This is a genomic window from Butyrivibrio sp. AE2032, assembly GCF_000702965.1.
In genome coordinates this window covers 1,604,558-1,719,900 of record NZ_JNLF01000005.1, presented here as the reverse complement: position 1 = coordinate 1,719,900, position 115,343 = coordinate 1,604,558, and the positions used below count along the sequence as shown (strand labels likewise).

General features: G+C 46.9%; 104 protein-coding genes, 2 tRNA genes and 1 pseudogene (2 of these 107 running past the window's edge). 58 read left to right on the top strand and 49 right to left on the bottom strand.

The annotated features are described in order from the left end of the window. A protein-coding gene (locus BO18_RS25260; RefSeq protein WP_034450447.1) for a glycoside hydrolase family 3 protein crosses the window boundary here: on the bottom strand, positions 1-1,118 show its start. Its footprint begins 1,693 nt before the window's first position; the window shows 1,118 of its 2,811 coding nt (coding positions 1-1,118); its start codon is at positions 1,116-1,118; its stop codon lies off the left edge, out of view. Between the two features lie 258 nt (positions 1,119-1,376). On the opposite strand from BO18_RS25260, the gene BO18_RS25255 reads away from it, so the two are divergent. After that, positions 1,377-2,846 carry an MATE family efflux transporter gene (locus BO18_RS25255; protein WP_066738449.1) on the top strand — a complete coding sequence of 490 codons (1,470 nt, stop codon included), beginning with the start codon at positions 1,377-1,379 and terminating at the stop codon, positions 2,844-2,846. On the opposite strand, the gene BO18_RS25250 is transcribed toward BO18_RS25255, so the two are convergent. The 3 genes from BO18_RS25250 to BO18_RS25240 form a co-directional block, all read right to left on the bottom strand. After that, the gene (locus BO18_RS25250) at positions 2,765-3,763 is read right to left on the bottom strand and encodes a hypothetical protein (protein ID WP_034450446.1); all 999 of its coding nucleotides are present in this window, start codon (positions 3,761-3,763) and stop codon (positions 2,765-2,767) included. The two genes, BO18_RS25255 and BO18_RS25250, sit on opposite strands and share 82 nt — an antisense overlap. 576 nt (positions 3,764-4,339) lie before the next feature. Then, positions 4,340-5,308 carry a class II fructose-1,6-bisphosphate aldolase gene (gene fba / locus BO18_RS25245; protein ID WP_034450445.1) on the bottom strand — a complete coding sequence of 323 codons (969 nt, stop codon included), beginning with the start codon at positions 5,306-5,308 and terminating at the stop codon, positions 4,340-4,342. A gap of 298 nt (positions 5,309-5,606) precedes the next feature. Beyond that, the gene (locus tag BO18_RS25240; RefSeq protein ID WP_034450444.1) at positions 5,607-5,888 is read right to left on the bottom strand and encodes a zinc ribbon domain-containing protein; all 282 of its coding nucleotides are present in this window, start codon (positions 5,886-5,888) and stop codon (positions 5,607-5,609) included. A 171-nt stretch (positions 5,889-6,059) separates the two neighbouring features. Between BO18_RS25240 and BO18_RS25235 the strand changes: the two genes are divergently transcribed. Beyond that, positions 6,060-6,722: a hypothetical protein gene (locus tag BO18_RS25235; RefSeq protein ID WP_034450443.1), complete on the top strand. Its 663-nt coding sequence runs from the start codon at positions 6,060-6,062 to the stop codon at positions 6,720-6,722. Positions 6,723-6,725: 3 nt separating this feature from the next. On the opposite strand, the gene BO18_RS25230 is transcribed toward BO18_RS25235, so the two are convergent. The 3 genes from BO18_RS25230 to BO18_RS25220 all read right to left on the bottom strand — a co-directional run bounded on the left by BO18_RS25230 (position 6,726) and on the right by BO18_RS25220 (position 9,876). Beyond that, entirely contained in the window at positions 6,726-7,370 is a 645-nt protein-coding gene (locus BO18_RS25230) for a DUF6709 family protein (RefSeq protein ID WP_034450442.1), read from the bottom strand. A 95-nt stretch (positions 7,371-7,465) separates the two neighbouring features. Beyond that, positions 7,466-9,139 (bottom strand): sensor histidine kinase, encoded by a 1,674-nt coding sequence (locus BO18_RS25225; protein ID WP_034450441.1) that lies wholly within the window; start codon positions 9,137-9,139, stop codon positions 7,466-7,468. 68 nt (positions 9,140-9,207) lie between these two features. Beyond that, entirely contained in the window at positions 9,208-9,876 is a 669-nt protein-coding gene (locus BO18_RS25220; protein WP_034450440.1) for a response regulator transcription factor, read from the bottom strand. Between the two features lie 255 nt (positions 9,877-10,131). On the opposite strand from BO18_RS25220, the gene BO18_RS25215 reads away from it, so the two are divergent. Genes BO18_RS25215 through BO18_RS25205 form a run of 3 tightly spaced genes read left to right on the top strand, consistent with a single transcriptional unit; the run spans position 10,132 to position 12,707 of the window. After that, a complete protein-coding gene (locus tag BO18_RS25215) occupies positions 10,132-11,130 on the top strand; it encodes a metal ABC transporter substrate-binding protein (protein WP_185752572.1) in 999 nt (332 codons plus the stop codon). 6 nt (positions 11,131-11,136) lie between these two features. After that, positions 11,137-11,877 (top strand): metal ABC transporter ATP-binding protein, encoded by a 741-nt coding sequence (locus BO18_RS25210; protein WP_051689144.1) that lies wholly within the window; start codon positions 11,137-11,139, stop codon positions 11,875-11,877. Then, positions 11,877-12,707 carry a metal ABC transporter permease gene (locus BO18_RS25205; RefSeq protein ID WP_034450439.1) on the top strand — a complete coding sequence of 277 codons (831 nt, stop codon included), beginning with the start codon at positions 11,877-11,879 and terminating at the stop codon, positions 12,705-12,707. The genes BO18_RS25210 and BO18_RS25205 overlap by 1 nt, the downstream gene beginning before the upstream one ends. A gap of 3 nt (positions 12,708-12,710) precedes the next feature. Here the strand turns inward: BO18_RS25205 and BO18_RS25200 are convergent, their stop codons facing one another. From BO18_RS25200 to BO18_RS25180, 5 genes are all read right to left on the bottom strand, one after another. Continuing rightward, a complete protein-coding gene (locus BO18_RS25200) occupies positions 12,711-13,085 on the bottom strand; it encodes a hypothetical protein (protein ID WP_034450438.1) in 375 nt (124 codons plus the stop codon). Between the two features lie 111 nt (positions 13,086-13,196). After that, entirely contained in the window at positions 13,197-14,024 is an 828-nt protein-coding gene (nudC, locus tag BO18_RS25195; protein WP_034450436.1) for an NAD(+) diphosphatase, read from the bottom strand. Further along, positions 14,025-14,432: a pyridoxamine 5'-phosphate oxidase family protein gene (locus BO18_RS25190; RefSeq protein WP_330379635.1), complete on the bottom strand. Its 408-nt coding sequence runs from the start codon at positions 14,430-14,432 to the stop codon at positions 14,025-14,027. Between the two features lie 130 nt (positions 14,433-14,562). Next, entirely contained in the window at positions 14,563-15,480 is a 918-nt protein-coding gene (locus tag BO18_RS25185) for an aldo/keto reductase (RefSeq protein ID WP_034450435.1), read from the bottom strand. Between the two features lie 176 nt (positions 15,481-15,656). Beyond that, positions 15,657-17,198, bottom strand: coding sequence for a substrate-binding domain-containing protein (locus tag BO18_RS25180; protein ID WP_242856605.1), 1,542 nt, complete (start codon positions 17,196-17,198; stop codon positions 15,657-15,659). A 179-nt stretch (positions 17,199-17,377) separates the two neighbouring features. Here BO18_RS25180 and BO18_RS25175 point away from each other — a divergent pair, with 179 nt between their 5' ends. The 3 genes from BO18_RS25175 (at position 17,378) to BO18_RS25165 (ending at position 23,479) form a co-directional block, all read left to right on the top strand. Then, entirely contained in the window at positions 17,378-17,956 is a 579-nt protein-coding gene (locus BO18_RS25175; protein ID WP_034450434.1) for a hypothetical protein, read from the top strand. 1 nt (position 17,957) lies between these two features. Then, a complete protein-coding gene (locus BO18_RS36170; RefSeq protein ID WP_034450433.1) occupies positions 17,958-20,288 on the top strand; it encodes a PEP/pyruvate-binding domain-containing protein in 2,331 nt (776 codons plus the stop codon). A gap of 131 nt (positions 20,289-20,419) precedes the next feature. Beyond that, on the top strand, positions 20,420-23,479 hold the full coding sequence (locus tag BO18_RS25165) for an outer membrane protein assembly factor BamB family protein (RefSeq protein ID WP_034450432.1): 3,060 nt from the start codon (positions 20,420-20,422) through the stop codon (positions 23,477-23,479). A gap of 605 nt (positions 23,480-24,084) precedes the next feature. On the opposite strand, the gene BO18_RS25155 is transcribed toward BO18_RS25165, so the two are convergent. Next, positions 24,085-25,566 carry a DHH family phosphoesterase gene (locus BO18_RS25155; protein ID WP_034450430.1) on the bottom strand — a complete coding sequence of 494 codons (1,482 nt, stop codon included), beginning with the start codon at positions 25,564-25,566 and terminating at the stop codon, positions 24,085-24,087. A 161-nt stretch (positions 25,567-25,727) separates the two neighbouring features. Here BO18_RS25155 and BO18_RS25150 point away from each other — a divergent pair, with 161 nt between their 5' ends. Next, positions 25,728-26,636, top strand: coding sequence for a DMT family transporter (locus BO18_RS25150; protein ID WP_051689143.1), 909 nt, complete (start codon positions 25,728-25,730; stop codon positions 26,634-26,636). Positions 26,637-26,692: 56 nt separating this feature from the next. Next, positions 26,693-27,682 carry a hypothetical protein gene (locus tag BO18_RS25145; protein ID WP_034450429.1) on the top strand — a complete coding sequence of 330 codons (990 nt, stop codon included), beginning with the start codon at positions 26,693-26,695 and terminating at the stop codon, positions 27,680-27,682. A 24-nt stretch (positions 27,683-27,706) separates the two neighbouring features. Here BO18_RS25145 and nspC read toward each other — a convergent pair whose 3' ends face one another. The 22 genes from nspC to dnaA all read right to left on the bottom strand — a co-directional run bounded on the left by nspC (position 27,707) and on the right by dnaA (position 54,542). Next, on the bottom strand, positions 27,707-28,894 hold the full coding sequence (gene nspC, locus BO18_RS25140) for a carboxynorspermidine decarboxylase (protein ID WP_034450428.1): 1,188 nt from the start codon (positions 28,892-28,894) through the stop codon (positions 27,707-27,709). A gap of 5 nt (positions 28,895-28,899) precedes the next feature. Then, positions 28,900-30,159, bottom strand: a complete 1,260-nt coding sequence (locus tag BO18_RS25135) for a saccharopine dehydrogenase family protein (RefSeq protein ID WP_034450427.1) — start codon at positions 30,157-30,159, stop codon at positions 28,900-28,902. 16 nt (positions 30,160-30,175) lie between these two features. After that, entirely contained in the window at positions 30,176-31,033 is an 858-nt protein-coding gene (gene speB / locus BO18_RS25130; RefSeq protein WP_034451762.1) for an agmatinase, read from the bottom strand. After that, positions 31,027-31,881: a polyamine aminopropyltransferase gene (gene speE / locus BO18_RS25125; protein WP_034451760.1), complete on the bottom strand. Its 855-nt coding sequence runs from the start codon at positions 31,879-31,881 to the stop codon at positions 31,027-31,029. Before speE ends, speB begins: the two co-directional genes overlap by 7 nt. A gap of 16 nt (positions 31,882-31,897) precedes the next feature. Beyond that, complete coding sequence (locus tag BO18_RS25120; RefSeq protein WP_034450425.1) at positions 31,898-33,352, bottom strand: aminotransferase class I/II-fold pyridoxal phosphate-dependent enzyme; 1,455 nt, start codon at positions 33,350-33,352, stop codon at positions 31,898-31,900. A gap of 552 nt (positions 33,353-33,904) precedes the next feature. Then, positions 33,905-34,576 (bottom strand): DUF4956 domain-containing protein, encoded by a 672-nt coding sequence (locus BO18_RS25115; RefSeq protein ID WP_034450424.1) that lies wholly within the window; start codon positions 34,574-34,576, stop codon positions 33,905-33,907. A gap of 19 nt (positions 34,577-34,595) precedes the next feature. Continuing rightward, positions 34,596-35,288, bottom strand: coding sequence for a polyphosphate polymerase domain-containing protein (locus BO18_RS25110; RefSeq protein WP_034450423.1), 693 nt, complete (start codon positions 35,286-35,288; stop codon positions 34,596-34,598). 265 nt (positions 35,289-35,553) lie between these two features. Next, positions 35,554-35,775, bottom strand: a complete 222-nt coding sequence (locus BO18_RS25105) for a DUF1902 domain-containing protein (RefSeq protein WP_034450422.1) — start codon at positions 35,773-35,775, stop codon at positions 35,554-35,556. A gap of 154 nt (positions 35,776-35,929) precedes the next feature. Beyond that, positions 35,930-36,004: transfer RNA gene (locus BO18_RS25100), tRNA-Arg, on the bottom strand. 16 nt (positions 36,005-36,020) lie between these two features. After that, positions 36,021-39,581, bottom strand: coding sequence for a transcription-repair coupling factor (gene mfd, locus BO18_RS25095; protein ID WP_051689142.1), 3,561 nt, complete (start codon positions 39,579-39,581; stop codon positions 36,021-36,023). Continuing rightward, entirely contained in the window at positions 39,574-40,104 is a 531-nt protein-coding gene (gene pth, locus BO18_RS25090; protein WP_034450420.1) for an aminoacyl-tRNA hydrolase, read from the bottom strand. The genes mfd and pth overlap by 8 nt, the downstream gene beginning before the upstream one ends. Before the next feature lie 21 nt (positions 40,105-40,125). Further along, a complete protein-coding gene (glmU, locus tag BO18_RS25085; RefSeq protein ID WP_034450419.1) occupies positions 40,126-41,541 on the bottom strand; it encodes a bifunctional UDP-N-acetylglucosamine diphosphorylase/glucosamine-1-phosphate N-acetyltransferase GlmU in 1,416 nt (471 codons plus the stop codon). 160 nt (positions 41,542-41,701) lie between these two features. Then, entirely contained in the window at positions 41,702-42,655 is a 954-nt protein-coding gene (locus BO18_RS25080; RefSeq protein WP_034450418.1) for an L-lactate dehydrogenase, read from the bottom strand. A gap of 242 nt (positions 42,656-42,897) precedes the next feature. After that, positions 42,898-44,724 carry a threonine--tRNA ligase gene (gene thrS / locus BO18_RS25075; protein WP_034450417.1) on the bottom strand — a complete coding sequence of 609 codons (1,827 nt, stop codon included), beginning with the start codon at positions 44,722-44,724 and terminating at the stop codon, positions 42,898-42,900. 211 nt (positions 44,725-44,935) lie between these two features. After that, positions 44,936-45,026: transfer RNA gene (locus BO18_RS25070), tRNA-Ser, on the bottom strand. A gap of 135 nt (positions 45,027-45,161) precedes the next feature. Next, the gene (locus BO18_RS35785) at positions 45,162-46,502 is read right to left on the bottom strand and encodes a ParB/RepB/Spo0J family partition protein (RefSeq protein WP_051689141.1); all 1,341 of its coding nucleotides are present in this window, start codon (positions 46,500-46,502) and stop codon (positions 45,162-45,164) included. A gap of 12 nt (positions 46,503-46,514) precedes the next feature. Then, a complete protein-coding gene (locus tag BO18_RS25060) occupies positions 46,515-47,276 on the bottom strand; it encodes a ParA family protein (RefSeq protein WP_034450416.1) in 762 nt (253 codons plus the stop codon). 603 nt (positions 47,277-47,879) lie between these two features. Next, positions 47,880-49,835, bottom strand: coding sequence for a DNA topoisomerase (ATP-hydrolyzing) subunit B (gene gyrB / locus BO18_RS25055; RefSeq protein ID WP_051689258.1), 1,956 nt, complete (start codon positions 49,833-49,835; stop codon positions 47,880-47,882). Between the two features lie 266 nt (positions 49,836-50,101). Beyond that, complete coding sequence (locus BO18_RS25050; protein WP_034450415.1) at positions 50,102-50,353, bottom strand: extracellular matrix/biofilm biosynthesis regulator RemA family protein; 252 nt, start codon at positions 50,351-50,353, stop codon at positions 50,102-50,104. Positions 50,354-50,484: 131 nt separating this feature from the next. Then, positions 50,485-51,732, bottom strand: coding sequence for a DNA replication/repair protein RecF (gene recF / locus BO18_RS25045; protein ID WP_034450414.1), 1,248 nt, complete (start codon positions 51,730-51,732; stop codon positions 50,485-50,487). Further along, positions 51,732-52,847: a DNA polymerase III subunit beta gene (gene dnaN, locus BO18_RS25040; protein WP_034450413.1), complete on the bottom strand. Its 1,116-nt coding sequence runs from the start codon at positions 52,845-52,847 to the stop codon at positions 51,732-51,734. Before dnaN ends, recF begins: the two co-directional genes overlap by 1 nt. A gap of 357 nt (positions 52,848-53,204) precedes the next feature. Continuing rightward, positions 53,205-54,542, bottom strand: a complete 1,338-nt coding sequence (dnaA, locus tag BO18_RS25035) for a chromosomal replication initiator protein DnaA (protein WP_051689140.1) — start codon at positions 54,540-54,542, stop codon at positions 53,205-53,207. Positions 54,543-54,602: 60 nt separating this feature from the next. Here dnaA and BO18_RS25030 point away from each other — a divergent pair, with 60 nt between their 5' ends. The 22 genes and pseudogenes from BO18_RS25030 to BO18_RS24925 all read left to right on the top strand — a co-directional run bounded on the left by BO18_RS25030 (position 54,603) and on the right by BO18_RS24925 (position 74,462). Next, positions 54,603-55,583 (top strand): class D sortase, encoded by a 981-nt coding sequence (locus BO18_RS25030; protein WP_034450412.1) that lies wholly within the window; start codon positions 54,603-54,605, stop codon positions 55,581-55,583. 94 nt (positions 55,584-55,677) lie between these two features. Further along, positions 55,678-56,958 carry an adenylosuccinate synthase gene (locus tag BO18_RS25025; RefSeq protein ID WP_034450411.1) on the top strand — a complete coding sequence of 427 codons (1,281 nt, stop codon included), beginning with the start codon at positions 55,678-55,680 and terminating at the stop codon, positions 56,956-56,958. Between the two features lie 40 nt (positions 56,959-56,998). Continuing rightward, positions 56,999-58,684 carry a hypothetical protein gene (locus tag BO18_RS25020; protein WP_034450410.1) on the top strand — a complete coding sequence of 562 codons (1,686 nt, stop codon included), beginning with the start codon at positions 56,999-57,001 and terminating at the stop codon, positions 58,682-58,684. A 14-nt stretch (positions 58,685-58,698) separates the two neighbouring features. Then, complete coding sequence (locus BO18_RS25015; RefSeq protein WP_034450409.1) at positions 58,699-60,372, top strand: hypothetical protein; 1,674 nt, start codon at positions 58,699-58,701, stop codon at positions 60,370-60,372. 114 nt (positions 60,373-60,486) lie between these two features. After that, on the top strand, positions 60,487-62,028 hold the full coding sequence (gene guaA, locus BO18_RS25010) for a glutamine-hydrolyzing GMP synthase (protein ID WP_034450408.1): 1,542 nt from the start codon (positions 60,487-60,489) through the stop codon (positions 62,026-62,028). 253 nt (positions 62,029-62,281) lie between these two features. Next, on the top strand, positions 62,282-62,668 hold the full coding sequence (locus tag BO18_RS25005; protein ID WP_034450407.1) for a VOC family protein: 387 nt from the start codon (positions 62,282-62,284) through the stop codon (positions 62,666-62,668). A 147-nt stretch (positions 62,669-62,815) separates the two neighbouring features. Further along, positions 62,816-63,973, top strand: a complete 1,158-nt coding sequence (locus tag BO18_RS25000) for an iron-containing alcohol dehydrogenase (RefSeq protein WP_034450406.1) — start codon at positions 62,816-62,818, stop codon at positions 63,971-63,973. A 23-nt stretch (positions 63,974-63,996) separates the two neighbouring features. Beyond that, positions 63,997-64,134, top strand: coding sequence for a hypothetical protein (locus tag BO18_RS35105; RefSeq protein WP_242856604.1), 138 nt, complete (start codon positions 63,997-63,999; stop codon positions 64,132-64,134). Between the two features lie 64 nt (positions 64,135-64,198). Beyond that, positions 64,199-64,723 (top strand): GNAT family N-acetyltransferase, encoded by a 525-nt coding sequence (locus BO18_RS24995; protein ID WP_034450405.1) that lies wholly within the window; start codon positions 64,199-64,201, stop codon positions 64,721-64,723. Positions 64,724-64,878: 155 nt separating this feature from the next. Next, on the top strand, positions 64,879-65,745 hold the full coding sequence (locus BO18_RS24990) for an EamA family transporter (protein ID WP_022785503.1): 867 nt from the start codon (positions 64,879-64,881) through the stop codon (positions 65,743-65,745). A 666-nt stretch (positions 65,746-66,411) separates the two neighbouring features. Next, positions 66,412-66,858 carry a GNAT family N-acetyltransferase gene (locus BO18_RS24985; protein WP_034450404.1) on the top strand — a complete coding sequence of 149 codons (447 nt, stop codon included), beginning with the start codon at positions 66,412-66,414 and terminating at the stop codon, positions 66,856-66,858. Positions 66,859-66,867: 9 nt separating this feature from the next. Next, positions 66,868-67,389 carry a GNAT family N-acetyltransferase gene (locus BO18_RS24980; protein WP_034451754.1) on the top strand — a complete coding sequence of 174 codons (522 nt, stop codon included), beginning with the start codon at positions 66,868-66,870 and terminating at the stop codon, positions 67,387-67,389. Between the two features lie 22 nt (positions 67,390-67,411). Further along, complete coding sequence (locus tag BO18_RS24975) at positions 67,412-67,987, top strand: chromate transporter (protein WP_034450403.1); 576 nt, start codon at positions 67,412-67,414, stop codon at positions 67,985-67,987. Then, the gene (locus BO18_RS24970) at positions 67,984-68,547 is read left to right on the top strand and encodes a chromate transporter (RefSeq protein ID WP_034450402.1); all 564 of its coding nucleotides are present in this window, start codon (positions 67,984-67,986) and stop codon (positions 68,545-68,547) included. Before BO18_RS24975 ends, BO18_RS24970 begins: the two co-directional genes overlap by 4 nt. A gap of 34 nt (positions 68,548-68,581) precedes the next feature. Continuing rightward, entirely contained in the window at positions 68,582-68,977 is a 396-nt protein-coding gene (locus tag BO18_RS24965; RefSeq protein WP_034450401.1) for a NifB/NifX family molybdenum-iron cluster-binding protein, read from the top strand. A gap of 94 nt (positions 68,978-69,071) precedes the next feature. After that, on the top strand, positions 69,072-69,584 hold the full coding sequence (locus BO18_RS24960; protein WP_034450400.1) for a hypothetical protein: 513 nt from the start codon (positions 69,072-69,074) through the stop codon (positions 69,582-69,584). Between the two features lie 139 nt (positions 69,585-69,723). Continuing rightward, the gene (locus BO18_RS24955; protein WP_034450399.1) at positions 69,724-70,011 is read left to right on the top strand and encodes a hypothetical protein; all 288 of its coding nucleotides are present in this window, start codon (positions 69,724-69,726) and stop codon (positions 70,009-70,011) included. Next, entirely contained in the window at positions 69,981-70,502 is a 522-nt protein-coding gene (locus BO18_RS24950; protein ID WP_034450398.1) for a hypothetical protein, read from the top strand. The genes BO18_RS24955 and BO18_RS24950 overlap by 31 nt, the downstream gene beginning before the upstream one ends. Before the next feature lie 12 nt (positions 70,503-70,514). Further along, positions 70,515-71,180 carry a helix-turn-helix domain-containing protein gene (locus tag BO18_RS35100; protein WP_066738445.1) on the top strand — a complete coding sequence of 222 codons (666 nt, stop codon included), beginning with the start codon at positions 70,515-70,517 and terminating at the stop codon, positions 71,178-71,180. Positions 71,181-71,192: 12 nt separating this feature from the next. Beyond that, positions 71,193-71,720: pseudogene (locus BO18_RS36545) on the top strand (RNA 2'-phosphotransferase); the annotation flags it as partial. Between the two features lie 1,430 nt (positions 71,721-73,150). Next, a complete protein-coding gene (locus tag BO18_RS24930) occupies positions 73,151-73,957 on the top strand; it encodes a TIGR02452 family protein (RefSeq protein WP_034450396.1) in 807 nt (268 codons plus the stop codon). A gap of 88 nt (positions 73,958-74,045) precedes the next feature. Beyond that, positions 74,046-74,462, top strand: coding sequence for an iron chaperone (locus BO18_RS24925; RefSeq protein WP_022780158.1), 417 nt, complete (start codon positions 74,046-74,048; stop codon positions 74,460-74,462). A 41-nt stretch (positions 74,463-74,503) separates the two neighbouring features. Here BO18_RS24925 and BO18_RS24920 read toward each other — a convergent pair whose 3' ends face one another. After that, positions 74,504-75,733: a glycosyltransferase gene (locus BO18_RS24920; RefSeq protein ID WP_034450395.1), complete on the bottom strand. Its 1,230-nt coding sequence runs from the start codon at positions 75,731-75,733 to the stop codon at positions 74,504-74,506. After that, the gene (locus BO18_RS24915) at positions 75,730-76,332 is read right to left on the bottom strand and encodes a TetR/AcrR family transcriptional regulator (RefSeq protein WP_034450394.1); all 603 of its coding nucleotides are present in this window, start codon (positions 76,330-76,332) and stop codon (positions 75,730-75,732) included. The genes BO18_RS24920 and BO18_RS24915 overlap by 4 nt, the downstream gene beginning before the upstream one ends. Positions 76,333-76,654: 322 nt before the next feature. Here BO18_RS24915 and BO18_RS35095 point away from each other — a divergent pair, with 322 nt between their 5' ends. The 4 genes from BO18_RS35095 (at position 76,655) to BO18_RS33505 (ending at position 78,435) form a co-directional block, all read left to right on the top strand. Beyond that, positions 76,655-76,816: a hypothetical protein gene (locus BO18_RS35095; RefSeq protein WP_185752571.1), complete on the top strand. Its 162-nt coding sequence runs from the start codon at positions 76,655-76,657 to the stop codon at positions 76,814-76,816. 69 nt (positions 76,817-76,885) lie between these two features. Continuing rightward, the gene (locus BO18_RS24910; RefSeq protein ID WP_034450393.1) at positions 76,886-77,296 is read left to right on the top strand and encodes a hypothetical protein; all 411 of its coding nucleotides are present in this window, start codon (positions 76,886-76,888) and stop codon (positions 77,294-77,296) included. A 38-nt stretch (positions 77,297-77,334) separates the two neighbouring features. After that, positions 77,335-77,943, top strand: coding sequence for a hypothetical protein (locus tag BO18_RS24905; RefSeq protein WP_034450392.1), 609 nt, complete (start codon positions 77,335-77,337; stop codon positions 77,941-77,943). 63 nt (positions 77,944-78,006) lie between these two features. Further along, the gene (locus BO18_RS33505) at positions 78,007-78,435 is read left to right on the top strand and encodes a GNAT family N-acetyltransferase (protein WP_051689139.1); all 429 of its coding nucleotides are present in this window, start codon (positions 78,007-78,009) and stop codon (positions 78,433-78,435) included. A 106-nt stretch (positions 78,436-78,541) separates the two neighbouring features. On the opposite strand, the gene BO18_RS24895 is transcribed toward BO18_RS33505, so the two are convergent. Next, positions 78,542-79,108, bottom strand: coding sequence for a hypothetical protein (locus BO18_RS24895; RefSeq protein ID WP_034450391.1), 567 nt, complete (start codon positions 79,106-79,108; stop codon positions 78,542-78,544). 216 nt (positions 79,109-79,324) lie between these two features. On the opposite strand from BO18_RS24895, the gene BO18_RS24890 reads away from it, so the two are divergent. From BO18_RS24890 to BO18_RS24820, 15 genes are all read left to right on the top strand, one after another. Continuing rightward, positions 79,325-79,837 carry a dTDP-4-dehydrorhamnose 3,5-epimerase family protein gene (locus BO18_RS24890; RefSeq protein WP_051689138.1) on the top strand — a complete coding sequence of 171 codons (513 nt, stop codon included), beginning with the start codon at positions 79,325-79,327 and terminating at the stop codon, positions 79,835-79,837. A 15-nt stretch (positions 79,838-79,852) separates the two neighbouring features. Next, positions 79,853-80,344, top strand: a complete 492-nt coding sequence (locus tag BO18_RS24885; protein ID WP_034450390.1) for a GNAT family N-acetyltransferase — start codon at positions 79,853-79,855, stop codon at positions 80,342-80,344. Positions 80,345-80,551: 207 nt separating this feature from the next. Continuing rightward, the gene (locus tag BO18_RS33500; RefSeq protein ID WP_051689137.1) at positions 80,552-81,073 is read left to right on the top strand and encodes a deaminase; all 522 of its coding nucleotides are present in this window, start codon (positions 80,552-80,554) and stop codon (positions 81,071-81,073) included. A gap of 91 nt (positions 81,074-81,164) precedes the next feature. Then, positions 81,165-81,689, top strand: a complete 525-nt coding sequence (locus tag BO18_RS24875) for a GNAT family N-acetyltransferase (RefSeq protein WP_034450389.1) — start codon at positions 81,165-81,167, stop codon at positions 81,687-81,689. An 85-nt stretch (positions 81,690-81,774) separates the two neighbouring features. Next, positions 81,775-82,284: a GNAT family N-acetyltransferase gene (locus BO18_RS24870; protein WP_034451744.1), complete on the top strand. Its 510-nt coding sequence runs from the start codon at positions 81,775-81,777 to the stop codon at positions 82,282-82,284. Positions 82,285-82,302: 18 nt separating this feature from the next. After that, positions 82,303-82,890: an NAD(P)H-dependent oxidoreductase gene (locus tag BO18_RS24865; protein WP_034450388.1), complete on the top strand. Its 588-nt coding sequence runs from the start codon at positions 82,303-82,305 to the stop codon at positions 82,888-82,890. A gap of 95 nt (positions 82,891-82,985) precedes the next feature. Beyond that, positions 82,986-83,510: a DUF4256 domain-containing protein gene (locus tag BO18_RS24860; protein ID WP_330379632.1), complete on the top strand. Its 525-nt coding sequence runs from the start codon at positions 82,986-82,988 to the stop codon at positions 83,508-83,510. 222 nt (positions 83,511-83,732) lie between these two features. Further along, positions 83,733-84,788, top strand: a complete 1,056-nt coding sequence (locus BO18_RS24855) for a zinc ribbon domain-containing protein (protein ID WP_034450387.1) — start codon at positions 83,733-83,735, stop codon at positions 84,786-84,788. Positions 84,789-85,043: 255 nt separating this feature from the next. Beyond that, complete coding sequence (locus BO18_RS24850; RefSeq protein ID WP_034450386.1) at positions 85,044-85,397, top strand: BlaI/MecI/CopY family transcriptional regulator; 354 nt, start codon at positions 85,044-85,046, stop codon at positions 85,395-85,397. Position 85,398: 1 nt separating this feature from the next. Next, positions 85,399-88,704: a M56 family metallopeptidase gene (locus tag BO18_RS24845; RefSeq protein WP_034450384.1), complete on the top strand. Its 3,306-nt coding sequence runs from the start codon at positions 85,399-85,401 to the stop codon at positions 88,702-88,704. 68 nt (positions 88,705-88,772) lie between these two features. Beyond that, complete coding sequence (locus tag BO18_RS24840; RefSeq protein WP_034450381.1) at positions 88,773-91,010, top strand: hypothetical protein; 2,238 nt, start codon at positions 88,773-88,775, stop codon at positions 91,008-91,010. A 268-nt stretch (positions 91,011-91,278) separates the two neighbouring features. Further along, positions 91,279-93,597 (top strand): extracellular solute-binding protein, encoded by a 2,319-nt coding sequence (locus tag BO18_RS24835; RefSeq protein WP_185752570.1) that lies wholly within the window; start codon positions 91,279-91,281, stop codon positions 93,595-93,597. Positions 93,598-93,663: 66 nt separating this feature from the next. Beyond that, positions 93,664-94,296 carry a hypothetical protein gene (locus BO18_RS24830; protein ID WP_034450377.1) on the top strand — a complete coding sequence of 211 codons (633 nt, stop codon included), beginning with the start codon at positions 93,664-93,666 and terminating at the stop codon, positions 94,294-94,296. A gap of 185 nt (positions 94,297-94,481) precedes the next feature. After that, positions 94,482-94,850 carry a hypothetical protein gene (locus tag BO18_RS24825; protein ID WP_034450374.1) on the top strand — a complete coding sequence of 123 codons (369 nt, stop codon included), beginning with the start codon at positions 94,482-94,484 and terminating at the stop codon, positions 94,848-94,850. A gap of 102 nt (positions 94,851-94,952) precedes the next feature. Continuing rightward, a complete protein-coding gene (locus tag BO18_RS24820; protein ID WP_034450372.1) occupies positions 94,953-96,116 on the top strand; it encodes a hypothetical protein in 1,164 nt (387 codons plus the stop codon). Between the two features lie 114 nt (positions 96,117-96,230). On the opposite strand, the gene BO18_RS24815 is transcribed toward BO18_RS24820, so the two are convergent. After that, entirely contained in the window at positions 96,231-96,818 is a 588-nt protein-coding gene (locus BO18_RS24815; RefSeq protein WP_034450371.1) for a hypothetical protein, read from the bottom strand. A gap of 604 nt (positions 96,819-97,422) precedes the next feature. Between BO18_RS24815 and BO18_RS24810 the strand changes: the two genes are divergently transcribed. The 3 genes from BO18_RS24810 to BO18_RS24800 all read left to right on the top strand — a co-directional run bounded on the left by BO18_RS24810 (position 97,423) and on the right by BO18_RS24800 (position 100,088). Continuing rightward, entirely contained in the window at positions 97,423-97,977 is a 555-nt protein-coding gene (locus BO18_RS24810) for an RNA polymerase sigma factor (RefSeq protein WP_034450368.1), read from the top strand. Next, entirely contained in the window at positions 97,974-98,951 is a 978-nt protein-coding gene (locus BO18_RS24805) for a hypothetical protein (RefSeq protein ID WP_034450365.1), read from the top strand. The genes BO18_RS24810 and BO18_RS24805 overlap by 4 nt, the downstream gene beginning before the upstream one ends. A gap of 819 nt (positions 98,952-99,770) precedes the next feature. Next, entirely contained in the window at positions 99,771-100,088 is a 318-nt protein-coding gene (locus BO18_RS24800; RefSeq protein WP_034450363.1) for a hypothetical protein, read from the top strand. 117 nt (positions 100,089-100,205) lie between these two features. Here BO18_RS24800 and BO18_RS24795 read toward each other — a convergent pair whose 3' ends face one another. After that, positions 100,206-101,246 carry a 2-hydroxyacid dehydrogenase gene (locus BO18_RS24795; RefSeq protein WP_034450361.1) on the bottom strand — a complete coding sequence of 347 codons (1,041 nt, stop codon included), beginning with the start codon at positions 101,244-101,246 and terminating at the stop codon, positions 100,206-100,208. Positions 101,247-101,321: 75 nt separating this feature from the next. Next, positions 101,322-101,645, bottom strand: coding sequence for a thioredoxin (trxA, locus tag BO18_RS24790; protein WP_034450359.1), 324 nt, complete (start codon positions 101,643-101,645; stop codon positions 101,322-101,324). A 134-nt stretch (positions 101,646-101,779) separates the two neighbouring features. On the opposite strand from trxA, the gene BO18_RS24785 reads away from it, so the two are divergent. Next, on the top strand, positions 101,780-102,118 hold the full coding sequence (locus tag BO18_RS24785) for a winged helix-turn-helix transcriptional regulator (RefSeq protein WP_034450357.1): 339 nt from the start codon (positions 101,780-101,782) through the stop codon (positions 102,116-102,118). 15 nt (positions 102,119-102,133) lie between these two features. On the opposite strand, the gene BO18_RS24780 is transcribed toward BO18_RS24785, so the two are convergent. The 6 genes from BO18_RS24780 to BO18_RS24755 all read right to left on the bottom strand — a co-directional run bounded on the left by BO18_RS24780 (position 102,134) and on the right by BO18_RS24755 (position 110,819). Beyond that, the gene (locus BO18_RS24780; protein ID WP_034450355.1) at positions 102,134-104,482 is read right to left on the bottom strand and encodes a hypothetical protein; all 2,349 of its coding nucleotides are present in this window, start codon (positions 104,480-104,482) and stop codon (positions 102,134-102,136) included. A gap of 159 nt (positions 104,483-104,641) precedes the next feature. After that, entirely contained in the window at positions 104,642-105,751 is a 1,110-nt protein-coding gene (locus tag BO18_RS24775) for a YbhB/YbcL family Raf kinase inhibitor-like protein (protein WP_034450353.1), read from the bottom strand. 87 nt (positions 105,752-105,838) lie between these two features. Further along, positions 105,839-106,828 (bottom strand): helix-turn-helix domain-containing protein, encoded by a 990-nt coding sequence (locus BO18_RS24770; protein WP_034450352.1) that lies wholly within the window; start codon positions 106,826-106,828, stop codon positions 105,839-105,841. A 25-nt stretch (positions 106,829-106,853) separates the two neighbouring features. Then, a complete protein-coding gene (locus tag BO18_RS35090) occupies positions 106,854-108,413 on the bottom strand; it encodes an alpha/beta fold hydrolase (RefSeq protein WP_066738443.1) in 1,560 nt (519 codons plus the stop codon). Between the two features lie 244 nt (positions 108,414-108,657). Then, positions 108,658-109,896, bottom strand: a complete 1,239-nt coding sequence (locus BO18_RS24760) for an HAD family hydrolase (protein WP_051689135.1) — start codon at positions 109,894-109,896, stop codon at positions 108,658-108,660. 167 nt (positions 109,897-110,063) lie between these two features. Then, complete coding sequence (locus tag BO18_RS24755) at positions 110,064-110,819, bottom strand: hypothetical protein (RefSeq protein WP_034450350.1); 756 nt, start codon at positions 110,817-110,819, stop codon at positions 110,064-110,066. A 205-nt stretch (positions 110,820-111,024) separates the two neighbouring features. On the opposite strand from BO18_RS24755, the gene BO18_RS24750 reads away from it, so the two are divergent. Continuing rightward, positions 111,025-111,459, top strand: coding sequence for a GNAT family N-acetyltransferase (locus tag BO18_RS24750; RefSeq protein ID WP_034450349.1), 435 nt, complete (start codon positions 111,025-111,027; stop codon positions 111,457-111,459). Positions 111,460-111,496: 37 nt separating this feature from the next. Here BO18_RS24750 and BO18_RS24745 read toward each other — a convergent pair whose 3' ends face one another. Both BO18_RS24745 and BO18_RS24740 read right to left on the bottom strand, forming a co-directional pair. Beyond that, entirely contained in the window at positions 111,497-113,218 is a 1,722-nt protein-coding gene (locus BO18_RS24745) for a putative bifunctional diguanylate cyclase/phosphodiesterase (protein ID WP_034450346.1), read from the bottom strand. Between the two features lie 140 nt (positions 113,219-113,358). After that, positions 113,359-114,246: an AraC family transcriptional regulator gene (locus tag BO18_RS24740; protein ID WP_034450345.1), complete on the bottom strand. Its 888-nt coding sequence runs from the start codon at positions 114,244-114,246 to the stop codon at positions 113,359-113,361. Between the two features lie 147 nt (positions 114,247-114,393). Between BO18_RS24740 and BO18_RS24735 the strand changes: the two genes are divergently transcribed. Both BO18_RS24735 and BO18_RS24730 read left to right on the top strand, forming a co-directional pair. Next, entirely contained in the window at positions 114,394-115,332 is a 939-nt protein-coding gene (locus tag BO18_RS24735) for an ABC transporter ATP-binding protein (RefSeq protein WP_034450342.1), read from the top strand. Then, on the top strand, positions 115,329-115,343 hold the 5' portion of the coding sequence (locus BO18_RS24730; RefSeq protein WP_034450340.1) for an ABC transporter permease. It continues 795 nt past the right edge of the window; only the first 15 of its 810 coding nucleotides appear in the window; its start codon is at positions 115,329-115,331; the stop codon falls past the right edge of the window. Before BO18_RS24735 ends, BO18_RS24730 begins: the two co-directional genes overlap by 4 nt.

Genomic DNA, 115,343 nt, shown 5'->3' with positions numbered 1-115,343 from the left:
CCCGTTGAGCCCAATCCCGTTCTGCCGTCGTCGTCAAAAGAAGCGAACCTTCTTAAGGGTGCCTCGATGGTGACGCGTTCTTCGCCGCCTGCGGTGATATTGCCGGTCTTGGCAAATCCTGCGAGGACTCTTGCGGGCTTGGAAAGCTTGCCGTCTGGCGCCTTGCAGTAGAGCATGACGGCCTTCTTGCCTGACACTGCCCCCTTATTTCTGACGGTGACGCTTACGGTAACCTTGCCGTCTTCAAAGCTGAATTCCTTGTCCGTCAGCTCGAAATCGGTATAGGACAGACCGAAGCCGAACGGATAGAGAACGTCAGTCTTATCAAAGGTTGAGAAATATCTGTAGCCTACGAAGATGTCTTCCTGATAGACATCCTCTTTGAGGTCCTTGCAGAAGTTCGCGGAAGACGCATAGTCGTCCAAAGACTCTGCAATCGTGTCGGGAAGGCAGCCTGACGGATTGACCTTGCCCGAGAGGATCCTTGCAACGCTCAGACCGCCGGTCATGCCGGCCTGCCATACGTAGAGGACGGCCTTGATGCCGTACTTCTTGACGAACCTCATGTCGATGATGTTGCCGACGTTAAGGAGAACGACGGTCTTTTCGAATGTCTTCGATACTGTATCGAGGAGTTCTTCCTCGGTGTCGCTCAGGTAATAAGCGCCCTTGTCGGAGGAGTTGTCCCTGTCCTCGCCTGCCGTTCTTGCGATTATTATGACCGCGACGTCGTTGCGCGCGGATAATGTTTTCGAGAGTTCTTCAGATACAGGCATCTCGGGCTGTGACCATGCCTCCTTGCCCCAGCCGAGACCTGCATCTATGGGATTTTCAGCATCCCATTTGTCGTATATGTCCATGAGCTCCGCATCAAGAGTGATGTCGGGGCAGTCATTGAGACCTTCCCTGATATCCGTTACGTGGTTGACGTTGACCATGCCGCCGGAACCCGTGCCGGACTTGTAGTAGTGTGTCTGCATCCTTCCGAAAAGGGCGACGCGGGTGCCTTTTTTGAGGGGCAGAACGTTGTCATTATTCTCGAGCATGACGGTGCCTTCGCAGGCCGTCATTATGGCTGATTCCGTATATTCGTTCCAGTTAAGGGTTATCTCATTCATCGATCAATCCTCCGCTCACGGATAGTGTCAAACACCTGCAAAGGTGCTACTGCATTGAATATACAGTAATTCCGAAATGACCGACATTATATTAACCGCTTTTATTTTGTTTTTCTTGTTTTCGAGACTAACAGGATGTGAACAAGCAATTAACAAATCGCCGAAAAGCACTTAATCTTATATATTTGCAAGGTTTCTGATATTATCGTGAAACACGAAAGTCCTATAATTGCGGAAAATGAACCCCGGAAGGTATATATGGCTCCGAAAAGAACCGACACAGACATGACAAAGGGTTCGCCCATGTCGATCATACTGAAGTTCACGATGACGCTCCTGATGGGAAACATCGCCCAGCAGCTCTATAACATCGTGGACACGATCATCGTCGGCAGATATGTCAATCCGGAGGCGCTCGGCGCCGTCGGCTCCACGGGCACGATCATGTTCCTCGTAATGGGCACTTCAAACGGAATGGTCACGGGGTTCACCGTCGTAACGAGCCAGAAATACGGGGCTTTGGACAGCAAAGGTGTCAAGGCATCCGTCACCAACGGCTTCTACCTCTCCCTGGCGGTCGCCGCATTCCTCACCACGTTCAGCCTCCTGATCATGAGGCCGCTTCTGACGGCGATGAACACGCCTGACGATATTTTCGACTACGCATACGCATACATCACGACAATCTGCTCGGGCATAGTCTGCTCGATCATGTACAACCTCTGCGCCTCCCTGATGAGGGCGATCGGAAACAGCAAGATGCCGCTTATCTTCCTGCTCTGCTCCGCCGCCACCAACGTCTGCCTGGACCTCCTCTTCATAATAGGATTCGGCCTTGAGACAAGGGGTGCAGCTCTCGCGACCGTAATATCACAGGGGCTCGCCGTCATCCCGTGCGTCATCTACATCTACACGAAGATGCCAACCCTGAGGCCCTCGAAAGAAGACTGGAAGCCCGACTCACGCACCATCCGCCAGCAGCTGCGCCTCGGCATACCGATGGCGATCCAGTACGGCATCACGGCTTCGGGTACCGTCATCATGCAGAGCGCCTTCAACACCTTTGATTCCGTAGCAGTCACGGCGATCACGACCGCGAGCAAGTTCCAGGGCATCATCACCCAGGGAATGTTCACCGTCGGCCAGACCATGTCTGCCTACATCGGCCAGAATTACGGCGCACGCAACATGAAGAGGATCAGGCAGGGCGTTTCCGCAGCCATAAAGATCTTCATCGTCTACTCAGTCATCGCGGCTGGCTTTGCAATACTCTCACTCCGTTATCTGCTGTGGATCTTTTTCGATACCGAAGTCGACGTATCTGTCTACATACCGTGGGCAATGCCTTATATCATCGAGTGCGCGGTATGCTACTTCTTCCTCGCCCTGATCTTCATCTACAGAAACACGATACAGTCCGTGGGTTACGCCGGCGTCGCCACAGTACTTGGCTTCGTCGAGCTCGGCGCCAGGATGATCACGTCATTTTATTCGATCCATGTCCACAACTACTATATCGCCGTCGCCTCCGACCCGTTCGCATGGGCCATGGCCGGCATCGCGGGCGTCATAATAGCGTCAGTAATCTTTAAGAAGATAAGCAGGAGATGGGCCGCCGAGGAAGCTGCGGGTAATGCCGGCAGTAATCACCCTGGTTCGGATGTCTCGCCCGCCTCATCGGTCTCCGAAGTCTCGGAAGTATCCGAAGTGAATACGTCAAACTCGTAGCCGATGATCGTGTCATCGTAGTAATTGTAGAAGAGGATGCAGTAGAAACCCTCTTCGATTATGGTGTCCTGCGTGTAGATAACGCGGATCTCGTCCGGGTATTTTTCGACAACCTTGCCGGACGTGAAAAGATGCGTCCATTTGGGGTAAGTCTCGTTGGAGACCCTGTAAACATATTCCCAGATGTATTCGTGGCCCAGCTCGTTCAGTTCGAGAACGATCTCGAAAGTATCAGTGTCGGTGTAGCTCTCTGTGACCGGATCCCACTTGTCGCCTGTCATGTAGATATCATCGACCATGTCGAAAAAGCTCTTCATGTAATTGAGCGTGGTGTCGGTATATGAATATATCTCCGCGAGATCGTCGGCGTTCTTGAGAAGAGTCTTGCTGCCGAGCTTTTTGAACTTGAGCGTAAACGTGATGTCGACCGTGTCGGTCACGTCCATGAGCCTGGAATTGAAATCGCCGGGATTTAAGAAAATGTCTTGTTCTTGAAGGACCTTATGATAATCCTTATATGAGAAGACGGCGTCGATCGAGCATTCATCGCTCCAGAACTCCGTCTTATAACTGTTCTTGTCGACGACGCAGGTGATCGTGGAGGCGATCATGTTCTCGACCATGAGCTTCTTGTCGGGCTTGGCGTCTTCGTCGTCAGTCTCTTCTATCACGGGCATGACGTCGCCGATATGCCTGGGCTCACGGTCACAGCATTTGCTCAGTGCTTCAATGTCGCAGTTGGCGAGCGCATTAGCGATCTTCTGGGAAGTCTCGACGATATTCTCCTCGACTTCCGCGCGCGTGCTCCTGGTATGTGTATCTTCCGTTTCTGCCGTCCCGCCCGGGAAAGTGCAGGATGCGGCCGACAACATGAAACTCAGGCCCAATATTGCTGCTGTAAGCTTTTTACCGATCACGATGATAACCTCCGAACAGGCCTATTATATACCATTGTCTTTTCGCGACTAGAGAAAAGTGTGTTTTTGCTTTTATGGACGTCAGCTGCGGGGCTTGAATCTGACCCCGGCTGTTTGACAGGTAACGGAAACAAGAGGAGCTAATATTTTGATGCCTCACTCTTCGATTCGCCGAAAGTATCCCAGTTCAATGATATAAGTAACTTTGAGATACCCGTGAAGTGCAGAAATATCCCATTGGACCGTTTTTCCAGACTTTGGGATAAATTTTGAGCTCGAAAATATCCCAAAATGAGGTTTTCTTGAGGTTTGGGATAAAAAAAGAGTCAGAATTTATCCCAAAGTGAAGCATTTTGAACTTTTAGGATAATTTCACCTTCAAAAATTATCCCGCGGAGCCGAAATTTCACGTTTTGGGATAATTTCCCTTATGAACGTCGACGGACCGCCCCGCCACTATAAAGCATACCAAGAATTAAATAGATCTGACCCATACACTAAAAAAGCCGCCCCGGGACTGTTACCCGGGAGCGGCCTGTAAGTTGCATCAGTTGTCTGAATCTGAAGTTATAAGGATCAAGCCTTACCCTCTGAACCGAGAACGTACTTAATCTTGTGAGCAACCATGTCCTTAACTGCCTGACGAGCGGGCTTAAGGTACTGGCGGGGATCGAAGTGATCAGGATGCTCAGCGAAGTACTTACGGATGGTACCTGTCATAGCAAGACGGATATCGGAGTCGATGTTGATCTTGCATACAGCGAGTGTAGCTGCCTTACGGAGCTGCTCCTCAGGGATACCAACTGCATCAGGCATGTTTCCGCCGTACTCGTTAACCATCTTAACGAATTCCTGAGGTACGGAAGAAGAACCGTGAAGAACGATCGGGAAACCAGGGAGTCTCTTGATGCACTCTTCGAGAACGTCGAAACGGAGCGGCGGAGGTACGAGAATGCCGTCAGCATTTCTTGTGCACTGAGCTGCTGTGAACTTATAAGCACCGTGTGATGTACCGATAGCGATAGCAAGTGAGTCGCATCCTGTTCTGGAAACGAATTCCTCAACCTCTTCAGGTCTTGTGTAGCTCTCGTGGCCAGACTCTACGACAACCTCGTCCTCGATGCCTGCGAGTGTGCCGAGCTCAGCCTCAACAACTACGCCGTGGTCGTGAGCATACTCAACAACCTGCTTTGTGAGTGCGATGTTGTCCTCGAAAGACTTGGAAGAAGCGTCGATCATGACAGATGTGAATCCGCCGTCGATGCATGACTTACAAAGCTCGAATGTATCACCGTGGTCAAGGTGAAGAGCAATCGGGATATCAGGGTTCTCGATGATAGCTGCCTCTACGAGCTTTACGAGATATGTGTGATTAGCATAAGCTCTTGCGCCCTTAGAAACCTGAAGGATAACAGGGCTCTTGAGTTCGCCTGCTGCTTCTGTGATTCCCTGAACGATTTCCATGTTGTTTACATTGAAAGCACCAACAGCATAACCGCCGTCATAAGCCTTCTTGAACATCTCAGTCGTTGTTACCAATGCCATATATATGTCCTCCTGGATATTTTTTATAACGTACTTATCTTACAATCTTTTCGCCAAAACTCAACCGCCAAAAAGGGCAAAGTGAGTGTTATTAACAGAAGATTTCCATATAAAAGAGGCTTGTTCGGTCAAATGATTTTCGCTCAGCCCGAAAACGGGTTAGTCTTGACATACTCCAGGGGACGCCGGAACCGGACATGTCAGGTTTAAAAGCGGGTATCACGGCCCGGAAACACAAAAAGGCGCCCCGGATCAACACCCGGGACGCCTCGTTTTGAACGATCAGTTATCTTAAGCCTTACTCTCCGAGCTTGCCGCCGCACTTGGGGCAGAAAGCCTCTGCCTTCTCGAGTTCTGCATTGCAGTGGGGGCAGATGATCTTGGCAGCCTCACGCTCCTCAACGGCCTGCATGACTTCGGCTTCCTTCTTTGCCTCTTCCTTGGCATCGTCTCTCTCGGCCCAGTCATTTGCCTTTCCGACAACTGTGGCGCCGGACTTAACGATAGACTTGCCGAGCTGCTTGAAAGCGCCGCCTAAGTCCTTACCGGTCTCTTTCCAATCTTGTTTCAGACTTCCCATTGTTTATTCCTCCGAGATCAAATAGAGTTCAAAAATATAAACAAAGGATATTCGAGAGGGAATATAAAATCAAGTGTTGGGGGATTCCCGTTTTCGACCACTTATTGAATTAAAGGAACAAAAACGATAGACTTTTCGGGTTATGCGATCAACTTTACGGAGGATGCAGGAATGGACGAACAGCTCACTATGAATCAGGAAGTAAATGACGGAAGGTTCGTGGTGCCTTACGACAAGGGCCGCAAGACGATCACTTTCTATGATACTTTCGTTGACATAAACGGTGACGTAATCAAGTACGACGATATCGCGGTCATACAGTCGGGCGCGCTCAATTCCTCGTCCATGATCTACTTCTACTTCAGCAAGTCGTTCACGTACAATTTCGACTTCACCACCTATGACGGAGCCAAGCACAAGTTCAAGCGCAGCGGATATTCCGCATACGGCATCGGCACATATAAGCGCATCAAGGAGGAGTTCGAGACCGTCTCCCCCCCGTTCTACAGGATCGTCGTAAGGAGCGTCGGCGAGCGTCTGATCAACAGGATCGAAAACGGCGCGACCGCCAACATATGCGGTCTCGTCATCACAAAGGATAAGATCACTTACGAGAAGCGCAAGAAGACCATCGTTATCGACAGGAGCAATTTCGACCGTGCGATCAACTCGAACTCTGTGATGAGTAATTTCGCGCAGATATACGTAAGGGACGAGAAAAAGCCCGTGTTCAACGTGTCGCTCAACGAGCCCAACGCAAGGCTCATCGTGCCGATAGTCAATTATTTTTTCGAATACAGACCTGAAAACGCAGCCGGTCCGGCTATGCTGTAAGACTTACCTGGGGAGGAATGACTCCTGCTCGGTCTGGGCCTTCTTCTTTTCTTTCCTGGAAGTGACAATGGTCATCGTGATGCCGAGGACAGGGATCATCATGACTGCTCCTACGAGAAGGATATAGCTTGTGCGTGTCTTCGTGCAGTCAAGGAGCTCGTAGCGCAGTACCCAGCCGTCAGCTTCGGTAACGCCGATCTCTCTTAAAGTGTCGAGATAGTACTTGCGGACTTCGGTCTCCTGGCTGTCAAGTGTGCCTATAAAAGTCCTGGGCTCCATCATGATCTCGTCGGTAATGCCGTCGATATAGTCATATGTGGCGTCAGTCATGGCATCAAGGTATTCCCTGTCTGCCTTCTTCGAAACGGACAGCGGCATGATCGAGCCGTCAGCCATCCAGATGAGATAGTAATATTCGTGACCTGTGGGGATGAACGCGTAGGACTCGGTGCCTTCCGCATAGCAGCCGAGGCAGGCGATGACTTCATAGGATACCCATTTGTCCTGGTATTCCGATTTGTTCGGAGCGGCCTGCTCATATGTTCCGGCAATGTCTCCGAACAGCAGGTTTCTCATAAAGAACGCGCATGTTCCGAACAGTATCAGGCAAAGGACTGAGACGATCGCAAGTTTTACGGTGCTTTTCATAAATATTCCCCCACGCAAAAACTGTCTGATATTGTATCACAAGGGACAGTCTTTTGCGTGAGGGATTCCTGGTATCCCCGGAATATATCTGCGGCTCAGTTCTTTCCCGGTTTCTTTCCTATCCTTGCCTCGAAAACGCCGTCTTTCAGCGATGTTCCAAGATAGAGCTTTTGCTGCTCCAGGATCCTTCCGGCGATCGCCAGACCCGTGCCCGGAGTGAACTTGTCAGCACCGGTCTTATTCGTGATCGTGATGCCGTTTTTGGTGATCACAGCTTCGATCTTTGAACCGGCGGTCTTATATTTCGCGGCATTGTCGATCAGATTGAAGAGCGCCATGTTGAAGTATTCCCTGTCCGCCTTGATCACACCGTCTCCCTTTATGCCGACTTCGGCACCGGCCTTTGAAGCGGCCTCTTCGATGCAGGCGCGGACAGGTGTTTTCGTAAGCCTGATATCGGACTTCTCCGCACTCCTTAAGATTCCTTCTATGTCCCTGTTCATCTCAGATGTCTTAGTGAGGATCCGTTCGGCATAGCGGTTTTTCTCGGCGCTGTCCTCAACATCCTTGAGGTTCTCGGCATAGCCGCCAAGGATCTGCAGGGGCGTCTTCATGTTGTGGGCGAGAGCGTCGATCAGATTATTCTTGAAGATGTTGCTCTCGTATGCCTTCTTATACTGATGGTAAGGCCTTATCGCCAAAAGAAGGGGAATTCCGGCACCCAATATGAACAGTATGACCGCAAGGAATATAAGGACAGGTTTGAAGTATTCCGTATACGGCAGTGCTGTGATGACATATTCGAGCATATACTGCTTCCCGTTGTGCTCGAAGATCTCCAGCTGTCCCTGCACAAAGAGCCCGTTGTCTCTCAGACTCGCCTTGTACTTGTGATAATCCTCGGTGTCGCTCCAGACCCTGTCGTCCTCTTCGGCCTTTAAACGGAAGAGTTCTGACGTGTTTTTGGCAAGAAAGATATCCGAATGCTGCTCCAGAAATCTGTCCGGGCGGGGAGTCAGTCTGTAGATGTCCATCATTTGGACGATATCGCCGTCCTGGTTTATATAAAGATCCGCTTTGGAAGGATCCGTAAAGTCTTTGGACCTGCTTCCTAGAAACCCGGTTCCGTAGCCGTCTACCTCAATTACCTTGCCGATATGGAGGGTGTTGCCTTCAACATAGTACGTCTCCACGGACGGAAGTCTGTACTGAAACAGGCTGCCAAACTCTGATGCCGCTCTGTAAAAGCCGTTCGAATAACTGTAAGCATCAGACAGAGCCGTCTCGTTCCAGCTGTTACCGAGGTACGGATCGTAATCGAAGTCGATGCTGCCGATCTCGCTGCTCTTAACATAGTGTATCGTCCAGTCGTTATCGTTTACCACATCGGTCCTGTCGCCCAATGCCAGGAGCTCCTCATCGTCCGTAATATAAAACCATTCGCGGATGCTCTTCTCGAGCGGACAGACTCTGTAATCGGTCTCGTAAATTGTCTCAAAGCTCCCGTCCTCATTAACCTCTGAGATCTTTAAATAATCGGAACAATAAAGATCCGTGAAGATGTCGATAAAGACATCACCGAACTTTCCGTCTGCGTAGCTTTCCGTCATGGTCCGGTATTTTTCGCCTATATTGGTGAAGCCGTCAAAAAGCGACTGATCGTATACGCTGTGAAGATAAAATGACAGTCCGGCGAAGACCATGCCGGCGACTGTAAGTCCGGCAATGACCCTACCGGCCGCGAAACTGAAGTATGTTTTTCTTTTCATATAACTTCTCCCCAAGATCGAACCCCTCTGAAGGAACCTTTTTGCCTTTACGCTTTCAGGCAGGTATGTCAGTCGAACCTGTATCCCACGCCGATGAGCGTCTTTATCCTGGCTCCCTCTTTCCGGAGCTTTTTACGGAGATTCTTCACGCGGTTGTCGATGACGCGCTCGGTGATAAAGTCGTCACCGCCCCAGGCCACGGCGAGCAGTATCTTTCTCGTGACCGCCACGCCGGGGTGCTCCATCATGTACTTCAGGATCGCGTATTCCTTCGGCGGGAGATCTATGACCTCGCCTGCCACGCGCACTTCGAACTTAAGAGGATCAATGACGATCTGTCCGCTCGAAATGATCTTCCTTACCGGCTTTTCCGGTGCCGTCCTTTCCAGGAGAGCCAGGAGCTTGCTGTACAGCACGGCGATCGAAAACGGCTTGACGATGTAGTCGTCCGCACCGAGTTCATAGCCGTACAGGATATCCTCTTCCCTGACCTTTCCCGTCAGAAAGACGACCGGTATGTCCGACTTCTTCCTGATGATCCTGCAGAGTTCAAACCCGTCCAGTCCCGGCATCATGATGTCGAGAAGTATGAGATCGTAGGATTCATTAAGGATCTTCGACAAACCTATGTTGCCGTCCCCGGCAAGATCGAGCGTGATCTTGTCGCGCCTTTTGAAGTAATCCCCGATGACCTCTCTTATCTGACTGTCGTCTTCGACGAGCAAAACCCTGTACATGAGAACCTCCGTCAAGAGTATGTTACTAGTTCAGTGTATCGTTAGTGTATCGTTTTGGGAATGGGAGTATTTCGGGCACAATTCGGGAACATGAACGTAAAGACACGGGTAAAGGCCCGGCAAAAACCAATTGTAATTTTTTGAAATTGATAATCAGTTTCATATTGACACTCCAACACCCCGCCCATATAATACGTTTCCGTACCCTTTTCTTATATAAAGAAAAACCGTGCAATCTGAACCTTTAGAGGAATCATGCGTTTTATCGGAACTCACAACCTGAAAAAGACCATTACGGCCATGCTGACGGCGGGAATGCTTTTCGCATCCTGCGCTTGTTCCGCGGCCGGTTCAGGCAGCGGCAACGGAAACGGCGGCAGGCTCAAGGTCGTCGCAACAGTCTTTTCCGGGTACGACTGGGTCCGTGAGATCGCGGGCGACAGAATAAATGACATCGACTTAACGCTCCTTTTGGACAACGGTGCCGACATGCACAGCTTCCAGCCGACGGCAAAGGACATAATAAACATCTCTTCGTGCGACGTTTTCGTTTATGTCGGCGGCGAGTCGGACGGATGGGTCGAAGACGCGCTTAAAGAAGCCGTCAACAAGGACATGCAGGTCGTAAACATGATGGAACTTCTGGACGGCCGCGTCGTTGAGGAAGAGATCGTCGAAGGCATGGAGACCGAAGCTTGCGAAGACAATGACGAAGCTGAATACGATGAGCACGTCTGGCTCTCTTTAAAGAATGCACAGGTGATCGTGACAGGCATCGCCGGCGCAATGGAAAAAGCCGATCCGGCCAACGGGGCAGCCTATAAGAAAAATGCTGGAAACTATAATAAAAAGCTCGCGGAGCTCGACGGGAAGTATGCCGAAGCCGTAAAGAACGGCAGCAAGGACACGGTCCTTTTCGGCGACAGATTCCCTTTCAGATATCTGACGGACGACTACGGTCTTAACTACTATGCGGCATTCGCAGGCTGCTCGGCAGAGACCGAAGCGAGCTTTGAGACGGTCGTTTTCCTCGCCGGAAAGCTCGACGAGCTGGGCCTTAAGGTGGTGCTCGTAATAGAAGGACCGGACCACAAGGTCGCACAGACCATAGCAGACAATACAAAATCCAAGGATCAGGAGATCCTGGTGATGGATTCGATCCAAAGCACGACGTCCTCCGACAGCAGGAACGGCGTCACGTATATTTCGATCATGGAAAGCAATCTGGAAGTACTCAGAAAGGCATTGGGGTAAATCAGGATGGATCAGCTGACATGCAGAAACCTTAAACTCGGCTACGAGAACATAACCCTCACCGAAGACCTGAGCTTCAATGTCGAAAAGGGCGACTATCTCTGCATCATAGGCGAGAACGGCGCGGGCAAGTCCACGCTCATGAGAACGATCCTGCGACTTCAGAAGCCCCTCGCCGGCACCATAGAATACGGTGATGACCTGACCGCTTCAAAGATCGGGTATCTGCCGCAGCAGACCGTCGTACAGAAAGACTTCCCGGCTTCGGTATCCGAAGTCGTCCTTTCCGGGTGCCAGAACAGCCTCGGAATGCACCTTTTCTACTCGAAGCAGGCGAAAAAGGAAGCGCAGAAAAACATGGAGCGCTTAGGAATAAGCGACCTGGCGAAATGGTGCTACAGGGACCTCTCGGGCGGACAGCAGCAGCGGGTCCTCCTGGCAAGGGCACTCTGCGCCACAGAGAAGATGCTTCTCCTGGACGAGCCCGTCGCAGGTCTGGATCCGCTCGTAACGAATGAGATGTATGAGCTCATCAAAAAACTCAACGACGAAGGCATCACGGTGATCATGATCTCGCACGACATCGCGTCTTCGGTCAGATACGCAAAGCACATCCTGCACATCGGAAATGAATTCTTTTTCGGCACCGTCGAAGACTATAAGAAGTCGGCTGCGGGAAGCTCTTATCTCGAGGGCAGCTCTCCGGCCGCAGGAAACTCTGATTCCAAGGGAGGTGAGATAAAGTAATGAATACTCTCGTCACTTACCTCGCCTATCCGTTCGTAAGATACGCGCTCATCGTCGGCGTCCTGATCGCGCTCTGCTCGTCCCTTCTCGGCGTCATCCTGGTACTTAAGAGGTTCTCATACATAGGCGACGGACTGTCGCACGTAGCTTTCGGCGCGATGGCGATCGCCGCCGTCGTCGGACTCACCGACAAGATGATTCTGACACTGCCGATCACGATCGTATGCGCGATCCTTCTCCTGTGGACAGGCCAGAATACCAAGATAAAGGGCGACGCCGCGATAGCCATGATATCGGTCGGCGCTCTGGCGGTCGGCTATCTGCTGATGAATATTTTCCCGTCCTCATCAAACATCTCGGGGGACGTTTGCACCACGCTCTTCGGCTCGATGAAGATCCTCACGCTCACAAAATCCGAGGTCATCCTGAGCATAGTGCTCTCCATTGTCGTGGTCGTGCTTTTCGTCTGCTTCTACAACAGGTTCTTTGCCGTGACTTTCGATGAGAGTTTCGCGAAGGCGGTCGGCACAAAAACGAATCTTTTGAATCTCCTGATAGCAACGATAATCGCTGTCATCATCGTTCTCGCGATGAACCTGGTCGGTTCGCTCCTCGTATCCGCGCTGGTCATCTTCCCCGCTTTGTCGGCGATGCGCATCTTCAAGAGCTTCCGCTCGGTAACCGTCTGCTCCGCAGTGATCTCGGTCATCTGCGCGCTTTCCGGCATCATACTCTCGATCCTGCTCAACACGCCCGTCGGTTCAACGATCGTCGTTACCGACATCGCCGCATTCATAGTGTGCATAATAATAGGAAAGATCAGAGGCTAAAGATCAGTCCTGCATCAGCAAGATCCACTGGATTATCGATAAGGGTATTAACAGTGCCGTATCGCCGATATAAAGCCACATTAAGATCTTTCCAAATTTGTAGTCACGCCTGCTGTGGCGGACTTTGCCCATAAGCACCCAGGAAAGGACATACGAGACAAACATCAGGATAAACGGCAGAAAATTCGGTCCCGCCGAATTCACGTCATCCTGATTCATAGCTCTGATGACGACAGAAAGACCGAAAACAAGCATGAGGATCACCGGAGCCGCATATCTCAAAAAAAGCGAGATGATGCATGTTTTCTTCGCCTGGCTGTCGGTATAACCGCCATCTTCTATGCCGTAATCATTGTCGTCGAGATATGACTTTTCCATGCCGGTCACTCCGTTAGTGTTTTGCTTCCTTATGGAAGGATATTAGCATGATTGAAAATGAATTTCAATATATTTTTATCGTTTTTCGATATTTTGGAGCAGCTTGCCACGTCAGACTTTGCCTTCCTTGAACATCTTCATCATCTCGTTGGTAAGGCTGTAGTCATCCGGCTGGAGCTCGATCTCTTCCCTCGTACGCCACTCGGCGACCTTGAGTTCGCCCTCATCCATCCTTATCGTGTCATCGCCGTCGACATCGCAATAGAACCCGACGAGGATATCATCGACGATACCCCACGGCTGCGACTTGTAGTAACGGATATTCTTAACCTTCAGGCCTGTCTCCTCCATCGCCTCGCGCGCAACGGTCTGCTCGAGCGTCTCGCCGATCTCCGTAAATCCGGCCACGAGCGCGAAATGGGCAAAGCCGGTCTTGTACTTGGTCACAAGGATCTTATCCCCGTTAGTGATGCCGACGATGACCGCAGGGATTATCCTGGGGTAGACCAGATTGCCGCACTCACAGCGGATCGCGCGCTCGGTGTCATCAAGGCGCGTCTTCTTCCCGCACCTTCCGCAGTATGCGTTGTCCCTGTACCATCGGGCAAGCTGATATGCCGTATGAGCCAGGAACACCCTGCTCTTTTTCGCCGTACCGGAACGCCTGAAGGCGCGTACGTTGACGAATTCATATCCTCCGGGCACAGCAAAACCCTCATCGCCCGTCACGTCGAGCAGGAAGTATTCATTCTCGCCTTCGAACTCGAAAAGATAGATGAGACGGTCAGCGTCTGTGCCCAGCTCAGAAAGCCGCGGAAACAGATCGCCGTTTACCAGAACCTCATCGCCCTTCATGACAATGATGAGACTCTCATCAGCGGCCCTCCGCGCAGGGTCGTAACGGTTTATCAGCTTATGCGGTTGTATATCCTGGATCATTTAGAAAGTGAACGTCTCCGGAGCAGCGGTAAATGAGCTGAACGTAGCTGTGGCATCCTTGAAATAAAGAACCTGGGTGTTGTCGTCGTCAGCGCTGTACATGAACTTGAGCTCAGGGTGCTTGTCGAGCATTGCTACCTTAACGTCGCGGGAATCGTCGTTGATGAGTTCGCCTGCAACGCGGAGCCATGTGCCAGTCTCACCGTCGAAAGCACAGATCTCAGCCTTGGGATTTGCAGCGAGCTGCTTTGAAACGGGCTTTACCTTGCCTGTCTGGATATAGAGCTTTCCGTCGTAAACGAGTACTGTTCCGAACGGTCTTACTCTCGGCTGGTCGCCGTCGACTGTCGCCAGATAATATGTCTTTGTCTTTTCTAAGAATTCACAAACTTTTTCAATGCCTGCCATGGTAATGGTTCCTTTCTGCGTGTTTTCTGTTTTAGATTCTACCGCTAATTTTCTTGATAATCACTCCGGATTCTTCCCTTCAGCTTCAGCTATTATCTTCTTCATGTCTTCAAGCAGCTGTCATCAAATATCACTGCGGTTCCCATGACCCCTGCTGCCTGAGGCCTGTCGCGGCGGCTTCCTTTTCGATCAGTGCGAGCTCTTCATCGGAGAGGACCACATCGATCGCTTCGGCGAGTTTTTGCACATGCGACGGTTTGGTGATGCCGACTATGGGCAGCGCGCCTTTGGATAGAGCCCAGAGAATGGGCACCTGCGACGGGTCAATGCCGTGCTTTTCAGCGATGCCGCGCATGCAGCTGAGAAGACCTTCTATCCTGACAAATTTGGATTTTGGAAATAATAAGTTCCTAAACGAAAAGACCGGGAAATGGTTCTTTGCGCTGTAGTGTCCCGAGAGAGCGCCCTGCTCGAGGACCATATAGGCATAGTAACGGATACCGTTTGCATTGCAGTAGTCGATTATAGGCTGCTGATCGTTCCTCAAAAGGCTGAAATGGTTTTGGACCGCGCCGAGTTTAAGTCCTTCTTTCGCCAGGAACTCCTGCGCCTTCTTTATGTGTTCGAGCGACACGTTTGAAGTGCCGATAGCCTTTATCTTTCCGGCTTTCATGAGCGGTACCGCTTCCGCCAGGTTCGCTTCCAGATTGTTTGGAACGTGTATCCAGAACAGGTCGCAGTTATCCCTGCCGAGCCTGGCCATGCTCTCACCGAAAGACTTTGTAAGCTCACCGCTCTTGTATTTCTTTGCGGGCATAAACTTTGTCGAAATGAATATGTCGCCGTGCCCTTTGATAAGTGTTCCGAGCAGCGTCTCGCACGAGCCCATGCCGTAAACCGCCGCCGTGTCCCAGTTCAGGAATCCGAGCTTTACCGCTTCCTCGAACGATTTCTTCAGTACTTCTGCGTCCTGCTTCTTTCCGAAAACCATCGAGGAACCGTTCATTCCGGAGCCCCACGCCCATGTGCCGATCAGGATGTCTTTCATGATGTCCACCTCCTGCCTGAGACTTTACCACGCTTCCGGGAATCGCGCCTTGATGTTTGTTAAGACACCTTCAAAATGAAGTCTCACACTTCGAATCGGAATATTCGTCCTTAAGCGTCCATACTATAACGTGTCTGACCATAACTTTTCCTCCGTTTTTCAGCTGTTCTGATCCGTCACCCGAAATCCGACTCCCTGTAGTAGCCGGAATCTATAAGGATCTCATGGTAGTTGTCTGCAGTGACAAAGACAGGTTCACAGAAAAAAGCCGGAACGGTCTTTTTGCCGTTGTTATATGTGGTCGTGTCATCAGGAACAACATTGCTGATGCTGCCGTACATGATCTGATCGACTATATCGGCAGTCCGCCCGACAAGGTTACGCGTGTCCTTGAACACGGACATTGCCTGCTTGCCGTTAAGGATGTGCTTTACGTTGACTATGTCGCAGTCCTGGCCTGTGATGACAGGATATTTATCACCCGTATAAAAACCGTCGAGAGCATTTATGACGCCCAGCGCCGTCGAGTCATTGGAGCATATCCACGCGTCGATCACATCGCCTTTGTCATAATATGCCGCAAGGATGTTCTCGGCTCTCGCCTGGGCTTTATCGGTACTCCATGCAGATGTCGCGACATCCATGAAATCGGTCTGGCCGGAAACGACCACGATACGGCCCTGATCGATGTAGGGCTCAAGAACGTCATAGGCTCCGGCGTAGAAAAGGCGGGCATATTCGTCACTCGGATCGCCGGCGGTAAATTCGAACCTGAAGGTATCGGAAGAACCTTCGATGCCGAGCGCGTTTATGGCATATGTCGCCTGGATAGCGCCGACCGCATACTGGTCGAACGTCATATAGTAATCGACATATTGAGTGTCCTTGATGAGGCGGTCATAAGCTATGACCGTGACACCGTTTTCGGCAGCCAGGGCAAGCTCGTCACCCAGTGCAACAGAATCGATCGCAGCAATAACGAGCACTCCGCAGCCTGACGCTATAAGGTTCCCGATCTGGCTCTTCTGCGTTGCCACGGAGTTATCCGCATATCTGAGCTCAACTTCATAACCCATGTTCTCAAGTTTCTCTTGCAGGAGATGGCCGTCATCGTCCCATCTTTTCAGCAGGTCCGTGGGCATCGATATTCCGACTTTTCCATTATATGCGTATACGCCCGGATCGATTATCTCTTCCCTTAACTCGATATCGTCCACGATGCTATGCAGGAAATCTTTGAACTTGGCGTCGGACTTTTTGGAAACGAGCCATTCGCCGTCGTCACAGACCATCTTGAACTCGAACTCTTCCTTGAGCTTCTTCTTTTCGGGTACTTTCTTTATCTCGTCGACAATGTCATAGAGCTCGTAATCGTAACGGCCGTCTGAGATCTTCTCGGCATCCGCGTATTTGAATTCTATGAGGATCTTTCCTTCCCTGTCCTTCTCGGTTATCTCTGATCTCAAGACCTCATAAGAAGCGGTTTCCTGGACCGCACAGCAGATCTCGTTCTGTTCCTCCGTAACGCTGAAAGTCGCCTCTTCCTTTGTGTCAACATAACGGCCTGCAGGCCTGTCGTCAAAGACCCTCTGCATGTAGGAATCGAGAGTCTCTTCCATCTGTTTTTTTGCTTTTGAATCGCCTGCGGAATCGCAACCCGCCGCTCCCGCGAGCAGCACTATCGACATAACGGCAGCAATGACTTTTATCGCTTTCATAACGCGCCTCCCGAAAACATTCCGGCATCCCCATAAACAACAGCCGGCCTTGGGACTCTGACCCTGATCCGGACTTTATAATTATATCATCCGCAAAGGTATTACCCGAAACATATTGAAGAGCGTTTCCTTATGTGATATCTTTGTTTTTGAACACGTTCAATAATCGGAGGCGCCCCATGCAGAAGGACGAGAAACTCAACATCACAAAGGACAAACTGATCGACGCGACTTTCGGACTGATGGAAGAAGCGGATGATCCGCTCAACGTCACGTCCAGGCAGATCGCCGAGCGCGCGGGCACCAAGCCCTCCATGATCAACTATTGCTTCGGCTCAAGGGAGAACCTCATCTACCAGACGTTTCAGAAGCAGTACATGAGCTTCCTCAAAGAGACCGAGGTGGCAAAGCTCCTTGCATCGGACATCGCCCCGAAGGAGCTTTTGAAAAAGCTCCATTTCATAGTCGCGAAATGCCTGGTCGAGAACCCCAAATTCACCAAGGCCATCTCAGGTTACGTCCTCTTCAACAGGGACCTCTCGCAGGAATCCTTCAGCTTCCAATACGTTAAGAAACACTACGCCGGCAAGAAGACCGACAAGGAATGCAGACTGATCGCATATGAGATGTCCGCCATGATGCAGCTGATCGTGTGCAGGAAGGAAGACCTGAAGAAGGATTTCGGCATCGACCTTGATAAAGACAAAGAACTTAAGAAATACATCGACATGAGGATAGACCTCCTGCTGGCAGACTGACATGGACTATATTTTCGATCTGAAAACATTACCTGAGTCAAAACTCGGGAACGCCGGCGGCAAGGCATCTTCCCTGTCGCTCATGATGAAGAACCTCAAGATGAACATCCCTTCCGGGTATGTTATCTGCGCGGACGCTTTTAAGGACGGGAAGCTTACGGACGCAGCGGCTTCCGAGCTTAACGGGCTCATAGCAGGACTTTCCGGGAATAAGACCTACGCGGTAAGGTCTTCCGCACTGGGCGAAGACGGTGAGAACAATTCTTTCGCAGGGCAGTACGAGACACTGACAGACGTCGCAAAAGACGGGATCATTGACGCCGTTGCCACGGTCGCCGCTTCGGCAAAGAACGCGCGCGTCGAGAACTACAAAGACCAAAACGGCCTGGGCGTCGAAGGCATCGGCGTCGTAATCCAGGAGTTCGTTCATGCGGACTTCGCGGGCGTTATCTTCACGTCTGACGTCATCACGGGAAAGGACGACAGGATCGTCGGCAACTATGTCAGAGGCGAAGGCGAGAAGCTCGTGTCAGGCAGCGAGAATGCCGAAGAATTCAGGATCGGCGCGATCGAATACTCTTACGAAGGCAATAAAGAGATGGAGCCCTATGCCGGGACTCTCCGCAAATATTCGCTCGCAATCCGCTCGTTCTACAAAGTCCCGATGGATATCGAATGGGCAGTCGCCAGGGGCCGTGTATACATCCTTCAGGCCCGCCCCATCACGACACTTACCAGACACTCGGTAAAAGATTACGACATCAACGGAACCCGCTCGGGCTACAAGCTCCTCACCAAGACCAACGTCGGCGAGATCTTCATGAAGCCCGTAAGCCCCATGACCTTCAGCGTGCTCGAAAAGATCAACGACGTATTGGGACTCCCCGACTGGCTCGACAATGTCTGCGGCCAGGCGTACATGAACATATCCGTCATGTGCTCGCTCCTCGTAAGCTTCGGAGAGACGCCCGCAAAAGCATACGGATCAGTACGCGATCTCGTGGGCGAGATCCCTTCCGGCATTGAGATACCGTTATCCCCTTTCGACAAAAAGGATTTCATGCACAAACTAAAGCTGCTCTTCTTCCCGAAGGAAAGGTCTTCCCTCACGAAAAAAGAAAAGCACGAGATGGTAGAAAACCTGGACTCCATATCAGACGACCTCATCCTGAAGATAAAAAAGGTGGAAAGCAGCACGGAACTCATGAGCTTCTGGGACGAAGTGCTGCAGCCCTATCTGAATGACGGCCTTGCATCGATAATGACCGAGAGCGGATTGTCTCTGCTTCCCCTTTTCGGCACGCGCAAAAAGATCGCTGAGATCGCCGGCGAGGACCTGGCAAACCGCCTATGCACCGGCTGCGTCGGCGTTATCGCATCAATGAAGCCGATGCTCCTTTTGGAGGACGTCGCATCAGGAAAGATGTCCCGTGAGGAATACATCAGGGTCTGCGGCCACCGCTCAGCCAACGAGATGGAACTGATGGAACCGAGACCCTACGAAGATCCTTCCTTCCCGGACAAGCTCCTCAAAGACCGCCCGGAAGACGGTCCCGATCTTCATAAGATACTGGAGGAACAGGAGGCCGCATACAAAGAAGCACTTGCCGAATTCAAGGCAAAGTACCCTTCCAAGCGAAAGTGGATCGACAAAGAGACAGCAAAATTCATCCACGCCAACGACTTCAGGGAAGACATCCGCAGCAAGGGCGTCCGCATCTTCTGCGTCTTCAGGGAATACTGCCTCAGGGCAGGTGCCCTGAACGGACTTGGCGACGACATCTTCATGCTGAGCTATCAGGAGATGTTCTCGCTCTTAAAGGGCGATAAGACCGCACTTGAGTTCATCCCCGCGCGCAGGGAATCCTATTCGCGTTACCTCTCATATCCGTCCTTCCCTAACCTTGTAGTCGGCAGGTTCGATCCCGACGGGTGGCTCAAAGATCCCGGCAGACGTTACGACATTTTCGTAAGCGGCAGCACCGCGGGTGCGGATCTCCCGTCCGACGTCAAAGGCTTTGCCGGCGCCGCGGGAGTGGTCACGGGAACAGTCCGCGTCATAGATGATGTAAGTCAGACAGAAGAGATAATCCCGGGCGAGATCCTCGTCACGCGCGCCACAAACATCGGCTGGACAGTCGCATTCCATAAGGTGTCCGCCATAGTCACGGACATCGGCGCCCCGCTCTCCCACGCGGCGATCGTCGCAAGAGAATTCGGCATCCCCGCAGTAGTCGGCTGCCGCAACGCGACGACAGTCCTCAAGACCGGCGATGTCGTTACGGTCGACGGCGGAAAAGGAACGGTCACGATTGTTGAAAGCGGTAAATAGCATGGTCAAGAATCCCTGACATTTCAATGCAACACAGGCTCGACCCAAGCTGTAATAGTATCGTCAAGGCATAATATATTAATTTATGTTACTATTACCGCAAGAACCAACTAAAGCAAAGGGATTACATCATGATCGATTTCTACAACGCATTTATATCGTACAGACATGCGCCGCTTGATTCCAAGATCGCCGAGCACGTTCAGAAAAAGCTCGAGCACTTCCACGTTCCGCATAAACTCCGCGGAAAGATCAGGCACCAGAAGATCACACGTATCTTCAGGGATAAGGACGAGCTTCCTATTACGAGCGACCTGACGGAAACGATCACGCAGGCTCTGCAGAATGCCGAATACCTCATCGTCATCTGCTCAACGAACACAAAAGAATCCTACTGGGTAAAACGAGAGATAAAGACTTTCCTTCAGACCCATTCGGCGAATAATATCCTGACCGTGCTCTGCGACGGCGAGCCTTTCGAAGTTATCCCCGAAGAACTGCTCTCGATTGAAAAACAGTATATCGACGAGAACGGTTTCCCTCACACGGTAAAGGTGCCGGTCGAGCCGCTGTCATGCGACTACAGGCTGCCGATGTCCACGGCAGACAAGGAAGAGCTTCCCAGGCTTGCGTCCGCGCTTTTGGGATGCTCGTACGATGAGCTCCAGAGAAGGACAAGACAGTACAAGATAAGGCGCGCGGCCGCTCTGGCAGGTGTTGTTTTCGCAGCGATGGCAGCATTCGTTGGCTACATGATCTACAGCAACAACAGGATAAACAGTACATATCTCGAATCCCTCCGGAGCAGAGCGGCTTATCTTTCAAATGAATCTGAGCAGCTCCTGGCAGAGGGAAGGAGAACCGATTCGATCCACCTGGCGCTCGCGGCACTTCCCAATGATTCGAACAAGAAGATGCCGGTAACGTCTACGGCTGTCCGCGCCCTCACTGATGCGACAGGCGCATATAGTTGCATTGCCAGTTCACAATACACACCATGCTGGAATTACAAGACGGATAAGCCGATAACACACTTTGCCGCTTCGGATGACGAACACTACCTGGCAGCACTTGACCAGGGAGGAAAGGCATACTGCTGGGATGCTTTTTCGCACAAATGCACTTTCGAGAATGAATGCGAACAGGTTCCGAAAAACATAACGTTCCTGGACGATGATCTGCTCATGCTGACTTACGATTACCGTATCGAAGCATACAGTTACGAGACCGGCGATCTTATCTGGTCTTACGATTCGGAAAAGGAAGCTGCCTTCATAGAAGATGATGTCGTATACAGTTCTCATGCGGTTTATTTCGATGCCGGCGATGGCCGGGTAATAGAGCTGACAACGAGAGACGGAAGCATAAAGAATACTTATCAGGTAAAAGACGCTGCCATTTTCGATGATATCTGTTGTCTTACCGTTTCACCTGACGGAAACCGTTTCGCTTATACCGATAACAGCTTTATCTTCAATGATGAAGGCTATGTCCATATTTACGATAAGACAACGGGAACAACCGTCTCCAAGCCCGTCTACGGTTACTTATTCTATAATTTGGAATTCATCGACAACGATCATGCCTGTGCAATAACCACTAACGGCACGGGGCTTTATTCCACGGCCTATTCCAATGAGATGACATTCATAGCTGAAGAGTCGGTGAATCTGTTCTGCTTTGACTGCGTTTCAAACAAGGACTGGGAATCGGAATTGACCGTATCGGATCTTGTGCTCCGCTCCCATATCAGAAATCTTCCTTCCCGTAACGCAGTATTATTTGCATTAGGAGAAACCGCGACGATCCGCGACATTGATACAGGCGAAGAGCTCAATAAATACGCCACCGGCAGTACGATCATTGCTGTTGATGATTTCAACCACAATGACTTCCCCGAATTCATTTGCAGACAGGGTGAATACATTCTCACGATAAGTGCAGATAACAACAACATGGCCGAATTCCAGCTTCTCGGCAAGGATATAACCTTCGCTAAAGTAAACGAACTGCTCTATACTGTTCCGAGAGACGGTTGCGATATCATCTGTTACAACCGTTATCTTCAGGATGACGAATGGACGGAGATCTCCTCTTATGGCGGCTTTGTGACAGGATCATCGTATCAAACCTTCTATACGGAAGACGATCTCCTTATCATCGCGGCAAGAGTACACAACACGCATGACGTCAGGGTAAGCGCTGTCAACATGGCAGATGGCGAGCTAATATTCTCTGATGATATTCCCGACGTCGACAGCCTCCTTAATAATTTCTTCATTGACCGCATCGATGATGAGTACTATGGTTTCTTCGGAGACAGAGCATTTCTTATCGATGTTGAACATGAGGAAGTCAGAAATACGGACATAGTATTTGACACCTTAGATTATATATCGAACGGCAAACGCTTCACATTGTCCAGAAAAACCACAAAGCTTGACGTAACAGTCTCGGATATTGACGGTTCCCATTCAAAAGATTTCAAGACTCTTGATGTCGGAGAAGACGCAAGCACCTTCTTCCGCGGTATTTACTACCTCAAGGATGTGAACAAGGCTTTCATCCCGCTGGGGAACAGGCTCATTGCTGCAGACCTTGAATCCATGAAGCTCAAGGAAATAAAGATTCCCTGCAAGTGGATGGAAAATGTCTCGGCAAAATACTTTTTTACGGCATCTGAGGACGGCTCGCAGTTCTTCTTCACGGACGGATGCAACGCCTTTGTAACCGACAGTTCATTTAAGGAAATGTACAGTTTCACATTCAAGAGCTCCGCCCGCTACAGCGCGACCTTCAGAGATGGCATCCTGTATATTGTTGCCGACAATTTCCTTATCCTGCGCGATGGGACTACAGGCCAGCTTCTGAACAAATACGAGATGGGCGTCTACGGAAGCGGCGCTGCCACTTTCCGTTTTGATGACAAGAACCACCTGCTCTTCATCCAGAACGGCGACGAAATAAACATCTTCGACACGGAGACCTGGGTCGAGGTGGCCGATGTACGCGGTGTATACTGCTATCATGAGAAATCCGACCGTTTCTTCGTATATTCTTATATGACAGAAGACGATTGCCGGGTAGGTTACATCGATCACTATACCGTGGATGATCTGATCGAAAAGGGAAAGAGGATCCTGGACGGTCATGAACTGTCTGAAGAGGTACGGGCTGAATACGGTATCTGACGGGTATCGGAAATGGAAGTTTTATTCTGTTTCCGATACTTTTTTTCTTTGAGCAGGTATCGAAAAAGAGGAGTTTTCCCGGATTCCGATACCTTGTATTTTCGAAGGTATCGAAACGCAAGAATTCTCCCGGATTTCGATACCTTAGCCATACAACCCGTAACTAACATCCCGCCACAAAAGGCAAATTATCCCGAAGGCCTTATTTTTCGCGATTTGGGATAAATTTTAAACGGCAAATTATCCCAAACTTTCAAAAACACTTCACTTGGGATAAATTCATGACCGATTTTTATCCCAAACCGTCCAAAAACCTTTCTGCGGGATAAATTCATGCCCGTTTTTTATCCCAAAGTCTCGAAAAATGAATAAACGGGATAATTTCAGCATATTGCGTCCTGACCTTACCAAAACCATTCCCGGAACCAGCCCGGAACCTTACCGAAACCTTCCCGGAACCAGCCCGAAATCTTTCCGGAACCTTCCCGGTATACATTTCAAAAACCGCATCCTGCCTCACAGAAACCGCCTGACAGCAAACAACCCGCGCCGTTTGTGGGCGCGGGTTGCGAATTAACAGTGTTACTTTACGGAAAAACCGTTTATTACAGTGCCTGGTATGTCCTGTCGAAGATATCAATGTTGATGATGTAGATATCGTGCTCGTCATCGGCTCTTACTGCGATATAGTCGCCTACACGGCCGGAATAATATTTGTCATCGGACCATGCCGTGAAGAGCTTTACGGGCTGCTCCAGAGGCTTTGCGAATATGATCGTGCTGCCGGTGGATCTTACGGTCTGGGCAAAAGGCAGGACCTTCTTGATCTCGCCTGTCGAGGTGTTCCTGATACGCGGCTCGTACTCGAAGTCCCTGGTGTAGCGGAAATTCGTGAACTGGTAAGAGTTCATGAGCTTCTGCTCCTTGATGGGATATATCTCACCCTCGATGCCGATCATGAGGTAGTCATCTTTCTCGACGACGGTATCAACGTCTCCTTCGAGAGTTCTTATGTTGATCGGTGTTCCCGCGGGGAAAACATCAGTGAGCTTAACGGCACCGAGAGACTGCTGGACTTTTTTGTAGCGTTTCATTCTCGATGTGTCGAGAGTGGTGTTCTTGGCATAGATTACGGCATAGCTGTCATAATACTGGACCATCCTCTCCTCGAGGACTTCCTTCGCGGGCCTGTCAAGGAGCTCTGCCCTGATGGTGCCGCCGGCCTTGAGCATATGGCCGCCGCCGCCGCCAATACCGTCAGCCAGGAAAGCCGCGAGCTCATTGGCGTATACCTCGCGCGAGCAGCTCCTGACGGAGAACTTGACCTCATAATTGGTAACGTAGAAAGCAAGGCAGACGTCGACATTCTCGGTCTCGAGCGCGAAATCGCTTATGACGCCCAGGATGCAGGGATCGCAAGCCTCGGCCTCGATGACCAGATATTTGTTGCTGTCGTGATACTCGTAGTTCAGGATGGCCTTGCCCGTGATCATGAGCTCATCGAGAGAGATGTTCGAATTGACCATGGATGTGATGACGCTCTTGTTGTAGATGAGAGAATCCATCATATCCCTGTCTAACGGGTGGGAGACCTCCGACAGCTTGTTGGTGTCGGAGAAAAGGCCGTAATAGAGAGCCGTAGCGACAAGTCTGTTGTCGTTCGGGTCCATGCCTTCGTTCTTGATCATGTCCCAGACGACCGTCGCGCAGCTGCCGATGTCGCTGCTGATATGCGTGAGGGATCTTACGGAATCGACTACCTGTCTGTGGTGGTCGATGATCGCAACTCTTTTTGCTTCCGTCTTTGTGACGTTCTTCTCGCCGTACTGGCAGTCGACAGTGATGAGAAGATCCGGCTCTTCTGCAAAGAAAGGCTCGTAACTTACGGGGATCTCAAGTTCTCTTACCATGATGATCAGATTGCTCTTGCGGATCTCATTCCTGCCTCTGTAAATGAACTTTACTGACTTTTTGTTTTGCTCGAAATACCACTTCAGCGCATAGCCTGACGCAAGCGCATCCGCATCCGGATTATCGTGACACTGGATCACGATATTGTCGAATTTTAAAAGGTTCTTTAATTCCATATACTTCCCCGATCGTATAAATCATGTTCCCGTATTTTACCAAAAAGCATGAGTAAACGCACCCCGCTTATGTTGCAATGTGAAGACATATAGTTTAAGTTATCCGTGTCGTCCGCGAAGGACGGTAATGTCAGAAAAGAACGGAAACACGGAAGTCTGATATGGGGAGCACGAAAACAAAGAGCGGCGCATTAGGCGACATCCTGATAATAATTGCCGGACTGTTCTGGGGAAGCATGGGCATCTTTGTACGCCACCTGAACGGCTTGGGATTCACATCCATCCAGGTCGCCTGCCTGAGGCTTACGATGGCAGGTCTTATTTTCGCCGTCATACTCCTCATAAAAGATCCGAAGGGCTTTAAGATAAACCCGAAGGACATACCTCTTTTCCTTGCGCTCGGCCTTGTGAGCATCCTGTTCTTCACCTGCTGCTACTTCACGGCCATAAGGCTCATGACCATGTCCACGGCCGCGATCCTTCTCTACACTTCGCCAATCTGGGTCATGATCCTGGCGATAATATTCCTCAAGGAAAAGATCTCGCTTCAGAAAGTGATCGCTCTCATCCTCGCTTTTGCGGGCTGCGTCCTCGTATCCGGATTCGGAGGAAAGGTCACGTTAGGCGGCATTCTCGCAGGCCTTGGTTCGGGTCTGGGCTACGGCCTTTACAGCATCTTCGGCACATTCGCCCTGAAGAAATATACGCCTTACACCGTAACCTGCTATACGTTCCTCATCGCAGGCGCAGGCTCCGTTTTCGTTGCGGATCCCGCTGATCTTTTCAGCAAGATAGCAAATACGGAAAGCAAATTGGGACTGCTCGGATTCGTCGTGTTGACTTCGGTCGTCACGGCTGTCATCCCGTTCCTGCTCTATACTCTCGGACTCAACAGAACGACTGCCGGAAAGGCCGCCGTCCTTGCGACGATCGAGCCTGTGGCGGCCACGCTTTTCGGCGTGTTCGTCATGAAGGAGAGCATCGGCGTCATAGCTGTTCTCGGAATTTTACTGGTGCTCGGCGCGATCGCCGTTCTCAGCGTGAAAAAGGGGCATAGTGAACCGGCTTAAATTTATAAACTTATAATGCCAAATGATCTTCTCAGGATCGAAAAGGGGATAATAATATGAACTTGAAAAAATGTGTTTCAGCCGTAATGCTGATCGTTGTAACGGCTTTTTGCCTCTGCTCCTGCACTTTCGGAAAGGACAGGGTCCGGATCCCGCACCGCTATGCTTCCGCAAAGGAAGGGCGCGAGCTGATGCTCTCAAATGATCAGTATTACGATGCGTTCTCGCAGAACGATCTCGATTTCAAGATGCAGAAGACCGGTGCGACAATGGACGAATACAAAGAGTTTGCAGCCTCACAGGTTCAGGATTTCACGGTCTTTGAGAGATCCTTTATGGACCGTCATATCAGAAAGATGGAAAAGACCCTTGAAAAGAACGGTTATGTCCTTCCGGAGATCGACGAGATCGTATTCATAAAGACCACAATGCAGGAGGAAGGCGGCGCCAGCGGCTATACGCACGGCACGCAGATATATCTGAGCGGCGTGCTCATTTCGACATATACATTAATGGACGCCATTCCGGGAGCGACGGATTATTTCGATGAGCTGCTGTGGCACGAGCTTTTCCACTGCCTTACCAGATGCAATCCCGATTTCAGGGAGGAGATGTATTCGCTCATCCACTTCACGGTTACGGATTCCGATTATGAACTTCCGGAAAGCGTTTTCGAGTATCACATATCAAACCCTGACGTCGAGCATCACAACTCTTACGCGACGTTCATCATCGACGGAAAAGAAGTCGACTGCTTCACGGATTATGTGACCACGATGCATTACGATAAGGCAAGGGCAAGTTTCATGACGTGCAGCGGGACGGCACTGGTGCCGACGGACGGAACGGACATCTTCTACACACCGGATCAGGCATCGAACTTCGATGAAGTATTCGGAACCAACACCGGTTACGTTGTCGATCCCGAAGAATGCATGGCGGACAACTTCGCGTATGCAATGCTGTACGGCATAGAAGGCAAAAACGGCAAGGGATATCCGAACCCCGAGATCATACAGGGCATTATCGATTATTTAAAACGCTGATATCAGGGTTCCATATGGAACATTTCATGAAGACCCGAGCCTGCGCTTAAAATCAGAGTATCCGAAATCAGTAAGTCTTTCCGCGCGGCCGTCTTCTTTTAATCTGTAGATGTCCGGCAGCGGCATTCCGTTAAAAGTATTGTTCTTGCATGTCGTGTAGATCGCCATGTCGCCGAAAACGAGCAGGTCGCCGGTCTTAAGTTCCGCGTCAAAACCGTACTGCCCGATCACATCACCCGAGAGGCATGTGGGGCCGGCAAGCCTGTAACAGTACTTCTTTGAGTTATCGCTTGCTGCATTTAAGAGCGGCGGAGTGTACGGCATCTCGATGACGTCAGGCATGTGGCACGCGGCGCTGGCATCGAGGATTGCGATCTTTATGCCGTTGTTTTCGACTATATCGAGCACGCGGGTAAGAAGATAACCCGCATTTAACGCAACAGCTTCACCGGGCTCAAGATAGACTTGAACATCCCACTTGTCCCTTGCGTATATGAGCAGCTCTTCGAGTTTTGCCACGTCATAGCCGGCCTTTGTTATATGATGTCCGCCGCCCATGTTGAGCCATTTCATTTGCGGCAAGATGTCGCCGAACTTTTCCTCAACGGCGCGGAGAGTGATCTCCAGCGCATCCGAACCCTGCTCGCAGAGCGTGTGGAAATGTATGCCGTCCAGAAGCGCTATCGCTTCAGGCGTCATCTCCCTGTCCCAGATCCCGCGCGTCACGCCCAAGCGGCTCCCGGAAGCGCACGGATCGTAGATCTCGTGTCCTTCCTGCGTCGAGCATTCGGGATTGATGCGCAGACCCAAGCTCCTGCCTGCTTTCTTTGCGGCAGGTCCGAACTTCTTTAACTGGTATATCGAATTGAAAACGATGTGGTCCGCACATGATATGATCTCGCTGATCTCGTCATCACGGTATGCCGCACTGAACACGTGCACCTCACCTTCAGGCATCTCTTCTTTTCCGAGTTTTGCTTCGAAAAGACCGCTCGCCTCAGTTCCGGAAATATATCCGGAGATCAAAGGATAGAAATCGTAATTCGAAAATGCCTTTTGAGCGAGCAGTATCCTGCATCCCGTATGAGAGATGACTGAAGCAAGAACTTCCGCGTTCCGCTCCAGCTTCTTCTCATCGATGACATAACAGGGGGTCTTCAGACCCTGCCCCGCTTTCAGAACAGATGATACGCCGTCGAAAACCTGATCCATGGCTGTCAGTCCACTAATACGGGAGCGAAGTTTTCGCTTCTGGGAAGACCGTACTTATCGAGCGCGTCAAGGAAAGGATCGGGATCGAACTCCTCTACCGTGTGAACGCCCTTTTCGGTCCACTTGCCCGTAAGGAGCATCAGCGCGCCGCACATTGCGGGTACGCCGGTCGTATAGCTGATCGCCTGGCTCTCGACTTCTTTGTAGCATTCCTGGTGGTCGCAGACGTTGTAAATATAGTAAGTCTTGTCCTTGCCGTCCTTCTTGCCCGTGAAGATGCAACCGATATTCGTCTTGCCGTGAGTGCGGGGACCAAGGCTCGCGGGATCGGGCAAAAGCGCCTTCAGGAACTTGATGGGCACGATCTCGTGACCCTCAAAATTGATGGGCGTCGTGGATAGCATGCCTACGTTCTCCAGGCACTTCATGTGCGTAAGATAGCTCTGTCCGAAAGTCATGAAGAAGCGGATGCGCTTTACTTCGGGAATGTTTACCGCAAGAGATTCCAGCTCCTCGTGGTGGAGAAGATACATGTCCTTCATGCCGACGGCATCGAAATCGTATTCTCTCTTGATGCTCATGGCGGGGATCTCCACCCACTTGCCGTTTTCGATGTAGCTGCCGGGAGCGGAGACTTCGCGCAGGTTTACTTCGGGGTTGAAGTTTGTCGCGAAAGCATAGCCGTGATCGCCGCCGTTGCAGTCTAAGATATCGATGGTGTCGATGGTGTCGAACTCATGCTTTTTCGCATATGCGCAGTAAGCCTGTGTAACGCCGGGATCGAAGCCGCAGCCAAGGAGCGCGGTAAGGCCGGCCTGTTCGAACTTTTCCTTGTAAGCCCACTGCCAGCTGTAGTCGAAGTATGCGGAGAATCCCTTCTCTTTGCATCTCTTCTTATAGATTGCGCGCCACTCCGGATCGTCCGTATCCTCAGGCTCGTAGTTTGCCGTATCCATATAGTTGACGCCGCAGATGAGGCAGGCGTCCATGATCGTCAGGTCCTGATAAGGAAGCGCGATGTTCATAACGAGATCGGGCTTATAAGAATTAATAAGTTCAACAAGCTCATCGACCTTGTCAGCATCAACCTGCGCGGTCGTAACGACAGTCTTTGTCTTTCCCTTAAGTGCTTCTGCCAAAGCGTCGCACTTGGACTTTGTGCGGCTCGCGATACAAAGCTCCGTGAAAACGTCATCTGCCTGGCAGCACTTTCTGATCGCAACATTTGCAACGCCGCCGCATCCGATTACCAATACTCTGCTCATAACCTGTTCCTCCTGATTATTTATTGATGGAAAGGATCAATTCCCTTAATACCTTGCACGCAACCGCAGTCGACGCGCCGCTCTGGTCGAGCATCGGCGCGAGCTCGTTTACGTCCGCTCCGACGATCTCCGTCCTGCTGACCTCAATGATCGCGGAAAGCAGTTCGGTAAAGTTCACGCCGCCTGCCTCGGGTGTTCCCGTACCGCAGAACACGGAGGGATCGAGACAGTCGAGATCGATCGTGAGATAGACGGGAAGCTTGTCGGAACTTAGCTCCTCGCAAAGCTCCTTGAGCCCGTCGAAATCAAATTTATGCATGTCCGTGTGGCTGTCCGCAAAACGGAATTCCTCACGGTCGCCGCTCCTGATGCAGAACTGGTGGATCTTTCCGTCACCAACGAGATCGTGGCAGCGCCTGATGACACAGGCATGGCTTAAGTTCGCACCAAGATAGTCGTCACGCAGATCCGCGTGCGCATCGAAATGGATGATGTGCATTTTCGGATACTTCTCAAAGACCGCTCTTACCGCGCCTAAGGTGACGAGGTGTTCGCCTCCGAGCATTATGGGAAGCTTGCCGTCGTTAAGGATCCCTCTTGTCTGCTCCTCGATGTCATTAAGCGCCGCTTCAGGCGAACCGAAGCAGAGCTCCAAGTCACCGCAGTCGAAGACTTTGATGTCCGTCAGATCCTTATCCTGATAAGGACTGTACGTCTCTATGCCGAAGCTCTCGTGGCGGATCGCGGCGCTTCCGAATCTCGCGCCGGGCCGGAAGCTCGTCGTGGAATCAAAAGGCGCGCCGAACAGCACGATGCCTGACTCTTCGTATGAACCGTCGCAGCCGATAAATGTCTCTACATTCCTGTTCACGATTCCACCTCCATCAGCATCTTCTCGAGATATGCCGGCAGATAGAACGAGCCTATGTGAAGCTTGGTCGTATAGTACTTCGTGCTCAGGTGCAGGCTCTTCCATCTCTCCTCGTCGAAATCGTCGATCGGATGATATTTCTTGCTCGCAAAACCGAACAGCCAGTAGCCGGCCGCATATGTCGGGATATGCGCCTGATAGACGCGGCTGATCGGGAACGTGTTTACGATCCTCTTGTGGCTCCTCTGCATCGCTTCGGCATCGTGCTTATAGAACGGGCTTCCCTGCTGGTTGACCATGATGCCGTCACTCCTCAAAGCGTTGTAGCAGATGCCGTAAAACTCCCTCGTGAAGTAGCCTTCCGAAGGTCCGAACGGATCGTTGGAGTCGACGATGATGAGGTCGTATTCGTCGCAGCTCCTTCTTATGAATCTCAGCGCGTTATCGAAATAGATATGCACGCGCGTATCATCAAGCTTGCATGCGTTTTCGGGAAGGTATGTGCGGCAGGCTTCAATTACCTGGGGATCCATTTCGACCAGGTCGATGCGCTTTACGCTCTCGTATCTCGTAAGCTCCTTTACGACACCGCCGTCTCCAGCGCCGATAACGAGAACGTCCGAAACGTTGGGATGAACCGACATCGGGATGTGCGTGATCATCTCGTTGTAAATGAACTCATCACGTTCGGTCAGCATTACGTCTCCGTCAAGAGCCAGTACTTTTCCGAACTCGGGCGTGTCGAAGATGTCGATCTGCTGATAGTCGCTCTTGCCCGAATAAAGATGTCTCGTGACACGGAGACTGTGACGCACATCGGGCGCATGATATTCACTAAACCACAGATTCATTCGCTTTGGTCCCTCCTTATATCAGAACGTTGATGTTGTTAATGTCCGGATCCTCGGAACCGGTCATGGAGCAGCCCTTTGCCTTGGCATACTGAATGTACTCTATTATGTTCGCAGTGATCCTTTCGCCCGGCGCGAGGATCGGGATTCCCGGCGGATAGCACATAACGAACTCGCTGCAGACCTGACCGATACTGTCCTTGAGAGGAACGCTCTTCTTCGCGGAATAGAACGCGCTCTGCGGACTGCAGACGACCTCCGGATCTATATATTCCTGACTTAAGAGTCCTGCGGGGTCTTTCTTATATCTTCTGCGGATCTCGGCGAGTGCGCTTACGAGCCTCTCCAATTCCTGCATCCTGTCGCCGATGGAAAGATATGCGAGTATGTTTCCGATGTCGCCGAACTCGATCTGAATGTCGTATTCGTCTCTTAAGATGTCGTAGACTTCGATGCCCGCGAGACCGATGTCTCTCGTGTGGACACTGAGTTTTGTCGGATCGAAATCGAAGATCGAATCGCCGTTGATCATCTCGCGTCCGTATGCGTAATAACCGCCGATCGCGTTGATCTCCTCCCTGGCGTATTCGGCCATCTCGACGACCTTTCTGAATACCTCTTTGCCGCGGAGCGCCAGGTTCCTGCGGCTGATATCAAGACTCGACATGAGAAGATAGCTTCCCGACGTCGTCTGCGTAAGGTTGATGATCTGTCTTACGTGTCTCTCGCTGACATTCTCGCCGACGAGCAAAAGGCTGGACTGCGTAAGGCTTCCGCCGCTCTTGTGCATCGATACGGCTGCCATGTCCGCACCTGCTTTCATGGCGGAAACAGGCATGTTCTCACCGAAATAAAAATGCGTTCCGTGAGCCTCGTCAGCAAGGCACAGCATGCCCGCATCGTGAGCCATCTTGACGATGGCGCGGATGTCGCTGCAGATGCCGTAATAGGTCGGATTATTGACCAGGACCGCGACGGCATCCGGGTTGGCATCGATCGCCTTTTTCACCTGGTCGCGGCTCATGCCGAGTGAGATACCCAGGCGGTGATCGACTTCAGGATTTACATATACCGGTATGGCTCCGCAGAGGACCAGCGAGTTGATAACGCTCCTGTGCACGTTACGCGGCAGGATTATCTTGTCTCCGTGCTTGCAGCAGGAGAGCACCATGCTCTGCACCGAGCTTGTCGTACCGCCGACCATGAGGAATGCGTTTTTCGCTCCGAAAGCATCTGCCGCAAGGAGTTCCGCTTCGCGGATAACCGATATCGGATGACAAAGGTTATCCAAAGGCTTCATGCTGTTTACGTCGACACCGACGCACTTCTCTCCGAGAAACGCGGTAAGTTCGGGATTGCCCTTTCCGTGCTTATGTCCGGGCACGTCGAAAGGCACGACTCTCATTTCGCGGAATTTCTCAAGAGCCTCATAGATCGGCGCGCGTGTCTGATCCAGATCCGTTCTGTCCATAGTCCACCTCAATATAAAAAACGCAAGCTGTGATTACACAACTTGCGTCTGATCTTCAATATAACCATTTACTATCCACATACGGCCGTCACGTAACGTACCGGTATGACGAATATAGGGCAGAGTCTATATAGCAATACTACTTTTACTACTCTTATTGACCATTTCACAAGTTTGCGTTTTTCACGCATCCGGTTATAAAGTAACCAACTTATAAAACTGAGCTTCTAACTCAATCAATAGACCGGAAGATCCGATCATCGGCAGTGGACCCGGCTGTCCGTATGGCCTTGACTCTTCGAGAGAGTGGTCCGTAAAATCACCTAAGACTCTGATAAAACTTCGTCTCTGCTGGATATCTTATGTCTCCATAAAACACGGGTAATTATACAGTGTGCGTATATGTACGTCAACGCTGCATGATTACCCGTTCTGTGTAATGTTCTGCTCCCGTTCAGCACTTTAGAGATAGTCCTGAATAGGTTTTTTCCAAGATCAGGGCATATTTTCCCGGAAAATTATGCCCTGAAAAGCGAAAAATCCGTAACCTCATCAGGACATGTAGTCACCGTTAAACGAAACAAGTGTTGCCGAAGTAACGCCCTTGAGCTCGTTTATGCTGTTTACAAAACCGGTTGCAGCATCCTTGATCCTGACTTCAAGAGTAAACTCGATGCCGGAATCGTTGACTGTCTTGGACTTGATCACATATTTGCCGACAGACTTTTCGATTATCTGCATGGCGCTGGCCTCAGTCTTTTCGTTGTTGCAGTTAACGACAAGGATATAAGGCGTGCTGGTGATCTTCTGCTTTATGAAGATGATGAAGATCAGGCCGATAACAAGTGAACCGATGACAGCCAGCGGGATCATGCCTGCGCCGATGACTATGCCTGCTGCCAGGGACCAGAACAGGAAGACGATCTCCATGGGTTCCTTGATCGCAGCACGGAAACGTACGATAGAGAGCGCACCGACCATACCGAGCGAGAGAACGACATTTGACGTTACCGCCATGATAACGAGAGTCGTTACGAGAGAGAGTCCTACAAGAGCCATCGCGAAACCTTTTGAATACATGACGCCGCTGAACGTCTTCTTGTAGATCAGCATGATGAACAGTCCTATGACCAATGCGAAGATCATACCGATCAACACATCCAAAGCTGAAAACTCCGTAATGCTCTCCAGAAAGCTCGACTTGAAAATGTCACTGAAATTCATTTATGTTACCTCCAAAAAATTAACCGAATCTCCGGCATGCGCCGTATTTTGAAAATGCCTGTTGTCTTAACTCGGGGACCTGGACTATGTCCTGGATTATCTCCGGCAGGAATGCGTCATATTTGACTTCAAGAAACATATCCTGCGGTGTGTCCGTCGCACTGATATTGCTTATCTTTTTATCCAGGAATCCCGACGAAAACAGGCTGGTCCTGATCTGCGAATCAAACGTTACACGGACATTTCCCGCTTTGTATATATAGGGTTCTCTGACATATGAGACCAGCACCCTGGGCTTTAACCTCTGATATATCATCTTTGCGTAGAACTCTTTTACGAGATCGTTTTCGTGTTCACGCATGAACGCGATGTCACCGTTCAGTATCTTTCTGAATTCCTCTTCCGTGATCGGCACGTCGTATTTCAGACAGAGGCTGTCGATCTTCATCTTTTTCTCAAGGGTTATAAACGAAAGATCATCGTTATAGTATCTGATCCTGAACTTTTCCCTTTTTCCGATGCCGTCTATTTTCTCTTTCAGCGCTTTGTCATCGCTGTTGTCGAAATAAACGCTCCGGATGAGATATCTGCCGCTTGAGTCAACATGAGGATCGGGCAACATGACCGCCTTCAGCCTGCTCCGCATGGCAAGATAATCGGAATAGGATATCGCGAACTTGAGTTCATGGCGGTAATCCTTCTCTTCCTTCATTCCCTAAGCTCCTTTCATGCAGTCTTTGCGACTGTACCACAGGATGATACAGCGGCTACCTTAAATGAACTTAAAAAAGCTTTTGCAACGTACTGAAAACAGTCTGCAAAAGCTTTTCGGATCCTGTATAGGCAGCCGGATTTGAATCCAAACGGCAGTATATGTTGTTCGAACACTCATGTTCCTTTATTCTTAAAACTTAAAATATATCCCACTCTGTTTCATAATAGCATTTGCGGTAAAGCGTGACTTTATCTTCTCATATTCAGCCATTAGACACCAAGCAATGCCTTTCAGACAAGAAAGTAAGATCAATTATGTCAGCCTTACTATTATTTAATTGAAGCAACTCCGGAACAGCCACACGAACTTTTTCGATCAGCGCATCAAATGAACCCGATTCTAAAACCAATCCGGGTATATTCTCACTGGTTGCAATATACACAGCAGCATCACTGTCCCATGTAACATTAATTATGCACTTCATGCGTAACTTGCTCCTTTTCCGTTTTTATTATTTTATCATGGCATATTTAGCACGACACCTTTCCCATCCCTACGTCAAGTAAAAAAGACCTTTGCAACTAGTTAATTTGCTGAAGGCAAATTACTGTCCATATGTTGCAAAGGTCTTTTGATCTTGGCGCTCCAAGCAGGAATTGAACCCGCATCTGCGGTACCGGAAACCGCCATTCTATCCATTAGACTATTGGAGCATTTTGAACCCGGTTATTATACAGCATCGCCGTCAGGCTTGTCAGCAGGCGCCGGCGTCTTGTTCTCTTCAAGGATCCGCAAAAGCCCGACGATCTCGGAAACTGTCTTGTCCTGCTTTGTCGAAGACGGCTTGAAGAGCATATACGGCAGGGTTCCCGTGGCATTGATGGAAACACGCGCACCGTAGAAACTGTCGCGCATGAGAGCACCGAAAGCCTGCATGTCTATCTGAAGGTTGGGATTCAAATAAAGCCTTACGCCGGCGTTCTTGATCGATGCTTTCACAAAGCCTAGAAGACGTGCGCTTGACCTGATGAGCGAGATGCCCGAAAGGATGTAGACTTCCGGAGGAGCATCGCCGTAACGGTCCGTGATCTCATCTAAGAAATCGCTGTAGGACTCAAGACCCGAGATGTCACCGATGCGCCTGTAGCAGCTCATCCTTGCAGCCTCATCCTGAATGTAGGAAGAAGGGATGTATGCATCGTAATCGACTTCGACGGTAAAGCCCTTGTCCTCGCTCTCGGCGTGACCCGTGATGACGTCTGTATCGAGGACCGCGTCCTTGCCTTCCTTGAGGAGCCTTACCTCTTCATCAAGGAGCCTGCAGTAGAGTTCATAGCCGATGACGTCCATCTGGCCGTGCTGTTCGGCGCCGAGAAGGCTGCCCGCGCCTCTTACCTCAAGGTCACGCATGGCGATCCTGACGCCGGAACCGAGCTCCGTGAACTCGCGCAGTGCGTTCAGTCTTTTCGTTGCTTCCTCATTGAGGGGAGCATCTGCGTTATATGTGATGTAGGCATATGCCTGTCTGTCGGATCTTCCGACACGGCCCTTTATCTGGTAGAGCTGCGAGAGACCGAAGCGGTCGGCGTTCTCGACTATGAGCGTGTTGACGTTCGGCATGTCGACGCCGTTTTCGATTATCGTTGTGCAGACGAGGATGTCATACTTGCCTTCGATGAAGTCGGCGACCACGGTCTCCAGGCCGTTCTCAGGCATCTGGCCGTGCGCATATGTGACGCGGACGCCTGGCATGCTCTTCGCGAGGGCGTCTGCGACCTTGTCGATATCGGACGTCCTGTTGTACAGGTAGAATATCTGGCCGCCCCTTGCGATCTCTCGCATGCAGGCCTGAACTATTATCTGTTCGTCGTAGCCCAAGACGTAGGTCTGGACGGCGCGTCTGTTGAACGGTGCCTCTTCAAGAACGGAGATGTCCCTGATGCCTGAAAGCGACATGTGAAGCGTTCTCGGGATAGGCGTGGCCGAGAGCGACAATACGTCGACATCGGTCTTTAAGGACTTGATCTTTTCCTTGTGGTTAACGCCGAAGCGCTGCTCCTCGTCGATGACGAGAAGTCCCAGCTGGGGCGGTTTCACGTCGTTTGAAAGCACTCTGTGAGTGCCTATTATGACGTCTATCTTGCCCTTCTTTATGTCGATCAGGTTCTGCCTTATCTGAGCCGCCGGAACGAATCTCGAGAGCAGGCAGACATTGACGGGGAAGTCTTTGACTCTCCTCATGAAATTCTCGTAATGCTGCTGTGCAAGGAGCGTTGTCGGCGCGAGCATTATTACCTGCCTGCCGTTCATAACAGCCTTGAACATCGCCCTGAAAGCGACCTCTGTTTTTCCGAATCCGACGTCTCCGCAAAGGAGCCTGTCCATCGGTCTTTCCGATTCCATGTCGGCCTTTATCTCGTGTGTCGCGCGGAGCTGGTCATCCGTCTCGACAAACGGGAACCTGTCCTCGAACAGCTTCTGCTGCTCATCGTCGGGAATGCACGCAAAGCCTTTGTTTACGCTTCTTGCAGCGTATATCTTCAGCAGGTCGTAAGCGACCTTCTTGATGGCTTCTCTGGCCCTTGAAACGGACTTCTTCCACTCGTCGCCGCCGAGCCTGGAGAGCTTGGGCTCCTTCTCGCCCGGACCGACGTATTTCTGCAGTGAATCGAGATTCTCGGGAAGGATATAGAGAGTCTCGCCTTTTGCATAAGTGAGCTTTAAGTAATCCTTGCGGATATCGCCGACCTTCATGTTAATGAGGCCTTCGTAGCGGCCGACGCCGTGCTTGTCGTGTACTACGTAGTCACCCGGTTCGATCTCGCTGAAGAACTTGATCCTGTTCCCGCCCTTCTTCTTTTCGGGACGCTTCTGCTCGGCGCCAAAAAGCTCCTGTTCACCGAAAATCGTGAGTCCGATCTTCGGATACGAAAAGCCTGCCGGAAGAGGCGCGTCGATTATCTCGGTGAAGCATTCGTGCTCGTTAAGGCGCTCCTTGAGTTGCTCGTAACGTCTTCCGTGATGGGCAACAAGATAGATGTTGTCCGTGTTCTTTATGAGCGCTGAAAGTTCCTCTGCGCGGCCCGAATAATTGTCTGCGGGAAAACCCGACACCGTAACAGTCGATCCGCCCGGCAATCCGTTGCCCGGAGACTGGAACATAGACAGTGTAACAATGTTATCAAGCTTATCCAGGGCCACCATGAGCTTCGAAATGTTGACCATGGCGGACGGCGAGCATGTCGGCGCGATACCGATCTCGAAAGAGTCACGGCAGCGCTGCGCGTACTCACCTGCATATGAATTCATCCTTGCGTCTATGTCGACCATCTCGTCGGCGAAGAATACAACTTTGCCGGCATCGACATAATCGACCGCAGTACCGAAATCCTTAAGTATTATTCCCAACCATCTCGCAATGCCGGACGGCTCGATTCCGTTTCTGATCTTCTCGGCGTCGCCCGTAGCGGTCCTCGACAGAAGCTCGGCAGCACGTCTCACCTCTCTCGTCGCCGCATTCATCTTTGAAAGATCCTCATGCGCACGCGCAAGGATAAGGTCCGCGATCTCATCCCTTTTGTTTTCGGGGAAAGCGTAAACGGAAGCGGGTACGGCAACCGTCTCGGTGAGCTGGCCCGTGGAACGCTGCGTCTCACGGTCGAATGTCTTTATCTGATCTATCTCGGTATCGAAGAAACTGACTCTCACAGGCTCGGTATATGAGGGCGAATAGATGTCCACGATGTCTCCCCTTACGGAGAACTCGCCCTTTTCCATGACCTGCGGAACATTTTCGTAACCGTTTAAGAGGAGCGCCGCGACAAGGTCGTCACGCTCGTATTCCTGCCCCACTTTAAGCTTAATGATCCTCTTTGCGAAGACCTTCGCGGGCTCTAACTTGTTCAGAAGGGCTCCGGCCGTTATTACGGCTGCCCCGAATCCGCCCGTAACGAGCTCTGAGAGCGCAGCTGTCCTGCTGAGCTCTAATTCTCTTGAAGATGCTTCGGCGCTTACGAGAGACAGTTCTGAAGGCGTCAGAAGGGTAACGGGACCGTCCGTAAAAGCCGCGCAGTAGGATGCTGTAGTCCTCGCCCTGGCGCTGTCCGGTTCGATGAATACGGCCTTGCGTCCGTTCATGTGTGCCAGAGCCATAGCAACATAGACCTTCTGCTCTGCACAAAGGCCGGTGATGTTAAGGTGTTTTCCGCTGCTGATACTTGCGGCAAATTCCGAAGCGAGCTCTTTGTCGGACCCGACTTTTTCGAGGAGCTCTATGAGCTTTTTATCCATTGGAGATGATCTCCTCGATCGCATCGCAGGCCTTTACGAAGGCATCGTTCATGAGCTTACGGTCATCGGCGGGCACTTCTGAGAGAACGTAATTTACCAGTTCCCAGTTCTCGGGGACCGGTCCCGTGCCTATCCTTACTCTCGGAAACTCCTCGGTTCCCAAAAGCTGGATGCAGGATCTCATGCCGTTGTGCGTGCCGGCGCTTCCCTTCGGCCTTACCCTTATGGTGCCTTTCGCGATGTCGATATCGTCGTAAACCGTGATGATGTTCTTCGGCGGGACCTTATAGAAACGGCTGATCTCCACGAGGCACTCGCCGGAATTGTTCATGTATGTGGTGGGCTTGATTATGATGACATCCTGTCCCTTGATCTTACCCTTGCCCCAAAGGCCCTTATACTTCTCTTTTCCGAGAAAAATGTCATGCTTATCCGCGAGCATATCCACAGCGAGATATCCCATGTTGTGCCACGTATAAAGATACTGTTTTCCCGGATTACCGAGCCCGGCTACTATCCACATTCCAAGACCTTCCGGAGGATATCAGAACTCTGAACGCCTGTCGTCGAGTCTTATGTAATTCTCGCCTCTCATACGGCTCTTGTTTGCGACCCAGTTTTCCTTGTTGAGCTGCTTGGATCTGCCGATACCGAGAGACAGGGCGGGAACGTCGGAAGTGATCGTGGAACCTGCAGCGATGTAGCAATCCTTGCCGAGAACGACGGAAGAAACGATATTGGAGTTGCCTCCGATGAATACGTTGTCTTCGATCGTGCAGCCGATCTTGTCCTGACCGTCAAAGTTACATGTGACAGTACCGCATCCGAAATTGACGTTGCGGCCGACCTTTGAGTCGCCGATATATGTAAGGTGTCTTGCTCTCGTATTCTCGCCGACCGTTGAAGCCTTGACCTCGACATACGCGCCGAGCGTGACCTTGTCTTCGATACGGCACTCGGGTCTGATGTGCGTGTAAGGTCCGATACGGCAGTTCTTGCCGATAGAGCTGTTGGTTACGATGGAGTTATCGACAACCGTGCCGTCGCCGATATCAGAGCAGTCGATCCTCGTGTTCTCACCGATGATGCAGTCCTCGCCGATATTGGTGTTACCGAGGAGCGTAGTGCCCGGAAGGATTACCGTATCCTGTCCGATCTCAACAGCATAGTGGATCCATGTGGCATTGGGATCTACGATCTCTACGCCGTTTTTCATGTGGTAGTTGAGGATCCTGTGATTCATTATGTCTCTTACCTGGGCAAGCTGGATCCTGTCGTTAACTCCCCTTGTGTCATCGAAATCGCAGACAACGGCACCTACTGTGTAGCCGTCGCCGATGAGGATGCCGATGGTGTCAGTAAGGTAATACTCCTTCTGCGCGTTGTTTGCGCCGATCCTTCCCAGAGCGGAAAGGAGCAGAGGAGTCTTGAAAACATACATTGAGGAATTGATTTCTTTGACCTTGAGCTCTTCGGGCGTGCAGTCCTTGTGCTCAACGATCTTGGTAACGTTGCCGTCATCTCCCCTGATGATCCTGCCGTATCCTGTCGGATCGTCAGCCTCAGCCGTGATGAGGATGGCTGCGCAATTCGAAGTGGCATTCTCGAAAGCGTCGAGCGCCTTCTTGATCGTGTCTGCCGATACCATCGGGCAGTCGCCGGGAAGGACTATCGTAAGTCCGTCTCTGCCTTCAAGGAAAGGAGCAGCCTGCATTACCGCATGACCCGTTCCTCTCTGTTCTTCCTGGAGCACATAGGCAACATTTTCGCCTAAAACGCCTCTGATCTCAGCCTGTGCCTCACCTACTATATATACCTGATCCTGGCAGCCTGCCTCCTGAAGAGCATCAGCCACCCATTGGATGATCGGTTTGCCCGACACCTGGAACACGACCTTGGAATGCTTGGACTTCATTCTCGTGCTTTTTCCTGCCGCCATAACAACCGCACTGATTTCCATATTAAAACCTCTGTTATAAATTATTCGGGAATACCCTTAGCATTATAGCAAATCTTTATACCTAATTAAATGAGAAGCCCTGCACTTTTAAGGACAAAGCGCAGGGCTGTGATTTCTGTTTGTTCGCCCGTAAACGCAGCGAAATAAGTATTTCCCTTTATCAGAGACCCTCTACGGAAGCGATAGCCTCACGCATATTTGCCTCAGATTTCTTGAGAAGCTCATACTCTTCGTCTGTGAGACGCATGTCGATGATCTTATCTACACCGTTAGCGCCGATAAGAGCCGGAACGTCGAGAGTGACACCGGAGATGCCGTACTCGCCGTTGAGTCTTGTGGAAACTGTTCTGATCGTGTGCTCATCTTCTGTGATGGATCTGAGGAGTGTTGCGGCGCTTACTGCGATACCGTTGAATGTAGCGCCCTTGAGCTTGATGATCTCTGCGCCGGAAGACTTTGTCTTCTGAGCGATCTCATCCTTAACGTCCTGACCGAAAGGTACGCCGATTGCTTCTGCATACTCGTCGATGGACATACCGGCAACGTGAGTGTGGCTCCATGCAGGGAACTGTGTCTCACCGTGCTCGCCGAGGATATAACCGTGAACGTTTCTTACGTCAACTCCGAGCTTTCTGGAGATAAGGACTCTGAAACGTGCGGAGTCGAGGTTCGTACCTGAACCGATAATGAGATTTGAGGGAAGTCCGGACCACTCTGCAACCTTATATGTGACGAGGTCGCAAGGGTTGGAGATTACCATGATGACACCCTTGTTGTAGTGCTCCATGATGCTGTCTGTGATCGTATGAGCGAGCTTGACGTTCTTCTTTGCAAGGTCAAGTCTTGTCTCGCCTTCTTTTCTCGGGATTCCTGCAGTGATGATGATGCAGTCAGCATCCTTAACATCTGCATAGTCGCCTGCGTGGATATACATATCGCCGATGAACGGAAGTCCGTGGCTGATATCAAGAGCTTCACCGAGAGCCTTTTCCTTATTGACGTCAATAAGAACGAGCTCAGAGCAGAGCTGCTGCATTGCGATTGCGAAAGCGGTTGTTGATCCTACCGCACCTGCGCCGATTATGGCGACTTTGGTTCCTTCTTGTTTGTACATAGCGTTTACGCCCCCTTTATAGCAATACGAATGATATCAAGAAAAAATCTTCAAATAAAGTCATTATTCGTTATGATTTTTACCTAAAAATAGTACTCGTATGCCCTTTTTAGCGGTTATTTTAATAATTTGATAATCAAACTTTTATTTGGCGTTTTCATTTCATTCCTGAAAGACGAAAAACGGCGCAGAACCTTAAAGTCCCGCGCCGCTTGGCATTTTTATTTAAGCCTTTGAGTCGATCAGATCTCCTGAGGGAGCTCCAGTGTTCTCTCGGCATTGAGCTTTGCACAGAGTTCGACGAACTTGTCCAAAGCCACGCCCTGAAGCTGCTTGTTGGAGCCTCTGACGTTTACGGATACCGTATTCTCTGCCGCTTCCTTATCGCCTACAACGAGGATATAAGGATCCTTCATCTGCTTGAATCTCTTGATCTTGTCTCTCATGTTGACGTCAGTCAGGTCAGACTCGACTCTTACGCCGGCCTTTGTGAGCTCAGCAGCTACCTTCTGGGCATACTCGTTGTGCTCGGGTCTGATCGGTACGACTGCTACCTGATAAGGATTTAGCCAGAACGGGAACGCACCCTTGAAGTGCTCTGTGATGATGCCGATGAAGCGCTCGAAAGAACCGAAGATGGCTCTGTGGATAACGATAGGCATCTTCTGTACGCCGTCCTTGTCGACATATGTGAGCTCAAAGTTATGAGGGAGCTGGAAGTCGAGCTGTACGGTACCGCACTGCCACTCACGTCCTAATGCATCCTTGATCTGAAGGTCGATCTTCGGGCCGTAGAACGCGCCGTCGCCTTCGTTGATCTCATAATTGCCGTCACCGTACTTCTCGTCAAGGATAGCCTTCAGGGAAGCCTCAGCAGCGTTCCAGGACTCGATATCACCCATAAAGTCGTCAGGTCTTGTGGAGAACTCAGCCCTGTATGTGATACCGAATGTCTTGTAGATCTCGTCTGCGATTGCGATTACGTCCTTGATCTCATCCTTGATCTGCTCAGGTGTTACGAATGTATGGTCATCGTCCTGACGGAATTCCTGTACTCTGAAGAGACCGTTCATCTGGCCTGACTTCTCCTTGCGGTGGAGAACGTCATACTCGCTGTAACGGATAGGAAGTTCCTTATAAGAGTGCATTGTACGCTTGTAGGACATCATGGCATTAGGGCAGTTCATAGGCTTTGCTGCCATTGTGTCTTCCGCATCTACCGAATACTGCTCGGGAGCTTCCTCGCCCTGAACAGCGTCTGTTGCATTTACACCCTTTGTGATACCGGGAACTATGAACATGTTGTTCTGATAGTGTGCCCAGTGTCCGGAAATGAGCCAGAGCTTCTTATTGTTGATAAGAGGTGCCGAGATCTCTGTGTAGCCGTGCTTTCCCTGGATCTCACGTGAATACTTCATGAGTTCCTGATAAAGGATCCAGCCCCTCGGGAGCCAGTATGCCATACCCGGAGCTGTCTCACGGAACATGAAGAGGTCAAGGGCAGTACCGATCTTCTTGTGGTCTCTCTCCTGTGCTTCCTTGAGCCATGCGAGGTGTGCCTTGAGCTCATCCTTTGACGGGAAAGCAAAGAGATAGATTCTCTGGAGCTGATCTCTCTTCTCATCGCCTCTCCAGTAAGCACCGGATACATTCTTGATCTTGAATGCGGCGCTGAAGAGTTCCTGTGAATTGTCTACGTGAGGACCACGGCAAAGATCAACATAGTCATCACCAGTGTAATATATCGAAATAGTCTCATCTGCGGGCAGATCGACTATAAGCTCATGCTTGAACTTCTGATCCTTGAAGAGTTCCAAAGCCTCATCGCGGGAAATGACCTTACGTGTCCAGTCTTCCCTTCTTTTGATGATCTCGTGCATCTTGTCTTCGATGGTCTGGAAATCTTCCTCTGTTACTGTTCTCGGAAGGACGAAATCATAATAGCAGCCGTCCTCGATCTCAGGTCCGATAGCATACTGTACCTCTTTGCCGTAAAGCTCGATAACGGCTTTAGCAAGAATGTGCGCAAGAGAGTGACGGTACACCTTCAATACTTCTTCTTTTTCCATTTTAAGTTCCTCCTCTAGAGTTTTATGCACAGAACCGCTGTGCAGATAGTAGAAGATTGTACCACATATAAAATAAAAATGTTGATAATAAAGGCTTTTCTATAAATAACTACATAAATATATAGAGAAACCGTTCAAAAACGGCGGCAAAAGCAAACGTTTGTTCGTAAAGTAAAAGCCCCTCCGTAAAACGGAAGGGCTTCTGTGTTCCTGGCGGAGGCTGTGGGATTCGAACCCACGTGGCCCGTGAAGGCCAAACAGTTTTCAAGACTGCCTCGTTATGACCGCTTCGATAAACCTCCATACCTAAGGCACTTAAGTATACAAAAATAAGTAAGAGAAGTCAACCGGAGACAAAGGAAAGCTGTATCAGGTGCTTTAATGCCGGGACACCCGGAAATAACCCGATACAGCTTTACCATATACTGTCTTCTCTATCAGTTGCAGAGATACTCGATCAGTCTGTCGAGATCTGCGTAATCCTTATAATCGATCACGATACGGCCGCGGCCGGTCGATCTGTCGTTGACCTTGAGCTTTACCTTTGCGCCGAGCTGTTTCTTAAGTTTGGTCTCAACTTCCGTTGCGCTCAGAGTGAAGCGGACATCGGGTTCGTCAACGGGATTCTTCTTTGAAGGATTATTCTGAGCTTCTATGTACTTTCTGACAAATATCTCAGCCTGTCTGACGTTCATGTCGCGTGCCATGATGACGTCGGCAACCTTGCGCTGGTCTTCCTTCTGCTTAAGGCCGAGAATGACCTTGGCATGACCTTCAGAGAGATCTCCTCTGCTGACAAATTCCTGGAGAGATTCATCGAGGTTTAAGATACGGAGAGTATTCGCGATCGTTGCCCTTGGCTTGCCGAGCTTCTTGGCGAGCTGCTCCTGAGTGAGTTTATGAGCCTCAAGAAGATTCTGCATCGCGGATGCTTCTTCGATAGGATTCAGGTCCTCTCTCTGAATGTTCTCGATAAGAGCCTGCTCCATCGTCTCACGGTCTGAAAGCTCTCTTACGATTGCCGGAATTACAGTGAGACCTGCGATACGTGCGGCTCTCCAACGGCGCTCGCCTGCGACGATCCTGTATCCGTCACCCTTACGCTGAACGATGATCGGCTGGATGACGCCATTCTCTTCGATAGAAGAAGCAAGCTCCTGAAGTGATTCATCATTGAATACTTTTCTAGGCTGACCGTTGTTGGGGGAGATGTCATTGATCTTAAGATCTACAACTGAATCTCTCTTGTTCTCAGGAATGCCGTCTGTTGAAAGAAGAGCACCCAGACCTCTTCCCATGGCCTTGCTCTCAGATACGGTCTTGACCGCAGTCTTCTTAACAGGAGCATCTGCTTTAACGGGAGCAGTTGTGTTCTTCGCTGCCGCTTTAACTGCTGTTTTCTTTGCAACAGGCTTCTTTTCAACAGTCTTTTTAGCAGCTGTCTTCATCTCAGCAACCTTTTTAGCAGCAGGTGCTGCCTTTACAGCGGTCTTTTTTGACGGAGCCTTTGCTGCAGGTTTTACAGCAGGCTTTCTGCCCGGTTTCTTTGCTGCAGTCGTTTTAGTTTCGGTTGCTTTCTTTGCCGTTGCAGCCCTCTTGACAGGAGCAGCCTTCTTTACCGGTTCAGTCTTTTTAGCGCCTGCAGTTTTCTTAGCTGAAGCTGTGGCTTTCTTGGCAGGCGCAGCGCTCTTTGCAGTTGTCTTTTTTGCTGTTGTGATCACTTTCTTCTTAGGTGCTGACTTAACTCCGCTTCCTAATCCCTTCTTGATGTTAGCCATATTCTTTCTCCTTTATGCTCTCTTTATGACTTCCTTTGCCAAAGACTCATATGCCCTGGCGCCCTTTGAATTCTTATCATAATCACAGATGGCAAGGCCGTGGCTCGGTGCCTCTGCAAGTCTTACATTTCTGGGGATTACAGTCTTGAAGACTTTCGTACCGAAGTACTTGTCTGTTTCTTCCTTAACCTGTCTGGAAAGCTGTGTTCTCATGTTGAACATTGTGAGTACAACACCCAGTATCTCAAGATCAGGATTAAGTTTCTTCTTAACGATGTTTATCGTATCCATAAGCTGGGAAAGACCTTCCAATGCATAATATTCGCCCTGGATCGGTATGATCAGTTTATCGGATGCCGTCAGTGCATTAATGGTCAGAAGACCGAGTGACGGAGGACTGTCAAGGATAATGAAATCGTAAATATCACTTACAGCGCTTATAGCATTTTTCAGTATCTGTTCTCTTGAGATTACAGTAACAAGTTCGACCTCTGCACCGGCAAGATTTATATTGGTAGGGCAGATGTCAACGTTATCTGCATTAGTCTCATAGATAACATCTGATATTGGAGTTTCGTTGATAAGAACATCATATACAGTCTGTTCAAGTTCTCTTTTATCAATGCCCAAACCGCTTGTAGCATTGGCCTGAGGGTCCATATCGATCAACAGGACTTTCTTCTTTTTCTTACCGAGAAAAGCTGCAAGATTTACTGCAGTTGTCGTCTTTCCGACGCCGCCTTTCTGGTTTACAAGAGCAATTACCGTCGCCATATTTGACTACTCCTTTTAATGTAATTCTATATGATATACGCTAATTCTAACACTATGTTTTAAAATATTATATGTCATCTTTACTACAATTTGTTCCACGTGGAACAATGTAATTTGTGAGTATTCAAGTATTGGTTTTATGACCGGGTTCTTTGTTTACGTGTTTCCAAAGATATATGAGATTTTTCAGTAAAATGTTCCACGTGGAACATTGATCAAAGACCGTCAAATATAGTGTATCAATCCGTCATACATAATTTATTGAATCAGAGTCAGAATTACGTTCTTTATCGTATTGTTCCACGTGGAACAATACCAGTACCTTGATCATGAATTTTAGAAATTCTGCATTTCAGGTACATAGTTAAGATTTTCATAGAGTTCATTGATCATCATCAGATATATTCAAAACTGACCATCATTGTTTTATCTTTTCAATTCACGTTTCTAATTGTTCCACGTGGAACAATTAACCGAATCTTGCATCAGTTATATATTTGTTTCACTATTCACTTAAGCAGAATGTTCCACGTGGAACATTCAAAGAAAACGGGTGCTACGATTACCGCAACACCCGTAAATAACTTGATTATAGAAAAGATATCAGTTGTCAATGTTTGCCAGTTTAGCGTTCTCCTGGATGAATTCCTTACGGGGTTCTACCTGGTCACCCATGAGGAGTGTGAATGTCTCATCAGCCTCCTGTGCATCTGCAAGTGTAACTCTGAGGAGTTTACGAGTAACAGGGTTCATTGTCGTTTCCCAGAGCTGCTCTGAACTCATCTCGCCGAGACCCTTAAATCGCTGGATGAGAGGATTCTCCCACTTGTGAGCAATCTTGATCTCTTCGATCTCCTTTTCGTCATATGCATAATATGCTTCGTCACCCTTGTAGACTTTGAAGAGCGGCGGGCATGCAATATAAACATATCCGCCTTCAACAAGAGGTCTTAAGTATCTGAAGAAGAATGTGAGAAGGAGCGTCCTGATATGCGATCCGTCGACATCGGCATCCGCCATGATTATGACCTTGTGATATCTGAGTTTTGTCTCATCGAACTCATCACCAATACCGGCGCCGAGAGCCATGACTACTGGCTGGAGTTTCTCGTTTGAATAAACCTTGTCGATCCTTGCCTTCTCAACGTTGAGCATCTTACCCCAGAGAGGAAGGATTGCCTGATACTTACGCTCTCTGCCCTGTTTAGCGGAACCGCCAGCGGAGTCTCCCTCAACGATGAAGATCTCACAGAATTCCGCCTCATCACTCTGGCAGTCAGCGAGCTTACCGGGCAATGCGTTATTCTCAAATACTGTCTTTCTTCTTGTGAGTTCTCTTGCTCTCTTTGCTGCGTCTCTTGCTCTGGAAGCGGAGAGACACTTATCCATGATGAGCTTGGCGATATCAGGATGTTCTTCGAGGTAGATCTCGAGTTTCTCATATACTGCGCTGTCGACCATAGGTCTGATCTCTGCGTTACCGAGCTTACTCTTTGTCTGTCCTTCGAACTGAGGATCAGGAAGCTTGACTGAGATGATAGCTGCAAGACCTTCTCTCGTATCTTCACCCTGAAGCTTTACGTCGCCGTCCTTAATGAACTTATACTTCTTTGCATAGTCATTGATGGCCCTTGTCATAGCCGCACGGAAACCGACAAGGTGTGTACCGCCTTCAGGTGTAGCAATATTATTTGCGTATGTGTAGACAGTCTCCTGATAAGAGTCGTTGTACTGGAGAGCGATCTCAACGAAATTGTCACCCTGCTTTGTTGCGAAATAGATAGGTGGAGTATTGATAGCTTCCTTATGCCTGTTGAGATACTCAACGAAGGAGATGATACCGCCCTCATAATGGAGATGTTTCTTAACGGGCTCTGCTCCTCTGTCATCCGTCAGATCAATGGTGACTTCCTTGTTGAGGAATGCCATTTCACGGTAACGTGTGATCATGGAGTCAAAGTCAAAGACAATGTCAGGGAATATGGAATTGTCAGGGATGAAATTGGTCTTCGTACCTGTGTCTTCCTTCTCGCATGTACCTACGACATGGAGCGGAACAGTGGTCTTACCCTTCTCGAATTCGATCTCGTAGATATTGCCTTCACGGCGTACCTGAACCTTCATGTGATCAGACAGGGCATTAACTACGGATGCACCAACGCCGTGCAGACCGCCTGAGATACTGTATGCTCCGCCGCCGAATTTACCGCCTGCATGGAGCACTGTATGAACGACTTCTACGGTAGGGATACCGAGCTTCGGGTGATTACCAACAGGAATACCCGAACCGTTGTCTGTTACCGTAACTGAACCGTCCTTTTCAAGCACAACGTCAATGGTATCGCAGCGTCCTGCAAGAGCTTCGTCTACAGAGTTAGCGACGATCTCATAGATAAGGTGATGAAGACCTCTTAATGTGGTATCACCGATATACATGCCCGGACGTTTTCTTACCGCTTCAAGACCCTCAAGAACCTGGATATCATCCTCGCTGTATTCACTGTTGTTGGATGTATCGAAGCTGTCCTGATCTCCCTCGGCTGCCAGAACTTCAGCCATAGACTCTTCCTTGAAATCTTCGGTCAAAGCCCTGGGGTTTTCTGCCAGGTTCTTAAGCTCGTCATCGTCGCCTTCCTCTACAGGCTGGAAATAAAGATCGACAGCACCGGAAGGGCGGGAGGAGGGTTCCTTATTCTTGGAAGTCTCCTCAAAATTGAAATTCTTCTCGTCGTTTTCCTTCATAAATGTAAAAACTCCTATTCTTGGCGGCACAATCCTTCAAATACCGGAAAATGCTGCATATTCAACAAATTCATTTATCGTCTTCAGAAGTTATCGGATGACTTAAGCCTGTTTAATATCAGACCGGATGATAAAGAACAAACATATGTTTTGTCATCGGTTATAACCAATGTCTTCGGTATGTCTTCAGTCACATACTGCAGCCTGCCCTGTTCGTCTTCACGGTTCATATAGTCCGCTATATCCTTCTGGGAAGGGAGGACGGTCTCAAGATTGACTACTGCGGTAACTGAAGATTTGAGAACTGAAAGATCATTGCCGATGTGAATGAACATTTTCTGCCTCCAAATCGCCCGGAAACCTCTTCTAACCTATAAATTATAACATAAAAGGGAAGAATAATATGCTTATTATAATATTATATTAAAGAGAAACAGGGCCGTTTTTAGTGTAAATTGCCCTAAGATCAGGCTTCTTTCTCTATCTTTCCTTCATTTACGCGGTAAAACTGCGTATCTTTCGCCCATCCCATCAGGTCAATCTCTTCGCCTATCATGTTCTTATCGGTGCATGTGATGAATATCTGGGCTTCTTTCATAGAAGAAACAAGGCTGGATCTTCTGGTCTTATCGAGTTCGGAGAATACATCATCCAATATCAGGATCGGGGTAGAGGAGACGAACATCTTTATTATCTCCAGCTCGGACAGCTTTAAAGCCAGCGCAGCAGTCCTCTGCTGTCCCTGTGAAGAAAAGCTCTTCATGGCCAATCCGTCCAGTTTGATAACGATATCGTCCCTGTGGATACCAGTGGATGAGATATGCTTATCTATGTCGTAATTTCTGACAGATTTCAGCTTTGCGAGCACCAGGTCTGACAGGATACCCTTAATTCGCCCGTAATCGTCCTCTGAGAGGCCTTTATGCATGAACTCGTCATATTTACTGTTTTTTGTCAGAAACGTTTCTAAGGCCCCTACAACGCCAAATATAGTACTGTACTCTATGGAAAGGTTTTCCTTGCCGCCTGAAATGCTCCCGTGATGCTTTGAAGCCATATCCGATATAAGTTTTGCAAACCTGTATCTCTTGAGAATTATCTCCGCAGACAGATCTGCAAGCGAGAAATCCCAGAAATTTAGCTGTTCATCCGCAAGTCCCGGCATATCCTCATTTGTTTTCAGACGTTTCAAAAGGGCATTTTTCTGCGCCAGAAGCCTGCTGTAGCTGCTGAGGAGGTTAAAATATGACGGTGATATCTTCGATATGAGCGTATTGAGGAACTTTCTTCTGTATGCAGGAGCATTTTTTACGATATTCAGATCCTCAGGAGCGAAGATAACAATGTTACATATGCCGATATAATCGGATATTCTGTCCACAGGCGCGTTATCCCTTAAAAGAAGCCTTCCGCTCCTTCCGTTTTTGCTCAGATCCGACCTGTCGGTGTAATAACATGAAGAAAGCTGGACATTACTGCCGTCGTCATCAGTGAGATCCAGAGCAGTACAGTATTCATTCTCACCGAACTTAATCAGATCCTGATCTTTGCTCGTCCTGTGTGACGCAATGCTTGAAGCAACATATATTCCTTCGACCAGATTGGTCTTTCCCTGAGCATTATTACCGTACAGGATATTAACAGAAGGCCCGACATCCAGATCGAGCCTTCCGTAATTTCTGAAGTTTGTAAGATGTATGCTTCTTATGAACATTATCTTCTGATAGGAAGAATCAGATAAATATATTTCTCGCCTTCGACCGGCTTGATGATGCAGGGTCCCTGTCCGCCGTTTACTTCAACCTTGATGATCTCATCATCTATATTCTTGAGTACGTCGATAACATATCTTGAGTTGAAATCAACATCTATAAGATCACCTTCAAGACTGATGTCGATATTCTCCTGGAGATTACCTCTTGCAGAAGTAGCCTGGACTGTAAGCTCGGAAGGATTATTGCTGAGGAATCTTACAGGGCACTTGCGGTCATCTGTCATGATGATGAGGGAAGCTCTGTCAACTGCATCAAGGAACTGCTTGCGGTTGATCGTGATGACTGTCTTGGGGTTCTTTGCGATGATGGAATCAAAGTTGATGAACTGGCCTTCGATAAGACGGGAGATCATTCTTACGTTGCCGATATCGAATAAGAGATTCTGCATGGATGTATATATATTGATCTCAGCATCCTCGTCATCGCTTAAGATCTTGCTCATCTCGGTAAGAGCCTTACCGGGAACGATGTAATTGATCTTAGGGAAGTCATTGCCCATGTCTTCGCGGTTGATTGCCATTCTGAAACCGTCGATTGATACTACGGAAAGAACGGAACCGTCACTTACGATATTGCTTCCTGTGAGAACAGGACGTGAATTATCCTTTGATACTGCGAAGATTGTGTGGTTAATCATGTTCTTGAGGATCTTCTGACCCATTACGATCTTCTCAGCTTCATTCTCGTCGATCTCGGGAATCTTCGGGAACGGTTCGGGATCGAGACCGGAGATCTTGAACTCGGCCTGACCGCACTTAATCGTCGTCTGATAATTTGAATCTGAAATAATGTCTACTTCAGGTTCAGGGAGTTTTCTGATGATATCTCCGAAGAACTTGGAATCTATAACTACGGAACCCTTCTCGGTAACACTGGCTTCAACATCGGCCTCGATGCCTGTCTGAAGATCGTAGCCCGTGAGCTTTATCTTATTGTCATCTGCTGCTTCTATAAGAATACCGTTAAGAATATTTACTGTACTGTTGGTAGTAACAGCTCTCTGAACTATGGATACGTTATTGACCAAGTCATCTCTGCTGCATGTGAACTTCATCTGAAAGTGCCGCCTTTCTGAAAATAAAATATTTCAAACATTATACACTTAATATAATAAAAAATGTATAGTTTAACGGTGTTACAAACATCTGTTTTTAGGACATTTTCAGGACTCCGGACTTTTGTCCCTGTAGTATTTTGTTTAAGCTATTATCCGCTCTATTATGCCGTGTCGAAATGTTCAAAACTAAGCAAAACACCGTATTTTCATGCATTCTTCATAAGCGGAAGATGTATATAACAAATTAGTTTGATGTTCAAAAGAACACTGTTTTGAACACTGTTACATTTGTACACAAACCGTCTACAGTAAATCTACCGGAAGTTTTGCACTTAAGAACAATTATTGTTCATATCATGAGATGAGCTTTACGATCTCCTCAGCCTGGGCTTTGAGCGTCTCATCGGCATCAACGTTGTCACAGCCGTGCATTACGGTCGTATGTTTGCGTCCGCCGAAGATCTGACCGATCTTCTCATATTTCAATTCGAGATAATCCCTGCATATGAACATGGCGACATTACGGGCTGTCGATATCTCGGCGCTCCTGAGCTTAGAAGTAAGCTTGTCGGGAGTAAGGTCATAGTAGTTTGCAACGGCATTAATGACTATCTCCGGAGTCAGATATTTCTTCTTATTAGGAGATACGATGGGCATGATTATCTTCTGGATGTCTTCCAGAGAGAGCTCACCGTTAGCGAGAGTAACATAAGAAGATATCGTATTGAACGCGCCGTTGAGTTGTCTGATGTTGGTAGTGACATTCTCGCAGACATAATCGATTATCTCATCGGAGAGATTGAAATTCTCATTCTTGAGCTTGCTTAAGAATATGGCTTTTCTGGTTTCAAAATCCGGCGGCTGGACATCGAACATTATGCCGTCCTGGAAACGGGAGGTAAGCCTGCTGTTAAGTTCGGTAAGGTTCGAAGGAGCCTTGTCGCATGTGATAACGATCTGCTTGCCTGCCTCGATCAAAGCCTCGAAAGTATTGAAGAATTCAGTCTGGACACCTTCCTTGCCGATAAGAAACTGGATATCGTCAATGAGAAGTACGTCTACGGTACGGTATTTTTTACGGAATTCCGTATAATTCTTATTAAGGGTGCATGTGATAAAAGCATTTGTGAAGGCTTCACATGTCGTGTAGATGACCTTCTTTTCGGGATGCTGCTCTATGATCGCATTGCCGATAGCCTTCATGAGGTGGGTCTTTCCGAGTCCTGAATTACCCCACAGGAAGAAAGGGTTTCTCTGTTTCTGACCTGGCTTTGAAGCAACGGAAACGGCAGAAGCGTGTGCGAAACGGTTACAGTCACCGACTATGAAATTTGCAAAAGTGAACTCACCGTTCAGGCCTGTAGAAGTGGGAACCTCGCTCTTTGCCTGTCTTGCCGCCTTTTTCTCGGAATTTACGGATGAATTGAGAGCATTCTCGTCACCCTCGAGAATGAATTTGACGGCACAAGGCTTACCGCCGTTGGCAGTCTTTATTGCTTCTTCAATGATCTTGCCGAGCTTCTGGCCCTTTACCAGGTTAAGAGAGAATTCATCTCTTGCGGCGAGAACCAGTACGTCATTGTCGCAGTGGGCGACGCTCATCTTGCAGAGGATGGAATCATATGTGAACTTGTCGATATTTGAATCATAATTCAGAAGTTTAAGCGCATTATCCCAGATCGATCTGTCCATGTAACCCCTCCGTAACAAAAAAGACGTGCGTTTAACATATTATCACGGTTTGAGAGTATAATGAATAAGCATTTTACCTTAAAAATCTTTGAAAAATCAGGCAGGATAATGAAAGAAAAATACTACGGCAGTAAGGAGAGATCCAGGTCAAAGGCGGTCAGTACGGGACTCATAATCCTGAGCGTCGTCTTCCTCATTACAGGCATCATCCTGCTGCTGATAGAGCCCATAAAGCGCCTCAACAGACAGAGGATCTCAGGCGAAGCTCTCAATGTCATAGAACAGAAGATCTTCGAATCCGGAGCAGATGAGGCGGAGATGACGTTCGTCGTTCCGGCGACCGGAAACGAGGTCAGCGGCGAAGAATACGATTTCATTGAAGAACCGGAAGAGACCGAAGAAGAGGAAGAGGGTTCCGGCGGATATGTAACCCTTAACTCGATCGGCATCCTGAGCATAAGCAGGATCAACATCAAGTATTCTGTATGGGATGAAGCCACGAAGGTCTCATTGAGATACGGACTGGGTCACTATCCCGATTCCGTAATGCCCGGAGAGATCGGAAATGCGACGATTCTGGGGCATAACTACAAGGACGGATCGATGTTTCACAGGCTGAGCGAACTGAAGATAGGAGACAAGGTCGTCTTCAAGGGTACCGACGGCGTTGAGAAGGTCTTCTATGTCGAGGAATCCAAGATAGTAAGTGCCGATGATCTGGTCGACATGGCTGTGGGAAACATCACTGACACAAGGCAGCTCACGCTCGTCACATGCACTTACGAATACGGAAGGCACGGCTGGAGAAGGGTGGTCATCTGCAGGATGGAGCCTGATCCGGAGCCCGAAGAGACTACGGCAGCCTATACTGAACCCTATACAGAAGAAACGTCAGGACAGACGGAAGAGACGGCAGGAGAGACATCCGAGACCGTTGAAACAACGGCTGAGACAGCTTCCGAGACTGTTTTGGAGACCACCGCGGAATCAACTGAAGAGACGCCGGCTCCCTCTGTTGAAGAGACTTCGGAAGAAGCCTGAACATAAAATCCCCATATTTTAAATATTTCTGTTATAATTGGCGCGGGTTTTTAATAAATCTTTTAAAGAGACATCAATTTTTGGAGGAATAAATATGGTAACGGCAATAGTTGGCGCCAACTGGGGCGACGAAGGAAAGGGTAAGATCACTGACCTTCTTGCAAGTGAGTCTGACATCGTCATCAGATTTCAGGGCGGAGCAAATGCAGGACACACCATCATCAACGACCACGGAAGATTCGCTCTTCACCTCATGCCTTCCGGAGTATGCCACGAGAACATCGTGAACATAATCGGCAACGGCGTTGCTCTTGATATCAGAAAGTTCATCAAAGAGTATAACGAGATAAAGGAAAAGGGACTTAACCCCCAGCTCCTCGTATCCGACAGAGTACAGGTCGTTATGCCTTACCATGTTGATTTCGATAAGTTCGAGGAGGAAAGACTCGGCGGCAAGGCCTTCGGCTCCACAAAGTCAGGTATCGCTCCTTTCTTCTCAGACAAATATGCAAAGATCGGTTTCCAGGTTTCCGAGCTCTTCGACGAGGAGACATTGAAGGAAAAGATCAACAGAGTTCTTGAGATCAAGAACGCACTTCTCGTAAATCTTTATCACAAGGATCCCATCAATGCTGACGAACTCCTTGCCGAGATGCTCGAGCAGGGAAGACTCATCAAGCCTTTCGTTACAAATACACAGGCTTACCTCTACGAAGCAATCAAGGAAGGAAAGAAGATCCTTCTCGAAGGACAGCTCGGAACCATGAAGGATCCGGACATGGGCATCTACCCGATGGTTACATCCTCTTCAACTCTCGCAGGCTACGGCTGCGTAGGCGCAGGCATCCCGCCCTATGAGATCAAGAAGATCGTTGTCGTTACAAAGGCTTATTCATCCGCTGTCGGCGGCGGAGCTTTCGTATCCGAGATCCTTGACGAGGCAGTCGCAAAGGAACTCAGAGACAGGGGCGGCGACAAGGGCGAATACGGTGCCACCACCGGACGTCCGAGAAGAGTCGGCTGGTTTGACTGCGTTGCAACACGTTACGGCGTAAGGCTCCAGGGCGGTACAGACGTTGCCCTCACGAACCTCGACGTACTCGGTTACTTAGACAAGATCCCGGTTTGCACGGGCTATGAGATCGACGGCGTTGTCACAAAGGATTTCCCGAATCCCACGCTGCTCGACAGATGCAAGCCGGTTATCGAATATCTGCCTTCATGGAAGGGCAAGGGCGAGATCAGAGGACTTACCGAATATGATAAGCTCCCCAAGGAAGCCCAGGACTATGTCGAATTCATCGAAAAGGAGATCGGCGTACACATCTCTATCGTATCCACTGGACCCGTAAGAGAAGAGATCATACGCAGATAAGTTTCACTTAAGACCTCGAAATAAAAAGGGGGTTTCCGGGATGAAGATCACAGGTAATAAAGCTGTAGTAGTTGTTCTGACTGCGGCTGTGCTGATGAGCGCTTTTTTGCCCACAGGCTGTTCTCATAATGCGAAGGATAAGGAAGAGATAAAGACCATCACACAGGATTTCATCGACGCGTTTGCCGAAGGTCCCGGCGAGGTGGAAGATCTCATCGACGGCGATGCAGGTTTCCTTTCTGATGACAGCGAGGAGAATGAGGTCATAATGAAGCTGGCTTCCGCCACGGAGATCAAGCAGTTCACCGAGATCGAGGTCGACAGGAGGGAACTGAAGGCTAAGGCCAGGATGAAGATAAAGTATATCGACATCAGTGAATTCTGCAGGGCCCAGGGAAGAGGATTCCTTACCAAAGACGATTATCTGCACAGGATAGATTCATACAGTGATCTGGAAACGGAAAATCTCACTCTGAACTTCGTTTTCGATGAGGATGAGGGCAGATGGCTCATAAAGCAGAGTTCCGCGGAAAAATATTTCGAGATCTTTGACCGCCCGTATCTTTTGAATATGGTATCCTCATCGGCAGACGATGCCGATGATATCTTCAATGAGGTCTACGAACACCTGGCTCAGGGTGAATTCGACCTCTCATACTATTCTTTTGATCTGAATGAGATGAGGATCTTTGATGAACGTGAGAGCGACGATCCGGCTGTTGTGGAAGCAGCGGCGGAATTCGCGAAGGCATATTTCAAGTACATCGTAGACCACGGAATCCTGATCGAGACCGATTACGGCGATTTCTGCAGCGCGACGCTCAAAGGTTTTGCACCGTCAAAAGAAGAGATACTCGGTTACATCTCGAGCGACGAGCACATAATCGAGATGTACATGACGAATATCAGGATGGCCAGTTCCGTTAACAGGGACATCCAGCCGGTACATGTCAGAAACGCCATAGCTGTCGAAGTTTATCTCGATCTTGCGAAAAGGATCCCTGACATGGAGTCCGAAAGGTATACGGTGGAACTCAGTTTCGATGCATCAAAGGGAGATAACACCGCGCTGACCATAGGCGGATACGACAGCGCCATTCTGCCTATTACCGAAGACGAAGTGTATATCGCGAACACGGTCTCCACGGAGCAGGAATTCAGATGCCGCCAGAAAGCCCTTGACAGCCTTTTAGACGCGGGCGAGATACCGCAGGCAAAATACGATGCCTACGAAGCTGCTTTGGACAGGGACTGGAGCATCAGGAACGGTCAGACACCGCTGCCCTATACGCGCAATGTTGAGTGGGAAGGCACGGAAGAGCACGAAAACCAGGCCGTCAGAGTCACCGAGGAACTTCCGGAATGGTCAGACGGTCAGCTTATCTACGGCAACTCCGAAGAAGATGAGAACGGCGTCTTCATGTTCTACAGCAAGGAACCCGGCTGGCTCGATACCGCAGGCTACAACATCGGCGACGACGGCATAACTGTGATGCTCAGATACGACCATGAGTTCACTAAGGATACCGAACTGCTCCTTGACTGGTATATCGACGGGGAGGCATATAAGGACACCATAAATGTTGTGGTCAAAGAGGACGGCACCGCAGAATTCGAGTTCACGCTGGTAAATACTGAGATACCGAAGTACGGCACCGTCGAACTCCGTCTCTGGGAAGCAGACCATTCACATGTAATTGCATACATAAAACTTACGCAGTCCTGAACGGAGCACGGATCATGATCAAAACCAAGGCTGTAAGTCTCGTCCTGACACTCCTTCTGATACTGGGCATTATCCTGACATCCGGCTGCAGCGCGGATAAAGGCAGCGATGCCGAAGAGATAAAAGAAGTAACGGAGCGGTTCATTGAAGCATACGGCTCAGGAAACACCCGTGTTCTTGACGAGATCGTAAAAGACGGTCTCATGTACGCCGACCTTCAGACAACATACGGCAGGGTCTTTATAGAGATCGTTGCCATGACAGAGGTCGATGATTACGAATACATAGACGTGGACAGGAAGGACAGGACTGCCGTAGCCAAAGTAACGCTGTATGTGATGGACACAGAGGAGCTGGACAAAAGGCTGGGTGACGGAATCGTGCTCGAGGAAGACGTCCTGGATGAGATCTATACCCTGACCATGCGCCGGAAAGAAACCTTAATGCTGAACTATGCTTACGATATTGACAACGGAAGATGGCAGATAAAGCAAAGCTCGGCAGAGGATATACTTGATCTGTTCAATCACATGAAGTTTCCCGCCAATCTTTCAAAGCATTCTCCGGAAGAGGCGGAAATGATCTTTAACCGGATCTTCGACGACTTTTCAAAAGGTGATTTCGATCAGGTGTGGTTAAAACTGGACCGCGATGCAATACGCGTTTTTGACGACGGGTCTTATGATGATCCCGCAGTTGCCGAAGCTGCTGAAGCATTTGCAAAGGCTTATTTTGGCTATATATATGAACACGGCGTCACGATCGATCATGCATACGATTCATATTTTCACGTCAACCTTAAAGGGTTCGCTCCGTCGCACATCGCGCTGCTCGATTATATGTCGGGCGATGAATTCGTCACCAGAAACTACAGGACGGTATTGACGAGTGTCAACAGGCACGATCCCGATACCGAAACGGAAGCGATCTACTGTGAGATGTATGCGGATCTGTATACTGCCATGGCAGAACAAGTCGCTAATATGGAGAGCGAGGAATACACCATCGAGTGTTATTTCGATCCCACTAAGAGTGCCGTGGACGTGAAGTTTGAAGGCGAGCTCATTCCTATCCCCGCGGATAAGGTCGAAGCCGCGAGCATAATCTCCGGCGATCAGAGACTGAGATGCAAGAGACAGGCCATTGAAGACCTGTACGCTTCCGGTGAATATACGAAGGAGCAGTACGATCAGGCGATCTCCGATCTGGAACTGGATATCACTCTAACAAAAGATCCTTCATATTATTTGAACGAAAACGTCGACTGGGAAGGAACGGAAAACTACAGGAACCAGGCCGTAAACGTCACCGAATCGATTCCTGACTGGGCATGGGCTGACGGAGTGATACTCGGAACTTCCGGAAAAGACGGCAACGGCTACAGCATGGAATATCTCAAGTCGTCCGGCTGGCTCGACACGGCAGGCTACTGCATCAGCGACGGCGGCATTACGGTGCTGCTAAAGTTTGTCAGGGCATACAGTGCGGGGACAGTACTTATCTGTGATTGGAGCATAGACGGGAAGGAGACCGCATCCGAGACATTCACCGTTGAATCTGACGGTACGGACGTCTTTGAATTCATCCTGCCAGGCACGGAACTCGGCAAATACGGCACCTGTGAATTCAGTCTCTGGAACGAAAAACACGATACCGTGCTCGCGGTTGTTAGGCTTACCAAAACATAAGCCTTATGAGGCTTTCTGATTTGCGCTAAAAAACAATCAAAAAGTGATTTTGCATTGAACGGCGCAGGATTATAATCTACCCATAAATATTATATGATTCCCGGAGGGTTCCCCATGGCCAAGGAAATGATCCTCGTTCTCGATTTCGGAGGGCAATATAACCAGTTGATCGCAAGAAGAGTAAGAGAGCTCTCGGTCTACAGCGAAGTAAGACCATACACCATGAGCCTCGACGAGATAAAGGAACTTGCTCCCAAGGGCATCATCCTCACCGGCGGACCTTCCACAGTATACGAAGATGACGCGCCCAAGTGCTCACCCGAGCTCTTCAAGCTCGGCATCCCGGTACTCGGTATCTGCTACGGCGCACAGCTCATGAACTACCTCCTGGGCGGCGAGGTTAAGTCCGCTCCCGTCAGAGAATACGGCCACACTGACGTTAATGTTGATACTGAAGCAAAGCTCTTCAAAGGCGTTCTTTCCAAGACCGTCTGCTGGATGAGCCACACAGTCTATATCGCAAAACCCGCACCCGGATTCAGGATCACCGCACATACAGAGGTATGCCCTGTTGCAGCAGCTGAGAACGTAGAAGAGAATCTCTACTGCGTACAGTTCCACCCGGAAGTTGTTCATACAGTCGAAGGCACGACGATGCTCGCAAACTTTGTTAAGGACGTCTGCAAGTGCAAGTGCGACTGGAAGATGGATTCATTCGTTGAGACATCCATCAAGGAGATCCGCGAAAAGGTCGGCTCAGGCAGAGTCCTCTGCGCTCTTTCCGGCGGCGTTGATTCGTCTGTTGCCGCAGTACTCCTTTCCAAGGCAGTAGGCAAGCAGCTCACATGCGTATTCGTTGACCACGGACTTCTCAGAAAGAACGAGGGCGATGAGGTCGAAGCTGTATTCGGACCTGAAGGCCCTTATGATCTTAACTTCATCAGAGTCAACGCACAGGAGCGTTTCTATTCAAAGCTCGCAGGCGTCGAGGATCCTGAGACAAAGCGAAAGATAATCGGCGAGGAATTCATCCGCGTATTCGAAGAGGAAGCCAAGAAGGTCGGTGCTGTCGACTTCCTCGTACAGGGTACCATCTATCCTGACGTTATCGAGTCCGGCCTCGGCAAGAGCGCCGTCATCAAGTCACACCACAACGTAGGCGGCCTTCCCGACTATGTTGATTTCAAAGAGATTATCGAGCCCTTACGTCTCCTCTTTAAGGACGAAGTAAGAAAGGCAGGCCTTGAGCTCGGCATTCCCGAAAACCTCGTCTTCCGTCAGCCGTTCCCGGGTCCCGGTCTTGCGATAAGGATCATCGGTGAAGTTACGGCCGAGAAGGTAAAGCTCGTTCAGGATGCAGACGCGATCTTCAGAAGAGAGATGCAGCTTGCAGGCTTCGACAAGTACGCCAACCAGTATTTCGTTGCACTCACAAACATGCGCTCAGTCGGCTGCATGGGCGACGAGAGAACTTACGATTATGCATGTCTCCTCCGTGCCGTTACGACTACAGACTTTATGACAGCTGAAGCAGCAGAACTTCCCTGGTCACTGATAAACAAAGTCACGAGCAGGATCGTAAACGAAGTAAAGGGCATCAGCCGAGTCTTCTACGACTGCACAGGGAAACCTCCGGCAACGATCGAACTCGAATAATTGCAAAACGCTAGAAATGCCCTAAAACAGGGCATTTTCAATTTCAATGTCAACAAAATGTCAACATAATATGGCACCTCACTAATTTTGTGTCAGGGTGTGTCTGTTATTATTTACTGGTTCTGCAGCTCAAAAAGTTATCAAGAGAACTTTACCCGGATGATATAATTATCTTGTCTGAGGGAGTGAGCCCTTAGTCGAGAAAATAATCAGGATAATAGATTAAGACAAATCGGGATTTGTGGAGGTTGCGATGAAGAATTATACACAGGCATATGTAAAAAACAGTTTTGAAGCAGCAGAAACATACTGCAAAGCTTTTGGAGCAGAAATAACTCGTGAGTTTAAAAACGAAGATAACACTGCTTATGAGCACTGTGAGCTATCTGTAAACGGAGAAGGTTTTTTGGCATTGGCAGAAGCGAAAAATCCTTGTGATATAGATGTAGTACATAAATACAAGTGGGAAACTATGACCTTTAACGTTTTTGAAATGGGAACAGAAGAAGCGGTTTATAATGCTTTTCAAGTTTTGAGCGATGGGGGTGTAATTATCGAACCTATCGGAGAACTTCCATGGAGTAAATGTTGTGCCACCATTATTGATAAATATGGTGTGTGCTGGTGGATATCAATTTAACAAATTCGGATTTGTCGGGATGAACGATAGAGCGTTATCTCACGAATTTAGTCGACAAACAGAGAGGTAATTTTAACCCATAAAGAATATCAAAAAGGGTCTAGCTGTACACTACAGTGTACTGTAACTGAAAAAGGAGGAACAGCGATGCAGAATTTTATTTATCACATGCCTGTCAAGGTCTATTTCGAGGAAGGCGGTGTAAAGAAATACCTTTCTAAGGAAATGGAAAAATACGGGAAGAATATCATGATCGTTTACGGCGGCGGTTCCGTCAAAAGGAACGGTATCCTGGATGAAGTCAGAAAAACCCTGGAAGAATGCGGCAAGACTGTGTTTGAATTCGGCGGAGTCGCTTCCAGTCCTTCCTATGAAAAGATTCTGGAAGGAATCGCAATGTATAAAAAAGAAAACATTGATCTCATGATTGCCCTTGGCGGCGGATCAGTTGTTGACAGCACCAAGATCATGGCTGCCGGCGCAGAGATTGAGGGAGATATCTGGGACGAAGAGATGATCAGACACAATATTCCAGAAAAGATGGGAAAATATGCAGTTGTCCTGACAATTTCCGGCGCCGGCGCTGAGATGGACCATCTCGGAGCGTGTACAAACGAAAAGACACATGAAAAGAAAACATTCGTCGGTCCGTACGCAGACTTTGTCATTGAGGATCCTGCCTATGTGATGTCAGTTCCGCTTCACACCTTTACACCGGGTGTATTTGACTCATTGAGCCACTGCATGGAAACCTGTTTCGGCCAGGGAACAAACGTCTGGGATGAGATCAATGAATCCCTGATGAAGAATATCATCCGCAACGGAAGAGCATTAATGAAAGACCCTGACAATATGGAGATCCGCTCCAATCTGATGTGGGATTCCTCCCTGATCCAGTCGTTCAGCTTCTATACAGGCAAGCCCGGCGATTTCCAGGCCCATGGCATTGAAAACATGCTGGCAGCTTATACCCATGCGGCGCACGGACGCCAGCTGGCAATCCTGCAGCCGGTCTATTATGACCATATTGTTGAAGCTGGTTCTGAAATGTTTGCCCGCTTTGCGGTCAATGTCATGGAAGTTGATCCGGAAGGAAAAACACAGCTTGAAACCGCGAAGGAAGGCATTGCGAAACTGCGTGAATTTATAAAATGTCTTGAACTACCGATGACATTCTCTGAAGCAGGAATCGAAGTGACTGAAGAAACAGCTTCCGCAGTTGCGGCGACATGCAATGTCACCACAACCAATGCCCGTCAGCTGTCACGGGAAGAAATCAAAGAGATCATTCTTGAATGCAGATGAGCAGATAAGACTGAGGAGGAGATATGATTTTCTATTTCACAGGAACCGGCAACAGCCTGTATGCCGCGAAACATTTTGATAAAGAGCTTTACAGCATTCCCAAGGAAATGAAAAAGGAGAGCATGAAGTATACAGCAGGGAGCCTTTGTCGAGAAAATTAACAGAACAAACGACAAAGTAAGATTGATTGAATATGAACAATACCAAATGGAATGAGAAGAAAAAATGAGAGTGATAATAGAAACAGAAAGATTGATTATTAGAAATCTTAGACCTGGTGATGAACATGCGGTATTTGCTTGGGCAGGTGATCCGGATGTTGCAAAATATATGATATATCCACAGTATAATTCGGAAGCAGATGGAATCGAATGGTTAAAGGACAGGCAGCTGAAAGCTGATGATCCCAACGACTATGACCTGGGATTTGTTTTGAAAGAAACCGGAGAACTGATCGGTTGTGGCGGATTGGTATACCATCCTGATATCGACGTATGGAGAATAGGATACAATCTAAGGAAAGATGCTTGGGGAAACGGCTACGTGATGGAAGCATTAACTGCAATCATGGATGAAATCAGGAAAACAAGAAAGATTCGAGCAATAGAAGGCCTGTTTGCTGTAGAAAACTACAAAAGTCAGCGTGTTATGGAAAAACTGGGGATGACCTTCGTTGAAGATACTGAGTACGAGAAATTCGATGGGAGTGCTCATTTCCTTGCAAAGAAATATAGGCGTGTATTTGAATGAGTTTTTAGAAAACTGATTTATGAACCACCTTTATAGAATGTAGGATTAGAGCATTAAATAGACAGTTTTATAGACGATGACAAATCGGGATTTATCTTAGAGATAATTGATGGACGAGAATTACCAGAATATATGACAATGAATAAGGGGAAGATATGTGGCTGATCATGGCGGCTTTATCCGCGCTCTTTGCCGGACTTACGGCGATACTTGCGAAATGCGGGATCAAAAAGACTGATTCAGACGTGGCGACTGCTCTGCGGACGGTCGTTGTACTCCTTTTTGCCTGGATCATGGTGTTTATCGTTGGCTCTGCTGGAACGATCACGGAAATATCGGCAAAATCTATCATCTTCTTAATTCTGTCCGGCTTTGCGACAGGAGCCTCGTGGATCTGCTATTTTAAAGCCCTGTCCGTCGGCGATGTGAACAAGGTCGTTCCCGTCGATAAATCCAGCACGGTTCTGACAGTGCTTATCGCAATCATCCTTTTCAGTGAGACAGAACATCTGGCGGTCAAGCTGATCGGTACTGCACTTCTTGCGGCAGGCGTGTTTCTGATGATCGAAAAGAAGAAAACTGAAGCAAAGGACACAAAGCGCACGTGGCTGCCCTACGCGATCGGTTCCGCTGTTTTTGCTGCCCTGACCTCTATTCTGGGAAAGATCGGCATAACGGATGTAGAATCAAATCTCGGGACGGCGATCCGTACTGGTGTTGTTCTTGTTATGGCTTGGCTGATCGTCTTCGTTAAAGGCAAAGGTGCTGAACTGAAAAATACTGATTCCAAAGAACTTGTATTCATAGCTCTGTCCGGGATTGCCACAGGCGCATCATGGCTCTGTTACTATTACTCCATACAGAACGGCGTCGTCAGCGTTGTCGTACCGATCGATAAGCTCAGCATTATCGTTTCCGTCGCTTTTTCCTATTTCGTATTCAAAGAAAAGTTGAGCAGAAAGGCGCTTGCCGGGTTGATTCTGATTGTTGTCGGCACTTTGGCGATGGCGATCTGGGCATAGGAAACAAATAACGGCAAATTCAGATTTGTCGAGATGATCGTTAGAACATAATATCTTGAATTTAGTCGACAAACAGAGAGATAATTTTAACTCATACGCCAAGATTGACAGAGAAGATATGGATGCTTTGAAACGTTTAGGGAGAATGGCTGCCGAAGGAATTATCAAGGATGATGATCCGGTTTGGAAATAATTCTTGTTTTATTGAAGATGAGAGTTTTTTAAGCCAACAAAAAGCCAACTTCCGCTCCTAAAAAGCCAAAGAATTGGTGGAATAGGAAGAAAAATACCACAAGATATTGTGCTTTTTGGAACTTAACTACCACAAGATATGGGAGTTGGCAAAGAGCTTGAATAGTCTACAAAGCCTGGGAATACCCTAAAATATGGCATTTCATTTTTTAAAGCCAACAAAAAGCCAACCAAAATCAGTGATATGTATTTTTCAGAAGTCCTCCCGTAGTCATAGGTGGACTAGATTTGCAGCGCAAAAAGCTATCAAGAGAACTTAACCACGATGTTATAATTGAGAGGACAGAGGAGGGGATCCTTTGTCGGGAAAATTAACAGTATAGACAACAAAATCGTGAATTGTACGAGCTAGGAGCAATCCTGGCTCGTATTGTAAAATGGAACATATAATAATCAGTAAAGAGGAAAAAGTTTATGGCGTTTAGAGTTGAAGAGAATGCTGATACAAAAATAATCAAGGACCTGTTTGTTGAGTATTCTCATATCAAGGGTGCGGAAAGCTGCTTTGTATCATTTGATAAAGAATTGAATGGTCTTGAAGGATATTATTCCGGCGGAGCGATATTGACTGGATTTGAAGAAGACAAGCCTGTGGCATGTGTAGCTGTCAAAAAGATAAATGACGAAACATGTGAAGGAAAACGATTGTTTATCAAGCCTGAATACAGAGGAAAAGGGTATGCCCGGATAATGATCAAGGCAATGACGGACAAGGCCTCTGAACTCGGATTCAAAGAAGTTGTTTTTACGACCAAACCGGCTGTCATGAGCGTTGGATATGGTCTGTATAAACGGATGGGGTTTGAAGAATTATCAGAAGAAAACGGAATCGTCTCTATGAGAATAGATCTTAGAAAGTGAATGAATACTATGATAAAGATACGTGAAGCAACAACAGAAGATGCAGCAAGACTTGTTGAAATCTACTCATACTATGTGTTAAACACAGCCGTTTCATTCGAATATGAGGTGCCTTCAGTTGAGGAGTTTACTGAAAGAATGAGAAATGTAATGAAGAAATATCCTTATTTGGTTGCGGTCAAGGATGACTACATAGTCGGATATGTGTATGCTGGAACTTATAGCGCCAGAGATGCATATTCCTGGACGGTGGCAAATTCAATATATGTGGATAAAGACTACAGAAGACAGGGAATCGGCGCCTTGATGTATGGCGAGCTGGAGAAGCGTTTAAAAGAGCTGGGTATCGTGAATATGCTTGCCGGAAGTGCCTTTTGCGAGACTGAGGATGAATATCTTTCTCACGACAGTTATGAATTCCATAAACACATGGGATATGAAAAGGTCGCTCAGTTGAAAGGCATCGGAAAGAAATTCGACCGTTGGTATGATCTTTTATGGATGCAGAAGAAACTGCAGCCGGAAGTATAGATAATAGACAGGATATTCAATTGTGAAAATATTGTCGGATCTTTTCATAGTGTTCTTTAAGATTGGTCTGTTTACCTTTGGTGGCGGATATGCCATGCTGGCTTTGATCGAAGATATCTGCGTAGAGAAGAAAAAGTGGATAACCCATGAAGAGATGATGGATATAACTGTAATTGCAGAATCAACTCCCGGTCCGATCGCGATCAATCTGGCTACATATGTTGGCTACAAATTGCGGAAAATACCGGGAGCTCTTATCGCTACGATCGGCATGATTATACCCTCTTTCTTCATTGTTTTTCTAATCTCTCAGTTCCTGGACCGTTTTCTTGAGATAAAGTGGGTATCAAGCGCTTTTCAAGGGATCAAGATCGCTGTTGCCATTTTGATAATAGACGCAGCTGTAAAGATGATAAAGAAGATGAAGAAAAAACCTTTCCCGATCACCATAATGATTGTTGCCCTGATCAGCATGCTGGTCATTAATATCATTGCCCTGCATGTTTCTTCTTTGGTGATAATGCTTGCAGGCGCTGTAGCCGGTCTTATCTTTTACGCGATACACGATCGAAGCAGAAAGGAGCCGGCAGTCAAATGATCTATTTGAAACTGTTTGTCGCTTTTCTTGAGGTTGGACTTTTCTCGTTTGGAGGAGGGTATGTATCGATACCTTTGATACGTGAGATCGTACTATCCTACGGTTGGATGGATGATGAGATGATCACTCATATGATCGCTGTCAGCGAGAGCACACCCGGTCCGTTAATGGTCAATATGGCAACATATGTCGGCAGTTCTCAAGGCGGGATCCTTGGAGCGCTGATCGCTACACTGGCTGTTGTGCTTCCTGCGTTTCTGATAATAGTATTGGTAATGGCCATTCTCAGAAGGTTTATCAGCAACAGATATTTCCAGGCGATCCTTAGCGGAATGAAACCGTGTATTATCGGAATAATAATGGCAATGGGTATCTATTTGATGGTTCAAAATTGTTTTGGAAGTAATTTTTCCGGAATAGATATTATGGCTGTTATTATGGCAATTTTACTGGGTGTTGTTTATTGGGGGTCCAGAAAAATAAGGAAGAACGGGATTTCTCCGATACTTCTGATCATTATTTCTGCAGGCGCCGGAGTTTTTTGCTATGGATTTAGATAAAACTTATAATTTGTTGACATAAAGGAGGATACTTATGTATATTGCAGTAACTTATGAAAACGGAAATGTATTTCAGCATTTCGGACATACAGAACAGTTTAAGATTTACTCTGTAGATGATGGTAAAGTTGTTGGCAGCAGTATCGTTGATACTAACGGAAGCGGTCACGGAGCTCTTGCCGGTTTTCTTCAGGAGCACTCAGTTGACACACTTATCTGCGGCGGAATCGGTATGGGTGCCCAGATGGCTCTGGCTGAAGCCGGCATTAAACTCTATGGTGGTGTTCAGGGCAATGCTGATGATGCCGTTAATGCTCTTCTGTCAGGTAATCTGGCTTATGATCCTGATGCAAAGTGCGATCACCACGATCACGAAGCAGGACGCGACTGCGGCAACCATGGCTGTGGTGGCGGAAACTGTCACGAGTAAGTCCGGATAATTAACAGCAAGATGAACTAATGCAACATTTATATATCTCTATTTGTATTTAAAGTATCTGTCGTAACTGGAGGAGAACTTAAAGATGCTTAACCCAAAACACATTTTGATATGTATCCTTGTCGCAGGCTTCATTCTCACTCTGCCTGCATGCTCGAACGTGTCTGAAACGACTGAAACTCAGGGCTCCACGTCTGCAGCTTCGACAAGATCTTCGAACTATAAGGCTCCTGATTTTCCGGAAGGTATGGATCACGAACCGCCTCAGGGGCTGGGATTCGATATTTCAAATGAGGATGTTTTCGAGAAGGGATATTACGCCGTGCAATACGATTCATTCCCAGGCGCATATTTTTACTGGTCCTCGAAAAACAACTCCGGCTCAGACATCGAGTGGAGCGTATATCTTTCCGATAAGGAACTTTCGGAAGACGAGATCAAAGAGCTTTCCAAAACAAAATCGCTGGGAGTCAACGAAGGCTCGGATGCAATAAGCGAGGGCCAGTGGATATACGTCCTTTGCAGCATCAATAAAGAGACTGCATCCGCACCGGTCGACGCGACATTCCATCTCTCAAGTTTCAGGGACTATGCATGACGGCTCTCAAGTCTTGGTATAAAGATGAACAGATTGAGAAACTGGTTGATAATTGCTATCTTGTCAGACATGCCAGGTCATGGATCGGATAGTCATCAGGTTAACTGAGTAAGTTAAATTGGAGTTGTTGAGGATAGAAATGACAATTAAGGAAGCTTGTGACCTGTTAAAAGATGAACTGTTGGATAACGGTTATGAATATGGTTTCTGTTTGAATGGGGTAACGTATAAACCCGATTTTTCTAAGGGTTTTGATGAAGATTTTTTCAATCGGTTATTAAAGGACTATCGCATTCAGGATCCCCAAGATACAAGACGAGCCAAGGCCGGAACCTGCCATGATGCGGTTGTGCTGATGAGATCCATTCTTGATGAATACAGTGTTCCAAGCAAGATATGGCTGTTCCGGAATGGTGGAGAAACCTAAGCCTATTCACTATCCTTGATCTTCATGGTGTGCCGGATAATCTCGACCAGAAAGCACAGTATATTGATGATTTTGTTAATAAACTGCTTGCTATTCATAGTGACAAGATGCTAAAGGAAACGCCTTGTGATCATATTTGTGAGAAGTGCGGAACACTTATGATCAAAGAATTACCAGATGACAGAGTAGGAACTTATGGCATTATCTGTCCTAATTGTGGTTGGGGAGCGGTAACAACGTACACGGATCCTATCGTTACTGATCAAACACAGTATTCGATTGTATTGCTGGAAGGCAATGAATCCTCTGTCGAAGTTATCCGTGCGGTTAACAAGGTTTCACACCGCAATCTGTTGAAATCGAAACAATTGATAGAGAGTGCTCCACAAGTTATATATGAGGGCGATGCACTTGAAGTATTTGATATGAAAGAGATATTGGATGCTGAAGCGGTTCTATATAAAATCGAACCGGATTATCCATACGACTAAAGGACATTGATTATGAAACCGGTATACAGACCATTAGAAGATATAACATATGATGAAGCATTAAGAATACTTGAGGCCGGAACGATTGAGGAAAGGATTCTCTTGCCGCTTAGGGCAGGAGAAACAATGGTTGATTGGAAACAAGCACAGACTATCTGCATTAGATCTTTTGATTCCGATGATCCACGAGTTAGAGCGAATGCGGCCTTAGGATTAGCATACATCGCCAGAACTAAGGTCCAACTTGAAAAGCATTTAGTTAAACCTTTGCTTGTAAAGGAACTGAGAGAAAACATCGAAAACAGATGGCGAATTATCGATGCTATTACAGACATTAACTATTACTTAGGATGGCATCTGGAAGAAAAGGCTCTTGAAAAGATAAAGGCGGAGCAGGGAGGCAGTCACATGGATTCGCAGAAGATTAGTGAATGCATGAAGCGGAATATGGAAAAGAACAACATCACCGCAGAGATCCTTTCTGAAAAGACGGGACTCTCTTTATCACGCATTGAAGAATATATATCTGGTGAATTTGTTCCAAAGGCTTTTGAATTAAAGTTGATAGCTAATGAGGTTGGTGTACCTTTGATTTCATTAATCCATGGTGGTGGTTGGATTGAATACTATATGAAGGATGAGAACGGAAAAACAATATGTAAATGGGAAGAGTATTGATGGGAGTTGTTTATGAGTTTACAAGACACAAGTAAGTTTATTAGTTTAATACTTCGCCATAAGCCTGAGACTATCGGTATCACACTTGATGAGCATGGCTGGGCAAATGTTGACGAACTGATTGCCGGTATCTCAAGGACACACGAGATCAATCGGGAAATACTCGAAGAGATCGTAAGAACCGATAACAAGCAACGTTATTCGTTTAATGAAGATAAGACTCTTATAAGAGCTAACCAGGGTCATTCAATCCCGGTTGATGTAGAACTTGACGAAGTCGAACCGCCGAAATATCTTTATCATGGAACGGGTGAGAAGTTCAGAGAATCTATCGATGCAGAAGGCCTAAAGCCTAAGAGTAGGTTGTATGTACATCTCTCGGAAGATATCGAGACTGCGACTAAAGTTGGCAGCAGACACGGAAAGCCGGTAGTGTACCGCGTTTTTGCAGGCTGGATGCATAAAAACGGATTCAGATTCTATAGATCTGTTAATGGTGTATGGCTTACCAAAGATGTCCCAACAAAGTATATAAAACGAGAGACTTTCGATGAGAAAGAGCTTGCAGTTGTTATCAAGGAGATCAAACGCATCTTATCACTGGATATAGATAATGACGATACCAGTAAAGCGGTTGAGATCTTTGATCTCGAGAAGGATTATAGTTGGGAAGTTCTCCAGCAAGGACTCTTTAAGGTGTTGTTGGAGGACGGCTTTGCATATGAAGATTATTTTGAAATTGCAAATGTATTCTGGCTGGCCACATGCATAAACATCGAGAGAAAGATTGATGGAGAAAACACGCTGAAGTTCAAAAAGAAATCAACCATAGGCTTGTTATACTACAGACTTCATGATTATGAAGCTGCACACGATATTATATGGGGTGTTGTATGTGATCTCTATCATCTTGATTTCAATAATTCAGAATATGATCCGCTGAAAGATGAGAATATCATTAAGCAGTTGAAGAAACTTGGAATTGAAGTGTAAGTAACAGAACAGTTTAATCATCTATTATTTCCTGGTATAGCGTGTTCTGTTCTTGGAAAGACATAGAATTCACGTAACTTTGATTATAGATTATGCAAGCGAGTTCTAGTGAATTGAAACTATGACCGATTTTCTTGCAATAATCAGCCACATCTTTTGAAGGAATGAGGTCATAAATATCCATAAACAAGCTCCTTTGCTATTTCACTTTGTTTATATGGAGTAAGATGGAACAAAATGACGCATGCATTGGTCATTTCAACTTTACATAATTTGACATCACTTCCTCAATAATGCTGGTAATTTTATCTTGAAAATCTTTCCCATGAAGAGAAAATATATACGTATTTGAAAGAGAACGCTGATGGTTTTATCTGGAATCTCAGTGTAATTGTTGCGGAGTATCCGATAGAAACTGTTTCGCAGTTTTGGATTTGCGACTAGTAAGAAATAGATTATTAGTAAGCCACTAGCTTCGTTGTAGGCTTTGAGATCATTTTCGAATTTGCTCTCGAATTCCTTTTGGCTATTAGTTTTTATGTCTTCCCATTAATAGTAAAGAATACAGGAATAGCTATGCTGGTTATGCTGATAGCGATTCCTGCTATTTGTTTTGGCTTTTCTGTTATTTATGGTATCAGGAATGGTTTCCACTGGTGGTATGCATTAGTTGTAGCTACATTGTTTTTCCCTACGATATTTATCTTTTATAATTCAAGTGCATGGATATATGTAGTAGCATATGCAGTAATATCACTTGTCGGCAATCTTGTTGGATGGCCGTTTTACAAGAAAAAATAGATTGATAAATAAGCAGTATGATCAAACAGGGAGAAGGACGGCGGCACGCTCTCACTCATCACGAACGCTGTCGGCAACACCATCTTCTACGAATCGAACGGCTTTAAGTGCTTCAGCTTGAAGGCGGAGTGAAGTACAATAGTTGGAGAGTACCTTTGAGCAATGGTCGGAAGCCTATGAATAATATCAAAGCAGCAAACGAAACAATAAAGATCACAGAGTGCGGATCTTACGAAGTGTCCGGCAAGAAGGTTGTGTTCAGTAAAGAAGAACACAACTGTGTTACAGTGTATTCTCCGGAGGACGGTGAGAAACTTCTTGAGAAATATGCATCTATTCCTTCGGGCGGCAGGATCTGCACGCTCAAGGTCATCAACTCGGATTCGTTCGAAGCAGCACGTGACATGGAAAAGCCCTTCGTCATGAACTTTGCCAATGCCCATAATCCGGGTGGCGGATTTAAACTTGGCGCAAATGCCCAGGAGGAGGCACTATGCAGATGCAGTACGCTCTATGCATCGATCTCTTCTCCCAAGGCGTCTGAAATGTACCGTTACAACAACACACACGTTTGCATGGTCGAATCGGATTACATGCTCTTGTCTCCGAATGTGCTCGTATTCCGCAATGCATCGCTTGAATTACTTGCTGAGCCTTTTACGGCAGGCGTCATCACGGTTCCTGCTCCAAATAAAAGAGGCGCGGCAATGTTTGCTCCCGCCGGTCTTGTTGAGGAGACCATGCTAAGGCGGATCAGGATACTTCTCCTGATTGCCGCAGATAACAGATACAGGAATCTCGTCCTAGGCGCATGGGGCTGCGGTGCTTTCGGTAATAAACCTCAGGACGTGGCGGAGTGTTTCAGAAAGGTCTTGATCGACGAAGGATACGGGCGTCTTTTCGATGAAGTCAGATTCGCAATATACGGCCCCGAGAACGGAAATAACATCACGTGGTTTAGGAAAGTGTTTTGCGTGAAATAGTTCCATCCCTATTGCAAACGCACAGTTAAGATAATCATGAATATAAATGAGTATGACAAATCGGAATTTATGGGAGGGTTATCCGATTATGAAAGATAATAAGTGGAAGTGTCCAAAGTGCGGCCGTAGTTTTAGCAGGACAGGCCAGGGGCACTATTGTGGAAAAGTCGAAACGATAGATGAGTATATTGATGCGCAGGATGAAAGTGTAAAGCCTTATTTGAATGAAATTCGGCAAATACTTCGCAGTGCTATTCCTGAAGCACAGGAAAAGATATCGTGGAGTATGCCAACATACTGGAAGGGCGCGAACATTATACATTTTGCCGCATCAAAAAAACATATCGGACTCTATCCCGGCGATGAAGCCCCTGTTGTCTTTGCTGATCAACTTGCAGGGTATGACGTGAGTAAAGGTACTATACGGATTCCGTATATTTCACCTCTTCCTAAAGACCTTATTGCCAACATTGCAAGATGGTGCTATGAAGAATACCGCAAATGAAAAAGGCTAGCCGTCAATTAGGAATTTGATTAAATCTTGAATCATCTGAACTGTTTTCTAAGATCTGTTTCCCCGGTTATTCGGATTATCTGTCTTACCGCCTCATCAACACCGCCTTCAGTGCGGATCTTCTCTGAGATCATTTCTGCATTGTGTTTCTTGATATGGTAGTCTTTTTTCATCTCTTCTATAGCTTTGACGATTTTTTCTTCAGACAGGTCTTTTGCATCTATATGAGTTGTTGACACGCCGCACTTTTCGAGTTGCATTGCAAAACCCAGCTGATCTAAGACATGCGGAACAGGAATTGACGGAATCCCGTAGATCATTGATGCTGCCGTAGTACCAAAACCACAGTGGTGAATAACAAAGCTTCCCTGCCTGAAGAGCCAGCTGTGCGGCACACTCCCGCATGCGATCATGGTATCAGGAAGATCATAATCCTGAAGTGTTTTCTGGAAGCCCTGGATCACAGCACGGCAGCCGGTCTTTTGGAATGCGTTAACAAACATATCGAGCTTAGCCTTATCCGCTTTGTCCTCAAATGACATCGCACCTAGTGCGAGGATCACAGGCTTCTCACCTTCTTTGATGAATTCTGCAAGCTTGCCGTCCGGAATATATTCCGGCTCTTCATCGTACCAGTAACCGGTCAGTATATTTATATCCTCCCAGTAAGGGCTCCGCTCTACAACATATTTGCTTATGGGGATCAGATTCAGTTTATCAGACCTTAATTCGTCGCCGTTTTTCATAGGCCCTAAACCGTATTGTCTGCGGATCTTGTTGAATGGTTTGTCGATCTGTCTGCCGATCATTTTCCCGATGATCCTGTCCTTAAAGCTTACAGGCTTGTTCTTCTCAGGGATCATCTCTGTCTGAAGAGAGACGTCCACCGTCGGGATCCCTAATACGCCTGCTTCGACTGCACCCATTTTACTGTGTGTCACAATGATCAGATCTTTGCCTTTACAGAGTTCATATACTTCTTTCGAAGAATCCCGGATAATCTTCATTATGAAGTTCATGCACCTTATCATGCTGAGTGCCGCATTGGATGACTTGCCTCTTATCGCAGCTGCTTCTGCTTCGATATCAATATCCGGTCCGACCGGCTCAAAATGCACACCATAGGATTCTATCAGGGAACGCCAGCATGGGTGCGACCCCAGAATTACATCAAAACCGGAATTCATAAGTGCGCGGGATAAGATAATATACGGCTGGACATCACCCCTGGTGCCCATGGTAAACATAGCTATCTTCTTCATATAACTCCGCCGTTCATCAGCGCATGAACTTCTTTTTTGTACACTTTCTTTCTCTCTTCGGTAAGTTCGCCGTTAAGAAGATATCTATATGTCAGCATAGTCATATATGCGTGATACCGGCGGACGATAGCATCAACCTGGGATTCGGGAAAAGTACCCTGGGTAGCAAGCATTCTGAATACTCTGAGATAGATATCATAAGGGTCGGTAAACATAGTCTTCTCGTAAAGCGCACGCATTTCTTCATTATGGAACTGTTCGATCATCATCAGCCTTATCATGAGATTGCAGAACGGATCAAAAAGATAACTGTCCATCATGTATGAATCTATGATATCTGTGCTTCCGGCATTCTTTTTCTTTGTCTTTCCGGAAGGCATCTGCGGCATCTCATCTATATGGCTCAAAAGACCGTTTATGTGATCTTTGAACTTAGCGATAAGCGAATCAAGGATATCCATCTTATTTTTGAAGTGATAATAAAGTGTGCTTTCCTTAATACCGACCTCGCCGCAAATATCCCTTATAGAGACTGCTTCATAGCCTCTTTCAGAGAACATATGAAGCGCTACATCCATTATTTTCTCTTTTGTGGTCATAACCAAAACCTCTCTAACGATTGTTAGAGCAATAATACCTAACAACTGTTAGAGTGTCAACCGGAATGATATAATTACCTTGTCTGAGGGAGTGATCCCTTAGTCGGGAAAATAATCAGTAAAATGCAATGAGGATAGGTGAGATCTATTATGTCAAAGCTTGTATTAAAATGCCCGAAATGTGGTACAGTCCAGTATGTTAAGGGCGATGGCCCCTGTTGGAAATGCCATACTATGGTTGTTTTTCCAAAAGACGGTGTAATTCAAATCTACCGTATGGCTTCCTGTGCCATATGGCCACTATAATGTCATGATGAAGTTTATGGATTATGCAATGAGCAAATATAAAGGCACCGCTCTGGAATTCGATATCACTCCTAATAACAGAATAGTGTACCTTAAGGCTGCACGCGTTATTCCGGGATTTATGACCAATACTACAATCTTAGAACCGGCTACTGCTGAGGAGATGCCCCTGGTTTGATATGACAAATGGCGTTATTTCAATAGACTATGAAATTATCAGCATTACGTACCGGAAAGGAGCAGTAACATGGCAAGTGTATTTAACGTGTATGGGATAGCAGATGATGCAAAAGAATGGTATGCTCAGCAGTCATTGGGAGATGTTCAATGGGAATACGATGAGGTGTTAGGTTATCATTGCGGAGATATATATGTAAAGTCACACGATGGATGTGCTTCTTTCGAGGATACTTCTGAAACAAACTTCTTCGGATGGGGTGTGGAAAGCTGGATAAGGTTAGCCGGTGGGAAAGAGTTGATTTTCGGGCATTACGAAGAAGACAATGGTAATGCTGAGTTCATTCATATCAAAGATAATGCGTGCATCAGAGAATACAGAGCATATGATTTCGAAGATGCAGAAACCGACGAAGGCAGTGAGCCTGTTTTCAGCAGCTGGGTCGACGTGGCTACTTACGTTGATAAGAATCTGCTTTGATCAGCATTGAAAAATGATTTGATACAAGGGGGACGATCATGCAGGATCAGAATGATTCGATATCCAATGCAAGTTCTCTTCCGCCATTCAAATGCGGATGCGGAGAGATTTTTACGAGCAAGTTCTGCCCTGGCTGCGGAGCGCAACGAAAAGAAGAAAATACTTTCACATGCGATTGCGGTTATACGGGACCTGCTCTCAATTTCTGTCCTGACTGCGGCAGAAAGATCAGTGATAATACTGCGCCCGCTGCTCCTGCAGTTCCGGAGCAGGAGCCGGATGCCGGTCCCGAAATTCCGAACAACGCGGTTATCCTGTTCAGTATGTCTACTTTCAGTTCAGCTAATCCGCCCGTTACCATATCTTCGATCGTATATGAGTATTCAGACACACAGCTTCTTTTCGACAATAACGGACAACGCCGCCTGATCTCAGCAGACGTCATCGAACCCGCAATGGAGATCATCAGGAGAAACGGACTGGATGATCCTAACTTCAAAAACCCTACGGGCGTTATGGGCGGCAGCGTATATATCTCCTTCAAAAACGGTGACAGTTACATTCACACGTCACTCCAGGAGCAGGGCTACGCGGTATCAGCTGCCAAAAGCGAACTGATGGCTTTGTTTAATAACGCGCAAGAATGAACTCGGCAGAGGCTTGCCCTTTGTCAGGTATATCATCAGTTATATTTACAGGGAAATGCCAAAATGAATATTGAAGGTAATAGTATAAAGCGGATAGATTGCAGCGAGATTCAGAATTGTTTTTCATTTTGGGATTTCGAGAAAAACATAGAGAAAAGAAAAAGAATAGAGTTCGAGGTTGAGAACAATATCCGGATAATGTATGCCTATATTTTGAATAAAAGATATATTGCAGGCATGTCTTTGCGTCCGATGGATAATAGAACGATGTACTTATCATATCTGGCCGTGAATGAAAAATACCGTAATCAAGGGATAGGAAGCGAAATGATAAGGTATGCTTGTCAAACAAGTAAAAATATTGGGTTTTCTTATTTAATACTGAATGTGGATCACGATAATACAAGAGCCGGAAGTTTATATAAAAAACTCGGATTTTCCGAATTAAAGAACGACGGCAAAACGATCGTAATGTGTAAACAGCTTGATTAACCACGAATATTCAGGAAACTAATTTACTAAGACAAATTGGATCAAGAGGAGATATAGATTAATGAATGCATATAAAGAGATCAATTCATTTTTCTGATAACGTATCTCAATCGTGTTTTTTCCTAACCACGATTCCTCCCATATATGAGCTCTTCATGAATCCGGGGAAATACAGAAAATACACTTCAGTTCCTTTTCTGTAAAATGGATCAAAAACGGTTTTGCTACAGTATTTATCGTCAATTAAGTAGTAAAAATCCTTACGGAAGAATCTAATAACCCACAAACTCTTCCTGCGCGTAATATATCCTACGTGCCAGTAAAAATCCTGCTGATTGATCTTTGAAACAAAGGTCAAAGAATTTATGCAGCGAACAGTCCAAAAGGCACTCATTCCTATAATAGACGCTGCCAGAAGCATTATCACAGTCGTAATAACATCAGAAAACACATACAACTTCTCGATGAAACCGGCAAACCAAAGCACTGCAACCACTACCGAAAAAATAATACCAATTAAAGGGTAGACGAAAGTCCTCTTAAAATACTCATCACGGATACTCTTTAGTTCGCTGCTGTCCAATTCACGCGCGTTTTTGAATTCAGATTCTGATAATCTCACTTCTTGATAATGTCGAATTTTTACCCGTTTGATATCCGTGTTCTGTTCCATAATCCTATCCCCAAAATCCGTTCTAACTTAAAACTAACCCATAGATCGAATCCCTATTTTAATCCCAATATAAAAATATTAAAATATTATCGACTAGCGCTTCCATTATACCAAGATTGCAATATCTTGTGAAAAGACGATCATCAATAATAATTGCTATGACCCTGCATTTGTTTATGTGGAGTACATTAATATCATCAGAAGAGATACGTAACTATGGGGATAATTAAAGAGATATTTGGGAAGGTAAGAATATATCAGCTTCGTTCACGCGTTGATAGCCGTGGATTTATGTCATATGTTTTCGACGAAAACATCTATGATTTCAGCATTAAAGAAGCCAGGATTTACAGCATGCCCAAGGAAGGCACTTTCTTTGGAATACACTATAAAGAAGAAAGCAGCCCGATGACGAAACTGGTTACAGTCATAAAAGGCAAAGGGATGGATTATGTTATAGATCTGAGAAAAGGATCACCGACCTACCTTCAGTGGGAATCGATTGAACTATCAGAAGAAAATGCCCTTGCAGTGCAGATCCCGGCAGGATTTGGTCATGCATTTATTTCATTGCAAAAAGATACGATACAGTTATACGCAGTAGACAGAAGCGGAGCCGATGCTCATTCTGAACATATTAACTATAGTGATCCGCAGATTGGGCTCAAGCTTCCGATGCCTGTTTCTGAAATTTCGGATTATGATCAGAATGCTCCTTTTGTCTTTTAGTGAACCGGAGGATCTATGAGTAAAAATATTGCTATAAGACTTGCAGATATGACATACATTGATAGCTGCGTGGAGATCTTGCAGGATTCTGTGCTTGGGAAAGCATATTTCAGCAATCACAAAAAGGCAACTGACATGCTCTCATATGCAGTGGCACAAAACAACGTATATGTTGCGTTGGATGAACATGGAAAATGTCTGGGGTTTATCTACTACATGACAAAAGGTGTCTTTGGAAGTTACCCGTATCTGCATATTATTGCAGTTAAAGAAGAATACAGAAGTCATGGCATCGGGAAACAGCTTATGAGATTTTTCGAGGATAATGCTTCTGATCAGCCTCGAGCTAAATACTTTTTAACTGTAGATGACTTTAATCCAAGAGCAAGGAAATTATATGAAAACCTGGGATATAAATGTGTTGGAGAACTTCCTGACTTTTATAAACAGGGGATCAATTGCTATCTGATGATGAAAACCAGAGGAATAGAAAATGATCGAAACTAAGCGTTTGTTATTACGTGAATTTTAAGCATAGTATAGTGTTTGAAGGAAGCAATTTTGATTATGGGGAAAAAGAAAAGAGAACACGTAGTTTTCGATCAAATGCTAAAGCAGAAAAAGAGTATCCCTTTTTCGAAAACAATAAGTGATAGCCCGCGAAAACAGAAAACAAAACCTTTGAAGTCAAAATAATCAGTATATGAGGATAGAATGAGCAACGAAGAATACATCAGAAAGTGTTATGAACTGGCTATTAGCGCAGGAAAAAAAGGCTACGATACCTTTGGTGCAGTTCTGGTACACAATGGAGAGATATTAGAGGAAGCGGAGAATACCGCTGATTTTGAACAGAAGATATTCGGACATGCCGAATTCAATCTGGTACATAAATGTGCAAACAAATACTCTGACGATATGTTGGCAGAATCTGTTTTATACACCAGTTGTGCTCCATGTGAGAGATGTCTGGGTGCTATTGCTTCGCTTGGTGTTCACCGGGTTGTTTGCGGTGTGTCATATAAGGAGTTTTGCAGGTTGCTGCCTTTCGATCACAAGGAGTTGGACCGGGAAGGATTGTTGAAGCAATTAGGTATCGACATGACTATAACCGAATCTGTTCTTGAAGACGAAGGAATGCATGTTTTTGAATGGTGGGGTGGCGAATACCACCCGTTGGAAGAGCTGATAGCAGAAATGGATGAAGTAAAGCGCAATAGCACTAAGAATGATTGAACCTAAGGGATTGGATAAGATAATAAACAGAACAAACGACAAAGTAAGATTGATTGAATATGAACAATACCAAATGGAATGAGAAGGAAAAATGAGAGTGATAATAGAAACAGAAAGATTGATTATTAGAAATCTTAGACCTGGTGATGAACATGCGGTATTTGCTTGGGCAGGTGATCCGGATGTTGCAAAATATATGATATATCCACAGTATAATTCGGAAGCAGATGGAATCGAATGGTTAAAGGACAGGCAGCTGAAAGCTGATGATCCCAACGACTATGACCTGGGATTTGTTTTGAAAGAAACCGGAGAACTGATCGGTGGTGGCGGATTGGTATACCATCCTGATATCGACGTATGGAGAATAGGATACAATCTAAGGAAAGATGCTTGGGGAAACGGCTACGTGATGGAAGCATTAACTGCAATCATGGATGAAATCAGGAAAACAAGAAAGATTCGAGCAATAGAAGGCCTGTTTGCTGTAGAAAACTATAAAAGTCAGCGTGTTATGGAAAAACTGGGGATGACCTTCGTTGAAGATACTGAGTACGAGAAATTCGATGGGAGTGCTCATTTCCTTGCAAAGAAATATAGGCGTGTATTTGAATGAGTTTTTAGAAAACTGATTTATGAACCACCTTTATAGAACGTAGGATTAGAGCACTAAATGATCAGTTTTTAGGATTATGAATACAATGATAAAGATACGTGAAGCAACAACAGAAGATGCAGTAAGACTTGTTGAAATCTACTCATACTATGTGTTAAACACAGCCGTTTCATTCGAATATGAGGTGCCTTCAGTTGAGGAGTTTACTGAAAGAATGAGAAATGTAATGAAGAAATATCCATATCTTGTTGCTGTTAAGGATGACTATATAGTCGGATATGTGTATGCTGGAACTTATAGCGCCAGAGATGCATATTCCTGGACGGTGGCAAATTCAATATATGTGGATAAAGACTACAGAAGACAGGGAATCGGCGCCTTGATGTATGGCGAGCTGGAGAAGCGGTTAAAAGATCTGGGTATCGTGAATATGCTTGCCGGAAGTGCCTTTTGCGAGACTGAGGATGAATATCTTTCTCACGACAGTTATGAATTCCATAAACACATGGGATATGAGAAGGTAGCTCAGTTGAAAGGCATCGGTAAGAAATTCGACCGTTGGTATGACCTTTTGTGGATGCAGAAGAAATTGTAATTTGGTAGAGGCATATGTATGAAAGTATTTATTGTATATTGCCATCCTTCAAAAGATAGTTTTACGAATGATGTATATAAATCTTTTGAACGAGGTTTAAGAGATGCAGGTCATGAGATTTTTATATCTGATTTATATGATATGAATTTTAAAACGGATATAAGTGAAGAAGAATATTTACGAGAAACCTATTACAGAGCTGATGGAATAAAATCAAAAGATGTCTTGATTGAACAGGAGAAAATACAGAACAGTGATGCGATTGTGTTTATATATCCTGTATTTTGGACAGAAGCACCCGCAAAGCTTGTGGGATGGTTTGACCGAGTTTGGACAACAGGATTTGCTTATAAGCCGGATCCAACGATGAAGGTTCTTGAAAAAGCATTATTTATAGTTTGTGCAGGAAAATTGATGAAATCTCTCATTGAAACAGGGGAAAAGAGTGCTATGGAAACAGTAATGTTGGGAGATAGAATTCGCAATAGAGCAAAAGAGAAAGAAATGGTTATTTTTGATAATATGACGCATTGGAATGAAGACGCACGAAGTGAGAATATTCCTCGATATCTTTCCAAGGCATATGAAATGGGTTTAAAATTTTGAGACGCTCAAAACTTTCAGTTTGTCGGGATGAAGCGATAGTAAGTTATATAATCAGGATAATAGACTAAGACAAATCTGGATTTATAGAGGTGAGCATGATGTTGGAAATACTGAAAACGAGGTTTTTAGAACACAGGAATCTTCATCCGGGTCTGGAATGGTCCGAGGTGGAGCATAGGCTGCGTGAGGCTCCCGCTGCCATCGCGGTTTTGCAAAATATGGAGGAAAGCGGCGGTGAGCCGGACACCATGGGTTATGACGTAAAGACGGGAAAACTCATTTTCTGCGACTGCGCAAAGGAATCGCCCGTCGGGCGCAGAAGCCTGTGCTATGACGAAAAGGCATTGCATGGGCGCACTAAAAACCCACCGTCAGGCAGCGCCGAACGGAAAGCGAAAGAGATTGGCGTTTCGATGATGACGGAGGAACTCTATCGTCGACTGCAAAGTCTCGACTCATTTGATCTGAAAACGTCAAGTTGGATCGCTACACCAGATGATATCCGCAGTAAGGGCGGCGCGCTGTTCTGCGAACGCCGCTATGATACCGTGTTCACTTTTCACAACAGCGCGGATTCCTACTATTCTGTGCGCGGATTCAGAGGGTATATTCTTGTCTGAGTACCGGGCTCAATGATAAAAAATACTGCGATTTCTTGGACTGGAAAAGCGCTAAATACAAATTCGCCGGGATGAACGATAGAGCGTTATCTCAAAAGTTATATATTCTTTCTGATTTGGATTTTCGGATTGTTTGTGGACAAGAATGTTAAACTGATCTGTGAAAAAACGTCCGAGACTACTGTAAAAGAAACAGAGAAAGGAACCTGAAGTACTGAGAACATGTATATTTATATCGCTTACAGAGACCTGAAAACATATTACACTCAGAATTCCCTCTACGGCGGAGTGCCATACAACAACGATTACAAGTTCACAGCCATAAAGGATGGTCTTTACTATCTTCTTACTCTGAATGGTGCGAACTATCGCGTGTCAAAAGAGGCCGGAGAAAAGTTTATCGAAGATGTCTTGAATAAATGCACGGGTGAACATCAGGGTTCCTTTCCTTTTGTTCGGTCACTTAACGGTAAGGATATGGCTGCAGTTATCGAGCGGTCGCGCGAAGTGGATTTGCGCGGGCGCGGGCATTTATCAAGTCAGAATTTCTATTACGATATGGACGCTGACGTTCTGTATCAGATGTTGGAAGAACTGAGGGCAGGGTCAGGAGAACCTATGGATAAACGTGCATTAATGAACTACTGCTATCCTAACCCTACACTGCCCGAAGGTGATTTTGATCTTACCGGGATCTATCACGGCATTTACTGCACGCCGGACAACAAGCCTAATTCCGTAATTCAGACCGTTTTCCCGGATAAGAAGGTCAGTTACTTTTCAATAAGCAAGAACGGCGCTTACATTCAGATGAGAGTCGATGACAATAAAGTGATGAGCAACGTGCCGGCAGAACTGATCCCGGAGATCAAGGAGAAGGTGAGACAGCTCTGTGCTGATCCGAAAGAGGCTTATGTTGAACACGGCGACTGGGAAGGCTTTATCAGATTCAATAATGACGAGGAAATCTTCACTGATCCGGATAAGACACTGGAACTGCTTAACGAGATTGCATCAAAGAGCGAGTACGACAAAACTGAAGCGGTGGATACAAAGAAATATTACACTGTAGGCAAAGCCCCGCCCGGAGGTTTTGGAGGATTTGGAATGTTCGGCATGATGGGTGGTTTTCCTGTTGCTCCTTCAGTTTCTCCGGCTGACACGCCTTCCGCAAGCACAGAGGAGCCTGCTTCGGATAGTAAGAAATGTAAATTCTGCGGTGCAGATGTCACACATGGGCAAAAGTTCTGTTCAGAGTGCGGAGGCAAAGTAGAATAATGATGATAAGCAGAACCTATGTAAGACATGGATGAGTTAAGTCAATTAAATATAATACACTAAGCCTCGGAGCAGAATCCGAGGCTTTTATAATGAAAAATCATAACGGAAGATTATCGATGCACATGTAATAGACACCTAATAACTATAGTAATATTTTCTTTCCATAAGAGCTTTATTACATTGGTTGACGCGAGTCGACCAATATTGTATATTGGTAAGCAAAAGTAGACCAATGTGGAGGAAAGATTACAAATGCGTTTAACTGATTCTGAATGGAAGATAGTCAATTGTCTTTGGAAAAAGCCTATGACATTAATGGAGCTTACCAGAGCTCTGTTTGCTAAGACCGGCTGGTCAAAGCAGACAATCATAACATTGCTTAATCGTATGGTTGAAAAAGGGATTGTTTCCTATGTGCAAGAGGGACGAACCAAGTGGTTCAGTGCTGCGATAGATAGAACTGAAGCTGAACTGGAAGAGACAACATCTTTTCTGGATAAAGTATATGAAGGCAATATAGGTCTGCTTATTTCCAATCTAAAGTGTTCAGACAAACTTACAAAAGAGCAGTTAGAGGAGCTTCGAAGGATAATCGAAGAGGATTAATATGTTGCGCTATATCATTGGCATTACGATATTAACAATCGGCATAATTATTGTGCGGGTTTTGTCGAACGGAAAAATACTCCGAAAGTATCAGTATGCTTTTTGGATTGCTATTCCGCTCTATATGATTCTGATGCCCTTTGTAAAGATAGATGTTCCTGTAGCAGAGATTTGGAACAATATTTTCACCTCAAAAACTGAAACTGCATCATATGAAGTTACAGATGATGCATCCCCTATGGTCATAGAGGATGGGCTGCAGATAGACAACGAAGTTCATGAAACTCAAACAGTTGTACCGGTCGATCTTCAAAAAGAACAGGAGAATGATCGTGAACCTGAGCAGATGCCGGTTAATCATGCGAGGGTATCAAATGTAAAAACAAATGTATCGAAAAAGATAGAAACCATACTGAAAAAATGTAGTTATTGTGTTTCAGCTATTCTTGTAGTTGCTCTTATAGTGTACAATTCCGGCTTTATTCTGTATTGCAGACGAAAAAGAAAATATATCGGCAGAGATTCTTCAAGCGGACTCAGGATTTATAGTATCAATCATAAAGGAACACCGTTTCTTCTGTTTAACAAAATCTATATAGATAATGATTCAATAAATAACGAATATGTAATTTGTCATGAAGCTTGTCACTATAAACACGGTGATCATTTGTGGGTGCTTATCAGATATCTTGTTCTCTTCCTTAATTGGTATAACCCAATAATCTGGATAGCTTTTATTCTTTCCGGCCGGGATTGTGAATATGCATGCGATGAAGAAGTGTTGAAAGCATATGGAGTCGATTCTTCTAAAGATTATGCAAGAACACTGGTTGGACTACCACAACAACAGTCAAATACAGCTGTTTTTATCCTGTCAACCGGAATGAGAGGCGGATATAAGATGATGAAGAAGAGAATAATAAATTTAAAGAGACCGGCAAATAACAGCCGTAAGGCCTTTGCATTAAGCATGGCTGCCATACTGTTATTTACAAGCTGTTCTTTTGTTAATACATCTGAAAATGCCAGAAAGATCAAGGCGGATGATCCGTGGTTTAACACCAATATTATTGAAGTTGATACCGGTGTTGAAGCTGGAAGGAATACCATTTGGCCGAATTCTTACTATGCTGGTTCGGACGAGAATTATTATGTTGTCTTGTCGAGCGGAAAATACGAGGTTCCTAATGATGAACTTGAAGGATTGAGCTGGGAAGAACAAGAAGATAAGTATGGATATTGTCTGATTTCTGTTGTTGAACGCAAAACTAACCAAACCATAAACATTATTGATGTAAAAAAAGATTTTTCCGATATTAATACTGAATCACGTATTGATGATGTCTATTATTTAGACGGAAAGATAACCGTAAAGACCGAATCTAAAGAGCGGGATTATGATCCGTTAACCGGCAAGCTTTTGGAAACGCGGGATAGAGGAGAAGCTACCGAAGCCTTTTTTTCGAGTTTTTATAAGATTGGAGAGTATGATGTTGAGTTAATTATGTACCATCCGCAAAACATGCGGGAACATGCCGACATCAATGTCAAAACTCCTGACGGAAAAACCCATACTACTGAAATTAAAGTAGAGAATAAGGATGTATATGTATATGCTGTGCTGGAACTCAATGACACAAAAGTGTTGCTTCCGGCCACGATAAATGATTATGAATACGCTTTTTATGAGTTGGATCTTTCCACTAACGAATTGATCAAAGCAGATCCCAAAGAATATGCATGGATGGAAGAGGCAGCATTCTCCTGGTGCAAACTGGGATCTGATGGGATGGTTTATTATCCGACTCAATATGGGATTTCAAGAATAAATGCAGAGACTAAAACATTAGAGGAAGTATTTAGATATGATTGGTGTGGACTCAATAGAGGTCTCATGGGGTTTGCTAGTTTTAAACTGATTGAGTGCTCGGAAAATCATTTTGTTCTCTTTGGGATGTATGATTCATCAAATATATATTCCGGAAAGAAAGCAGATAAGATACATTTAATTGAACTTGACAGAGCAGATAAAAATCCTAATGCAGGGAAAACTGTACTTGAGTTATTTGATCCGGAAGGTGGATGGGTTGATGTAAATACCGGTAAGGCGATCTCTGTGTTCAATGAGACCAATAGTAAATACTTCATAGAAGTTACTGACCGTTATAATCGTGGGGATTATTTTGATTACTCTTCAGGCGATGAAAACAACGATGACACTTGGGAACTTGCAAGGATCAACGGTCGTGCTGAGTTCAGTAATCAACTTGCTGTAGATATTATGAATAACGAAGGCCCTGACATTTTGATGAATGTCAGTGGTTATGGACAACTAAATAATTCGAACTATCTTGCCGATCTTACGCCGTATGTTAGAAACGATATTGATAAATACTATGAAAACATAATTGAAGGTTCAAAAACCGACGGAGCAATTTATCAGCTTCCTATCAGTTTTGCGCTGGAAGGAATACTGACTAAAACAGAGAATGTCGGGAGTTCCGGAAAAGGTTTTACATTTGAAGAATATGAAAAGTTCGTAGATGAGGTTGCTAATGGAAGCGATCCGATATTTTTAGGACAGGCAACTTACTTTTCTAAGCTTTTTGGCAGTATGAATGATAAGTTCATCGTTAATGGGAAGGTTGATCTGTCAGGACCTGAATTTGCACAAATGGCTGATTATGTCAAAGACAATGTCAGAGAAGAAGGGACATCTTGGAATGCTCAGTATACTGAAAGAGTTCCGGGAGCTTCATATACAGAATACTGTTATGGAATAGGAGGATACTTCACTTCTGGAATGAGTATAGCTCCTTGGGGTAATGGTGTTACGTTAGCCGGTATTCCTTCGATTGACGGAAGAGGCCCGAGATTTAAGCCTGTTTGCTCGGTTGCTATTTCTGCTCAGGCTGATAATGTTGATGCTTGTGGTGAATTTGTAAAGATCCTGCTATCAGAAGACGTTCAGACAGACATAGCGATGAATGATTGTTTTGTAATCAACAGAGAGGCATTCAGAAAAGCAGGAGACGCAGCTATTGATTATTACAATAATGGTGGCAGTACTTTTTCGGGCGGAAATGGTGGCTGCAGTGGCGGTTTGGGAAGGCAGTTTTCAATAGCGGATGTTGATTTTGTAGAAGGAATAATACTCAGTTGTTCAAGATCTTGTTCTGAAGATGCTTCTATAAGCATTATCTTGATTGAAGAAATGCCTGCATATTTTCTTGGTCAGAAGGATTTGGATGCAGTAATTAAGATAGCTCAAAACAGGATACAGAAGGTTTTGGATGAACGGGGATAGTTTTGAAACATGAACTTTATAGTAGGATGAAAAAATCCACTATATAGAGCGTTTGTGGAGTCTTCAAAATGAAAAGAAAAATGACTTTGAAGATTGTAACTCATTTTTTGATCGGTGTATTGGTCATACCTTATATTTGTGGATGTACGAAAAAAACAAGTTATGATCCGTCACGGATAATACAGGAAAATACTCCTTGGTTTCAGTGTGAAAACCATGTCTGTTCTCTCAGTTATAAGGATTCATCAGTTGAATATGTCGATCCTGAATGTATAGTGTTTCGCAAGTATTCAGAGAATAGTGCAAGCAATAAGTTGATTTATTCAGATAACGATAATGATGAAACGGTCATCGATTTTTCTCAATGGTCTGAGGGAAATGAGCAATTTAACATAAATTGTTATTTCCGGGTTGGAGATGATGTTTATGTAACTGTAAGCTCAACCCAAAAGGGAGTTAATAGCAACAGTGCATATAAGATCGACCATAAAAAAGCATCTTTAGAATATATCAGTGATTTTAAGAATGTTGAAGAAGAATCATACTATGTCGATAAAGTCATATTCTTGAATAATAACTACTATAGTCATATTTTCTATTTAGATAATTACATTTACAAAGAAGCATTTTGCATTTTTGACAGTGATTTTAATCTTATTCATGAGATGAGAATCAATAATCATATAATGGCATGGTCTTTAAATAACAATTCTCAAATAATTGCTGTTGAGAAGGATTTGAGTAATCCTGTTGAGTCATTCTATTACTCTGCGGTCTTGAACCTTGAGACTGGCACGGAAACCAGAACCGCCGCTGAATCTGGAAAATTCGAAATGAGCCATTTGGGATACACATCAACAGACGGGTTCTGCTATAAAAAGAACGAGGATATGACTATAACAAAGCTGAATCTGGAAACCGGAGAAGAATCCTTGGTTTTGGATTTCAATAATAGTTCAATAAATCTTTTTGAAATGCAGTGCAGTTCATTGCGTTTTTGCAGTGACGACAAATGCATATTGTTGAAGGATACAGTTTACCCAAGCGAATCACCAAATTGGAAAATTAACACATTATCAAAGGTCGAGAATAATCCTCATGTAGGAAAACAGATTTTGTATGTAGCACCGAGCTGGAAACTTGGCTCAATGGCTGCTAGTGCTATTGAACAGATAAATACGACCAACCAAGACATATATGTTTATGTAACTATGAAATACAGCACTCTTACTTTTGCTGAGTATGAAAAATCTGATGACAGTACAATCAGTAAATATAATAGAGATATAGCTTTAATAAATAAACTAAAATTGGATATTAGGAATGGATCCGGTCCGGATATCTTACTTGATTTTGCTAAGTATTCTGCCCTGAATAATGAGAGTTATCTTTATGATCTGTTTAAAACTATTAATGAAAAAGACAAATTCAACAGAGCCGAGTACTTTGATAATATATTTGATGCATATGTCAAAGATAATAAACTGTTTCAAATGCCTGTAAGTGCTTGTATCGGTGGCATATATGCGAATGATGATGCTGTTGACGATTCGCGTTTGGGTTTTACTTATTCCGAATATGAGAATGCGGTATCATCTGAATGTGATGGAATTGATCCATTTGAATTCGATTGTGGACGTGACACCTGTTTTTCAATAATGATCAGATGTAATTATGATGAATTATATGACAGCGAACAGCATTTTAACGCAAATAATTCTTCATTCCGGAATATATGCGAATATGTTCGGGATATGAGAGAAGAACCTAAAGCAGATAGTTCAAAAGGGACAATGCAGTTCGTAGAGTTTAATCGGATACATTTTGATCTATCAAGGATGTTGATCAATGAGAATAAGCAGTTGTTTGGAATGCCGTCAACAGATGGATCCCAGGGACCAATTGTATTTGCTTTGGAAAGCATAGGAATATGTACTTGTACAAATCAATTTGATAGTGCTTTTGAGTTTGTTAAGTGTATCTTGAGCTATGATGTTCAGATTCAGAATGTTGTATATAATCCTGTAAACCGGGCAGCGTTTTCACATTATGCTGACGATGCAATTGTCTATAGTAATGCTCAGATTAAAGAGAGATATGGAAAAGCAGATTATAACGATACTTCTATCATAGATGAGTATATAAGTTATATCTGCTCGGCAAACACTTGCTATATGTCAGATGACTATTCTCTTTTGATAATGAATGAAGAGCTTCAGCCATACTATCTTCATCAAAAAGAATTGGATGATGTTATTCCGATAATCGAGAGCAGAGTAAATAAAATAACCGCAGAACAGCAATAAAAGTTAGTTTGTTGATTGTATTTTTGTTTTAATGATATCAATAAGTGAATAATCAAGCTGGTTCGTATGATGGACAAAAGCAATCTGCAGTTATAAATGAATTAGCAGAATAATTCAGTTATATTCTTATATTCCTTAATTTTTGCCAAGAAATCGTTCCCTATCCGTCAATTTGTAGAGTATTCTAATCATATTGATTTCAAGACCTAATATGATGGTGCATTTGATGAAAAGACTCATTCTTAAACTGTGTTCTTTGATAATGATAATGTCAGTTGCATTATCTATTGCTTCGTGTGGGAAGTCCAATGGTAACAAACGTGATGCAGAGATAATTGCTGAGGATTCACCATGGTTTGAAAGCGAAGTTATAAAAGTTGATCTGGGAATAGATACAAGCAAAGAACTTTCGTCGTATGAAGCAAAGATGACCGGTTTTGACGATAAGTATATGGTCATCCTTTTTACAGGAACTTATTGGTCTCAGAGTGACAAAGATGCAGGAGAACCATTTGCCAATATATCTGTTTTAGACAGAGAAACAAAAGAAGTCAAAAGGTTCGGTCTGGCAGATTCGCTCGGTGAGAATGATTATGTTAATGATGGTACCTATAAAGACGGAAAACTCACGTTGCAAGTAAATACCTATGATCCGAAAACATATTCTGTAAGTGTTGTAGATAAAGATGTTGACATAGTAACAGGCGAAATCCTTGAAACCAGAAAACATAATAACAGTGAAAACACCTATTCTGTTAATTCATATGAAATTGGCGATTATAGTGTTAAGGCGGACTTGAAGGGCATGGACACCAACCCTAAAGTGGTTCTAGCTTGGAGTTCTTCTGCCGGTGATAAGAATCAAGTGGAAATTAAAGGTGACAATAATATCTTATATGGTGTTCCTGTTATCTTTCCGATAAAAGATACACGGATTCTGGTTCCGGTTTATTCTGAAAGGGATACTCTTTTCTATGAGCTCGATCTTAAGGAAGGAACCTTGAATGATCTTGATGCTAAAGATTATGAATGGCTCCGATTAGAAGAAATAGGGACAACATTTACAGGAACTGATGGAAGGACCTACTATACAAAGAACAACGGAAAAGAAATTTCGTGCATTAACTTTGATAATAAGACAATAGATACGTTCCTTGATTTCAATTGGTGTGATGTGGATTTAAATGTTCTGTCACAGCTTAATATGATAGAAAACGATGGAAAATCAGTTGCTCTTGCAGGTTCTGTGGAGGGTCGCTTCAGATTATCGACGGACAACACCCCGTCAGTATTAGATTATTATGTTGTCGAATTGACAAAGGCAGAGAAGAATCCGCATGCAGGTAAGACTGTCTTAAGTCTATATATGGCTAATGAAACAGGATTCGATGAAGTGGCGGATGCAATACTGGATTTTAATAACTCAAACACGGAGTATTTTATAAAAATAACGGATAAATACAGTAAGGATCACACGGCCATGCGCGAGGCTAAAAGTAATGAGGAATACAGATTAGCCAGCCTTAACAGCGATAATGACATGAGTAATCAGCTGACTATGGATATTATCAATGGTACCGGTCCGGATATTTATGTTAACACCAGTAATCTTGGCGTTCTGAATAACGATAACTATCTGGTTGATCTTTCGTCTTATTTCAAGTATCTTGATTCTTCGAAATTCTTTACCAATATTGTTGAGGCTTCTAAAGTAGATGACAAGCTTTATCAGCTGCCGGTTTGCTATAGGATTGAGGGAATTGAAACAAAGAGCGAGCTTGTCGGAACCTCAGGTGTTGGTTTCACGCTGGAAGAGTATAAAGAGTTTGTACAAGGTCCTCTGAATGGTAACGATATCATTCGTACAGGACAGGCATTTTACTTTACGAAGCTTTTCAATAACATGAGCGACAAGTTCATAATAAATGGGAAGGCAGATTTCTCTTGTCCGGAATTTACTGAACTTGCCTCTTACGTAAATGATAATGTTCAAGATAAGCGGATATCAGAAGATGATGCGAATGAATCATCCGATACGTTAATTGCCGGTATTACTACGTGTTATGGAATAAGCGCATACTTTGGCGAATTAGCAGAGTTTAATGGTGATTTTACAATCGTTGGTCTGCCGTCTTATGATGGACGTGGTCCGCAATTTGATGCTTGGGTCTCAGTTGCGGTTTCTGCTCAATCAACAGATGTTAACGCTTGTGCTGAATTTGCAAAATTGCTCCTGTCTGATGATATACAGACCGGTTTTGCCGAGCAGGAATATTTGGTCTTAAACCGTGAAGCTTTCAGAAATGTCGGGTTAGCAGCTGTTGAGTATTATAACGGCGCGGGAGTAAGACGACTTGCAAGTCAGGGTTATCCTATAACAGAGAACAGATTTGTGTATTCCACGAAAGATATTGATGACCTTGAAAAGATAATTCTTAGTTGCTCGGGTATGAAGGCGGAAGATTCAGCTATAAGCATCATACTAATTGAAGAAATGCCGGCATACTTCACCGGTCAGAAGGATCTTGATTCAGTAATCACGATATCTCAGGATAGAGCACAGAAGGTTCTGGATGAACGGGGATAGTGTTATGAATAAAGCATATATGAGGATTGTCTTGATAAAATATTATAGAAAGAAGAGTGTAAACGAATGGGATCAACAGCAAACAGAATAATAAATTTACGCATTTACAGAAAGGCAATCGTAAGATCTCATTATTATGCGGATGCAAGAGCCATAACTGTATATGTGGATGATCAACATATAGCAGATCTGAACCCGGGGTATTTAGTAGTCGTGGGAATAACTCCGGGTACACATAAGATGGTTATAAAAGCCCCCGGATTTTTAATGGCTCAGGTAACAAAGGAATTCACCGTTGATGCGAACACTACGGATGTTTATGTTGCTTTCAGGGGACGTCTGGGTAAGTATGTTGACCCGGTGATATTCGATCCATATCAGTATAATGCCGCGGAACTGTCACGCTTAACGGAAAGAACAACTAAGATCACCATCCGCAGTGAAGATCTTTCTCTTAAGGGTAACATCTGGTATTCAGTGGCTGTTGATGACCAGCCGATCGGCACCATTGACGGAAATCATTTAAGCCTGGTATCTGCAATTGCAAAAGGAAAACACAAGATATCCTTTGAATCTGTACATGAAGTTGATTATGCATGTATTGATGTAAAGGAAGGTTGTGACAGTCTGTATGCATTCAATAATGGTAAAGGCAAACAGTATAACGACCAGAGATTTTGTTGTCCCGGCAAACTGTAATAAAGTCAGCATCTTCATAGAAGATGTTGATCAGATCTGTTCAATAGTTACAGAGTGAAAAGGAAGCAAATATATTGGGAGTTGCATTACCAAGGCGAGACATTGGTACATGTTATAATTCTTGTTGAGGGGCAGCCCTCAGAACACATGAAATGGCAGATTATTTCAAAAGGGGGATATCACATATGTATGAAAAGCTAAGCTCCTGGCTTGATGGTGTTTTTGACAGAAGCATACCTGATGGAGTGGTATCTGTTTGTTTCAATCTGTATGAGGATGGAGACAACAGCTGGTCTTTGGAAGTGGTAGGATGTTCTTCTTTTGACAACGATGATCCTGATTGGGCTTGTGACGAAGTAACGGATTTTGAAACCAGAGATGAACCCTTTACCTGGACGGAAGACGCTATTTGGGAGAAGGTTCTGTTTGATGTCACAAAGCTTTTGTATCAATACATTCAGGAAGGTAAAGCATCCGGGTATCTGAATTCCCTTGATGGTGTTGCCGTAGGATTTGCTGATGGCGATCTGAACATTCTTGTTGAGAAAGAATGATCAGTGCATAAACCCGGCAGTTTGTTGAACTTATAGGATAAGTAAAGGAAGGATAGATCCATAGCAGACAGGAAATACTTATATACGGAAAGGGCGCACTATATGTGTCCGAATATGCACTTCGGCATCATGGCTGAGATCATGGCGGAGTTTGATGCAAACGGGATCATTGAGAGCATAGGTGTTCTCAGATCAGCTCATCCGCTTATGAGAAGTCTGATAGCTGAGGAGCAGGGAAGTTCCAAGATTTATTATGAGGAGCATCCGGAACTTGAGATCCCGGTAACGGTAAAAGATGCAGACGATAACTGGCAGACTGATTATGAGGCGGTATCTAAAGCCGGGTGGAATGTTCAAAAGGAAGCGCTGCTCAAGGTCTTTGCTTATCCTTCCGGGAGCGGAACGAGAGTCCTGTTTATAACTCATCATCTTCTTTGTGACGGAAGAGGACTTCTTCAGCTGGTGCAGGAGTTTGCGGATCATTATGCGAACGGTGTCGGGCCGCATTACGTTGACGAGAAGCTTATGGAAAGTCTTGATGATCTTCCGGACGGCAGTGACCTGGGGTTTATCAGCAAGGTGCTGATCGGGGATTCCAATAAGAAGTGGCGTAAAGAAGGTCATAAGGTCAGTTACGACGAGTATCTTAAGTTTGAGCGTGATCATGATTCAAAACAGAATATAAAGCGTGAGATAAAGAGTGTTGACGGAGAAGAACTCGATACTCTACTTGGTTTATGCAGGGAAAACGGGGTATCGCTCAACGACTATCTTGTTGCAAAGATGATGATCGATGAGGGTACGGATAAAGTGGTCATAGCTTCCGACATAAGGAATAAGATCAAAAACTATAAGGAAGGTGCTCTTGGAAACTATGCTACTGCATTCGGAGTGGTGGTTAAGAAGAGAGGTTCCGGGATCATGGAACTTGCCAAGGCTGTAGACCGTGAAGTCAGGAGCATCATAAGCAAGCCCGAAAAAGAGATGCTCGTTCTCTCGTGCTATTTCAATATGGATCCTGAACTTCTCGATGCCGTAGCAATATCGACTCTCGGAGGTTTTGAGAGCAAGGCCGGCAGATTTGTCGGCAGTAAGATGTTCGGCTATGAAAAGCGTGACGGTCATTGTATCACGAACCTTGGCAGGGCAGAGAGCAGCGTCATAAGAGAGGGTGTATTCATTCCGCCGGCATCTCCCGCAAACAGGAAGGCATGGGGCGTTCTGACGATAAACAAGAAGATGAGGATCTGCTCGATAGAAAGCTGATATCAGAACAGAAAAATGCATACAATATTCTTCGACTTCAAGGCGAAAAGCGAAAGTAAGGGGTTGCACCGGCATTTTGATGCAACCCCTTATAAATCTCATTCTGAATATGTGTTATTCGACTGTTACCGGAGTCGTAAGGGTATACTGGTATATTCCGTCTGCTTCCAAAGTACTGTAAGTAGAAGGGCGTTTAGCGCTATCACCATCACTGTGGTCACGGATATAGTCACTTACGGCTGCGCACAGATCCGCATCATCGATCCAAACGATTATAACAACGTCACAGTCTTCATCGATCTTGTTATCGTTACCCTTGGACAGGATCTGGATCTGTCTTACCGAGTATAATGATAACTGGTCCTCGGCCCAGGTAATTGTCCACAGATTTCCTTCAAATGATGTTTTCGGAGCAACTGAAAATCTGTTTGTATAACTCTCGATCGTCTCGCCGGATTTGATCTTGCTTGCCTTCAGTATGTTTTCTGCGATCTCAGCGGCACTCTTTCCGGCAAAATTTACCGAAATATCACCTGATGCTGAATTGGTCTTGTTCTCGGTTGAAGCTGTTTCCGACGTTTCGCTTTCGGACTGTACCGCTTCAGTAACGTTATCCGTGCCTACGGATCCCGTACCGCCTGCGCATGCGCTGAGGCCAAGCATTACTGCGCCTGCGAGGGCTGCACTGATTATTTTTTTCATAGTTTAATCCTCCTGTTTTTCCGCAATTAGAACTGTTAATTTTCCATTGCCTATATCCTCAGCCGCCTATTTTAACCCAATAAGATCTCATTTCTACCTTTGACACGTAACTGTTACAATAGTGCCGCAAAATCGGGGTGATCATGATCCGGACAGATATCCTCGTTTTGAAATGTTCTTTATGCCGGAGTTGTTTTACCCGGGTGTTATACTTATCTTGTCTGTGGGAGTTATCCCTGATACAGAGATCGTCCGTTAAGAGCAACAGGAGCAGAGGCTGATAATAGTGGACATTGTTTTGCTGGCAATATGCCTGTCACGTTCAGTCAAACTGAAAGATACGAAGAGCCGGAACATGTCGATCGCATCATTGGTTGCTGTTATAGTTTCCGGAATAATCTGCATAATTGTTGAGTGTATTATGATTTTATCCACCAGGGGCAGCAGTCTCGGGTAGCATAAGGTATTTGGCTTTTATATTAACGAGATTTGTTTGGTGTTTGCTTTTCGCAAACGCCTTTTTTCCTGTACGATGAATACCGCTGTAACCATTTCGATGTAAAAATCTACTTATAGGGAAAGAGCGAAAGGAGGTGACGGTAAGTTGGACGATAAAGAGATAATCGATCTGTTTTTCGAGAGGGATGAAAACGCGATCAGAGAGACGATGAACAGTTATAACGGACGGCTTCTCAGATTTGCGATGCGTTTCCTTTCGGACAGCAGAGATGCGGAGGAATGTGTCAACGATGCATATGCCCGCGCCTGGGATACCATCCCGCCGAATCGTCCCGACAATCTGTTTGCTTACCTTGCTTCGCTCTGCCGTAATTCTGCGTTGGATGTCATAAAGAAAAACACCGCGCAAAAACGCTCGGCACAGCTCGTGGAACTGACTCAGGAGATGAATGAGTGCATTCCCGACAGCAGCAGTATCACTGACGATCGCAGTGACGAACTTGCGGAGTGCATCAACGGATATCTTGCCACACTTCCGAGGAACAAGCGCGCGGTTTTTATCGGACGGTACTGGTACAACGAGAAAATATCGGACATCGCAAAGCGGACGGGATTCTCTCAGAGCAAGGTCAAGATAATGCTCTACCGCATGAGAGAGGAACTGAGGAACTACATCGAGAGAAAGGAAGGCTCATTATGAAAGAACAGGAATACATGAAGATAACAGGCGGGATCGACGAGCGTTTTGTCAACGAGTACCCGGCAAATAGCGGAAGGAAGGTTACGAGTCTTAAGAAAAGAGCAACCATCGGTATCATCGTTGCAGCAGCCATGGCAATAGTGATCCCTGCAGGCGTATTTGCTTTTACGCAGCTTACCCACCGCGAGAAAGTAAGCGTCTACTACACAGAGGAAGGTGTGCAAAAGCTTGAAGAGAACATGCTCGCGAACGGATATACCGTCGAAAACGGAAAGATCAGGCTGACTGTGGACGTGGAGATGTGTGACGGGAATTTCATCCAGGGCGTCTATACGCTTACAGCGCTGACTGACGACGCGAAGGAACACATTAATACAATGACCACTCAGACCAAACTCGTGTACGCTGATACCGGCGAGTGTATATATCCTGTCGGCGGCGGTTCCGAAGGCGGTTTCGGACCTGCAATGGACGATGATGAGGTCTCGATAACGTTCCTGTATCCGGTGAATAACGCGTATATCGACGGCTCCCGTACAAAGAGACTGGTGTTCTTCGAATATGCCGAAACAGGCGAGTCAGACGGTTACGGAGACATTGTCGTTGAAGACTACACATACTACGAAGGAATTTATTTCGATCTGATGGACGAGGTAAATGTTCCGACCAAGACGCTCCGTTCCGCTGACGGTACCGAGATAGTAGTTTCTCCATACGGTGTCAGCCAGCTGGACGAAAACTGGGCTTACCCCGAGAACGAATCATTAACCGAGATGTCGATAGACAGCTTTAACGTTATCTCTGCTGACGGCGAGGTCATAGATATCCTGTCGCTTCCTTCTGAGGGCAGGGTCTACGGACTGTCTTTTCACGGCGAGCCTGGCAGCGGCAACTTCTCCTACGGATTCGGAATCGTTCTTAATGTAGGCGGCATAAGCAGTGTCGAGATCAACGGCGTGACTTTTACGGAGTGAGGGTTGTTACTGATACTGATTGACAGATCGGGCTGCCTCAAAAGTGAATGCTTTTGGGGCAGTTTTTTGTTATAGGGAGAGTGCGGCTTTGGATGATCAGCGATGTGTTGCTGCAGCTGCCTGATTGTCAGCAGAGGTATCGAAATTGAAGGGTTTTCCTGAATTTCGATACCATTTACTTCTCCGCAAGTATCGTAATTGAAGATTTTTTCCTGTAAACGATATCTTAGCTTTACTGAAAGTATCGTAAATGACAACTTTTTCCCGAAAACGATATCTTGCAAAGTCGACTGATATCGTTTTTGAAGACTTTTTCCCGAAAACGATATCTTGCAAAGTCAGCTGATATCGTTTTTGAAGACTATTTCCCGAAAACGATACCTTGCAATGGCGATTTTATCCCAAACCGTGAATTATTGCCTCCGTGGGATAATTTTCAGAGGTGAAATTATCCCAAAAGTTCAAATTTGCTTCACTTGGGATAATTTCCGGTCCGTATTTTATCCCAAACTGCGAGAAATCCTCATCTTGGGATAATTTCGAGCTCAGAATTTATCCCAAAGTCCCGAAAAATGTCTCCATGGGATAATTCGGGGCAAAGTCAGCTGATATCGTTTTGAAGTCTTTTACTAAATCCCGATCTTCTCGAGATAATCACTTTGGGATAATTTTGCCTTCATTTTTTATCCCAATCCTTACAAAAACCTCTTCCCGGGATAATTTCTGTCCGGCTTTTTATCCCAAACTGCCCGAAATACGTTTGCCGGGATAAATTAATCTTTTTGAGTACCCCGGTCAGCCGGCAGACAAATTTATTTTATGAAACAATTCAAGACACTTATCGCAGCAGGCCTTGCCGGCGCTGTTATCCTTGCATCGGCAGGTTGCGCCAACGGCAAGCCGGGCACGCAGCCTTCGGATACTGCGGCGTCCGGCACAGAGACAAAAGCGTCAGAAACGGCAACTGAATCAACGGGATCCGAGACGGAAGAATCAACAGAAGCAGTTATCTCAACCCATAAGGTGGAAGGGGAAACCCTTTACAGAGACGGTGAAGCAACCCGTTATGCAGGGGGTGCCAGGGGTAATATCTTATCAGTTGTGGTTATCACCAGCGGGTCTTATCTACATCACTGAGTCCCAGTTCTATGACATGGTCGATTGCTTCGATCTCGATACGCTTACGAGAGAGTACTTCCCGGCCGAATAAGAACTGAAGTTATCTACAGACGAACCAATGCTGAGAAGAAGTGTTCAGAAGCACTTCTTCTCATGCGTCTGTTTACAGTTGGCGAGGTTTGCGCACTTGTAGCAGACCTCGTTGGGGCATGTGTCTGAGATGAAGAACTCGCGGATGTTTGCGAGTGTGGTGTCCGCAATGTTCTTGAGCGCCTCTTCCGTCAGGAAAGCCTGGTGTGAAGTGACGATGACGTTAGGCATCGAGATGAGCCTGGCGAGTGTGTCGTCGTTTACGATGTGACCGGAATAGTCGTGGAAGAACACGTTCGATTCCTCTTCATAAACGTCGAGGCATGCGGCTCCGATCTTGCGCTGTTTGATGCCTTCGAGCAGGGCCTCCGAATCGATCAGCGCGCCTCGCGATGTGTTGATAAGGACAACGCCTTTCTTCATTTTCGCGATGGTGTCTCTGTTTACCATGTGGCGGTTTTCCTCTGTCAGCGGGCAGTGGAACGATATGATGTCACTCTTTTCCCAAAGCTCGTCGAGATCAACGTATTCGATTCCCGAATCAGCCGCGGGGAACTTGTCATATGCGATTATGTTCATTCCGAATCCGCGGCAGATGTCTATAAAGATGCGGCCGATCTTGCCCGTGCCGATAACGCCGACGGTCTTCCCGTGAAGGTCAAAACCTGTCAGTCCGTTCAGACTGAAGTTGAAATCCTTGGTGCGGATATAAGCTTTGTGGATCCTCCTTATTGATGTCAAAAGGAGCGCCATCGCATGCTCGGCTACCGCATAAGGGGAGTAGGCGGGGACACGTACGACGTGGACTTTTCCGTAAGCATATTCGACATCTACGTTGTTATAACCGGCGCATCTTAATGCAACGAGTTTCACACCGAGTCTTTCAAGCTGGTCAATGACGTCTCTGTTGATGTCGTCGTTTACGAAGACGCATACGACATCGTGGCCTTCAGCCAGTTTTACCGTGTCAGAAGTGAGTCTTGTTTCGAAGAATGTGATGTCGTAGCCGGCATCTTTGTTTGACTCTGTGAACGACTGTCTGTCATAGTCTTTGGCATCGAAAAAAGCGATCCTGAGTTTATCCATATTTATACCTCCCCGCGAAAACATTTTTCCGTTTTCCTCTATTCTATTACTGTTTTGCGGCAAGGGTTAACCGTTTTAACCTGCCGCGAGATCTTCGAGATAATTCCTGAGCACCGGCTTCGGCATGGCGCCCGTGATCATGTCGACCACCCTGCCGTCTTTGATGAAGACAAAGCTCGGTATGCTCTGAACGCCGAATCTTGCTGCCAGACCGCTTTCCTCATCAACATTGATCTTGCCGATCTTTACTCTTCCGTCGTAGTCTTTTGCGAACTGACTGACGACCGGTGACATCATGCGGCAGGGACCGCACCACTCCGCATAAAAATCTATCATGACCGGCAGATCACTCTTCATTACCTCATCAGCGAAATTGTTCTCATTAAATCTGTATTCCATTTTGAACCTCCTTCTATATTTGGGTTTGCCTTTGATACTTCAAGTATATCTGGTATAATTTCCGTATCAAGTACGCAGATTATATTGACCTGGTACGGAAATCCTTACCGGGGTCACAGCAGAGGAGAATAAATATGAGCAAAAAAGAAGTCTTATGTGAGGATATCGCGGGAAAGGGCTGCGGATTAAAGCGCGTCCTGGACATAATAGGCGGCAAGTGGAAGATCCTCATCCTCTGCCTGATCGATCAGAAGGAAGTCGTAAGATACGGCGAACTCAGAAGAGAGATCTACGGCATCACGAACACCATGCTCGCCACATCGTTAAAGGAAATGGAAACTGACGGCCTGGTCCTCCGCACGCAGTACGACGAGATGCCGGTCCGTGTCGAATACAGACTCACGGACAAAGCGAAGAGCATCATCCCGATCCTTTTGGAACTGAAGAAGTGGGGAGAGGAAAACATTCAGTAGCAGATCAGAAGGAAACTATCCTCTCTCGTCCAGCACTTTCTGCACCCTGTTCTGGGCTATGGAAATAACCTTCGACAGGTCTTTCTGGCCAAGGAAATACGCTGGCATTTCCTCAATCAGTATTATGCTTATGGCGGAGTCCTCGTTGGACATGCATGAGCAGCTCCCGATGACTTTTTCGATCTTTTCGATGTCCTTTTCAGAGTATTTTTCGCCTTCCACATAGACCCCCGAGCCGTTTGCAAACCGGTTTCCGCCGTTGTTGTAATATTCGATCGCAGCCTTGCCGGCATTACGGAATGCGCTGCGGTTGATGACGAAATTATCATTCATTGCCAGCTCGGTCTGTATCTCGTCTGACAAAAGGATCCTGACGAACTCACCACATGCGTCGATGTCCGTGGCCTGCGCGGATATTGCGACTGAACACTGTGAGGTGAACATCGGGCCCCGTCCGTCGAGGGAAGGGATGCCGAGTATTACCGGGTCCTTGATGAAAGATGTTTTGCTGCCCAGAAATCCGCCTATCCCGTAGCAGGGTTCATACATCGCATAGTTATATACTTCCCACGGGATGTCGTTGTACGAAGAGGCTTCCTCCGGGACGTTTTCCTTTACGTATTCCGCAAGCTCGGCAAACTCGGGCCCTGTGAGGTCGGCCCTTCCGTCCTTTATGAACTTGTCCCTCATGGTGTTGAACAGCTTGGCGAAATAGACGGCCTGGCCAGAAACGATGAGATCGGTGCCGTTAAGTGAGTCTTTCACGAACCTGTTGTATTCCTCAAGCGTGAAGCCCGTGCCTGAGCTGCCGGCTTCACTCGAATCCGTGTATATGCCTTCGATTATGAAGCTTACGGGCAGCTGATAGATGGCGTCGTTCATCTTTGCGCCCTCGATTATGTTGTCGAAATACGTACCCGGTTCGGACTTGCCGATGTAGGGAGTCAGATCCGCGAGGTAATCGGGATTATTGAGCTGGCCGTATTTGCTCGTGTTTATCAGGATGTCAGGCCCTTCGCCGTTTAATATGTCCGTGGCAAGAGCGTTGCTCAGCCCCGTTGCTGTATTAAGATAATAAATATCCATGTCGTCTTTATCCATGTGACGGAAGTCGGCGGTGGAATCGTTGTATGAGGCATCGTTATAACGGTCTGCTGTCTCGATAAAGTATTTTTTGTTTGTCTCATTGAATCTCGTGATCGCTTCTCCGACATCCTCTTCGATCCACGGCGCGTACAGCTCGAGGATGATCTTTCCGGCGTGGGGATTCTTTTCGGCTCTTTTAAGTTCGATGATCTCAAAATCGCTTCTCCCGCCGTCGTAAAGCGACGGGTGTTCTGACTGGCCGACGAGGATGATGGAATCTTCCGAACATTCGGCGAGCTCGAGATTTTCGATAATGCCTCTGTTTATGCCGCACCAGCCGTAATCGAAGATCTGCTCGTTGGTCTTTTTGCCGGCGTCGATCCTGTAGATTCCGTCGGATGCAGTGTAATAGACAAGCCCGTCGGAGCCCGTAAACGAGATCCCGAGGTTGTCCATGTCGAGCCATTCGTAATCTTTTAGATCCGCACCTGTCAGCTCGCAGGTCGTAAGATCGAGCTCATATACCTTGTATCCTTTACCGGTATCGACGGGAACCGCAGCCGTCGTATCGTTTATGGCGAGGACTGCCTGTATGTAGATTGTCGAATCCATCTCCTTAAGCTCTATCGTTTCGGTCTTTCCGTCGGGAGTCTTGATGTTCAGATTGCTGCCGATGTTGCCGTAATCATCGAAATTCTTTTCGACGTCTACCACATAGTCTCCGACCTTAAAGTACTGTGAGATGGCGCCATAGCTGCCGTTTACCGAACGAGTGTCCAAAAGTTCTCCCGTCAGCGGGTCGTAATCCCTCTCTTTGGACGTGGTCTTTACGGTGACCTTTCCGTTCATGTAAGACGCGGTATCGACATGTTCGAATGAGGTCAGGCCCTTATCGATGCCGTTTGTCAGGTTGATGGTGTTTACCACGGAATCCGTGTCCCTGTCGATCACGGCAATGACGGCGAAATTTGCCTCGTTGTAATTATATGTGTCCCAGTCTATCTCATTCCGGGGAGGTTCCCTGTAACGTCCCTGCGTAAAGACGACGAGCAGTTTTTCATCCGATCCGGCGAAATGCTGATAGCAGTATTCGACCTCTTTGTCTGGATCTGCCCCTGAGTCGATGGTAATGGTTCCTGCCTCAAACCAGGGGGTGTCTTCAGATATCTTCCTTATCTCGCGCGAACTGTTTCCGGGCTTTTCTCCGCACGATGCGGCAGACAGCGCCACGGATAACACGAGTGCGGCTGATACGGCCTTTATAAATGCATTTCTCATACTGTTCCTATATCTCCCGGCACAGATGCCTTTCCGCCCGTAAAAGCGGTATTCCCATACCGTCATTATATACGACAGGGGAGATATCGGATATCAGATGTGAGGTTAAAACAGCACCCGCGCCGCGATTGCGGGGGATCTCACGGATCTGGTATGTGCTTATCCTCTTAATGTGAAGTTCCCGTCCAGTCTCGCGTATGCCAGCACGTTTCCGCTGTTGCCGTCAACGTCGGCATCAAGTCCCTTGTAGATGGTGTCGAGATTATTGCTGCCGCTGTCGAAGCCGAACCTTACGTTGCCGGGCTCGTTCTTCAGCGCGAAAACGAAGACCGTATATGTATGCGGATCGTTCTTCGGAGGGTAGGGACCGACATACTGCGCGCCGCGTTCGCCTCTGCCAATAGTGCCTGACGCTAGGGAAGTTTCGGAAGTGAAGACGTCCATGTGGAGCCATCCGCCGTCGATCATTATGACAACGTACTGCGTGGCGCCGTCGACAGCGTCCCAGGTGAGTTCGGGTGATATGTTTTCGCCAACGCCGGTGTTGGATATCTTATTGTCCCAGACACCGTTAATGAGGTCTGAAGAAGTGACGCTGAATGTCGGAAGATCTTCAAAAGAAACGACTGTTATGTATGTGCTCGACTGCCTTATGAGGTAGTCTTTCATCTCGCATTTCGAGACATTGGCAGGCACGTTTATTATGCCTTCACCACCGTCGACATTCGCCGTTATCTTTGCAGATCCGTCGGGATCAACGTCGGCGCTTATTATCTTTACGTCAAACACGTTGAACTTTGTGCCGTTGCAGTCGAAGAGCGCGTCCGCAGTCGTATTGAGCTTTACGGCCATCTTGGACGTGCCGTCGCCGTTGACCACTCTCTCAGCCGTTATGTCTTTCGCATCCGTGCTGAAATGCAGATACAGAGCCGCCTTTACGCCCTTGAGCGAACTGTCGAGTCCCGAGAAGAGCGTCGTTGCGTCATCGGAGGTTATCTTCCATACGGAATCGCTGATATCAAAATCGTCTGCAAGTCTCATGCCGGAGATGACCTCGCTCGCAGCTTTCCATTCGCCGTTTGGCTCATCCTGAAGATAGGTCGTCTCCATGTCGATGACACTGGGGAACATGCCTTCAGCGACGTTTACGGTCTTTGTCTCTGTCTTTAACTGTGATTCAAAAGCAGTGGGGGCAGGTGAAGAGCCGCATCCGCAGAGCGCTATGGCTGCTGTGAGTATGAGTGCTGCCGGTGTAAGTATCTTTTTCATGCCTGATTTCCTCCAAAGAGATTGTAATTAGATGTTACATTCTTTGGACGGCCGGAGTTAGGAATATCGGCACATATCAAGGTAATATCAGCACAGTTCCTTCATCTTCTTCTGATATTCTGATGCGGACATGCCGGTGTTCTTCTTGAATACTTTCGAGAAATAACTTACATCCTTATAGCCGCATTCATTGCATACCTCACTGACCGAGAGGTCGAAAAACTGAAGGAGCCTCTTGGCATGGTTTATCCTGAGCTGTGTGAGATAGGCCATGCAGGACATGGACATCTCCCTGTTGAATGCATCGTTCAGAGTATTCTTGTTGACGCGGAATTCCTTAAGGATGGTGGCAAGCGTTATGTCCTCGTCCAGATGATCCCACAGGTATCTTGTAACCTTCGCGACCAGCGGATCCTTATAGATCTCATCCTGGCGGTAGTTCCTGTAGAAATCGGCAGTGACCATGAAGAGCAGGGAGATGATGAAATACCTGACACGGAGTATCCAGAAACTGTCCGGCTGCTCCAGGAGGTCATATCTGACGCTGGCGACCATCCTGTTTACCGCGTCATATTCCTGCGGCATCAGGGAATAGTAGATGATGTCTCTGGAATGCCTGTTAAACTCCATCATGAGAAGTGCATCCTGATAGAGAGACTCTTTATAGCAGCTCTCAAACTGTGCGGCGCCGTCGAGTGCCTGCAGGAAGCGCTCCTGGGGATCCATCCCGCCGCAGTCCTTTACGGCACTTAAGAACTTCTCGTATCTGCCTGACCTTAATGCTTCGAAGGTGAATTCCTCTCTTATGAACGTCGGTTTGAAGTATATGGTGCGCGAAATGACATCGCTTTCGGAGACGACCTTGAAGTCTGCTCTCTCATTCAGGATAATGGAGGCCGGCGCGGTTATGGTGCAGTATTCACCGTTGTCATCAATGACAAATGAACCTGTCCTGACCAGGACCATCTTGTAGGTGCCGGGATCGTTAAGGTATTTGGAAAATCCCTTCGTCTGTTCGTAGAAAACATCTACTGAAAAGTCCATACCCGGACGCCTGCTCCCGGTCTTCAGTTCCATATTTCCTCCGCCTTTTTTATATGTATCATACCCCTGCGAGGAACTCTTTTACATACCCTGCGAAAAGCTCCGGCGTCTCGTAGTGCGGCGTGTGTCCGCCTCCTTCGATCGCGACATATTCCTTGCGGGGAGCCGTAATGTCATCGCAGTATTTTTCGACGAGCGCAAAGTTGCACACATAATCGCAGTCGCCCGAGATAAATAGGACAGGCACGTCATACGTCAGCCCGTGTTCATAGATGTCGTAAGCGAAAACGGTATCCATCAGGTTTTTCTCGAGGAGATAGAAGTTCTTGAGATCCATCTGCTTTATTACCCACCTGATGTCGTCTGTCCCGGCATAAGGCGAGAAAACAGCGAGCATGGTCGTGTCTGCGGTGTTCTTTGCCGGATGGTATTTGGCCGTCGCCCGGCGCAGCGCCATGTAATCCGTGAGCGTGCTGCCGTTAAGGTACTGCGTGCGAGCTTCCTCGATGGGGGAGGTGTCCTCACCGTTTGCCGAAGCGGCGCGGATCGCGTCCTCATATGAGAGCGTGTCAGACTCCTTTGCGTTTACGAACTGTCCGATGCCGATATAAGCAGAGACTTTGTCTTTATGTTCTCGTATATATTCCGTGCCGACAACGGTGCCGTAGGAGTGGCACATCAGGATCACCTTGTCTTTGCCGAACCTGTTAAGGATGTAATCGACGAGTTCGTCGGTATCGCTCAGTGCGGTCTCAAAATCAACGGTTTTGTTATCGGGATCTTCTCCTGCATTTCTGAAGTAAGTCCTGCCGCAGCCGCGCTGATCCCAGCAGACGAACGTGTAGTCGTCTATAAGCGGATCCGTGTAGACATTTGCAATAGGTGAATCCGGACCCGCCGGACCGCCGTGAATGTACAGGATGACAGGATTGTTTATGTCGCGCCCTCTTATGAGCAGATACTGCTCCTGGCCTCCGATGGGAACGTATACAGCTTCGTTTATGCCCTTGGACGTGTCTATGTAGTTTCTGAACCAGCTGACGTTGCGTACCGCTATCACCGCGATCGTCACCGCGAGAAATGCGGACACGGGTATGAGTATCAGCACCTTAAAAACGGTCAGCGCCCTGTTCTTTTTCTTCTTCGGCACCACCTCGTTGCGGTGCATTATGTGTATCCCGATGTGACCGGCCGAGAGTATCAGCGTGCTCACGATCAGGAATATGTTGCTGCCGTAGAGCCCTAAACAGAAGAACGCGATGCAGGGCAGGGAAGCGCCCGCCACGGGGAAGCCCGCGAAGGACGAGTACATGTCGGCCATTGTTTTCGGGCTCCTGAAATACCTTACCCAGTAGAGCTCGTAGAGGACCATCAGAATGAAAGATGCGATGAGCCAGACAGACCACACCGTGAAAGGCCTGATGTTGAAGTCCGAAAAGATAAGCACGAGCACCATGTTCCCGGCCTCGCCGATCCTTTCGAGGATCCCCAGAAACTTATTCTCGTTGCCGACGTATCTGTCGTAATCTTTGGGTTTGTTTTTCGCCCATATGAAGTTGGGTATGAGGAGCATTGCGATATATATCAAGCCCACATACGAAAAACCGAAATGTACCATTTGATCTCCCTTTTCCCTTAGTTGTACGCCTGATAGACTCTTATGGTCTCGTCCGTATATACGGCTCTTATTTCTCTTTGCGGTCTTTCCATTCCTTTTTCCCCTTGTTTGTTGGTGTAAAGATAATAACCCTGAAGATGACCGTCCCGCAACAAGGTATCGAAATAAGGAAAACCCCGCGTTTCAGGAACTTACCGGAAAACGCGGGGTCTGTGAATCCTTGAAAACCGTCCAAAGCCGGGAATTACTTCCTTTTAACTCCCTCACCGTAGATGGTCGTCCAGTCGTTCTTCATGGAGACGGGAACCCATCCGTACTCGTCGCAGAGGTCCTTCATCTTGTCCGCTTTGGAGACGTTGCCGTTCTCGCGCTCGGTGTCATCGCAGCAGAGCATGAAGGCGAGGCTCTTGTAAGGATTGTTGCTCGTTACGAATTCGGCCATTGCGGCATCGCCCGTGCTGTTGCCGAAAGAGAGGACGGGCTGGACGCCGATCTCTTCCATGATGACCGTGACCTTGTTCGTGTTCAGGTTCTTGATGATGAATTCGCCGCCGAGGACGAGCTTATCCTGATCGGTGAATGTGTATTCCTCGCCGTCGGTATCGCCCTGGCCCGTTGCCACGAGGGTCTCGTCGGAGCCGATGAGCTGGTTCCTCGGGATGTCGACGGAATCCTTTATGAGGCCTCTGACGATGAGACGGTCTGTTCCGCTTACGATGTAGACCTTAAAGTCGTTTGCCTGAAGATAATCGATAACCTCGAGCATGGGTTTGTAGTAGGCCTCACCCCTGGTCATGCCTTCGTAGCCGGGTGCGGGCTGTTTCTTGAATTCGGCGACGTAATTTTCAAACTCTTCGATCGTCATGCCTGCGAATGCGGAAGCAACGGCCTGTCCGTGCTCGACCATGGATACCTTGACGGTCTTGTCGCCTTCGCACAGCGCCTTGATGCGCTTAGCAACGTCCTTCTCGAAAGCAGATGCCTTGTCCTTGTAGTCAGGGTCTTCGAGCACGCGGTACATCAGTATGCAGTGGTCGAAATAATAAGGATCCGTCTCACAGAGGATCGTGCCGTCCATGTCAAAGACCGCGATCCTGTTTTCGACGGGGATATAGTCGGGGCTGCTCTCATCCGTGACAGTGTCGATATATGAGATCAGAGCCTCACGGGCTTCGCTTCCCTCAGTCCATAAAGACAGCGGGTCGATCTCGACGGCTGCTGATGTCTCGGCTGTTTCGGAAGCCTCGGCTGTCTCTCCGGCTTCGCTTGCATCCGCTGTCACATCCGCAGTCTCTTCGCTCTCATCCGCTATGCTCTCTGATACAGGTGCTTCCGTAACATCCACGTTTACGGCAGCATTCCCGAATAATCCCGAATCCCTGCAGATGACAACGATAAGTCCCACTATCGCTATCAGGGCAACTGCCGATGCCGTCGCAGCCGCCGCTTTCCAATTCCTTGCCTGTTTGACCTGATCGCTCATATAAGCCTCCAAATAATTCTTGATAAGACTATTCTATTGTTCTTAAGATGTGTATCAATCCGAATAAAGCAAACATTCCGTTTCTAATGTGTTACTTGGAGTCAGCAAAAAACGCGCAAAGCAGCGCAACAGGAAAATTCCTGCCATCAATAAAAGAGCCCCTTGGCTTACATATAATACGGTTCAGTGGATACCTTGCCGTTCCTGAATCTTGCGTCGGTGTAAAGACCCGATACTTTTCCGTAAGCTATTATGTTCCCCGTGTTGCCCTCGCTGTCGGTGTCGAGCTCGAGGAAGAATTCCTGCATTCTCGGATTAACCGCGTTCAGCGCGCCCTTGAGCCTTTCGACAGGGGCTTTGAGAGCTATTACGTAGACGTCGAAAGTGTGGGTATAGCCGTGACCGATATGAGGTCCGTTGTATTCGGTAAGCTTATGCGCCCAGCCGTGCGGAAGTTCCGTTTCCGTTATCCCTTCCGACTTCCAGTGCAGATAACCGTTCGAGTTCCTGTCGACCATGTAGATAACGTACTGGCCGGCGCCTTCCACGGGCTCCCATTTGAGCTCTGGCGATTCGTTTTCGCCGATATGGGTGTTGGAAATAATGTCGGCCCATCTGCCGTCCACGAGATCTTCCGATGTGACTTCGAAGGTGGCAAAGCCCGGCAGGTAATCGCTGAATTCGACAAAGGCCTCGGTCTCCGGAGGGTATTCGGAGCCGTCATCCACTAAGAGACCGGATGCATCGTCGTTTCCGCCGGCACTGGTCTGTTCGGCGGAATCTGCTGTTGATGAGACGGCTTCGAAAGGCTCTTCAGTTACTGCGGCGGTCGAAGGTGACTCCTCGACGATCTGCCTGAAGCAGCCGGATGTCCCGGCAAGCATTGCGGCGCACATTATTATCGCGAAAACTTTTCTCTTCATATCTGTTGAAGGCGTCCTTCCTTTTTCCGATGCAGAGATTATAGCAAAAAACGTTCCCGGGACGTCATTTTTTTGAGCGGGGTTCTACGGACCGTCGGTTTTTCGCGGGAGGAAGAGCCACGGGAATATCGTCTTTTCGCGAGCGGGGAAGAGATGTTCAGATGATATAATCGAAAACAGCAAACGACTGAAAGAAGGTTCTGCCATGATACGCGAAGCACGCAAAGAAGATCTGGATGCCATACTCGAACTGTATCTCTGTCTTCACGAGGAGAGCATTCCCGAACATGATGAGCATCTCAAGGACACCTGGGATCAGATAATAAATGACCCGAACCATCACCTGATCGTGTACGAGCTTGACGGCAAGATCGTATCCTCATGCGTGTGCGTGATAATCCCCAATCTTTCGAGGAATGTCAGGCCTTATGCGTTCATCGAGAACGTCGTAACCCATAAAGATCACAGAAAGCACGGCTATGCGGGCGCGTGCCTCGACTATGCGAAAGATATAGCTTTAAAGGAAAACTGCTACAAGATGATGCTCCTGACGGGCTCAAAGAGACCCGAGACGCTGCGTTTCTACGAGAATGCCGGATATAACTCCACCGACAAGACGGCGTTCATACAGTGGCTCTGAAACTCAGGCGGGGATATCGAAAGGATATAGAGAGAACTTACTTTTCAGCCTTAACGAGTGCGGATGCCTCTTCGGGCGGAACCGGCCTGCCCCAGACGTAACCCTGGATGTAGTCGCAGCCGATTTTCTTCAGCACTTCCACCTGATCGGCGGATTCGACGCCTTCGGAGATTACCTTCAGATCGAGAACGTGACCTATGGAGATGATCATAGCTACGTACTGCTTTGAAGAATCGCTGAGGTTCATCTGGTCGATGAAGGACTTGTCGATCTTGAGCATGTCGGAAGGGAAGCTGTTCAGGTAGCTCAGCGACGAATAACCCGTTCCGAAATCATCGATAGCGACCTTCATGCCCATCTGCTTGATCTCATCGATGCGCTGCAGCGCCTTTTCAGCCGAATCGATCATGATGGATTCGGTTATCTCGACCTCGATGCGCTCGGGCGCGATATTGTGTGTCTCAAGGACCTTCTTCATCTCTTCGATGAAATTATTCTTCATGAGGTGTCTGACGGAGACGTTTACGCTCAGCATGAGATCGCTGTCTGCGCCGCTGATGTCATTCAGGAATCCTGCAGCAAGATCGAAAACGCGCAGATCGATGCGGTCGATGAGACCGGTCTTTTCCGCAACGGGAATGAAGTCGACCGGGCTGATGAAGGATCCGTCGTCGTCCTTCATGCGGGCGAGAGCTTCAAATCCGCGGAGCTTATGATTCATGTCATACTGGGGCTGGAGATGGAAGAATATCGTATTGTTATTTAAAGCGGTACGTATCTTGCGCTCGATCTCCAAAGTCTTCTCGGCGTGGAGGAGATCCTGCGAGAACTTAAGGACACGGCTGCCTGAACCGCTCTTCTTAACTTCGTGCAGCGCGGAATCGGCATAGGCGAACAGGGTGTTGTATTCGTCGCTGTGCTCCGGATACTGCGCATATCCGAAGCAGGCGGTCATGTAATAGTCGCAGTCGTCTATCGTGATCTTTTTCTCGAGCTCGGCCTTATAGGCGTTGAGAGAATCTTCCAGAGCGGTTTCCGATCCGTATTCGCTTATGATGAGCAGATATTCATCGCCGCTGATCCTTGCGACGAAATCGACCGTCCCGGTCTTCGCGGAATCAGCCAGGTTCATCCATCTGTCGGCGATCTCCTTGAGGACCTTGTCGCCCGCGTGGTGACCCATCGTGTCGTTGATGCTCTTGAAGTTGTTGAGGTCGACGGAAACGACCGTGAACCTCTCGTTGTGCTTGATGTAATCCTGCATGAGCTCGCCGCACGCGAAGCGGTTCGGGAGGCCCGTGAGCCTGTCTGTTACGGCCTGGTCGCGGATGCTCTGCTGATATCTCGTGATCTTTCTGTTCGCGAAGAAGATTATCGTGATCGCCACGATTATGAGGACATTAGTGAAGAAACCGGGTATGCCCGCGTAGTTATGGCGCACGAAAGTGTTGATAACGAGCATCGGGAACTGGAAAAGGAGCATTGCAAGCGATACGAAATATCCTACCTTGCGGAAGAGCATGACGAGGCAGATGATGCAGATGTTTCCGAGCATCGAGAAAACGCCGGTCAGCGAAGCGTATGCTATGGGGATGTCTCCGATCGTCAAAACGCCCTGGGTCCTTGCGGCGTAGGCCGTAAAGAAGGTGGCGATAAAATAGAGCATTACCAGAAGTATGAATGCGCTCTTAGGGGCTTCCTTGTTGAGAGAAAGCTTATCTAAGGTTCTATCTATCTTGGTTTTACCTTTTCTGACCATCAATACGCACCCTTGAAGCGATATTTCGAGTTATATTACGGCAATTATATCAGGTGTGAAATTGTATAACTTGCTCCAAATTGTTTCGGAAGTGTCTATATTGAACACAAACTGTAAATTAAGAGTTAACGTTTTTCAGACTATCCGGCCCACTGTTTACGGTATTCGCGGGGTGATTTCCCGAAGAATTTCCTGAACGTTTCTGACATGTAGCTCACGCCGCCGAAACCCGTCAGCGATGCTATCTCTGACATGGACATTCCGCCGGAACGCAGGAGTTCCGCCACTTTGCGGCACCTGAAGTGCATCAGGTAATTGATCGGCGATTCCCCGACATACTGGTGGAAGAGCGAGTTGCATAAAGACTTGCTGACACTGCCGCTGGCGGCAATATCAGCTAATGTGACCTGTTTCTGATAGTTGTTTGAGATGAAGTTCATCATGGACTTGAAAGACTGGATCTTTGGATCTGACACGACTTCTTCGGTCGCGCCAAGCGTCTCGGCATGTTTTCTTATAATGTCCCATATCTGATAGAACTGCTTCGTGATCGCGAAAGGATCGTGCCTGATTTCCGGCAGCCCAAGAACGAGATTCCTTATAGATTCAGTGTGTTCATTGATATAACGGAATCTCATGTATGGGAGATCCTGGTTGTCGATGATCGGCCTTACTGCCTGCATCTCCACCGTGATCGAGTTCACGAGTATGCTCGGATGGAGTATGCAGATGACGTATTTTGCGACCTCTCCGTTAACTGACATGTTGTAGTGGATCTGGTTTGAATTGACGACGATCGTATCGCCTGCCCTTAGAAGGAGCTCTTTGCCGTTAACAAAATAAGCGACCTGGCCTTCCTTGATGGTCATAATCTCTATGTCTTCATGGAAGTGTGGAACGCCCTCCCATGTGACCTTCGGCGCGATCCAGCCGTCGTAGATATAGGACGGGAAGTTGGGATCATCGTAATTTACTATCTCGGAGCCGTCGTCTCTTTTAACGATGAGCCCCATCTGTTCTATCTTCATAACTATATTTCTCCAAATTTCCGAAAAGTATAACAATCTTACATGCCTGTGGAAAATAGTTATAAAAACAAGGCATTTATAAACTGTTTTCGCGTTTCTATCTACAATATACTTGCAATTGAAGAAAAATGAAAGAGGAAAAACGGTATGGATGAAGCAGTAGTAATGAAGAATGTCTGCAAAGACTTTAAGGTCTTAAACCGCCATGAAGGTCTCAAGGGAAGCATAAAGGATCTGTTTTCGAGAGACTACAAGACAGTGTCTGCCGTTAAGGACGTCACCATGACGGTCGGAAGGGGAGAGATAATCGGATACCTGGGCCCCAACGGCGCGGGTAAATCCACTACGATCAAGATGATGACGGGCGTTCTAGAGCCGTCTTCGGGCGAGATACTTGTCAACGGAAAGGTCCCGTATAAGAACAGGACCGAGAACTGCGAGAACATCGGAGTAGTTTTCGGACAGAGGAGCCAGCTCTGGTGGTCGCTGCCGCTGATCGAATCGTTCAAGCTCTTGAGGGATCTCTACATGGTTCCCGAAAAGGACTATGAGGAGATGATCGAACTCTACCGTTCACTGGTAGACATCGAGCCGATACTGCACAAGCCCGTAAGGCAGATGTCACTGGGTCAGAGGACACTTAGCGACATCCTCGCGGCATTCCTGCACAACCCGGCGATCGTGTTCCTCGATGAGCCCACGATAGGTCTCGACGTGTCCATGAAGGCGAAGATCCGTGAGCTGATCCTGGGTCTTAACAAAGAGAAGAATACGACAGTAATACTCACCACCCACGACATGGGCGACGTTGACGCGCTGTGCAAGAGGATCGTCATCATCGATAAGGGAACGAAGATCTACGACAACGACATAGAGCACCTGAAGAACTATTTCGGATCGTACAGGACATTAAAGCTCAAGCTCGCCGACGATTCGTGGGAAGAATACCTGATCGACGAGAAGACCACGGATGTCATGGACGTCATCATGGAAAAGCAGAAAGAAAAGAAGATAAAGGACGTCAAGATTCTTGAGATCTCCACGGAAGAGGTCATCAAGAAGATCTACGAAGGGAGCGCAGTATGAATCCCAAAAGG

Coding starts and splice junctions, on each gene's coding strand:
- BO18_RS25255 (WP_066738449.1), top strand. CDS start 1,377: ATGGCTCCGAAAAGAACCGACACAGACATGACAAAGGGTTCGCCCATG.
- fba (WP_034450445.1), bottom strand. CDS start 5,308: ATGGCATTGGTAACAACGACTGAGATGTTCAAGAAGGCTTATGACGGC.
- BO18_RS25240 (WP_034450444.1), bottom strand. CDS start 5,888: ATGGGAAGTCTGAAACAAGATTGGAAAGAGACCGGTAAGGACTTAGGC.
- BO18_RS25235 (WP_034450443.1), top strand. CDS start 6,060: ATGGACGAACAGCTCACTATGAATCAGGAAGTAAATGACGGAAGGTTC.
- BO18_RS25230 (WP_034450442.1), bottom strand. CDS start 7,370: ATGAAAAGCACCGTAAAACTTGCGATCGTCTCAGTCCTTTGCCTGATA.
- BO18_RS25225 (WP_034450441.1), bottom strand. CDS start 9,139: ATGAAAAGAAAAACATACTTCAGTTTCGCGGCCGGTAGGGTCATTGCC.
- BO18_RS25220 (WP_034450440.1), bottom strand. CDS start 9,876: ATGTACAGGGTTTTGCTCGTCGAAGACGACAGTCAGATAAGAGAGGTC.
- BO18_RS25215 (WP_185752572.1), top strand. CDS start 10,132: ATGCGTTTTATCGGAACTCACAACCTGAAAAAGACCATTACGGCCATG.
- BO18_RS25210 (WP_051689144.1), top strand. CDS start 11,137: ATGGATCAGCTGACATGCAGAAACCTTAAACTCGGCTACGAGAACATA.
- BO18_RS25205 (WP_034450439.1), top strand. CDS start 11,877: ATGAATACTCTCGTCACTTACCTCGCCTATCCGTTCGTAAGATACGCG.
- BO18_RS25200 (WP_034450438.1), bottom strand. CDS start 13,085: ATGGAAAAGTCATATCTCGACGACAATGATTACGGCATAGAAGATGGC.
- nudC (WP_034450436.1), bottom strand. CDS start 14,024: ATGATCCAGGATATACAACCGCATAAGCTGATAAACCGTTACGACCCT.
- BO18_RS25190 (WP_330379635.1), bottom strand. CDS start 14,432: ATGGCAGGCATTGAAAAAGTTTGTGAATTCTTAGAAAAGACAAAGACA.
- BO18_RS25185 (WP_034450435.1), bottom strand. CDS start 15,480: ATGAAAGACATCCTGATCGGCACATGGGCGTGGGGCTCCGGAATGAAC.
- BO18_RS25180 (WP_242856605.1), bottom strand. CDS start 17,198: ATGAAAGCGATAAAAGTCATTGCTGCCGTTATGTCGATAGTGCTGCTC.
- BO18_RS25175 (WP_034450434.1), top strand. CDS start 17,378: ATGCAGAAGGACGAGAAACTCAACATCACAAAGGACAAACTGATCGAC.
- BO18_RS36170 (WP_034450433.1), top strand. CDS start 17,958: ATGGACTATATTTTCGATCTGAAAACATTACCTGAGTCAAAACTCGGG.
- BO18_RS25165 (WP_034450432.1), top strand. CDS start 20,420: ATGATCGATTTCTACAACGCATTTATATCGTACAGACATGCGCCGCTT.
- BO18_RS25155 (WP_034450430.1), bottom strand. CDS start 25,566: ATGGAATTAAAGAACCTTTTAAAATTCGACAATATCGTGATCCAGTGT.
- BO18_RS25150 (WP_051689143.1), top strand. CDS start 25,728: ATGGGGAGCACGAAAACAAAGAGCGGCGCATTAGGCGACATCCTGATA.
- BO18_RS25145 (WP_034450429.1), top strand. CDS start 26,693: ATGAACTTGAAAAAATGTGTTTCAGCCGTAATGCTGATCGTTGTAACG.
- nspC (WP_034450428.1), bottom strand. CDS start 28,894: ATGGATCAGGTTTTCGACGGCGTATCATCTGTTCTGAAAGCGGGGCAG.
- BO18_RS25135 (WP_034450427.1), bottom strand. CDS start 30,159: ATGAGCAGAGTATTGGTAATCGGATGCGGCGGCGTTGCAAATGTTGCG.
- speE (WP_034451760.1), bottom strand. CDS start 31,881: ATGAATCTGTGGTTTAGTGAATATCATGCGCCCGATGTGCGTCACAGT.
- BO18_RS25120 (WP_034450425.1), bottom strand. CDS start 33,352: ATGGACAGAACGGATCTGGATCAGACACGCGCGCCGATCTATGAGGCT.
- BO18_RS25115 (WP_034450424.1), bottom strand. CDS start 34,576: ATGAATTTCAGTGACATTTTCAAGTCGAGCTTTCTGGAGAGCATTACG.
- BO18_RS25110 (WP_034450423.1), bottom strand. CDS start 35,288: ATGAAGGAAGAGAAGGATTACCGCCATGAACTCAAGTTCGCGATATCC.
- BO18_RS25105 (WP_034450422.1), bottom strand. CDS start 35,775: ATGAAGTGCATAATTAATGTTACATGGGACAGTGATGCTGCTGTGTAT.
- mfd (WP_051689142.1), bottom strand. CDS start 39,581: ATGGATAAAAAGCTCATAGAGCTCCTCGAAAAAGTCGGGTCCGACAAA.
- pth (WP_034450420.1), bottom strand. CDS start 40,104: ATGTGGATAGTAGCCGGGCTCGGTAATCCGGGAAAACAGTATCTTTAT.
- glmU (WP_034450419.1), bottom strand. CDS start 41,541: ATGGAAATCAGTGCGGTTGTTATGGCGGCAGGAAAAAGCACGAGAATG.
- BO18_RS25080 (WP_034450418.1), bottom strand. CDS start 42,655: ATGTACAAACAAGAAGGAACCAAAGTCGCCATAATCGGCGCAGGTGCG.
- thrS (WP_034450417.1), bottom strand. CDS start 44,724: ATGGAAAAAGAAGAAGTATTGAAGGTGTACCGTCACTCTCTTGCGCAC.
- BO18_RS35785 (WP_051689141.1), bottom strand. CDS start 46,502: ATGGCTAACATCAAGAAGGGATTAGGAAGCGGAGTTAAGTCAGCACCT.
- BO18_RS25060 (WP_034450416.1), bottom strand. CDS start 47,276: ATGGCGACGGTAATTGCTCTTGTAAACCAGAAAGGCGGCGTCGGAAAG.
- gyrB (WP_051689258.1), bottom strand. CDS start 49,835: ATGGCTGAAGTTCTGGCAGCCGAGGGAGATCAGGACAGCTTCGATACA.
- BO18_RS25050 (WP_034450415.1), bottom strand. CDS start 50,353: ATGTTCATTCACATCGGCAATGATCTTTCAGTTCTCAAATCTTCAGTT.
- recF (WP_034450414.1), bottom strand. CDS start 51,732: ATGTTCATAAGAAGCATACATCTTACAAACTTCAGAAATTACGGAAGG.
- dnaN (WP_034450413.1), bottom strand. CDS start 52,847: ATGAAGTTCACATGCAGCAGAGATGACTTGGTCAATAACGTATCCATA.
- dnaA (WP_051689140.1), bottom strand. CDS start 54,542: ATGGACAGATCGATCTGGGATAATGCGCTTAAACTTCTGAATTATGAT.
- BO18_RS25030 (WP_034450412.1), top strand. CDS start 54,603: ATGAATAAGCATTTTACCTTAAAAATCTTTGAAAAATCAGGCAGGATA.
- BO18_RS25025 (WP_034450411.1), top strand. CDS start 55,678: ATGGTAACGGCAATAGTTGGCGCCAACTGGGGCGACGAAGGAAAGGGT.
- BO18_RS25020 (WP_034450410.1), top strand. CDS start 56,999: ATGAAGATCACAGGTAATAAAGCTGTAGTAGTTGTTCTGACTGCGGCT.
- BO18_RS25015 (WP_034450409.1), top strand. CDS start 58,699: ATGATCAAAACCAAGGCTGTAAGTCTCGTCCTGACACTCCTTCTGATA.
- guaA (WP_034450408.1), top strand. CDS start 60,487: ATGGCCAAGGAAATGATCCTCGTTCTCGATTTCGGAGGGCAATATAAC.
- BO18_RS25005 (WP_034450407.1), top strand. CDS start 62,282: ATGAAGAATTATACACAGGCATATGTAAAAAACAGTTTTGAAGCAGCA.
- BO18_RS25000 (WP_034450406.1), top strand. CDS start 62,816: ATGCAGAATTTTATTTATCACATGCCTGTCAAGGTCTATTTCGAGGAA.
- BO18_RS35105 (WP_242856604.1), top strand. CDS start 63,997: ATGATTTTCTATTTCACAGGAACCGGCAACAGCCTGTATGCCGCGAAA.
- BO18_RS24995 (WP_034450405.1), top strand. CDS start 64,199: ATGAGAGTGATAATAGAAACAGAAAGATTGATTATTAGAAATCTTAGA.
- BO18_RS24990 (WP_022785503.1), top strand. CDS start 64,879: ATGTGGCTGATCATGGCGGCTTTATCCGCGCTCTTTGCCGGACTTACG.
- BO18_RS24985 (WP_034450404.1), top strand. CDS start 66,412: ATGGCGTTTAGAGTTGAAGAGAATGCTGATACAAAAATAATCAAGGAC.
- BO18_RS24980 (WP_034451754.1), top strand. CDS start 66,868: ATGATAAAGATACGTGAAGCAACAACAGAAGATGCAGCAAGACTTGTT.
- BO18_RS24970 (WP_034450402.1), top strand. CDS start 67,984: ATGATCTATTTGAAACTGTTTGTCGCTTTTCTTGAGGTTGGACTTTTC.
- BO18_RS24965 (WP_034450401.1), top strand. CDS start 68,582: ATGTATATTGCAGTAACTTATGAAAACGGAAATGTATTTCAGCATTTC.
- BO18_RS24960 (WP_034450400.1), top strand. CDS start 69,072: ATGCTTAACCCAAAACACATTTTGATATGTATCCTTGTCGCAGGCTTC.
- BO18_RS24955 (WP_034450399.1), top strand. CDS start 69,724: ATGACAATTAAGGAAGCTTGTGACCTGTTAAAAGATGAACTGTTGGAT.
- BO18_RS24950 (WP_034450398.1), top strand. CDS start 69,981: ATGGCTGTTCCGGAATGGTGGAGAAACCTAAGCCTATTCACTATCCTT.
- BO18_RS35100 (WP_066738445.1), top strand. CDS start 70,515: ATGAAACCGGTATACAGACCATTAGAAGATATAACATATGATGAAGCA.
- BO18_RS24930 (WP_034450396.1), top strand. CDS start 73,151: ATGAATAATATCAAAGCAGCAAACGAAACAATAAAGATCACAGAGTGC.
- BO18_RS24925 (WP_022780158.1), top strand. CDS start 74,046: ATGAAAGATAATAAGTGGAAGTGTCCAAAGTGCGGCCGTAGTTTTAGC.
- BO18_RS24920 (WP_034450395.1), bottom strand. CDS start 75,733: ATGAAGAAGATAGCTATGTTTACCATGGGCACCAGGGGTGATGTCCAG.
- BO18_RS24915 (WP_034450394.1), bottom strand. CDS start 76,332: ATGACCACAAAAGAGAAAATAATGGATGTAGCGCTTCATATGTTCTCT.
- BO18_RS35095 (WP_185752571.1), top strand. CDS start 76,655: ATGGATTATGCAATGAGCAAATATAAAGGCACCGCTCTGGAATTCGAT.
- BO18_RS24910 (WP_034450393.1), top strand. CDS start 76,886: ATGGCAAGTGTATTTAACGTGTATGGGATAGCAGATGATGCAAAAGAA.
- BO18_RS24905 (WP_034450392.1), top strand. CDS start 77,335: ATGCAGGATCAGAATGATTCGATATCCAATGCAAGTTCTCTTCCGCCA.
- BO18_RS33505 (WP_051689139.1), top strand. CDS start 78,007: ATGAATATTGAAGGTAATAGTATAAAGCGGATAGATTGCAGCGAGATT.
- BO18_RS24895 (WP_034450391.1), bottom strand. CDS start 79,108: ATGGAACAGAACACGGATATCAAACGGGTAAAAATTCGACATTATCAA.
- BO18_RS24890 (WP_051689138.1), top strand. CDS start 79,325: ATGGGGATAATTAAAGAGATATTTGGGAAGGTAAGAATATATCAGCTT.
- BO18_RS24885 (WP_034450390.1), top strand. CDS start 79,853: ATGAGTAAAAATATTGCTATAAGACTTGCAGATATGACATACATTGAT.
- BO18_RS33500 (WP_051689137.1), top strand. CDS start 80,552: ATGAGCAACGAAGAATACATCAGAAAGTGTTATGAACTGGCTATTAGC.
- BO18_RS24875 (WP_034450389.1), top strand. CDS start 81,165: ATGAGAGTGATAATAGAAACAGAAAGATTGATTATTAGAAATCTTAGA.
- BO18_RS24870 (WP_034451744.1), top strand. CDS start 81,775: ATGATAAAGATACGTGAAGCAACAACAGAAGATGCAGTAAGACTTGTT.
- BO18_RS24865 (WP_034450388.1), top strand. CDS start 82,303: ATGAAAGTATTTATTGTATATTGCCATCCTTCAAAAGATAGTTTTACG.
- BO18_RS24860 (WP_330379632.1), top strand. CDS start 82,986: ATGATGTTGGAAATACTGAAAACGAGGTTTTTAGAACACAGGAATCTT.
- BO18_RS24855 (WP_034450387.1), top strand. CDS start 83,733: ATGTATATTTATATCGCTTACAGAGACCTGAAAACATATTACACTCAG.
- BO18_RS24850 (WP_034450386.1), top strand. CDS start 85,044: ATGCGTTTAACTGATTCTGAATGGAAGATAGTCAATTGTCTTTGGAAA.
- BO18_RS24845 (WP_034450384.1), top strand. CDS start 85,399: ATGTTGCGCTATATCATTGGCATTACGATATTAACAATCGGCATAATT.
- BO18_RS24840 (WP_034450381.1), top strand. CDS start 88,773: ATGAAAAGAAAAATGACTTTGAAGATTGTAACTCATTTTTTGATCGGT.
- BO18_RS24835 (WP_185752570.1), top strand. CDS start 91,279: ATGTCAGTTGCATTATCTATTGCTTCGTGTGGGAAGTCCAATGGTAAC.
- BO18_RS24830 (WP_034450377.1), top strand. CDS start 93,664: ATGGGATCAACAGCAAACAGAATAATAAATTTACGCATTTACAGAAAG.
- BO18_RS24825 (WP_034450374.1), top strand. CDS start 94,482: ATGTATGAAAAGCTAAGCTCCTGGCTTGATGGTGTTTTTGACAGAAGC.
- BO18_RS24820 (WP_034450372.1), top strand. CDS start 94,953: ATGTGTCCGAATATGCACTTCGGCATCATGGCTGAGATCATGGCGGAG.
- BO18_RS24815 (WP_034450371.1), bottom strand. CDS start 96,818: ATGAAAAAAATAATCAGTGCAGCCCTCGCAGGCGCAGTAATGCTTGGC.
- BO18_RS24805 (WP_034450365.1), top strand. CDS start 97,974: ATGAAAGAACAGGAATACATGAAGATAACAGGCGGGATCGACGAGCGT.
- BO18_RS24800 (WP_034450363.1), top strand. CDS start 99,771: ATGAAACAATTCAAGACACTTATCGCAGCAGGCCTTGCCGGCGCTGTT.
- BO18_RS24795 (WP_034450361.1), bottom strand. CDS start 101,246: ATGGATAAACTCAGGATCGCTTTTTTCGATGCCAAAGACTATGACAGA.
- trxA (WP_034450359.1), bottom strand. CDS start 101,645: ATGGAATACAGATTTAATGAGAACAATTTCGCTGATGAGGTAATGAAG.
- BO18_RS24785 (WP_034450357.1), top strand. CDS start 101,780: ATGAGCAAAAAAGAAGTCTTATGTGAGGATATCGCGGGAAAGGGCTGC.
- BO18_RS24780 (WP_034450355.1), bottom strand. CDS start 104,482: ATGAGAAATGCATTTATAAAGGCCGTATCAGCCGCACTCGTGTTATCC.
- BO18_RS24775 (WP_034450353.1), bottom strand. CDS start 105,751: ATGAAAAAGATACTTACACCGGCAGCACTCATACTCACAGCAGCCATA.
- BO18_RS24770 (WP_034450352.1), bottom strand. CDS start 106,828: ATGGAACTGAAGACCGGGAGCAGGCGTCCGGGTATGGACTTTTCAGTA.
- BO18_RS35090 (WP_066738443.1), bottom strand. CDS start 108,413: ATGGTACATTTCGGTTTTTCGTATGTGGGCTTGATATATATCGCAATG.
- BO18_RS24760 (WP_051689135.1), bottom strand. CDS start 109,896: ATGAGCGATCAGGTCAAACAGGCAAGGAATTGGAAAGCGGCGGCTGCG.
- BO18_RS24755 (WP_034450350.1), bottom strand. CDS start 110,819: ATGAAGAGAAAAGTTTTCGCGATAATAATGTGCGCCGCAATGCTTGCC.
- BO18_RS24750 (WP_034450349.1), top strand. CDS start 111,025: ATGATACGCGAAGCACGCAAAGAAGATCTGGATGCCATACTCGAACTG.
- BO18_RS24745 (WP_034450346.1), bottom strand. CDS start 113,218: ATGGTCAGAAAAGGTAAAACCAAGATAGATAGAACCTTAGATAAGCTT.
- BO18_RS24740 (WP_034450345.1), bottom strand. CDS start 114,246: ATGAAGATAGAACAGATGGGGCTCATCGTTAAAAGAGACGACGGCTCC.
- BO18_RS24735 (WP_034450342.1), top strand. CDS start 114,394: ATGGATGAAGCAGTAGTAATGAAGAATGTCTGCAAAGACTTTAAGGTC.